The following is a 115,343-nucleotide window of genomic DNA, read 5'->3' as shown; positions in this document are numbered from 1 at the left end:
CCAGGCGGATCGTCGCGACGCCCTGGCGGTTGGTCGTGGCGGTGCGGGTCTCGCCGCCGGGCAGCCGCACGGTGACGGTGCCGCCGCGGGCGGGCTCGCCGTCGGCGGTGACCTTCACCCGCAGGGTCACCTTGGTCTTGCCGGCCTTGACCTTCTTGGGGGTGCTGCTGACCGTGAGCGCCGGCTCCGCGGCCGGGGGCTCCACGACGTCCTCGACCAGGTCGAGACCCATGACCACCGGGTCGTGGTCGGAGGAGCGGAACGGGCCGTCGGTGTGGAAGTCGGTCGGGCTGTAGTTGTAGCGGCTGTACTCCATGTAGATCGACTCACCGGAGTTGATGTTCCAGATGTCGTGGCCGGTCATCGCCTCGAGCGCCGCGTCGTTGGCGAGCACGTGGTCGAGGGAGCCGGAGAGGCCGCTGAAGGAGTAGGAGTACTCCGCGTCGGCGCCCTCGCCGTCCTCGATGTTGGTGTAGCCGGCCTGGTAGAGGACCTGGAGCGGGTCCTCCTGGGAGTAGGAGTTGAAGTCGCCGACGAGCAGGACGCCCTCGGCGCCGCTCTCCTGCTGCACACCGGGCACCCAGTCGCGCAGCGCGGTGGCCTGGGCCACGCGGTCGGGGTTGGCGTTGCCCTGCCCGGTGCCGTCGTCGGCGCCGGAGCCCTTGGACTTGAAGTGGTTGACCACGAAGAGGAACGGCTGGTCGCCGCCCTTCGGCGTGAAGGCCTGGGCGATGGGCTCGCGGGCGTTGTCGAAGGCCTCGCCCGAGCCGCTCAGCGCGCCGAGGGCACGGGCCTCGCCGGTGCGCTCGACGGCGGCCGGCTTGTAGATGATGGCGTTGCTGATGACGTCCATCTCCGCCGCCGGGGGCAGCTCGGTCGACGACGGGTTGGCCGCCCACGTGCCGGCGCCGGCGTCGGCGTTGAGCGCCGCCACCAGCGTCTCGGTGGCCTCGTCGGCGTCGCCGTCGACGACCAGCGAGTTCTCGATCTCCATGAGGCCCACGACGTCGGCGTCGAGGGCGTTGATGGCCGAGACGATCTTGGCCTGCTGCCGCGCGAGGTCCTGGGGGTCCCAGGCGCCGCGCTGCTCGCAGCCGCCGCCGACGGAGTTGCCGTCGCCGTCCTTGTCGGGGAACGTCGTGCAGCCGCCGTCGCCGACGTTGTCGTCGTCGGCGTCGCCGAGGGTGGTGAAGTAGTTGAGGACGTTGAAGGAGGCGACCTTGAGGTCGCTCTCGCCGTCGGCCTCGATGCGTGCCTCGTCGGGCGCGTCGGTGCGGGTGTTCTCGAAGGTCGCCGGTGACGTCGCGGTGTAGTCCGGGCCGCTGACGGTCTGCAGCGGCTGGAAGCGGTACGTCGGGGCGCTCGGCGACCCGCCCTGGGTGAGGATGACGTCGTCGGTGAACGTCGCCGCCGCTCCGACCCGCACGGGGGCGGTGTTGGAGAGGTAGGGCGGGGTCAGCGTCTTGCCGTTGGTGCCCGGGGCGTAGGTCGTGCCGGAGGCGTCGTCGAGCACGATGGCCCGAGCGGCGTTGTCGGCCTCGACCGCGCGGATCGCCGCGGTGTCCTGGGCGTCGGCGACCTCGGTGGGCTGGATGAGGGGCTTGTCGCCCAGGGCCAGGCCGACCTCGCCGAACTGGTGGGTGGAGAAGGTGTTGGTGACGGTGAAGTCGTCGGTGGGGTCGTAGAGCATCCCCTCCAGCGCCTCCTTCTCCGCCGCCGTGGCGGGCCACGCCGTGGTGGTGGTCGCCGTGACGGGCGCGGCCGGGGTGTCGAGCACCGTGGTCTCGGCCGCCGAGGAGACGACCTGGGTCTGACCGGCGTACTCGTCGACGTCGCCGGTGACCTCGACGTGGTCGCCGGGCTCCACGCCCACGCTGCCGGCACCGTTGGGGTAGTAGACGAAGACGCCGTCGGAGGACGTGCGGGAGGCCGGGTCGACCGACCCGCCCGTGCCGGGGGTCTGCAGGTAGAACCCGTAGAGGAAGCGCGGGGCCGCCGTCACGACACCCGAGGTGGTCACGGGGTCGCCGTCGAGCGGCGAGGCCGCGCCGGTGCCTTGGATCTCGGGGATGGTGGCCTCGACCGGGTCGGGCTCGGGCTCGGGCTCGCCGGCGCCGCCGGAGCTCTGCGGCACCGGGGTGCCCTCGACGAAGTCGTCGGCGTTGTCGTCGGAGTCCGTGCCCGTGGCGGTGCGCGCAGCCGAGGTGCTGTTGGTCAGGGCGACGCCGGTGTTGCGCTCCTCGAAGGAGGTGGGCGTAATGCCGTAGCCGACGGCGTCGAGGACACCGGCCGCGCCGGCGAGCTCTCCGGTGGTGCTCACGGGGGTCTCGGAGGAGGCCAGCAGGACGACGCCGTTGCTGCCGGACATGGCGATGGTGCCGGTCGCGTCGGGCGTCGGCAGGGCGGCGGCCGGCGTGGTGCCGGCGGCCTGCTGCACCAGGTAGTGCCCGCCCGCGGGCACCGAGCCCGAGAGGGGTGTGACCTGGGCGCTGGTGCCGGTGGCGCTGCGGTACTGCACCGACATCCCGGTGACGCTGATGGCGCTCGCGGTGGGGTTGTAGAGCTCGATGAAGTCATGGGTGAAGGCGGCGCCGGTGTTGCCACCGCCGCCGTAGACCTCGCTGATGACCAGACCGGAGCCGTCGGGCGCGGCCAGGGCGGGGGCGCCGGCGAGACCGGTGACGACCGCCGCGAGGCTGAACGCGCCGGCGACGGGCAGAGCCACCCGGCGGGTGGCTCGAGGGGACAGGGGCATGACGGACCTTCCGAGGGAGGGGTGCGTGCGGGACGTGCTCGTGGGTGCGCCCGACGGGCGACCCGGGGGCCGCCCGTGAGCGGGGCCGCCGACGTGCGTCGGCGGCCCCGGTCAGGACGGTGTGCTGCTGGGGACCAGCGGCTCAGCGGGTGCCCGAGACCGGCACCGTGACGGTGGTGCCGCTCGGTGCGGCCACCAGCTCGACCACGCCGCCGGAGGACCCGGCGGGCACGGTGAGGGTGACGGTGGCGCTGCCGCCGTCGACGGTGGTGATCGGGAAGGTGCCGAGCGGGCTCGTGGTCGAGCCGTCGACGTAGGTCGCGGTCAGCTCGGTGTTGGCCGGGCTGCCCAGCGAGGTGAGGTTGAGCTTCGAGAGGGTGAAGCTCGCCTCCTCGCCGGCGACGAGCGCGTCGGGCAGGCCCGACTCGGTGACCTGCTGGCGCGCGAAGTCGGGCGAGACCGGGTCGTTGCCGGCCAGGTAGTCGCGCCAGAGCTCGGCGTCGAGCAGGCCGGTGTCGGTGAAGGTGCCGTTGGTGAAGGCGCGGAAGTTGTCGCCGCCCGTGGCCAGGAACGACAGCGTCGAGATCGTGTAGGTGCGCGCCGGGTCGAGCGGCTCGCCGTCGATGAGCACCGAGGTGATCCGCGAGCCGGCGGGGGCCGTCGGGTCGGTGGTGACCTGGACGTTGTCGGACATCCCGAGCTGCAGGTAGGGGCGCGAGGGCACGGAGCCGTCGGCGTTGGTCTGGTACTGCTGCTCCAGCACCTGCTTGAGGTCGGCGCCGGTGAGCCGGACGATCGCGACGGTGTTGTTGAAGGGCAGCACGGCGTTGGCCTCGGCGAAGGTGACCACGCCGTCGGTGTTGGCCGGGTTGCTGGTCGTGTCGCCGGCGAAGAGCAGCTCGGCGCGCAGGCCGCCGGGGTTGGTCAGCCCCAGGTCGGGCTCGGCGAAGTCCTGCACGCCGTCGCGCAGGGCGTTGGCGACGAGGTCGCCCAGGGCCGACTCCTCCGCACGGGCGTCGCGCGTGCCACCGGTGTAGCCGTCGGGGCCGTAGCTGCCGCCGGAGAACGCGGTGGTGATGTCGTCGGTGATCTCCGCGACCGGCTGGTTGCCGACCTCGGCGGCCAGCCGCAGCGCGCGGTTGGTGATCTGCTGCACCTTGACCACCGCTGGGTAGGACAGGTCGGCCTCGGCGACGCGGGCGACGTTCTCCTGCGTGTAGGCCTTCACCCGGCCGGTGCGCTGGTTGACGCTCAGGGTGATCCGGCCGATGTTCTCGCCGTAGGAGCCGGTCTGCAGGACCGGTCGGGTGCGCTCGGTGCCGGGCACGGGGGCGTCCCAGGCGTACTGCTTGTGGGTGTGGCCGGTGAAGATCGCGTCGACCTTCGGCGTGGTCCTCGTGACGATGCGGGCGAAGGCGCCGCCCTCGGCGACCTCCTCCTCCAGCGTGGCGCCCGCGGGGGCACCCTCGCCGGCGCCCTCGTGGAACTCCGCCACGAGCACGTCGGCCTCGCCGTTGCCCGGCCTGCCGTCGGAGAGCTGGCGCGCGACGCGGTTGACCGCGGCGACCGGGTCGCCGAACTCGATGCCCTCGATGCCGGCGGGGCTGACCAGGCTCGCGGTCTCCTCCGTCACGGCGCCGATGACGCCGACGGTGACCCCGGCGCGCCTGAAGGTGTCGTAGGCCGGCAGGACCGGCGAGCGGGTGCCCTCGGCGTAGACGTTGGCCCCGAGGTAGGAGAAGTCGGCGACGTCGTCCACGCGGCCGTCGAGGTCGTCGAAGCCGCGGTCGAACTCGTGGTTGCCCACCGACGACGTCTTGAGGCCCAGCGCGTCGAGCACCTTCAGCGTCGGCCGGTCCTTGAACTGGCTGGAGGCGAAGAGCGAGGCGCCGATGTTGTCGCCGGCGCTGAGGAAGAGCGTGCGCTTGGGACCGTTGGCGGCCTTGAGCCCCTCGACCGTGGTGGCGAACTTCGTGGTGTTGGCGTCGATGCGACCGTGGAAGTCGTTGATGTTGAGCAGGGTGAGGTCGACGACCTTGTCCGCGCGCGGAGCCGGGGCCGACGGAACGGCCTGGGCGGGAGCGACGGTGGTGACCGAGAGGGCGGCGGCCGCGAGGCCGAGGCCCAGCGACGCGGCGAGCGGACGGGTGGCCCGTCCGGACCAGGAGCGAGATAGCACGAGTGGGAGATCCTTCACACCAAATGGGCGATTGACCTCCGGACCCTAACCCCGGATCAGCGCTGCGCGACCGGGTCGTCAGGTGACAACTGGGTTACGACTTGCCGCTCCCGCGCAGCTCGTGGCGCTGGCGCCACACGCCGCGGTAGAACTCCGCGCCCGACCACAGCGTGAGGGCCACGGCCACGGCCAGCAGCGCCTGGGCGACGTAGAACAGCACCTCGCCGGGCGTCTCGAGCCACGAGGGCAGGTCGGGGTCGAGCAGGGGCAGCACGAGCAGGCCGAGGGCCAGGCCCTGCACGGTCGTCTTGAGCTTGCCGAGGTCGGCGGCCGCGATCACCACCCGCTTGAGCACTGAGAGACGCAGCAGCGTGACGCTCCACTCGCGCAGCAGCACCAGGATCGTCACCCACCACCACACCTCCCCCACGATCGAGAGCCCGATGAAGGCCATGCCGGTGATCGCCTTGTCTGCGATGGGGTCGGCGATCTTGCCGAAGTCGGTGACCAGGTTGCGCGCGCGGGCGATGTCGCCGTCGATCTTGTCGGTGGCCATGGCCACGAAGAAGATCACCCAGGCCACGGTGCGCCAGGTGCCGGAGTCGCCGCCGTCGACGAGCAGCGCGGCGCCGAAGAACGGCACCAGCACGATGCGCAGCGTGGTGAGCACGTTGGGCAGGTTGAGGTTGCTCGGCCTCGGCGAGACGGGCTCGACCTCGGGCTGGGTCATCGGACTCCTCCGGTGGGGTCGGCGAGCAGGTCGACGCCGTCGGTCGAGACGACGGTGGCCGCGACCAGGCGGCCCACGGCGTGGGCGCCCTCGCGCGGGGCCTCGAGCGTCGTGGTGCCGTCGACCTCGGGGCCCTGGTGGGCGGCGCGGCCCTCGGCGGTGCCGTCCTCGCCGAGCGACTCCACGAGCACCTCGACGTGCTCGCCGATGCGCTCCTCGGCCCGCTGGGCGTTGAGCTCCTCGACCAGGGCGGTGACGTGCTCGGCGCGGGCGCGGACCTCGTCGTCGTCGAGCTTGCCGTCGTAGGAGGCGGCCTCGGTGCCGTCCTCGTCGGAGTAGCCGAAGACGCCGGTGACGTCCATGCGGGCGGCGACGAGGAAGTCGCACAGGGTCTGCAGGTCGTCCTCGGTCTCGCCGGGGAAGCCGACGATCACGTTGGAGCGCACCCCGGCCAGCGGGGCGGCGGCGCGCACCTGCTCGAGCAGGCCGAGGAACGACTCGGGGTCGCCGAAGCGGCGCATCCGGCGCAGCACCGTGGCGCTGGCGTGCTGGAAGGACAGGTCGAAGTACGGCACCACGCCGGGGGTGTCGCCGATCGCCTGCACCAGGCCCGGGCGGGTCTCGGCCGGCTGGAGGTAGGACACCCGGACCCGCTCGACGCCGTCGACCGCGGCCAGCTCGGGCAGCAGCGTCTCGAGCAGGCGCAGGTCGCCCAGGTCCTTGCCGTAGGAGGTGGAGTTCTCACTGACCAGGAAGAGCTCGCGCGCGCCCTGCTCGGCCAGCCAGCGGGCCTCGGCGAGCACGTCGGAGGGCCGGCGGCTCACGAACGAGCCGCGGAAGGCCGGGATCGCGCAGAAGGAGCAGCGCCGGTCGCAGCCGCTGGCCAGCTTGAGCGCCGCCATCGGGCCCGAGTCGAGGCGGCGGCGTACGGCGCGGGGACCGGTCGCCGGGCCGCCGGCACCGACCGTGGCCGGGTCGGCCGCCGAGCCCGCGACGGGGGCCGCCGGCGGCACCTGGTCACCGTGGCCGGGCACCGGGGTGGTGGAGGCGGCGCGGTCGACCGGCGAGATCGGCAGCAGCAGGCGCCGATCCTGGGGGGTGTGCGGGTGGTGCACCTCGCCGGCGACGATGGAGCGCAGCCGGGCGGCGATGTCGGGGTAGTCGTCGAAGCCCAGCACGGCGTCGGCCTCGGGCAGCGACTCGGCCAGGTCCTTGCCGTAGCGCTCGGCCAGGCAGCCGACGGCGACGACGGCCTGGGCCCGGCCGCCCGTGCCGGCCGACGCCTTGAGGTCGGCGGCCTGGAGCAGGGTGTCGACGGAGTCCTTCTTCGCGGCCTCCACGAAGCCGCAGGTGTTGACGACCACCGTGTCGGCGGCGGCGGGGTCCTCGACGAGGCGGAAGCCGCCGGCCTCCAACCGGCCGGCCAGCTCCTCGGAGTCGACCTCGTTGCGGGCGCAGCCCAGGGTCACCATGGCGACCGAGAGCAGCTCGCCGTCGGCCGGGGCGTCGGCGTCGTCGCGGGCGGGGAGGGAGGCGGGGAGGGATTCAGTCGTCATGATCGCCCCCGAGTATGCCGCCCGCACGGGGCCGGGCACGAACCCTCGACACGCGCGCGCCCCCGCTCCCGGGGCGTGGGCACCGGGGACGGGGGCGCGTCGAGGGGCGGGTCGACGGACGGTCGACGGGTCAGCCGGGCTGCTCGCCGGGCTTGACCGCCAGCACCGGGCAGGTGGCGGCCAGCAGGATCCGCTGGGCCACGCTGCCCATCAGCAGCTTGCCGACCGGGGTGCGCCGGCGCAGCCCGATGACCACGAGGCGGGCGTCGACGTCGCTGGTCACCTGCAGCACCTGGTCGGCGACGTCGCCACCGACCGACTGGCGCACCTCGAAGGGCACGCCGGCCGCCGCGAGCTCGCGCTCGACCTGCTGCAGGGCCTCGGGTCCGGCGTAGCGGTCGTCGACGAGCGCGTCGCCCTTGGTGGCGTTGACCACCAGCACCCCGCGGCCGCGGTCGCGGGCCTCGAAGACGCCGTGGGCCAGGGCGACGGCGCCGAACTCGTCGGGGGCCCAGGCCACCACGACCCAGCCCTTCGCGCTGCTCGCGCCGTGCGACGCCGGGGCGCCGGCCTGGTCCTGCGTGCGGTCGTGCGTCTGGTCGCTCATCGACCCACCTTCTCATCGTCGCTCGCGGGGGCCGCGTCGGCGACCGCCTCGTCGGTGGCACCGCCCGGGGCGGCCGGTGCCTGGGGTCCACGGACCCGGCTCACCACGACCGGCGCCAGCACGGCGAGGGCGATGATCGCGTAGACCACGACCGCCAGCGGCTCGCTCACCAGGCCGGAGAAGTCGCCGCCGGAGATGCTCAGCGCCTCGCGCAGCTTGCCCTCCATGAGGGGGCCGAGGATGACGCCGAGGATCAGCGGCAGCACCGGGAGGCCGAAGCGGCGCATCATCAGCCCGAGCAGGCCGAAGACGAGCAGCAGGCCCACGTCGAAGGGGTCGAGGTTGGTGGCGTAGGCCCCCAGGCAGGCGAAGAACAGGATGCCGGCGTAGAGCTGGGGCCGCGGGATGCGCAGCAGCTTGGCCCACAGCGGGGCCAGCGGCAGGTTGAGCACCAGCAGCAGCAGGTTGCCGATCAGCAGGCTGGCCAGCAGGGTCCAGACCAGGTCGGCCTGGTCGGTCATCAGCTGCGGGCCGGGCTGGATGCCGTAGCCCTGGAGCGCGGCGAGCATGACCGAGGCGGTCGCGGTGACCGGCAGGCCCAGGGCCAGCATCGGCACGAACATGCCGGCCGCCGAGGCGTTGTTGGCGGCCTCGGGCCCGGCGACGCCCTCGATGGCGCCCTTGCCGAACTCGTCGTTCTTGGCCAGCTTGCGCTCCGAGACGTAGGACAGGAACGTCGGGATCTCCGCGCCGCCGGCGGGGATGGCGCCGAAGGGGAAGCCCAGCGCCGTGCCGCGCAGCCACGGCTTCCACGAGCGCTTCCAGTCGTCCTTGCCCATGAAGGGCTGGCCGACGGGGATGATCTGCAGCGGGCTGCGGCGCAGGTGGGCCGCGACCCACAGCGCCTCGCCGAGGGCGAAGATGCCGACCGCGACGACGACGATGTCGAGGGGGTCGATCAGCTGCGGCAGGCCGAGGTCGAGGCGGGCCTGGGCGGTGTTGGGGTCGAGGCCGACCAGGCCGATGGTGAGGCCGAGGAAGAGCGCGATGAAGCCGCGCAGCGCCGAGGAGCCCAGCACGGCGGTCGTCATCACCAGGGCCAGCAGCATGATCGCGAAGTACGACGGAGCACCGATCTGCACCGCGACGTCGGCCAGCGGCGGGGCGAAGAAGGCCACCAGCAGCGTGCCGATGGTCCCGGCGACGAAGGAGCCGACCGCGGCGGTGGCCAGCGCCTGGGCGGCCCGGCCGCGCTTGGCCATCTTGTTGCCCTCCAGCGCCGTCATCACCGACGCCGACTCACCGGGGGTGTTGAGCAGGATGGAGGTGGTGGAGCCGCCGTACATGCCGCCGTAGTAGATGCCGGCGAACATGATGAAGGCCTGGGTCGGCTCGAGGCCGAAGGTCACCGGCAGCAGCAGCGCCACGGCCATGGCCGGGCCGATGCCGGGCAGCACGCCGACGAAGGTGCCGAGCAGCACGCCGACGGCGGCGAAGAGCAGGTTCTCGGGGGTCGCGGCCTGTTGCAGGCCGCCCCAGAGGAGGTCGAAGTCACCCATCACAAGATCCCATCGAGGATGCCGGGGGCCAGGGGGATGCCCAGGCCGACGTAGAACGCGTACCAGCTGCCGATCGCCAGCACGAGGCCGGCGATCACGTCGCGGATCAGCGTGCGGGAGCCGAGCGCCCAGGCGGCGCCGGCGAAGAGGACGGCCCCGGTGACGGCCCAGCCGAGCAGGTCGACCGTGGCGATCGTGAAGGCCAGGACGCCCACGAGCTTGGCCACGGTGGCCCAGTCGGCGCGCTGGGCGAGGTCGACGTCCTCGCCGCCCTCGGGCTCGGCCTTCGAGCCGCGGGCCGTGGCGATCGCGAGCAGCACGCCGAGCAGCACCAGCACGGCGCCGATGACGTAGGGGAAGACCCGCGGGCCGACCGGGTCGCCGAAGCCGACGCTGAGGGTGGAGGCGTCGTAGAAGGTGTAGGCGCCGACGACGACGAGCAGGGCGGCCAGCGGGTACTGCGCCTTGTCGACGCCGCCCTCGGGCCGGTGGTCACCGGCCGGGGCGTGCCCGCCGGGGGTGCCCGGGGCGCCGGGCGAGGTCGTGGTGGGAGTGCTCACAGCAGGTCCAGCTCCTCGAGCGTCGACGAGACGCGGTCGTCCTGCTCCAGCAGGAAGGCTTCGAAGTCGTCCCCGGTGCGGAAGGCGTCGATCCAGCCGTTCTTCTCGAGCGTCTGCTGCCACTGCGGGGAGTCGTGCATCTCGGAGAGGTAGGCGATCAGCTCGTCCTGACGCTCCTCGGAGATGCCGGGCGGGGCCAGGACGCCGCGCCAGTTGATGAAGACCAGGTCGATGCCCGACTCGGTCAGCGTCGGGGCGTCCTTGACGGCCTCGCCGGTCAGGCGCTCCTCGCCGGAGACCGCGAGCACGCGCAGGTCGCCGGCGGCGATCTGGCCCTCGAACTCGCTGAGGCCGGAGAAGCCGACCTGGATCTTGTTGCCCAGCAGGGCGCTGGTCAGCGGGCCGCCGCCGTCGTAGGTGACGTAGCGGACCTCCTGCGGGTCGATGCCCACGGTCTCGGCCAGCTGCATCGGGAAGAGGTGGTCGGGGCCGCCGGGCGAGGAGCCGCCGCCGACGACGATCGAGCCGGGGTCGGCCTTCCAGGCCTCCACCAGGTCGTCGATGGTCTCGAACGGAGACTCCGCCGGCACGAGCACGCCCTCCTGCTCCTCGATCAGCTGCGCGATCGGGGTCGCGTCCTGCGGCCGGGCGTCGGAGGCGAAGGAGTACGTCGAGCCCACGACCCCCAGCCCGATGGTCATCAGCAGGTGCTCGTTGCCCTCCTGGCCCATCAGCTGGCTCATCGCGGCCGCGCCGCCCGCGCCGAGGATGTTGGTGACCTGGAAGCTGCCGCCGGTGATGTCGTCCTGCTCCATGACCCCCACCGCCGCGCGGCCGGTCTGGTCGTAGCCGCCGCCGGGGCTGTTGGGGATCCACATGTCGAGGTCGGCGCTGTCGTCGCCGCGGGTCACGCCGCAGGAGGAGGCGGTGAGGGCCAGGGCGGTCGCGAGCGCGGCCGCCACGACGCGGGCGCGTCGCGGACCGGGCCGACCGGGCCGGCGGTCGCGGCGTGGGCCCCCTCGCGGGGCCCGGGGTGCTGCGGGGAACATGTCTCTCCTGGGGAGTCGACGGGGTGGGACGTGTCGATCGTCACGCAGGCTGTGTCGGCCGTCACGATTAGGCAACCAAAGGAGGTTGTGGAACTTGTGGTCACGTCGCGGTGAGCGCGCCCGGACCGGCTCGACGCCGCCGTCGTCCGGTCCCTCGCCCACGCCGTCGCCCGGGGCGGCGACCGAGCGCGAGCCCTCGTCGCGCCGCCACCTCAGCCTGGCCGGGCAGTTCCTGATCCTCCAGCTGGTGGTGCTGCTGCTCGTCGTGCTGGTGACCAGCGTGGTGTCGGTGCGCCAGAGCGACGCCGACTTCCGCGACACCCGGGGCGCCCGGCTGCGCGCCGCCGCGGACAGCCTGGCCAACACCCCGGCGGTGCAGCTGGGCCTGCTCGGCACGGACGACGCGCGCTCGCTGGCCTTCTACACCCAGCAGCGGCAGAACGACGTGGGCGCCAGCACCGTCTACCTCACCTCCCCCGACGGCACGGCCTTCGTCGCCACCGACCCGACCCGCGAGGGCGAGCAGGTGCAGCTGGGCCCCGACGCCGCGCAGGGACGCACCTGGACCGGCGACATCGTCGACCGGGGCAACCGGGTCATCGCCGCGCAGGTGCCGGTCTACGCCGGCGCCCGCGCCGCGACGCCGGGCCGGGCGGGCCGGCCCCCGCGCGTGGTGGGGCTGGTGGTCGTCACCGAGGACTACCCGCCCATCACCGAGCGGCTGCGCCAGACCACGGCCGACCTGCTGGTGGTGCTGCTGAGCGGGCTGGCCCTCGGCCTGGCCGGCTCCTGGCTGCTGGCGCGCCTGATCAAGCGGCGTACGCGGGGCCTGGAGCCGGCGGAGATCTCCGCGCTCGCCGACCAGCGCGAGGCGCTGCTGACCTCGATCCGCGAGGGGGTCGTGGCGGTCAACGGCGACGGCGTCGTCACGGTGGTCAGCGACAGCGCGCGCGAGCTGCTCGGCCTGCCGCCCGGCACGCAGGGCCGCGCCCTGGCCGACCTGCCGGTCAGCGACGCCGTGCGCGACCTGCTGCTGGCCCCCGACGACCTGCGCGACGGCGTGCTCGTCGTCGCGGGCCGGGTGCTGGTGACCAACCGCAACCAGGTCACCGCCGGCGGGCGCCGCATCGGCACCATCACCACCCTGCGCGACCGCACCGAGCTGCTGGCGATGCAGAGCGAGCTCACCGCCCGCGAGAGCGTCACCGAGACCCTGCGGGCGCAGACCCACGAGTTCAGCAACCAGCTGCACACCATCTCCGGGCTGCTCCAGCTCGAGGAGTACGACGAGCTCCAGGGCTTCCTCGGCACCCTCAACCGGCGTCGCGCCGAGATCACCGACCACGTGCTGGCCCGCGTGGACGACCCGGCGGTCTCCGCGCTGCTCATCGCCAAGACCACCCTGGCCGCGGAGCGGCGCGTCGAGCTGCTGCTGCGCGACGACACCTCGCTCCCCCGGCTCGACCCCGAGCTGTCGGCCGACGTCGGCACCGTGCTGGGCAACCTGGTCGACAACGCCGTCGACGCGGTCGTGGCCGGGGGCGCGGGCGGCGGCGCGGGCGGCGCGGGCCGGGTCGACGTGCGCCTGGTGCGCGAGGACGACGGCACCGTGGTGGTGCAGGTCGCCGACACCGGACCCGGGGTGCCCGAGGACCGGCGCGAGGCCGTCTTCCGCCGCGGGGTGACCACCAAGCCCGGTGACGCGAGCGGGCGCGGGGTGGGTCTGGCGCTGGTGCAGGTGGTGTGCGAGCGGCGCGGCGGGTCGGTCTCGGTGCACAATGCCGAGGGCGCCGTCTTCACAGCGCGCCTGCCCGCCCCCACCGAGCCGATCCCACCGACCCCAGGACCGTGACCCCAGCGCCGTGACCGAGCCGACCGACCTGACCGTGCTGGTCGTCGACGACGACTTCATGGTCGCCTCGATCCACACCCGCTTCGTCGAGCGCGCCGAGGGCTTCCGGGTCGTGGGCGTCGCCGCGACCGGCGAGACCGCGCTGGCCGAGATCGAGCGACTCTCCCCCGACCTGGTGCTGCTCGACGTGCACCTGCCCGACCTCAGCGGCATCGAGGTGCTGCGCCGACTGCGGGGTGCCGGCAACGACGTCGGCGTCGTCATGGTCACCGCGGCCCGCGAGGCCGACACCGTGCGCGCGGCGGTCGCCGGCGGCGCGGCGCACTACCTGGTCAAGCCCTTCGAGGCCGACGACCTGCACTGGCGCCTCGAGGCCTTCCGTGCCTCCCGCGCCGCCCTCGCCGGCTCGGCCACGCCGGGCCAGGACGACATCGACGCCGCCTTCGCCCCCCTCAACCGCGGCCGCGAGGTGCTGCCCAAGGGCCTGAGCCGCGAGACCGCCGACACCGTGCTCGCCGCCCTCGACGACGGTGTGGAGCGCTCGGCCGCGGAGTGCGCGGAGGCGGTCGGCATCTCCCGCGTCAGCGCCCGGCGCTACCTCGAGCACTTCGTCGCCCAGGGACGCCTCGCCGTGCGGCTGCAGTACGGCGGCTCCGGGCGCCCCGAGCGCCGCTACCGCCGCGCCTGACGCGGTGGGGTCCGACGACGCGCCCGCCGCGGACGTCATGCGCACCGTGGATGCGCATCCACCTCTCGTATGACGTCCCGCACCCGGCCGCCACCCGACCTGACCTCGGACGCACCACGACAGCCGCCACACCCCTTCTGAGCGCCCGCACGGGACGTCATACGCACCGTGGATGCGCATCCACCCCCCCCGCATGACGTCCCGCACCCGCCGCCACCCGAGCGACGCCACCGCACCAGACGTCATACGCACCGTGGATGCGCATCCACCCCCCGCATGACGTCCCGCACCCGCCGCCACCCGAGCGACGCCACCGCACCAGACGTCAGCGTCATACGCACCGTGGATGCGCATCCACCCCCCGCATGACGTCCCGCACCCGCCGCCACCCGAGCGACGCCACCGCACCAGACGTCATACGCACCGTGGATGCGCATCCATCCCCCGCATGACGTCCCGCACCCGCCGCCACCTGGGCGACGCCACCGCACCGGACGTCATACGCACCGTGGATGCGCATCCACCCCCCGCATGACGTCCCGCACCCGCCGCCACCCGAGCGACGCCCCCGCACCAGACGTCATACGCACCGTGGATGCGCATCCACCCCCCGCATGACGTCCCGCACCCGCCGCCACCCGAGCGACGCCACCGCACCAGACGTCATACGCACCGTGGATGCGCATCCATCGTAGCAGAACCGGTCGGCGGCCCACTTGTCCATGTCGGCGTTGGCCACGAGGGCCTCGTCGTCATACGCACCGTGGATGCGCATCCACCCCCCGCATGACGTCCCGCACCCGCCGCCACCCGAGCGACGCCACCGCACCAGACGTCATACGCACCGTAGATGCGCATCCACCGCTCGTATGACGTCCCTCGCCACCACGCCGCCACGCGTCCCGCTCCCGCCGCGGCCCGACCCGGCCGCGGACGCACGCGGCCCCGAGGAGCAGCTGCTCCTCGGGGCCGGGTGGCGGTGTGCGGGTCGCGCTCGTGCGGTCAGTCCTCGACGGTGAAGGTGTCCTGGGCGGTCTTGCCCGTGGCGCCGAGGGCGCCGCGGTTCTGGCCGTCGACGGCGACCTCGACGGAGCCGTCGGAGGACTGCACGCGCACCGGCTGGGAGACCTTGTCGATGACCTTGACCTGGCCGAAGGTCAGCGTGCCCTTGAAGACCAGCTCGTTGTCGCCGTCGCGCACCCACACCGTGGCGCCGCCGCCGGCGGCGGTGAGGGTGACCGGCACGCGGGCGCCGGCCGAGGACTGCACGGCGGCCGGCAGGTTCGGCGCCGGGTCGCGCAGGTCGACCGGCTGGTCCATGACCAGCCGCGCGACCGACCAGCAGAGCACGAGCGCCATGACCGCGGCGATCATGATCGACCAGTTGGGGCCGCCGCGGGTGCCGCGGATCGCCCCGCCCGCCCCGAGCTCGGCCTCGAAGACGCGGCGCGGGTTGATCGGGGCGTCGGCGTACCTCGCGTCGTAGTCGGCGAGCAGCGGCGCCACGTCGACGCCGAGCACGCGGGCGAGGGTGCGCAGGTGGCCGCGGGCGTAGAAGTCGCCGCCGCAGGGGGCGAAGTCGTCGACCTCGATGGACTCGATGACGTGCGGGCGGATGCGGGTGCGCTCGGCCAGCTGGTCGACGCTGAGACCCAGGCGGGTCCGGGCCGCGGCCAGCTCGGGGCCGATCACGGGGTCCTCGGCCGGCTCGGCGCCGAGGTCGTCGATGACGATCGGTGCCACGGCGTCGCCGGCGGTGGCGATCGGGCTGACCCGGTCGCCCCACACCACGGTGTCCTCGACCAGGCTCACGCTGCCGCTGCGGCGCAGCTCGCGCGCCTCGGGGAGGCCGCGGCGGGTGTGGTCGTCGGACTCGTCGTCGGCGAGGTCGAGGGCGTTGGCGCCGTGCACCAGGTCGGTGCGGATCTCGCTGCGCACCGCCACGACGGGCTCGCGCAGCGGGCTCGGCGTCGCGCTCGGGGTGACCTCGGGGCGCCCCATGACGGGCGCGCCCACGGGCGAGCCCGGGCCGCGCACGGCGCCGGTCCCGGCGGGGGCGTCGTGGGAGGAGTCGCCGTCGGCGGGGTCGCCGTCGGTGGCCCGCTCACGGCGCCAGGGCAGCCGCGAGGCCAGGTCGCCGATGGCCTGGGCGAGCGCGGGACGGGGGTCGTGGGAGCGACCCGCGTCCTCCTCGGCCTCCTCGTGGGCGAGACGGTCACCGTCACTGGAGGCGTACGCCGCAGCGCTCGCACCCACCGCGGGGCGCACGGCCGTGTCGTCGGCTCCGGCGGGCGGCGCGGTGGCTGCGGGGACCTCGTCGGTCCCGGCCGCCGGGGGCTGCTCGGTGGTGACCCGCTGGGCCACCGCACGCTCGGCGTCGGCGTCGGCCTCGGCGGGTGCTGCGGTGCCCGCGGCGGCGTCGGCGGCGTCGGCGGCGTCGGCGGCCTCGGCGGCCTCGGCGGCCTCGGCGGCCTCGGCGGCGTCGGCGTAACCGGTGGGCCCGGTCGCCGGGTCGCCGTCGTGGACGGCGGCCCAGGCCTCGTCGTCGAGGTACTCGTAGCCCTCGATCTCGACCACCTCGACGGCACCGCCCGCGAGGGCGTCGAGGGCGTCGACGACGGTGTCGCCGGGCTCGACGCCGACCACGCGGGTCGAGACCGACAGCGGCACCGAGATCGGGTCGTCGTCACCGGCCAGGACGTCGATGGCCCCGTCGCGCACGACGCGGCGGCGCGGGAGCACCTCGACGGCCTCGATCTGGGTCCAGGGCAGGCCGCGCCAGGTGCGGCCGGTGCGCAGGCGCACCCCGAGGTCGTCGGCGACGAAGAGCGGGGTGCGGGCGTCGCGCAGGACCAGGGCGTGGCCGACGGCCACGAGGGCCATCACGACGCAGAGCACCCAGTCGAGCGCCGCGCCCGTCGCGGTGGCGCGGGCGAGGTAGGCCGCGGCCACGAGGGCGGCGACGCCTCCGATGGCGCCGGCCAGCACGCCGTTGCGGCGTACCTCAACCGTGCGCGGCGCGGCGCCGTGCCCGTCGGCGGCCAGGCTCTCGGCGGCGCCCTCGGCGGGCTCGGTCAGGTCGGTGCGGATGTCGTTCACATCTCCCCCTGCAGGGTCGCGATGACGCCGTCGATCTCGTCGGGCTTGACCAGCACGTCGCGGGCCTTGGAGCCCTCGCTGGGTCCGACGACGCCACGGCTCTCCATGATGTCCATCAAGCGGCCCGCCTTGGCGAAGCCGACACGCAGCTTGCGTTGCAGCATCGAGGTCGACCCGAACTGCGTGGACACGACGAGCTCGATGGCCTGGATGACCAGGTCCATGTCGTCGCCGATGTCGTCGTCGAGCTCGCGCTTGCTGGCCGCGGGGGCGGTGACGTCCTCGCGGTAGGTCGGCTCGAGCTGCTCCTTGCAGTGCTTGACCACCTGGGCGATCTCGGCCTCGGTGACCCACGACCCCTGCACGCGCACGGCCTTCGAGGAGCCCATGGGCAGGAAGAGGCCGTCGCCCTGGCCGACCAGCTTCTCGGCGCCCGGCTGGTCGAGGATGACCCGGCTGTCGGCGAGCGAGGAGGTGGCGAAGGCCAGGCGCGAGGGCACGTTGGCCTTGATCAGGCCGGTGACCACGTCGACCGAGGGCCGCTGCGTCGCGAGCACCAGGTGGATGCCGGCCGCGCGGGCCAGCTGGGTGATGCGCACGACCGCGTCCTCGACGTCGCGCGGGGCGACCATCATCAGGTCGGCCAGCTCGTCGACGATGACCAGCAGGTAGGGGTAGGGCGAGAGCTGGCGCTCGGACCCGAGCGGCACCTCGACCTTGCCCGCCCTGACGGCCTTGTTGAAGTCGTCGATGTGGCGGAAGCCGAAGTTGGCCAGGTCGTCGTAGCGCATGTCCATCTCGCGCACGACCCAGGCCAGCGCCTCGGCGGCCTTCTTGGGGTTGGTGATGATCGGGGTGATCAGGTGCGGCACGCCCTCGTAGGCGTTGAGCTCGACCCGCTTGGGGTCGACCATGATCATCCGCACCTCGTCGGGCGTGGAGCGCATGAGGATCGAGGTGATCATCGAGTTGATGAACGACGACTTGCCCGAGCCCGTGGCGCCCGCGACGAGCAGGTGCGGCATCTTGGCGAGGTTCGCGACCACGAAGCCGCCCTCCACGTCCTTGCCGAGCCCGGCGATCATCGGGTGGTGGTCGGAGCGCGCCGTCGTGGAGCGCAGCACGTCGCCGAGGGAGACGATCTCCTTGTCGACGTTGGGGATCTCGATGCCGATCGCCGACTTGCCGGGGATCGGGCTGAGGATCCGCACGTCGGCCGAGGCGACGGCGTAGGCGATGTTCTTGCTCAGCGCGGTGACCTTCTCCACCTTCACCGCGGGGCCGAGCTCGACCTCGTAGCGGGTGACGGTCGGGCCGCGGGTGTAGCCGGTGACCTGGGCGTCGATGTTGAACTCGTCCATGACCTGCATGAGGCGGTCGACGACCGCGTCGCTGGCCTTGGAGCGGGCCTTGTGCACCGAGCCGGGCTTGAGCACCTCGCCGGCGGGCAGGTGGTAGGTGACGTCGCCGGAGAGCGCGAGCTGCTCCACGCGCGCCGGCAGCGGCGTGTGCGGCGGCGGGACCAGCTCCTCCTTGGCCTCCGGCTCGTCGTCCTCGCCGAGGTCGCCGAGATCGGAGAGGTCGGGGAGGTCGGGGGCGACCGGGCGCCGCGCCGACGGCTTCGCCGCCGGGGTGCGCGGCTCGGGGGCGAAGAGGTCGACACCGGCGTCGGTGGCGACCTCCTGCTCCATGGCGACCTCGATGGGGTCCTTGCGGCGCCGCTTCTTCAGCTCGCGGTCGCTGAGCACCGGGCTGTCGTAGGCCGGGTCGCCCATCTCGGGGTCGATCTCGTCCTCGGCGTCGTGGCGCCCGCGGCGCGAGCGGGTGGCCCGGGTGTCGTCGTCCTCGTAGAGGTCGCGGCCCAGGGCGCGGTCGCGCAGGTCGGCGAGCTTGACCGGCACCTGGTAGAGCGGGGTGGCGGTGACGACCAGCAGGCCGAAGACGGCGAGCAGCACGAGCAGCGGCACGACGACGTACTCCTCGCGGAGCAGGTCGAGCAGCAGCGAGGAGACGACGTAGCCGATCGCGCCGCCGCCCTCCTGCAGCGGGCCGGCGTCGCCGCGCACGGGCTGCGGGCTGCCACCGGCGATGTGCACGATGCCGAGCACACCGAGGGCCAGCGAGCTCCAGCCGATGACCTGACGACCGGCCGGGCCGTTGCCGACCGGGTCGCGCATGGTGCGCCAGCCGACGACCACCAGGGCCAGCGGCACCAGCCAGCCGACCTTGCCGACGGAGCCGGTGACCGCGGTGCGGGTGATCTCCATGGCGCTGCCACCGAGCTGGAACCACACGGCGGCGGCGGCGACGACCGCGAGGGCGAGGACGAAGAGGCCCGCACCGTCGCGACGGTGCTCGGGGTCGAGCTCGCGGGCGCCGTGCCCGATGCCGCGGGCCAGGGCGCCCACGCCGTGGGCCACGGCGAGCCAGGTGGCGACCACGCCGCGCAGGACCGCGTCGAAGAGGCGCGCCACCGGGCCGCGACCGGTGCGCACGGCGCGCGGCGCCGGACGCGCGGCGGGGCGCTTGGTCGCGGGCCGCTTGGTCGTCGAGCGACCACCCGTCCGGCTCGCCGGACGGGCTGCGGTCTTCTTCTTGGGCGCAGGCCGCTTGCCGGTGGCCTTGCTGCGCGCGGTCGAGGTGGTCGGGGTACTCCGTGGTCGGGCGCTCGAGCCGTTGCGGGACGTCGTGGGGGACGTCGACGTGGACGTGCTCGTGCTCCGCGACCCCGGCGGGGAAGACGTACGGGTCGCCATGCTGGTTAACCTAGAGGAACGCCACTCCAGTCACAGGGACCACAGGAAGCGTGTCGCGCCCCAGCCGTCACCACTCCCCCACCGGGGTGGGCGGACCCCCGTAGACCGGCGGTGGTGGCACGGCGGGCATCCCGCGCCGGGCGGGCCTCAGGCGGGCAGCAGGCCGGCGGCCTCGAGGCCGGCGCGCAGCGCGGCGACCTCGGTGTCGTCGAGCTCCAGCAGCGGCGAGCGGACCCGGCGGTTGTCGAGCACGCCGAGCAGCTCGAGGCTGGCCTTGGCCGTGGTGGCGCCGTAGTTGGCCACCCCCATGACGGCCTCGATCGCCGGGAGCATCCGGGTGTAGATCTCGAGGGCCTCACCGACACGGCCCGCGCGGTGCGCGTCGTGCATGGCGCGCAGCTGGTCGCCGGCGACGTGGCCCACGACCGAGACGAAGCCGACCGCGCCGTGGGCCAGCCAGCCGAGGTTGGCGATGTCGTCGCCGGAGTAGAGCGCCAGGCCGAGCTGGCTGATCCGCACGCCGCGGGCCAGGTCGCCCACCGCGTCCTTGACCGCGAGCACCTGCTCCCAGCGGGCGACCTCGGCGTAGGACTCCAGGCTGAGCTGGGTGCCGGTGCGGCCCGGCACGTCGTAGAGCATCACCGGCACGTCGCTGGCCCCGACGACCTGGCGGAAGTGGTGCAGCACCCCGGCCTGGCCGGGCTTGTTGTAGTAGGGCGTCACCAGCAGCAGCCCGTCGGCGCCGGCCCGCGCCGCCTGCTTGGCCAGGCCGATGGAGGTGCGGGTGTCGTTGGTGCCGACACCGGCCACCAGGACGATGTCGGGGCCGACGGCGTCGCGCACGGCGGCGAGGACCTCGCCGTCCTCGGCCGGGGTGGTGGTCGGCGACTCGCCGGTGGTGCCCGAGACGACGAGGCCGTCGTGGCCGTGGGCGACGAGGTGGCGGGCGATGCGCTGGGTGCTCTCGAGGTCGAGCGACCCGTCGGGGGCGAAGGCGGTGGCCATCGCGGTCAGCACGGTGCCGAAGGGTGCCGTCGGGGCCCCGGGAGTCGCCTCAGCAGTCATGGCGGCAGGCTATCCCGCCCGGTCGCCGCGTCGCGGGACCGGTCACGCCGCACGGCCGGCGGGCAGGTGCGGCGCCACCTCGGCGGCCACGAGGCGCAGGTGGTCGAGGTCGTGCAGGTCGAGCACCTGGAGGTAGAGCCGCTGGCAGCCCTCCGCGGCGTAGGCCCCGATCCGGTCGAGGACCTCCGCCGGGGTGCCGGCCAGGCCGTGGGCGCGCAGGTCGTCGACGTCGCGCCCGATCGCCCCTGCCCGGCGGGCCACCTCCGCCTCGTCGGCGCCGACGCACAGCACGAGGGCGTTCGACCACGTCATCGAGGCGGGGTCGCGGTCGACGGCCTCGCAGGCCCGGGCGACGCGGGCGCTCTGCTCGCGGGTCGTGGCGGTGTCGACGAAGGGCAGGTTGAACTCGTCGGCGAAGCGCGCCGCGAGCTCCGGCGTACGCCGCTTGCCGAGGCCGCCGATGATCACCGGGGGCGGGGTCTGCACCGGCTTGGGCAGGCCCGGGGAGTCGCGCACGACGTGGTGGCGGCCCTCGAAGGTGAAGCCGCCCCGGGTCGCCCACAGCCCGGTGACGATCTCCAGCTGCTCCTCGAAGCGGTCGAAGCGCTCCCCCACCGACGGGAACGGGATGGCGTACCTCTCGTGCTCGGCGGCGAACCACCCGGCGCCGATCCCGAGCTCGACGCGCCCACCGCTCATCTGGTCGACCTGGGCCACCTGCACCGCCAACGGCCCGGGGTGGCGGAAGGTCGCGCTGGTCATCAGCGTGCCGAGGCGGATCGTGCTGGTCTCGCGGGCCAGCCCGGCCAGGGTGGTCCAGGCGTCGGTCGGCCCGGGCAGGCCGTCGCCGCTCATCGCGAGGTAGTGGTCGGAGCGGAAGAAGGCGTCGAAGCCGAGGGTCTCGGCCTCGCGGGCCACCGCGAGCAGGTCGTCGTAGGTGGCGCCCTGCTGGGGCTCGGTGAACACGCGCAGATCCATGCCGCCATGCTGCCAGCAGCCCGGCGCGGCGCAACCCCGCCGGAGGGTCGCGGACCTGCGAGGATGACGCCTCCGACCACGCGGGAGGCGACGGTGGAGGCCACAGACGAGACGGCGCGCACGGTCACCGGCGACCTGCGCCCGGTCTACCAGATCATGCGACGGCTCAACCTGGGCGGCGACGTCGCCTCGGTGCTCGACGCCGTGGCCGAGGGCGCGGCGGCCACGGTCGGCTTCGCGGTGGCGGCGATCAGCTACCTGCGCGAGGACGCCACCCTGGAGATCGTCAGCGTCGCGGGCAGCGCCGAGGCGCGTGAGCAGCTCGTCGGCACCCGGGTGCCGCTTGCGCTCATGGAGGAGGAGCTGGCGCTCGCCGACGAGTGGGGCTCGCTGCTCTTCATCCCCGCCGAGCGGCTGGCCGACCTGCCGACCGACGGCTGGATCCCCGTCTCCGACACGGCGGCCCCCCGTGACGAGCCGGCCCCCGACGACCCCGACCGGTGGCGGCCCGAGGACACGCTGCGCGCACCGCTGCGCTCCCCCGAGGGCGAGCTGCTCGGACTGCTCTCGGTCGACCTGCCCCTCGACGGCCGCCGCCCCGACGCGGCGCGGCGCGAGCAGCTGGAGATGTACGCCGACCTGGCCGGCATCGCCCTCGGCAACGCCCGGCGCGCCGTCGACCTCGCCGAGCAGGTGCGCCTGGGCGCGGCGGTCGACGCGATCAACAGCGAGGCCGCGGCCAGCCTCGACGCCGCCCAGGTGGTGGACCGCGCGACCGCCTCGATCGCCGCCGCGCTGCGCTCGGACTGGGTGCGGGTGAGGGTCGTCGGCGCCAGCGCGCTGCCGGGCGCCGACCACGGGGCGCGCTTCCCCACCGGCCACGCGGAGACCCCCGCCCCGGTCGTGGCCTGGGCGGCCCGCGAGGCCTGCGACCACTGGGCCGCCGGCACGGTGTCGCTCACCTCGGTGAGCGCCGACGGCACCTCGCTGACCACCCACACCCTCCACCTCGACGCCGCGACCCGCCGCCCGGTCGCCGGCGGGGCCGCCGGCTGGGCCGCCGGCTGGGTCAGCCAGCCGCTGAGCCCGCGCTCCGACATCGGCGACGAGGCCGAGCGCGCCGCCGTGCTGGCCCACCTGCACGGCAACGACCTGAGCAGCATGCTGATGGCGCCGATGGGCGCCGGCACCGACTGCTTCGGCTACGTCGTGCTCGCACGGCGCGACGGACCTGGCAGCGGCGGCGGGGCGGGGGCCAGCGCAGGGGGCGGGGCCGGGGGCGAGGCCGGGGGCGAGGCCGGGGCCGGGGGCGGCAGCGTGCCCGGCGACGGGCCCGGTCAGGGTCCCGCCGACGGGGCGGGCAGCGGCGCGGAGACCGCCGCCGCGGGCTGGACGACCCACGAGGTGCGCGCGGCCAGCCAGGTCGCCCGCCACCTCGGCCAGGCGGTGCTCAACGCCCGGCTGCTCGAGCGCGAGCACGTGCTCGTCGAGCAGCTCGAGGCCCTCGACGTCTACAAGAACGACTTGATCTCCACCGTCTCCCACGAGCTGCGCACCCCGCTGACCTCCATCCAGGGTCACCTGGAGCTGATCGAGGACGACCCGGCCGCTGCGCCCGCGGCCAGCTTCCAGGTGGTGCGCCGCAACCTCGACCGCGTGCTCTCCCTCATCGACGACCTGCTGACCCTCAAGCGCCTCACCGACCGCGAGGCCACCTCCGAGGCCGCGATCGTCGACCTCCACCAGCTCGCCGTCGACGCCGTGGCCGCCTTCCGGCTCCACGCCCAGGAGGACGGCGTGCGGCTCGTGCTCCAGCCCCACGGCGGGCCGCTGCTCATCAGCGGCGACCACGACGAGCTCGAGCGGGTGGCGCTCAACCTCGTCGGCAACGCCGTCAAGTACACCCCCGCCGGCGGCGAGGTCAGCGTCTCGGTCGAGCGCAGCGAGCGGTTCGTGCGCTTCGTGTGCCGCGACACCGGCCTGGGCATCAGCAAGCCCGACCAGGAGGAGCTGTTCACCGAGTTCTTCCGCTCCACCAACCCCGAGGCGCTCGCCCGCCCCGGCACCGGCCTGGGGCTGAGCATCGTGCGGCGCATCGTCCAGCGCCACGGCGGCTCGATCCGCCTGGAGTCCGAGCTCGGCGAGGGCAGCACCTTCACCGTGCGGCTGCCGCTGAGCCGCCTCTGAGGCTCGGCTGGCCGCCCCCCGCCTCGGGCGTCATGCGAGACGTGGATGCGCATCCACCCTCCGCATGACGTCCCACCCCACCGCCCGGAGCGGCCACCCGCCCCGGGCGTCATACGAGACGTGGATGCGCATCCACCCTCCGCATGACGTCCCACCCCACCCGCCGGACCAGCCAGCCGCCCTCGTCCCGGGCGTCATACGAGACGTGGATGCGCATCCACCCTCCGCATGACGTCCCACCCCAACCGCCGGACCAGCCACCCGCCCCACCCCGGACGTCATACGAGACGTGGATGCGCACCCACCCTCCGCATGACGTCCCCGCGCGTACGACGCCCCGCCGGCCCCGTGGCCCGCCCCGCGGCGGCCGGGCCGAGCGTCAGCGGCGTACCCAGCGCACGACGTCGAAGCCGTCGTGCGGCTCGCGGGAGGCCTCGTGCCAGAGCGCGGGGTCGATCGCGGGATAGGTGGTGTCGCCCGCGGGCTCGAGGTGCACCTCGCTGATGACCTGCTCGTCGGCCAGGCCCGCGCCATCGGCGCCGACGGCGGCCAGCACGGCGGCGTAGACCGCGGCGCCGCCGACAACCCTCACCTCGGCGCCCTCGGGCTGGTCGTCGGCGAGGGCGAGCGCGGCGTCGAGGTCGTGGGCGACGAGCACCCCCGGGGCCGACCAGGCGGGGTCGCGGGTCAGCACGACGGTGGTGCGCCCGGGCAGCGGACGACCGATCGAGTCGTAGGTCGCGCGCCCCATGAGCAGCGTGTGGCCGAGGGTCAGGGCCTTGAAGTGCGCGAAGTCGGCGGGCAGGTGCCACGGGATCGCCCCGTCGGCGCCGATGACGCCGTTGCGCGCCACCGCGGCGACCAGCAGCACACGCCGCCCGCCGGGGGTCATACGGCGATGGGCGCCTTGATGCCCGGGTGGGGGTCGTAGCCCTCGACGGCGACGTGCTCGAGCTCGAAGGAGCCGAGATCGGTGACGCTGGGGTCGAGCCACAGCGTCGGCAGCGGTCGCGGCTCGCGGGTCAGCTGGAGACGGGCCTGGTCGAGGTGGTTGGAGTAGAGGTGGGCGTCGCCGAGGGTGTGCACGAAGTCGCCGACGGCCAGGCCCGTGACCTGGGCGACCATGTGGGTCAGCAGCGCGTAGGAGGCGATGTTGAAGGGCACGCCGAGGAAGACGTCCGCGGAGCGCTGGTAGAGCTGGCAGGACAGCCGCGCGGGCCCGCCGTCGACCGCGGGGGCGACGTAGAACTGGAAGAGCGCGTGGCAGGGCGCCAGCGCCATCGACGGGATGTCGGCGACGTTCCACGCCGAGACGAGGTGGCGGCGCGAGTCGGGGTCGCGACGGATCTGCTCGACGACCTCGGCGAGCTGGTCGACGTGGCGGCCGTCGGGGGTGGGCCAGGAGCGCCACTGCGCGCCGTAGACCGGCCCGAGGTCGCCGTGCTCGTCGGCCCACTCGTCCCAGATGCTCACGCCGCGCTCCTGGAGCCAGGTGACGTTGGTGTCGCCGCGCAGGAACCACAGCAGCTCGGCGAAGACCGAGCGGGTGTGGATGCGCTTGGTCGTCACCAGCGGGAAGCCGGCGGAGAGGTCGAAGCGCATCTGGTGGCCGAAGACCGAGCGCGTGCCGGTGCCGGTGCGGTCGCCCTTGGCCACGCCCTCGTCGAGGATCCGCCGGACGAGGTCGAGGTAGGCCTGCACGAGCGCGACCCTACCGGCGCGGCCCGGCCGGCAGCCGGACCTGCCCGGCCACCGTCGTGGCGGTGTCGCCGCCGACCCACACGACGGGCTCGCCGTCGGGGCCGGCCTCGGTGCTGACGTGCACGCGCCCGCGCCGCCCGAGCACCGTGCCCTGCGAGGCGACGTACGCCGAGGGCAGCCGGTCGCCCGCGAGCCACTGGGCCAGGCCGGCGTTGAGGCTGCCGGTGACCGGGTCCTCGCCGACCCCGAGGCTGGGCACGAAGGCCCGCACCTCGACATCGGCGTCGCTGGTGCCGGCGGGGTGGACGCCGACGACGCCGAGCTTGAGGTCGCCGAAGGCCGCGAGGTCGGGCTCCAGCGACAGCACCGCGGCGGCGTCGGCGAGCAACACGCCGAGCCAGCCGGGGCCGTTGTCGACCCAGGCCGCGTCGAGCACCTCGACCCCCGAGCCACCTCGGGGCCCGCCTCCGGGCCCGGCGCCGAGCACGCGGCGCACGTGGGCGAGGTCGGCCTCGTCGACCGGGCCGGAGCGCACCAGCGGCGGCGCGGCGAAGGCGAGCCGCTCGCCGCGGCGCAGCCGCACCAGCCCGGCGCCGCACTCCTGCACCACGACCCCGTCGGCGGCCGGCTCGCCACCGGCCTCGAGCCAGGCGTGGGCCGAGCCCAGGGTGGGGTGCCCGGCGAAGGGGAGCTCGCGACCGGGGGTGAAGATGCGCAGGCGGTAGTCGGCGCCCGGTGTCGTCGGCGGCAGCAGGAAGGTCGTCTCCGACAGGTTGGTCCACCGGGCGAAGGCGGCCATGTCGGCCTCGTCGAGACCCTCGGCGTCGTGCACCACCGCCACGGGGTTGCCGCGCAGCGGCTCGGCGCTGAACACGTCGACCTGGCTGAAGCGACGCCCGACCACCGCGCCGGGCACCGGCGCCCCGCTCACGGGTGCAGCGACATGGGGCCGTAGACGCGGCGCTCGCCCTCGAAGAGCATGACGGCGTCGACGCCCTCGGCGGCGAGGTCGCCGAAGCACTCCCCCACCCACGACTCGGCGTCGGCCTGGTTGGCGAAGCGCTCGCCGGAGAGGTCGGCGCCCACGCTCACCTCCTGGCCGGAGGCGTCCTCGAGGCGCCACCACCAGGGCAGCTCGGCGGGGGTGGGCTGGCGGAAGGTCGGGGGCTGGTCGGGCAGGTTCACGCGGATCACGTCCTGACGGAGGGGGCGACGAAGGGCGGGCGGACGACCTGGAAGACCTCGCGCCGCCCGCGCACGTCGACGCCGACCTCGGCGTCGTCGGCCACGAAGCTGGGCAGCAGCGCGAGGCCGATGCCCTTGCGCAGGGTCGGGGAGAAGGTGCCGGAGGTGATCTCCCCCAGCAGCACGTCGGGGGTCAGCGAGACCGTCATGTGGGGGCGCGGGATGCCGCGGCCGGTGGCCACCAGCCCCTGGAGGCGGCGGCGGGGCCCGGCGGCACGCTCGGCGGTGAGCACCTCCTTGCCCCAGAAGGCGTCCTTGCCCCACCCCACGGCCCAGCCGAGCCGGGCCTGGTTGGGGGTGACGTCGAGGGAGATGTCCTGCCCGTGCAGCGGGTAGCCCATCTCGGTGCGCAGGGTGTCGCGCGCGCCCAGGCCGCAGGCGAGCAGGCCCAGCGGCTCCCCCGCGGCGACCAGCGCGTCCCACAGGCCCAGCGCCGCGGCGACGGGGGCGACCAGCTCGTAGCCGCGCTCTCCGGTGTAGCCGGTGCGGCACACGACCACGTCGTGGGTCAGGCCCTGCGCGGCGTACGGCGCGACGGCGAAGCTCATGTAGTCGTGGCCCACCGGCAGCCCGACGGCCGCGAGCAGGTCGTCGCTGCGCGGGCCCTGCACCGCGAGCACGACGTGGTCGCGGTGCTCGTCGGTCACGCTCACGCCCGCCGGCGCGGCCGCGGTGAGCCGGCGCACGACCTCGGCGGTGTTGGCGGCGTTGGGCACGAGCAGCACGTGCTCCTCGTCGTGGAGGTAGGCGATGAGGTCGTCGACGATGCCGCCGGTCTCCTCGTCGCAGCACAGCGTGTACTGCGCCTGGCCCGGGCCGATGCGGCGCAGGTCGTTGGAGAGCGTCGCGTCGACGAAGTCGGCCGCGCCGGGACCGGTCACGCTGGCCTTGCCGAGGTGGCTGACGTCGAAGAGGCCGACCGCCTCGCGCACGGCCGTGTGCTCCTTGACCACGCCCGAGGGGTACTCCAACGGCATCGACCAGCCGCCGAACTCCGCCAGCTTGGCGCCCAGCGCGACGTGGCGCTCGTGCAGCGGCGAGCGGATCAGCCCCTGCGCGTCGGGCGGCGTGACGCCGCCGGCTGGGTCGCGGGAGGGGTCGCGGGAGGGGTCGGGTGCACGGTCCTCGGCCATGGCCTCAACCTAGCGTGAGGCGCCGACGGTTAACCTGCCCCGGTGACGACGTACTCCTTGCGCAACGCCAACCCCGCCAAGACCAAGGCCGACGCCGTGGTGGTGGGGGTCGTGAGCAGCGGCGACGGGGTCGTGCTGGCCCCGGGCGCGGAGGCGGTGGGCGAGGCCTACGGCCGCAAGCTGCGCCCGCTGCTGGCGATGCTGGCGCTGACGGGCAAGGTCGGCGAGACGACCCGCGTGCCCACCGGGGGCGTCATCGCCTCCCCCACCCTCGTGCTCGTCGGGCTCGGCGCCGAGGCCACGCCGGAGACCGTGCGCCGCGGCGCCGGCGCCGCGGCCCGTGCCGTCACCAACGCCGCGAGCGTCGCGCTCGCGCTGCCCGCCGACTCCGCCGCGCTGGTCCGCTCGGTCACCGAGGGGTGGGCGCTGGGCGGCTACCGCTTCACCGCCTACCAGCGCGACACCGCCACGACCACCACGGTCGCCGAGGTCGCCGTGCTGTCGCCGGTCGCGCGCCGCGCCGAGGCCACCACCGCCTTCGAGGAGGCCCAGGTCGTCGCCGCGGCCGTCGCCACCACCCGCGACTGGGTCAACACCCCGCCCGGCGACCTGACCCCGCCGGCCTTCGCCGACGCCGTCGTGGCCGCGGTCAAGGACAACGCCAAGCAGGTCGCCCGCGGCCACAAGGTCACCGCCACCGTGCACGACGAGGCCGCGCTCGCCGACCTGGGCTGCGGCGGCATCCTCGGCGTCGGCGCCGGGTCGAGCGCACCGCCGCGCCTGGTCGAGCTCACCTACGCCCCCAAGGGCGCCACCCGCCACCTCGCCCTGGTCGGCAAGGGCATCACCTTCGACTCCGGCGGTCTGACCATCAAGCCGGCCGCCTCGATGAGCGAGATGAAGTCCGACATGGCCGGCGCCGCCGCGGTCGTGCAGGCCACGCTCGCGATCGCCCGGCTCGGTCTGCCGGTCAAGGTCAGCACCTTCGTGCCCATGGCCGAGAACATGGTCTCCGGCAGCGCCACCCGCCCCGGCGACGTGCTGCGCATCTACGGCGGCACCACGGTGGAGATCTCCAACACCGACGCCGAGGGCCGCCTCGTGCTGGCCGACGCCCTCGTGCGGGCCACCGAGACCGAGCCCGACGTCGTGCTCGACGTCGCCACGCTGACCGGTCACATGGTCGTCGCCCTCGGCGACAAGGTGGCCGGCGTGATGGGCACCCGCTCGGTGGTCGACGACGTGCTCGCCGCCTCCGAGGTCGCCGGCGAGGCGCACTGGCCGATGCCGATCCCCGAGCAGATGGGCGAGCGGATCCGCTCGAGCAAGGTCGCCGACCTGGCCCAGCACGACTGGGTGCGCTGGGGCGGCGGCCTCTTCGCCGCGGCCTTCCTGCGCGAGTTCACCGCCGGGCTCCCGTGGGCCCACCTCGACATCGCCGGACCGTCCTTCGGCTCCGGCGCCTCGGGGCACGTGACCGCCGGCGGCACCGGCTTCGCCGTCGCCACGCTCGTCGACTACGCCCGGGCCTTCGCCGTCGCGGAGTAGTCCCGGCGCGACGGCGAAGGGCGGGCCCGACGGGGCCCGCCCCGCCGCGGCGGTTTAGAGGCCCTGCTGCTTGCGCTGCGCCTTCATCCGGGAGTTGTAGTCGCGCATGCGCTGCGGCACGCCGACCACGGCCGCGTCGTAGGACGGCACCTGGTGGCGGTTGCAGAACGCGTGCGCCCACTCCACCGACGGCACCCGCCGCCGCGTCCACTCCCCGTCGTGCGCCACGAGCAGCAGGGTGACGTCGGAGACCGCCGTGCGGGGCTCGACGAAGCCCTCCACGCCGTGGCGCTCGCCGACCCAGGACTGCAGGTGCTCCTGGTCGACGGAGTCCGAGGCGCGCACGCGCGTCGAGCCCGTGCGGAAGCCGTCACGGGCCGGCTTGCGCATCTTCGTCGCGCTGCTTCGTCGGAATCGGTCGAGGAACGCCATGCCCCTAGTCTGCCCGCCCCGCCGAAGGCCGGTGTGGACACACCCTGAAGAAGTGCAAAGATGGGTCCGCGCTCACGAGGCGCACCCCTGCTCACGGCGCACGGAAGGACCACGGTGGCCGGCCCCGCTCACGACACCGACTTCGACGTTCTCATCCTCGGTGCGGGCTCGGGGGGCTACGCCTGTGCCCTGCGCGCCGCGCAGCTCGGCCTGCACGTCGCCCTGGTCGAGAAGGACCGACTGGGCGGCACCTGCCTCCACGTCGGCTGCATCCCCACCAAGGCCCTCCTGCACGCGGCCGAGGTCGCCGACACCGCCCGCGAGTCGGAGCGCTTCGGCGTGCTCGCCTCCTTCGAGGGCATCGACATGGCCGGCGTCAACTCCTACAAGGACGGCGTCGTCGCGCGGCTCTTCAAGGGGCTCACCGGCCTCGTCGGCTCGCGCGGCGTCACCGTCATCGAGGGCGAGGGCCGCCTCACCGGGCCCCACGAGGTCACGGTCGACGGCACGGCCCACACCGCCCGCCACGTCGTCCTCGCCTCCGGCTCGACCCCGCGCAGCCTGCCCGGGCTCGAGGTCGACGGCGAGCGGGTGCTCACCTCCGAGCACGCCCTGCGCCTCGAGCGCGTGCCCGCCTCCGTGGTGGTGCTCGGCGGCGGCGTGATCGGCTCGGAGTTCGCGTCGGTCTGGCGCAGCTTCGGCGCCGAGGTCACCGTGGTCGAGGCCCTCCCGCGCCTGGTCGCGGCCGAGGACGAGGCCTGCTCCAAGGTGCTCGAGCGCGCCTTCCGCAAGCGCGGCATCACCGTGCGCACCTCCACCCGCTTCGCGTCGGTCTCCCGCACCGAGAAGGGTGTCGCGGTCACCGTCGACACCGCCAAGGGCGAGCAGGAGGTCGTCGAGGCCGAGCTGCTCCTGGTGGCCGTGGGCCGCGGCCCCGTCACCGAGGGCCTGGGCTACGACGAGCAGGGGGTCGCCATGGAGCGCGGCTTCGTCACCACCGACGAGCGCTGCCGCACCTCGGTGCCCGGCGTCTGGGCCGTGGGCGACATCGTGCCCGGCCTCCAGCTGGCCCACCGCGGCTTCGCGCAGGGCATCTTCGTCGCCGAGGAGATCGCCGGGCTCGAGCCCGCCCCGATCGACGAGACGGGCATCCCGCGGGTGACCTACTCCCACCCCGAGGTCGCCTCGGTCGGGCTCGACGAGAAGGCCGCGGTCGCGGCGTACGGCGCCGACGCGGTGCAGAGCCTGACCTACGACCTGGGCGGCAACGGCAAGAGCCAGATCCTGCAGACCCAGGGCTTCGTCAAGCTGGTCCGCCGCGTCGACGGCCCCGTCGTCGGTGTCCACCTGGTGGGCGACCGCGTCGGGGAGCTCATCGGCGAGGCGCAGCTGATCTACAACTGGGAGGGACACGCCGAGGACGTCGCCCCGCTGCTCCACGCCCACCCCACCCAGAACGAGGCCCTCGGCGAGGCCCACATGGCGCTCGCCGGGAAGCCGCTGCACGCGCATTCCTAGGCTGGCCCCGGCGGCCCCGCGCCCGCCGGCGCGCGCCACCCCTGCTCCAGCCCCGCTCCACCCGCCCCACCACAGACGCACAGCCCCACACCACACGAAGAACGCGAGCGAAGGAACTCACATTGGCCACCGAAGTCAACCTCCCCGCCCTGGGTGAGTCCGTCACCGAGGGCACCGTCACCCGCTGGCTGAAGGCCGTGGGCGACACCGTCGCGGTCGACGAGCCGCTGCTGGAGGTCTCCACCGACAAGGTCGACACCGAGATCCCCTCCCCGGTCGCCGGCACCCTCCTCGAGATCAAGGCCGAGGAGGACGACACCGTCGAGGTGGGCGCCGTCCTGGCCCTCATCGGCGACGAGAGCGAGGCCGGCGGTGACGGTGGCGGCGGCGCCAACGCTCCCGAGGCCTCCGAGGCCACCGAGTCCGCGACCCCCGAGGCCCAGCCGGCCGACGAGGGCGAGGCCGAGAAGAAGGCCGAGCAGGAGCAGCAAATCGTCGAGGAGAAGGGCTCGCTGCCCGCCGGCGACGAGACCCCCGAGTCGGAGAAGTCCGGCCCTGCCGGCGGCTCCGGCGGCGGCTCGGGCACCTCGGTGACCCTGCCCGCGCTGGGCGAGTCGGTCACCGAGGGCACCGTGACCCGCTGGCTGAAGTCGGTCGGTGACGAGGTCGCCGTCGACGAGCCTCTCCTCGAGGTCTCCACCGACAAGGTCGACACCGAGATCCCCTCCCCGGTCGCCGGCACGCTGCTGGCGATCAAGGTCGACGAGGACGAGACCGTCGAGGTCGGCGCCGAGCTGGCCGTCATCGGCGACAAGGGTGCCTCGGTCGAGGAGCCCACCGACTCCGCCGCGCCCGAGGCCCAGCCCAAGGACGACGCCGAGGCCGAGAAGAAGGCCGAGCAGGAGGAGCGGATCGTCGAGGAGAAGGGCTCCCTGCCCGCCGGCGACGAGACCCCGGAGAAGGAGAAGTCCGACTCCCCCGCCGCGGCCGCCCCCGCCGCCTCGCCCGAGCCCGCCGAGGCCACCACCCCGGCCGCCGAGAAGGCCCCGGCGCCCAGCGCGCAGTCGCCCTCCACCGGCGAGTCCGGCTCCTCGTCGAGCAACGACGCCGCCGGCTACGTCACCCCGCTGGTGCGCAAGCTGGCCAACCAGCACGACGTCGACCTCTCCACCGTCACCGGCACCGGCGTCGGCGGTCGCATCCGCAAGCAGGATGTGCTCGAGGCCGCCAAGGCCAAGGAGGCCCCGGCCCCGGCCGCCGCTCCTGCGGCCGCCGCCCCGGCCGCGGCGCCCGCCGCGTCGGGTGCCGCGGCGCCCACGACCACCCCGTCGCCGCTGCGCGGCACCACGGAGAAGGTCAGCCGCCTGCGCAGGATCATCTCCGAGCGCATGGTCGACTCGCTGCACACCGCGGCGCAGCTGACCCAGGTCGTCGAGGTCGACGTCACCAACATCGCGCGGCTGCGCGAGGCGAAGAAGGCCGACTTCCTCTCCCGCGAGGGCGTCAAGCTGTCCTACCTGCCGTTCTTCGCCAAGGCCTCGATCGACGCGCTCAAGCAGCACCCCAAGCTCAACGCGACGATCGACATCGACGCCGGCGAGATCACCTACTACGACCGGGAGAACGTCGCCTTCGCCGTCGACACCGACAAGGGCCTGCTGACCCCGGTCGTCAAGGACGCCGGCGATCTGTCGATCGCCGGTCTGGCCAAGAAGATCGCCGACGTCGCGCAGCGCACCCGCACCAACAAGATCGGTCCCGACGAGCTGTCGGGCGGCACCTTCACGATCACCAACCTGGGCAGCGTCGGGGCCCTGTGGGACACCCCGATCATCAACCGCCCCCAGGTCGCCATCCTCGGCCCCGGTGCCGTCGTGAAGCGCCCGGTCGTCATCGACGACGCCAACCTCGGCGAGACCATCGCCGTGCGCCACATGGTCTACCTCGCGCTGACCTACGACCACCGCCTGGTCGACGGCGCCGACGCCGGCCGTTTCCTCCAGGACGTCAAGGCGCGCCTCGAGGCCGGCCAGTTCGAGGTCTGACGCTCCACCGCACCACGGTGGTCGGGCCGGGAGCGCCAGCGACCGTCCCGACACCACCACCGCACCACCCGACGGCGCGAGGTCACCGACCTCGCGCCGTCGGCGCGTCCACGGCCCGCCTGGTCCGGCGGCAACGCCCGACCGGCCGCGCAGGTGCGGCCCCGAAGGGGGAGCCGGGGTTTCCCGGTGGGTGACAGGGTGGGGCCATGTCCCTGAACGTCGTCATCGCCGGCTCGTCCGGATTCCTCGGCTCCCACCTCGTGGGCGCCCTGCGCGGGCGCGGCCACACCGTCACCGCGCTGACCCGTCGCCCCGCGAAGGGCCCGTCGGAGTCGACGTGGGACCCCTACGCCGGGGCCGTCGACCGCACGCTCGTGCAGTCGGCCGACGTGGTGGTCAACCTGGCCGGCGCCCCGACCGCCGGCAACCCCCACTCCAAGACCTGGGCCCGTGAGCTGCGCGAGAGCCGCGTGACGACCACCCGGCTGCTGGCGGAGGTGATCGCGGAGGCCGAGCGCCCTCCGGCGTACCTCGCGGGCAACGGGATCTCCTACTACGGCGACCACGGTGACGCCCTGCTCACCGAGTCGGCCGACAGCCGCGGCCACGCGCTGCTCACCGACGTCACCCGGGAGTGGCAGGCGGCGGCCGACGCGGCCGTCGACGCCGGCGCCCGGGTGTGCGTGCTGCGCACCGCTCCGGTGATGGACGCCGCCGCTCCCCCGCTCAAGCAGCTGCGCCTGGTCTTCAAGCTCGGGCTCGGCGCCAAGCTCGGCGACGGCAGCCAGCACATGGCGATGATCTCGCTGCGCGACTGGGTCGACGCCACCGTCCACCTCGCCGAGCACGAGTCGGCCTCGGGTCCCTTCAACCTGTGCTGCGTGACCACGCCGACCAACGCGGAGTTCACGAAGGCCCTCGCCGCCGGGGTCAAGCGGCCCGCGGTCGCCTTCGTGCCCGCCCCGCTGCTGCGCACCGCCGCCGGCGCGATGGGCCCGGAGCTCCTCGGCTCGCTCAACGTCACCCCGAGGGCGCTGCTCGACTCCGGCTACACCTTCCACGACCCCGACGTCGAGGCCGTGGTCCGCAGCGGCCTGAGCTGACCGCTGCCCGCGGCGGCTCGGGCCGGGCCGGTCGGTGCGGACGGTCGGGCCAGGCGGGCGCCGCTCAGGCCGGCACGACCTCGGCGACGAGCCAGCCACCCCGCTCACGGACCAGGGTGACCTCGCGGGCGGTCGCCCGGTCGCGCGGCAGCCGTACGTCGACCCCGCGCCCCACCGCCCGTGCACCGACCAGCCGGTCGACCACCCGCAGCCGCAGCCGGGCTGCGGGCCGTCCGGTCCCGTCAGCGGCTACGCCGGCGCCGAGCACCTCCACCGCGACCAGTCGCGTGGCCATGCCCCGCACCCGCAGCCCCCGCGCCGTCCAGGCGCGCAGCATCGCGACGTCGTGGCGTGCGGCGGCCGACCCGTCGACGTAGAGCGACGCCAGCCGCTCCGGGTCGGCCCGCGACCACGCCGCCGCCCGCTGCCGGTCCCACCGCGCCACCACGCGCGCCGCCCGGCGCTCCTCGGCCGACCACCGCTTGGCGGCCCCCGCTCGCGGGTCGGGGCGCTCGGCCACCGCCCCGGCCCCACCGCTTTGGCGAGCGCCGCCCGCGGTCACGGGCCCACCGTCGGCGCTCGAGGGGGGTGGGGCGTCGAGCGCCCCGAGGCCTCCGGCCACCGCGGCCGCGGGCCGCAGGTCCGGGCCGGGCCCTCCTCCCCGCAGGACGACGCCGCACAGCACGACGGCGGAGGTGACGACGACGGCGGTCAGCAGCAGGCGCGGCATGGGTCCCCCCTACCCACCTGGCGACCACCGCCCGCCGGCCGTCCACAGGCGGGACCCTCCTGTGCACGGGCCGGGGCCGGGGCGCAGGGCCGCGAGTAGCATCGGAGCCATGGCGAGCAGCGGGAGAGACCTCGACGTACGCACGGTGGGCCTCGGCGCGCAGGCCGTGGACTACCTCGCCGCGTGGGACCTCCAGCGTGAGGTGCACGCCCAGGTCGTGGCGGGCGAGGCGCCCGACACGGTGCTGCTGCTGGAGCACCCGCCGACCTTCACCGCGGGCAAGCGCACCGACCCCCACGAGCGCCCCGCCGACCCGGGCGGCGCGCCCGTGCTCGACGTCGACCGCGGCGGCAAGATCACCTACCACGGGCCGGGCCAGCTGGTGGCGTACCCGATCGTCCGCCTGCCCGACCACGTGCTCGTGGTCGACTTCGTGCGCCGCATGGAGGAGGCGATGATCGCGACCTGCGCGGCCTTCGGGGTCACCACCGCCCGGGTGCCCGGCCGCAGCGGCGTGTGGCTGCGCGCCGACTCCACCGGCTCCGGCACGCGCCCCGAGCGCAAGGTCGGCGCGATCGGCATCCGCGTCAGCCGCGGTGTGACCATGCACGGGATCTCGCTCAACTGCGACGTCGACCTGGGCTGGTACGACCGCTTCGTGCCCTGCGGCATCGCCGACGCCGGCGTCACCTCGCTGAGCCAGGAGGCCGGTCGCGACGTGACCGTCGCGGAGGTCCTGCCGGTGCTCACCGAGCACCTGCGCGCGCTGCTGGCGTGGGCCGACTACACCCCCACCCCCGACTACGAGCCCCGCCCCGAGCCCGGCCGCGCCCCCCGCATCGAGATCCTCACCCCCGCGTCCTCCCGCTGACAGCGCCCCTCCGGCGCTGCTCGCCGCGGCGGGCCTGGACGTCATACGCACCGTGGATGCGCATCCACCCTTCGCATGACGTCACACCCCACCCCCACCCCACGCCCGGACGCATACGCACCGTGGATGCGCATCCACCCCTCGCATGACGTCACACCCCACCCCCACCCCACGCCCGGACGTCATACGCACCGTGGAGGCGCATCCACCCTTCGCATGACGTCCCACCCCACGCCGAGCACCGGCCGCCACTCACCCCCCGCGGGTAAAGACCCCGTACGGCGCGCCCCCGCGCACCGCCGGCGGGCGGCTGCTTTGATCACCCGACCGGCGCCGTGACGTCGGGAGGATCGAGGACACCGGTGAGCGCGCTCGTGATCGAGACCAGCGGCCTGCGCAAGGAGTACACGTCGCGCCGCGGCGGCAGGCGGGTGGCCGTGCAGGGCCTCGACCTGGCGGTGCCCGCCGGCGGGGTCCACGGCTTCCTGGGCCCCAACGGGTCGGGCAAGACGACGACGATCCGCATGCTGCTGGGGCTCTCACGGGCCACCTCCGGCTCGATGCGCCTCTTCGGCGAGGAGGTGCCGCAGCGCCTGCCGAGCGTCATCGGCCGCGTGGGCGCGGTGGTGGAGTCGCCGAAGTTCTCCCCCCACCTCACCGGTCGGCAGAACCTCCTCCTCCTGGCCCGCTCCATCAGCGCCCCCGACGCGCGCGTCGACGCCGCGGTGGAGACCGTCGGGCTGACCGGCCGCGACGCCGACCGCTACCGCTCCTACTCCCTGGGCATGAAGCAGCGCCTGGCCATCGCCGCCACCCTGCTCAAGGACCCCGACCTGCTCATCCTCGACGAGCCCACCAACGGCCTCGACCCGGCCGGCATCCGCGAGGTGCGCGACACCGTCCGCGACCTCGGCGCCGCCGGCGTCACGGTGCTGCTGAGCTCCCACATCCTCGCCGAGGTGCAGCAGGTGTGCACCTCGGCCACCATCATCGGCAACGGCCGGCTGCTGGCCAGCGGCACCGTCGACGACCTCCTCGCCGGCGCCGCCGCCCACCGCGTGGTCACGCCCGACCCCGTCCTCGCCGCCCGCGTGCTGCGTGAGGCCGGCCTGGCCGTCACCGGCCCCACCGAGGACCCCGCCGAGGACCCCGCCGACCACCCAGGCGACCACCGCGCCGATCACCACCCCGACCACCCGGGCTCCGAGCCCGACCACGCCCTCACCGTCGAGACCGACGACCCCGCCCGCGTCACCCGCGCCCTGGCCGAGGCCGGGGTGTGGCTGAGCGAGCTCACCCCGGTGCGCCAGGACCTCGAGTCCTACTTCCTCGCCCTCACCGCCGACGACACCCTGGGAGGCCGCTGATGGGCGCGCTGCTGAAGGTCGAGCTGACCCGCCTGCGCTGGCGCCGCGCGGTCGTGCTGCTGCTCGCGGCCGCCGTGCTGGTGCCGGCGGTCGTGGTCGGCGCCACCGCCTGGGGCACCCGCCCCCTCTCCGAGGCCGACCTGGCCTCGGCCGAGAGCGACTTCGGCGGCCGGTTCCTCCGCCAGGAGGTGCGCTCCTGCGGCCGCGAGCCGCAGTTCTACGGCCTCGAGGACGTCGCGGCCGCCGAGCTCCCCGAGGCCTGCCGCCTCGAGGTGGTGTCGTCGTACGTAGGGCGCAGCCCGCTCAACCTGTCCGAATCGCTGGAGGGCGGGGCGATGGTCGTCGTCGCCTCGGTGCTGGTGCTGCTGATGGTCATGCTCGGCACGACCTTCGTGGGCCACGACTGGAACACGGGGTCGATGAGCAACCAGCTGCTCTTCGAGGCCCGCCGCGGGCGCGTCTGGGCGGCCAAGGCGCTCGCCGTCGGCGCGGTCGGGCTCCTCGTCGCGCTGCTGGTGAGCCTGGCGTGCTGGCTGGCGCTGGTGGCGATCGCCTCCTCCCGCGACCTGAGCACCGGCGACGGCGTGCTGCTCGACGGGCTCGAGCAGTGCCTGCGCACGGGCCTGGTCGCCGCGGGCGCGGCGTTCGGCGGCTACGCGCTGACCATGCTGCTGCGCAGCACGGTGGCCACGCTCGGCGTCGTCTTCGCCCTCACCGTGCTCGGCGGCACCCTCATCGGCGTCCTCGGGGGCCAGGAGACCCAGCGCTGGCAGCCCCAGCTCAACGTGATGGCCGCCATGACCAACGAGGTCACCTACTACGACGACTCCGGCCTCGAGCCCGCCTGCCTCACCGGCATGGCCCGACCCCGCCTCGACTGCGACGCCACCCAGCGCATCGGCGCCGTGCAGGGCGGGTCCTACGTCGGCGTCGTGCTGCTCGCGCTGGGCGCGGCCTCCGTGGTGTCGTTCCGCCGCCGCGACGTGCCCTGACCCGGCCCGCTCCCCGACCCGGGCGGCCGGCGCCGGCCCGGGCTCACCGACTCCTCGTGACCTGGCCCACCGGCGTAGAGTCAAGGGGTGACGACTGCTCCTGCTCCTGACGGCCGCAAGCTCCTCCGACTCGAGGTCCGCAACGCCGAGACCCCCATCGAGCGCAAGCCCGAGTGGATCAAGACCCGGGCCAAGATGGGCCCGGAGTACACCGAGCTGATGGGCCTGGTGAAGTCCGAGGGCCTCCACACGGTGTGCCAGGAGGCCGGCTGCCCCAACATCTTCGAGTGCTGGGAGGACCGCGAGGCCACCTTCCTCATCGGCGGCGACCAGTGCACACGCCGCTGCGACTTCTGCCAGATCGACACCGGCAAGCCCGAGGCCCTCGACCGCGACGAGCCCCGCCGCGTGGCGGAGTCGGTGCAGAAGATGCAGCTGAAGTACGCCACCATCACCGGCGTCGCGCGCGACGACCTGCCCGACGGCGGCGCCTGGCTCTACGCCGAGACCGTGCGCGCCATCCACGACATGAACCCCGGCACCGGCGTCGAGAACCTCATCCCCGACTTCAACGGCAAGCCCGACCTGCTGGCCGAGGTCTTCGAGTCGCGCCCCGAGGTGCTGGCCCACAACGTCGAGACCGTGCCGCGGATCTTCAAGCGGATCCGCCCGGCCTTCCGCTACGAGCGCTCCCTCGACGTCATCACCCAGGCCCGCGCCTTCGGCCTGGTCACCAAGTCCAACCTCATCCTGGGCATGGGCGAGACCCGCGAGGAGGTCTCGCAGGCGCTGCGCGACCTGCACGAGGCGGGCTGCGACCTCATCACGATCACGCAGTACCTGCGCCCCTCGGTGCGCCACCACCCCGTGGAGCGCTGGGTCAAGCCGCAGGAGTTCGTCGAGCTCCAGGCCGAGGCCGAGGAGATCGGCTTCGCCGGCGCGCTCTCGGGCCCGCTGGTGCGTTCGTCCTACCGCGCCGGGCGCCTGTACCGTCAGGCCATCGAGGCCCGCTCCGGCGCCTCGGCCTGAGCACGACCGACACGACTGGGAGCAGCACGCCCGCATGGCCAAGAAGAAGGACGCCGCCGCGAAGTCCGGCGCACCCGCAGCGCCGGAGGCGATGAGCCGGCGCAAGCAGTTCGCCGAGACCTACAAGATCACCAAGCGCACCGACCCCAAGATCGGGCTGTGGCTGCTGCTGGCCTTCGTGGTCGCCGCCGCCGTCGGCTTCGCGATCTTCTGGATCCTGCCCGGCTCCGGCGCCCTCGCCTGGGTGCTCTCCACCATCGGTGCGCTGCTCTTCGGCTCGCTGGCCGCGCTGATCGTCTTCGGCCGCCGCGCGCAGAGCTCGGCCTACGGGCAGATGGAGGGTCAGCCCGGCGCCGCCGCGGCCGCCCTGCGCATGCTGCGCCGCGGCTGGACGACCACCCCGGCGGTCGCGTTCACCCGCCAGCAGGACGTCGTGCACCGCGTCGTGGGCCCTCCGGGCATCGTGCTCATCGGTGAGGGCAACGCCCACCGCACCCGCCAGCTGCTCACCGCCGAGCGCCGCAAGCACGAGCGCGTCGCCGGCGGCGCCCCGATCCACGAGGTCGTCTGCGGCCGCGAGGAGGGCCAGGTGCCGCTGCCGAAGCTGGTCAAGCACGTCCAGAAGCTGGGCCGCCAGGTGAAGCCGGCCGAGATCACCGACATCCTCAACCGGCTCAAGGCGCTCGACGCCAACCGCTCCGCCGTACCGCTGCCCAAGGGGCCGGTGCCGACCAACATGAAGGGCATGCGGCAGAACATGCGCGGCCGCTGACCCACCGCACCAGGTACGACGAAGGGCGCCTCCCCGGCCGGGGAGGCGCCCTTCGTCGTCGCGCTGGGTGGTGGGGCTCAGCTCATGCCGCCCATGGAGCCCATCAGGTCCTCCATCGACTGCACCTCGCTGGCCGGCGGGGCCTCGATGTCGACCGGGTCGCCCCAGTTGTCGTAGGTCATCGTCATGGGGCCGGTGGCGCCCATGTCGACCTCGGCGCGACGGAACAGGCCCTCGTCGTCGAGGAAGATCTCGTAGGCGATCGTGTCGGGCATCTGCGACTCGGCGAGCCCGGCCATCTCGGGGTCGAGGTTCTCCAGCAGCGCCTTGCCGTCGAGCACGATGGAGTAGTGGTCGAGGCTCTCGCCCTCGACGTCCTCGGTGCCGACGAAGGTGGCGGACTGGATGCCCTTCTCCATCGAGTCGAACATCGTGCGCGGGTCCATCTGCTCGGTCATCAGCGAGCCGAAGGGGTTGTTGGGGTCGCTGAGGTCCATCTTGACCCAGCCGTCGCCGGCGATGCCCTGCATGTAGATGACGTTGTCCTCCAGGACCATGGTGAGGTCCTGGCCGCCGGCCTTCATCTGCATCTCCATGGAGTACGGGTTCTCGGAGAAGTCGGCCTCGCCCTCGGCCTGCATGGCCGCGGAGCCGCCGGTCTCCATGGTGAAGGTGGCGGTCGTGGCGTCCTCGAAGGAGGCGGAGAGGATGTCGGCCATCTCGTCGGCGGGCACCTCGTCGCCCTCGGCGAGGGTCTCCTCGGTCGAGCCCTCCGAGCCCGAGTCGCCCTCGGAGCCGGAGTCGCTGCCGGTGTCGCTGCCGGTGTCGGCGCTGCTGGAGCTGGTGTCGTCGGCGGACTCGTCGCTGCCGCAGGCGCTCAGCGAGACGAGGGCCAGCGGGACGACCGCGGCGGCGGCGGAGCGGCGCAGGGTGCGGCTCCAGGTGGTGGTGCGTGACATGGGGTGCCCTTCGTGTCGTCGTGGGGGTCTGTCTCGAGAGTCCCAACGACCGGCGTCCGGCAAACCTCCCCGGAGGTCACGATCCGGGCTCAGCGCGCGAGCATCCCGCGGTAGGTCTGCAGGGTGATGGTGGCCGAGCCCGCGACGACGTCGTGCAGGCCGCGCCCGTCGGGGCGGAAGACCAGCGGCGGGATGACGAGGATGACCATCACGTGGCGCACCAGGCTGCGCAGCAGGGGCACGGGTGCGCCGTACGGCAGGGAGACCACGCGCAGCCGGGTGGCGACCTGGCCGAAGGAGCCGCCGACGGTGGCGGTCAGCACGGTGGCCTCGACGACGTAGACCAGCAGGGTCCACGACTGCAGGTTGCTGCCGACCTCGAAGTAGTCCTCGAAGCCGACGAAGAGGACGACGACCAGGGTGGAGGCGGCCCAGTCGACCAGCAGCGCGAGCATCCGCCGCGGCCAGGTCGCGGTGTCGACGGCGGGGGCGGGTCCGGTGGCGGCGCTGGTCACTCCCCCAGGCTAGCCAGCGGCTCCTGCACCACCGCCGGAGCCTGACCACTCCGCGTGCCTGCTGTTACATGCACGACACACAACCGATACGGTCAGGAAACGCCTATCTCCCTAGGGTGGGCCGCATCCGTCCGGCGCAACGTCGCACCGGGCTGTCCACTCCCAGACCGCCGGCTGCCCCACGAGATGGACAGCCAAGGAGGACGAATGTTCCAGAACAGCGACGAGCTGCTCGCCTATATCAAGGACGAGCGCGTCGAGATGGTCGACGTGCGCTTCTGCGACCTGCCCGGTGTCATGCAGCACTTCACCGTGCCGGTGTCGTCGTTCGACCAGTCCGTCTTCGAGGACGGCCTGTCCTTCGACGGCTCCTCGATCCGCGGCTTCCAGGCCATCCACGAGTCCGACATGTCGCTGTTCCCGGACCCGACCACGGCCTACATCGACCCCTTCCGGTCCTCCAAGACCCTGGTCGTGAACTTCTTCATCCACGACCCGCTCACCGGCGAGGCCTACTCCCGCGACCCGCGCAACATCGCGCGCAAGGCGATGGCCTACCTGCAGACCACCGGCATCGGCGACACCGCGTTCTTCGCCCCCGAGGCGGAGTTCTACGTCTTCGACAACGTGCGCTTCGAGACCAAGCAGAACGCCGGCTACTACGAGATCAACTCCTCGGCCGGCGCCTGGAACACCGGTGACTCGTTCGAGAACGACAACCGCGGCTACAAGGTGAAGTACAAGGGCGGCTACTTCCCCGTGGCCCCCACCGACCACTTCGGCGAGCTGCGCGACGAGATGGTCATCGAGCTGGAGAAGTCGGGCCTGCAGGTCGAGCGCGCCCACCACGAGGTCGGCACGGCCGGCCAGGCCGAGATCAACTACAAGTTCGACGAGCTGCTCAAGGCCGCCGACGACGTGATGAAGTTCAAGTACATCATCAAGAACACCGCCTGGCGCAACGGCAAGACCGCGACCTTCATGCCCAAGCCGATCTTCGGCGACAACGGCTCGGGCATGCACGTGCACCAGTCGATCTGGAACGAGGGATCGCCCCTGTTCTACGACGAGACCGGCTACGGCGGCCTCTCCGACATGGCCCGTCACTACATCGGCGGCATCCTCAAGCACGCGCCCTCGCTGCTGGCCTTCACCAACCCCACGGTGAACTCCTACCACCGCCTGGTGCCCGGCTTCGAGGCTCCGATCTCGCTGGTCTACTCCCAGCGCAACCGCTCGGCCTGCGTGCGCATCCCGATCACGGGATCCAACCCCAAGGCCAAGCGCATCGAGTTCCGCTGCCCCGACCCGTCGGCCAACCCCTACCTCGCATTCTCGGCGCTGCTGCTGGCCGGCCTCGACGGCATCAAGAACAAGATGGAGCCGGCGTCGCCCATCGACAAGGACATCTACGAGCTGCCGCCGGACGAGATGGCCGACATCGACCAGGTGCCGACCTCGCTCAACGCCGTCCTCGACTCCCTCGAGGCCGACCACGAGTTCCTGACGGCCGGCAACGTGTTCACCCCCGACCTGATCGAGACCTGGATCGACTACAAGCGCCAGAACGAGATCATGCCCGTGCAGATGCGCCCGCACCCGCACGAGTTCGAGCTCTACTACGACATTTAAGTCGGGGGTCGATCTGACCTGCGGCTAGATGCCTGAAACGGCGTCTGACCTGCGAAAACGTCTTTCAACGTCTTCCAGCGTCAGACGCCGTTTCTCATCCTTGTGCGTACCCAGTGCACCCCACAATGGGGTGAGCATCAGGGCGAGTTCCGAGGCCCACACGGCCGGGCGCCGCACACTCGACGTGGTGTGTCATCGGGAAGGCGTACATGACCCTGAGCGTAAGCGCGGTCCTTTGTGATCGGCTGCGCGAATGAGGCAACAAACGCTCCTGACCTGCGGTGATGGCGATCTCTCACCCGGCGAGCGCCGGAGCCAGGCTGCGGGCCTTTGCGAATCAAAGCGAGCCCAATCCGAGCCCTCCCGTCAGCAGGAACCGACGGTCACAAACACCCACTTGGCTGCCGTTGGACCGCGACCCGAGGCGCACACCTGGAGAGCATGACGCTTTCCATCCAGCGCAGGGACCGGCGCTGGCATCGGCACGTGCGGCGCAGGAGGAAGGCCGCTGGTTCGTCCTCGACGAAGCCTTCGCTCTCCTCGACAACACAAGGCGGGCCACCGGCCAGCAGCGACGGGGCTTCAACGATCGGTTCGTCGTCATCGACATCGTTGAGGATGAGAGACCAGTTCGGGGGCGATGGCTCCGTCAGGATCAGAGGCGACGGAGCCGTCGCCTGGAGGGCGAGCCTCCAGGTCAAGACCCCGGCGGCGAGGCGTATCCACTACTGGGTTCTCTCCTCCGGGCAGATCGAGCTCGCCCGTGTCACCGCGCACGACGACTTCGACGCTAGAACCAGCCGCACTCGTTAAAGAAGGCTGCTAGCACTCCTAAACTGGGACGAGCATTGCGAGAACCGTCATCAATGTCGGACCTCTTGACTACGCTCGCTTGCCATGACGGCCTACAGTTTCGGCGCCCGCTGGGTCGGAGTCGTAGCTCTTCGCGAACCACCTCAGCCCGAGCCGGTCCATAAGATGGCCCTCCGACTTCGCCAGCAGTCAAGGTCCCGGGGCGTCCGCCTCGACGGCGTCGATATGCCGGCCGACCAAGTGGTTCGCCAACTCGCGCGCATTCGAGTGCGCGAGGGTCTCGCCGGCCGCTCCGCACGGGCGCGCGAGTGCCTCGTTGCCGAACGGTCGATCCGCGCGGGCCGGGCTCCGAAGCTTCGGGCGTGGCTGCGAAAGCGGCTTCAAGAACCGGCGAGCGCCTCCCCGCCTGCCTTAATCCGCACGGGCGGCCCGAAACCACCGGCGACGCCGCGCGTCCATGTCGGTACCCAACGGCCTGCCGAGCGCGACCGAATCGTGGCGACCGGCTGGGCCACCGGCTACCCCCAGGCCCCTGACTCGCCGTGGCTGCCCCCGCTCAACCCGCCCTTTGTCGCGGCGGTCCGCGATCTCGGGCTTGAGCCCGACGAGGAGGGACTCCGGTGGCTCCGCTGGGCGAACCTCCACTCGAGCTACCTCTACGAGTCGGTATCCAACAGTCCGCTCAGCCAGGGCGTCCTGGAGATCCTGGCCATGCTGGGTCGAGGTTGGATGCGGCTCGCAATGCTTGATCGCGCCCGCGCGCAACTCGGCGAATTCGATTCAAATGATGCGGTCAGCAAAGTGCTTGCCGCCGACCAGCACGCTCGGACCGCGCTCGCAGCCTGGGCCACCCATGTTGGCGCTGGCCTGTACGGAAAGGGTGAAGCGAGCGTCCAGGCCTCCGGCCGTCCCACAACTTCCAGGGAGGTCGTTGCGACGCAACTGCTCGGGGCGCTCTCGCTCGTCGCTGCTTCGCAACGACCCGCTGACATCCTCCTCGCGGCCGTCAACTACCAAGCACCAGCTCCAGAGCCGGACTGGCTCAACGTGCTCGTCACCCAACTCAAGGTGCAGCCAGACTTCGAGCGGCGCAATGAGGGCCCCGATCACGACAAGACGTTCACGGTCACGGTCCGCGCCTCCGGTCGCTCCGCGAGCGCATCCGCGGGATCAGCGAAAGCTGCACGAAAGGCGGCGCTACGTGAGTTCGTCACCCGCCACCTCCCGCATGCGCTCCCGAAGCCCGCGGCCAGAGCCACGCCGCCTCGGCCGCGTGCCTATCAGGCACGGCTGCCGGCGCACAACCAAGCTGTCACGTGGGCGCAGCACGCGTTCGAGGTCACCGACGCTGGCCTCCTTGCACAGGCACTCACGCACCGCTCCTGGGCCTACGAGAACCGTGCGCTGGTGAGCGCAGCGCACCAACGCGACTACGGAACCCTCGCTGCCGAAGGATCAGAGATCCTCACGCATCTTGTGCGGCACCAACACGCTCTCCAGTTGCTCAACGCCTCGTTCGAGATCCCTGTCGGGCGGACCACGTCGCCGAACGTCACCGGGCAGTCGGTGGTCGAACTGTTCGATGCGATGCCGATCGCGGACGGCGTGCTCCGCTCGCGCGGCCTCAGCGAACTCGGTAAGGACTTGCGCGAGGACGTAGCGCAGGCGATCGCCGCAGCGTCCTGGCGCGCAAACGGCGACCTGATGGCCGAGCGTCAGCCAGCCGTTGTCTCTCAATGGGTCCGGAGCTTCACACCGCCAGCCGACCCGACAACCCAGCTGCAGGAGTACTGCTCCCGCGCCAAGGTCACGTTCGACTTCGACTTCGAACGACGGGGCCCAGACCACCTGCAGGAGTACCGAGCCACAGTCACTTTCGACGTCGCCGGGAAACCCTCGTGGGTCGGCGAATGGCGCGCAGGCAAGACGCCCGCGAAGCAATCGGCATCGGCAGGCGCCTTGAGCCTGCTCCTCGATGAGGCGCCGCAGCAGCCCGTCCCATCAGGCCAGGATGCGGCGATCGTCCGGGGCGTTTTTCTCGCAGAACTGCGTGCGATCGACCCTCGGAACGTCGCTTCGGCCAAGGAGATCGCCAATGGCACGCTGGGCGTAGATCTATTGGCCGTCGGCGACTACCAGGCGTACGACACGTGGTCGAGGAGCCGGAGCTTTCTGCTCCCAAGCACGGACTCCGCAGTTGCGCAGCGGCTCACCGACTACTACGAGGCTGTTCTCTCCTCGCAGCGTCGGGATGCGGTGACTCAATGGATCGTGCAACACACCCCGGCACGCGGGGGCCAGTCGGCCGATCCGGCACAGCGGATCCGCGCCTGGTGGACAGGGGAAGACCCGAGCCTTCTCGTGCTCGCAGAGGACCTGCTGACCGAACTCCGCAAACCCGACCCCGGCGAGGCGATCCTGACCTTCGTCGAGACACAGGCCCGCGCCGTCGCCGCAGCCGCAGACACGCGCGTGGAGGTCGAACGCATCGACGACGAGAATGCGCGGACCCTGGCCATCCGCATCGGGGGCGCCGAGTTCTCGGCCGCGTTCGAACCGGTCGTCTCCCTGGTCGAATTGGCCGGTGTCGGCGCGTCGTGGGCGCGTGAGCCTCAAGCGATCTTCCTGACCGTTCCCCGGCCACCAACAGCTACGAACCGGATCGGCGCAGCAGCAGCCAATGCGTTGACGGCCGTTTCCAACGGTCCGTGGCTCGCGGACGTGCAAACGGCGCTGACCTCCTTCCTGACCATCACGGAGCGCCTCTTCGCGACTTCCGACGAGCCGACTGCAGCTGCCATGGATGAGCTGTCGCTCGCCGAGCTCACCCTGATCCTCCAGCTTCAGGCCAGCGACGAGGACGACGACTAGGCCATGCTCGGATATCGCGCACACTTCGAAGTCGCTGACCGAACTACCGTGGTCGACGACACCCTGGGTGAATTGCGAACCTGGCTATCGGGTAAGGGCTACGACCCGGACGCCATCGGCGCCGGCGCCGCTGCGCAGATCGCCGCCGACGTCGACGCCGCGATCATCAGGGTCAGCCGCGATGACGGGTCGCGGTCGCTACGCGCACAAGTCGTCGAGCGGAAGCCGGAAGGGTCTTGGACCAGCGAACTAACGGTCCACTTCCCAGCCGACGAGGGCGAAGCGGCCTCGATATTGCTCGACATCCACAGCCCCGCGACCGACGAGACCCAATCCATCGCAACTGGCGTACCGCGCCTTGCGCGCGGGCTCCTCGGCACGCTCGACGTCCGGGACTCGCTCGCGCGACTTTCCGACCAGCCCATCATCGTCCGGGCCAACGAGGTAGGCGCCCTCGCTGCAGCCGTCCGGGATCCTCATAGGCGCGGCCTGCTCTTCGTCGCCGGTAGCTCGGACTCCCTGCCCCTCAAGGCATGGACCAGGTACGTCGCGAAGCTGCTACGTCAGACCGCGGGCCTGGCGTCGGCGTATGTCCTCGACGCCGATGCCACCAGGCTCCTCGGGGCCGATCTCGGCCCGACCCACGCGGTTGCCGCTGGAACCCTGCGCACGTATCTGCCCGGCGTGGACACCGACAGCGAGCTTGACGCACGCCGCCACCGCATTCTGTCCACTACGAGGATCGTCAACGACCGAAGCCAATGGCTCGCCGCCATTCTCGGGCGCAGAGCCAAGGAGAACGCGCTTGAGGCTGACCTTCCGCCGGCGCTTCAAGCCGTTCTCGACGAGATCGCAGCGACCGCCGATGACGCACTCCTCGGCCGCGTCCGAGCATCGGAACCCGAACCATCCAGTCCCGCAGAACCAGCCGCAGTGCCCGCCGAGAATGCGGTGCCGGCGCCGGGCGATGTTGCCGCCACGGTCGCTGAGGCCATTGAGGACGATGCGCCGGCCCAGCCGGAGACCGTGGATGAACCCGCGACCAACACGACGCTGTCCCGCGCTGACGAGGCCTACCTCGCGGCGTCTGCGGTCATGCACGACGTACTTGGCATATCCGATCCCATGCCGCAGGACTGGGCCACGCTTGGCGAGATCGCCCGGCTCGGGCTCCAGGCCGAACGGAACCAGGCCGAGGTCGCCAGCCGCATTGAGGACCTCCGCCTCGAAAACAGTCAGCTTGGGCAGGACAAGCGCAACGTCGGCCGCCGCCTCGAGGACGAACAACTCGAACATGCCGCGACATTCGCGACCCTGACTAGCGCCGAGGACGAACTCCGACGGCTGCGAGCTCTGCTCCTGCAAACAGAGCAGGCCGCTGCTGTCTATGCCGCAGGCGACGAGACAATCGACGATGAGCCACCCGCATCGTTCGTCGACCTACTGGCGAACGTGCCCGACCTCCCCGGCATCGAGTTCACCGGCGACGAGGCGATCTCGGTCCGCCTCGACGTCCACGACCCCCTCGGACTGTGGGCTTCCAAGACCTGGGCCGTGCTCCAAGCACTGTCGGACTACGCCCAAGCCTCAGTCGCCGGACGCTGCGACCGCGACGTACACGGATATCTGCTGAACCTGCCCGACGGCTGTCGCGGCTACTCAGCAAACAAGCACGCAACAAACGAATCTGAAGACGTCCAGAAGAACTCGAAATTCTCCGAAGCCCGCTTCCTCCCCGTTCCCGAAGCCGTCGAGCCCGCTGGCCGGATCGCCATGATGGCGCACTTCAAGATCGCGCAGTCCGGTCTCATCAGCCCGAGACTTCACTACTACGACGACGTGACACGAAGCGGCAAGGTGTACATCGGCTACATCGGTCCGCACCTCCCGACCAAGCGAACCAATTGAAACCCCGCCCCAGGACGCCTGAGTAGACCACCCCCGAAAGGCGAAGGACTTCCGAGGGCTCCGGCTCACGGCTGGCGCACCGTCGGCCCGACCAGCAACCAACGGCCCGTCGATGCCCACGTCGGCGCGCGAATCCTTGAGTTGCTCGATGACCGGTTGGACTTGACCCGCTCTGATGGACACCAGATTGTGAGCCGCAGGCTCACGAAGGGAGTCCGTTATGGGCCGTCCGTCGAAGTACCCAGCTGAGTTCCAGACCGAGGCTGTTCGTCTGGTCCTGACCACCGACAAGGCGATGGTCCTGACCACCGACAAGGCGATTGGACTTGACCCGCTCTGATGGACACCAGATTGTGAGCCGCAGGCTCACGAAGGGAGTCCGTTATGGGCCGTCCGTCGAAGTACCCAGCTGAGTTCCAGACCGAGGCTGTTCGTCTGGTCCTGACCACCGACAAGGCGATGGCCGAGGTCGCTCGCGACCTCGGGATCAACTACAAGACCCTCGGCGCCTGGGTGCGCAGGGAACGCGAGCAGAAGACGCTCGACGCCCTGCCGGGCGCGCTCAGCGGGCGCGCTCAGCGAGCATGAGCGTCTTGAGTTGAAGCGGCTGCGCAAGGAGGTCGCCGACCTCAAGGTCGAACGCGAGATCCTGCGCAAGGCAGCCGCCTATTTCGCCAAGGAGACGACCAGGTGAGCCGCTTCCGGTTCGTCTCCGAACACCATGAGTCCTACGGGATCAAGCGGCTCTGCCAGGTGCTCGGCGTGAGCCGATCGGGGTTCTACGCCTGGACCACTCGCGGGCCGTCCACGCACGCTCAGCGCGACGCCGAGTTGGCAGCGGTGGTTGTTGAGGTTCACAGCCGTTCGCGGCGGACCTACGGCTCACCGCGGGTGCATGCCGAACTCGGTCGGCTTGGGCACCGCACCGGCCGCAAGCGGGTCGCGCGTCTGATGCGTGAGCACGGCTTGGTCGGCGCGCACTCCCGCCGAAGGTGGCGCACCGGGAAGCCGAACACCGCCTGGGCACCCGACCGCGTCGAACGCGACTTCAACCCCGCCCGCCGCGACCAGCTCTGGGCCGCCGATGTCACCCAGTTCCGCACCGACGAAGGCTGGCTCCACTTCGCCGGCGTCATCGACCTCTACTCACGTCGGGTCGTGGGTTGGGCCATGGGCACCACGCCGGACGCCGACCTCGTCATCGATGCGCTCGTGATGGCGTTCGGACGACGGCGACCCGACCAGCGGATCATCCACCACGCCGACCGCGGCGCGGCCTACACAAGCCTCGCCTTCGGCCAGCAGCTCGAGCGGCTCGGGATCGCTGCCTCGTTCGGCTCCACCGGCGACGCCTTCGATAACGCCGCGGTCGAGTCGACTTGGTCTGTATTGAAGCGGGAACTGGCCTGGATCCACGGCCGGCAGACCTGGCGAAGTCGGGACCTGCTGCGCTCGGCGATCTTCGACTACGTCGAGGGCTTCTACAACACCACCCGCATCAAGCAGCGGCTCGGATACCGTTCACCCGCACAGTTCGAAGAGCAGGCCTCGGCCTGAAAAACCATGTCCACCGGAGCGGGTCAAGTCCAGGTGGGCGTACTCGTCCGGCAGCGGGTCCGATTCGAAGTCGCGGTAGCCACCCCGGGAGGCGATTTCGCCGCCGAGATCGATAAGTGCGCGGGATTGGCCTGCGTAGGCGAGGAAGTCCTCAAGACGCTCGCGGGGCCACCACCTGGATACGACAGCGAGGACGGGGTCGTCGGTGGGACAACCGAGCGCGATCCACGCGGCCAGCCCGCGGTCCGGCCGGGTCCAGCCGAGACCGAAGTGCAGAAGGTGAAGCAGGGGCGCCCAATAGGCCAAGAGCTCACCGTGACGATCGTGCTGCTCTTCGCTTGCGCTCCGCGCATAGCCAAGTGTCGGATCTGCAGGCAGCGGTAGCTCCAGACCAGGCACTGCGGTCGCCTGCCAAGCCAAGGACGGGTGATAGATCCATGGGCCGGTGTCGCCGTACACACGTTGGGCCTTGGGCCGGTTGGTCCATCCCTCCCAGTAAGAGTTCACACCTGGGCACCGCTCAGGACGTCGACCAACTGGGACGTGGCGGCCACCAGTGGGTCTAGACCGGCCGCCACCACGTCGCGTCGAATCTCGAGCATCAAGCCGGTTACGTCAGGATTCCTGCCGTACTGGCCGAGGGGGATGTAGCAGCCGGCGAATGGGGAGTCCAAGCCGATCTGGTCGAGCGGTGCCGCGAGCGCGAACGCGCCGCGTGCGGATGTCACCAGGCTGTCGGGAGTGTGGAACGGATCTGTACCCAGGCACACTTCCGGACGTGGACCGTCGCCTTGGCGTTCGTAGGGCAGTGCGTTTCGCGGGTAGGAGTGCACGTCGAGGACCGTGACCCGACCCGCCGCTGCGAGACGTTGGCTCACCAGCTGAGCCAACGCGTCGGCGTACGGATCGAAGTAGGTGGCGATCAGCGCTGTTCGCTCAGTGTCAGTGGGCCGGCGCAGGACCTCCAGTTGTGTCGTGCGTTCGTAGACCGCCCCCATCCCGACCTCGTTCATCTCTTCGCGCTCATCGGGGAACCGCTCGGGATCCACGACCAGTCGCGAGAAACGGTTGACGAAGACCCACGGCCTCAGGTGCGCAGCGTCGGCAGCGCGTATCGCGATCTCGTCGGTGCGAGCATCGGTGATCGCGGTGAGTTCCAGATCAAGCTCGGCGTCGTCGAGCACGATCCCGGCCCGCTCGTGCGCCGGGATCCGCCGCGACGAGTGCGGCACGTGCAACACCACCGGAGAGGCAGCGTCGCCCGGAACGATCTCGAAGTTGTTCACACTTCTCCTGCGCTGCGCACCAGGTCGTCGTCGCGGCGCACCGCACAGCCAGCCGCTGCGAGCGCCCCGCACAGCGCCTCTTCCTGGTCGGGGGCGATCTGGAGAACGGGTCCGTTGAACACGGTGTCGACAACAGCGCCGACCTCGAACGTTCCGCGCCCGGGCCAGTCTCCCTGCACCAGCTCCAGACTCAGCCCCCCTGGCATCGGCGGCCAGTCTCCGTCGGCCACGACACCAAGCTCAGTGACGTCAAAGGGAGCATCATCGTCTTGGGCGGCTTCTAGGTCCTGCACCGCGAACGGCGGCGCCAGGCACTGGGCCCGATTGGCCAGATCACGCGCCTGACCCCAGGTCGAGGCTGCGCGCCACCCGTCGAGCTCGCGCGCGGCCGCCACCGCGTAGGCCTCGGGCAAAAACACAAGATCGCCGGTGCTGGTCTGCCCGATCACGGTCGGCCCGGGCCAGTCATAGTCACGAGGTGTCGTCATGGTCACCAGGGTGTCAGGCAGGTCCGACAGTCGCGTACAACTGAAGCGCGTCGCGCGCCTGTCGGTCGGCGGTGATAGACAACGTCCCGAGAACTGTCAGGAAGGAGCGGGCTGATCATGGACGTCGTCTCGGGGTGTCGCGACCGGCAACGCCAACTGCTCCTGCAGCTCGACGACAACGGCGCCTTGCCGCTACCCGAGTTCCAAGCGGCACTGGATGAGACGGAGTGCTCCGAGAGGCACCTCCTGCGTCTCGGGGATCTCGATTCCCAGTTGCTCCGAGGAGGTTCCGACGGCGCCATCGGCCTCACCACCGAAGGTCGTGAATGGCTACTCGAAGCAGATCGACCTGCGCGTGACTGGGCCCGCCACGTCGCTCCACCGAGCCCTCCCCTGCGCGCCTGGCAGACCGAGGCACTCGACTCCTGGAGCAGCCATGGTCGCCACGGGGTGATCGAGGCGGTCACCGGCACCGGCAAGTCCCGCGTGGGCGTCGAGGCGGCCCGCGAGGCCCTTGACGACGACTACGACGTCATCGTCATGGTCCCGACCATCGACCTGGTCGAACAGTGGGTCAAGACGCTGCGTCAGCACGGCCTTCCCAGCGTCGGCGCACTCGGCGACGGTCAGCGCGCGAGCCTGCGTAGCCATCGCATCATCGTCGGCACCGTCCAGTCCCTCTATCTGGAACCACCGACCCGACCCGACGGCAAGATCCTCCTGATCGCCGACGAGTGCCACCGCTACGGTGCCGGTCAATGGCGTCGAGCCCTGCACGCCTCCTACCGGCGCCGACTCGGGCTGACTGCCACGTTCGAACGCAACGACGACGGACTGGAGAGCCTGCTGCACTACTTCGGTGGGCCGCCGGTGTTCCGTATCGGGTTCCCACGCGCCATCCGAGACGGCGTGGTGGCCCACTACGACGTACAGCTGCTCGGCGTACCACTCTCCGCGCGCGAACGGGCTGACTATGACGAGGCAGACCGGACCGCGCGCGATGCCCGGATCCAGCTGCTCTCTGCTGGCTTCCCAGCCGAGCCGTTCGGTGCGTTCCTGCACGAGGTCCAGCGTGCTGCCGATGACGATCCCGATCCCGATCCCACGATCAGCGACGTGGCACGTCGCTACCTCAAGGCGTTCTCCACGCGCATCGATGTCATGACCAGCGCCCAGGCCAAGCTCGAGGTCACCACCAAGCTCGCGGCGCGAGTCAATGCCTCCAGCGGCGCCATCCTCTTCACCCGACGAGTCGGCATGGCCGAGGAGATCTCCGCGACGCTCGTCGAGGCCGGGGTCAAGGCAGCCCCTATCCACAGCGACCTGAGCAGAGGCGAACGCAAGGACCGACTGGCCGCTTTGCGCGCGGGGCGCCTCAAGGCCGTCGTCGCTCCCACCGTGCTCGACGAGGGCATCGACGTCCCCGACATCGACCTCGCGGTCGTCATGGGGGGCTCGCGCTCACGACGTCAGATGATCCAGCGGATGGGACGGGTGCTCCGCCTCAAACCTGACGGCGGCAAAGCCACCTTCGTCGTCGTGTACGCCCTCGGCACCGCCGAGGACCTGGGGGTGAGCGACGGCACCGAAAGCTGCCTAGACCTCATCGTCGAGTGCGCCGACAGCGTCACCCCCCTCACCCTCGACGACGACCGAGTCATCCCGTCCGACCTGGTGCATCGCCGCACCATCGACCCCTCGCCCACGTTCCACCTCGACCACGTCGCGCCCGCGAGCCACCCCGTGCGACCTGGCGCCGTGCGTGACTACCGCACCGCGCACGGCACAGACGAGGAGGACGCCAACGAGTCGCTGCGCCGTCTCCTGCACGACCTGCTGCTCATCGGCGGCGTACGCCCCTCGAAGGCAACCCCAGCCGGGTTCGTGCTCAGCAGCTCCGGCTTCGAGCTCTTGGTCAGCGCCGACGGCGTCACCGGCTACCGCTCCCAGCGACCTGACGCCGCCACCTGGGAAGACCTGATGGACAGTGAGGACGAGACCACCGCCGACGACGACGTTGACGTTGACGACGGGGCAACGTCTTCACCAGTGCCGATGCCGGTCATCGAACCGGCCCGACAGCCACCTGGACCACCGGCGCCGCATACGTCCCCACCCCCGGGCCCGTCAGACGACTATGCGGAGCCACACTTCATCGACCACCTCGAGCGACTCGCAGCGCTGCATCGCGAGGGTCTGCTCACCGCAGCTGAGTTCTCTACCGCCAAGTCACGACTTCTCGGTTGAAGGGCTACGACGACGGGGTGCCGCTGCCCCGAACGCACATTCGGCTGCCGTGATCCGTGAACACGATCGGGAATGGCTTCGGAGTGCTGAACATCCCTCCAGCGAGGATGAATCCTCACAGTGAGGTGTCAACCGGAATCTGGGCAGTCCCCTCGCTCCCACCGGGGTCGCGTCGTGGCCCACGAAGCCGTTGCCCCGCGTGGCGATCTGCGAAGGTGGGCGCATGAAGATCCTGACGCACGTCTTTAACCCACCGAGTCTCGTCGCTCAACTCAACGCCGCCGGCTTCCCCGCCGAGATTAGGCACCTCGGCCATCCTGACTTCCACATCTTCGTCAGTACGTCCTCGGAGACTCGTGAGGACGCGCTGGCGCTCGTCAAGAGCTTTGACCCGGAAACGCAGGTTCTGGACTGAACGGGATGAGCCGCCAACGCGCCACGGCGAACTCACCCCCTTGCGTGCCTTGTCGGTGGGTTCTGCCAGAGTCCCGACATGCTGAATGCCGATGATCCGTTGGTTCCCGTCCCCGTTCGTGTCGAGGATTACGTACATCAGGCTCTCATGGACCAGCCCGGTGCCGACGTCATCGAATTGATCAGCAGGTTCCACACCGAGTTTGCCGTGAGGATGACGGGGTTCGATTCGGTCGGAAACCCGATTCCGCCTCCGGACTCTCACGTGCTCGATCATCTCGCTCGCGCATGGGACCTCACCGATGTCGAGGGCGCCGGAGACCGGCCCGCTGCGGGGACCGTCGTGTGCCCTATTGAAGAGCTCGAGTGCGAGCTGTGCGGGGCGCGGGCCCGATATGAGTCCCCACTCGTCATCCGGGGCCAGCGCGTACGGGTCGAGTTGTGCCTCGAGTGCATGCGAGAGCGCGGAGACCCCGTTCTGGGTGGGTCGGGCTCGGTGTATTTCATGTACTTCGACGAGGTCTCGGCGGCGGTGCGTGCGGTGTGCGACGGGATCTGCACACGCAAGGGTCGCGCAAGCATCTGGGGCGGCCCAACCACTGCGCAGGCAGACACAGGTGGAGGTTCCTCACCGACGACCCCAGTGGGCGGACGGGCCTCCGACCCACCGCCCCTCGGTGCCGTGACGGTGGCGGTTCGACTTCGCCGCCTGTGGCTCGACGAGTTCGGACCCGCGTTCGACGAGCACGACCATGACCTGGCTGAGGTCTGGCGGGATTGCGCGGTCCGTCGCTTGGGGCCAGACCTGGTCGTGACCGGGCAGATCTCATTCGGCGACGGAGACCCGTTCGCCGACCAGTTCAGCCAGCGCCTGGCGGCCCGCCTCACGGAGCGCACCCGGGGAAGCGTCCGGGCCCTCAGGTACGAGCACTCGGAACGACCACTGAAGACCCCCCAGAGATCTCGCACCTCGAACTTGGATGTCTTCCATCCGGCTGACCTCACCGTCCCCATCGAGAAGACAGCCAACGGCATTTCGGCTCGGCTGGCGGGTGCCTCTAATCCTGCCAAGGTTGCACTGAGCGGACTGCACCTCGCCGCAGTGAGTAGGCACCGGATCTGGTTCGCAGCCGCATCTGCCGAGGTGAAAGCCACCGTTGGGAAGACCCCTGGTGCGGCCGGTGAGCTCGCATTGGCCGTGAAGGCCGTGCAACGCAAGGATCCGCTGTACGACATCTTCGTCGACTCCGAGGCTGCCTCGCTTCCTAGCGCAACAGCACTTGTCCGGAAAGGACACTGACATGGGATGGCTTAGCCGTCGGCCACACATCGAGTCCGAAAGCCTCGAGCCCCACGACGTATTGACCGTGATAGCGATCGAGCACGAGGTTTCGCAAAGCGGCGATGCCAGCACGTTCGCTTCGTGGCTCTACACCAACTTGATGAGCACGCCCGAGGCCATTCAGCAGAACCGCGCCGCGGTCGAGTTCGTGTGGGAGGGGTACTCGGACGATCCGCGCGAGCTGTGGGACATTCCCGAGGTAGTGGCGTTCAACCGAGACGTGAACGAGCGCTGGCCCTGCTCGCTGTACTTCCTCCACCCTGACAGCAACTCGATGCTCGTCATGGTCTTCTCCCTACTGGGGGCAACACTGGTTCGCGAGCCCGTGGCTGGTCGGGGAGTGTCGCGGGTGGATCGACGCGCGCTCTCGGAATTGATCTCAACGAGTTGGGAACCGATACTCCGAAAGGTCGCGGGTCTGGCGCGCGTGCCCGATTCCCTGGTTGACGACATGCTCCAAAGCGCGACGAACCGCTTCTTTGCCTTGAGCGCTGGGAGCTAGCGCAGGTCGATCAGGGGTTTCTCCAGGGTCGCGCTCGCACCGTCCGTATCCGAGAGTCGCTGGCCAAGAGTTCTGGTGGCGAGCTCGATCGGCAAGGCGGCCGAGAACTTGAGGCCGGAGACGGCCTCGACTCCTGGATTCGGAACTGCGGCAGGGTCGGCCGCGCGTAGATCGAGCGCGGCGGGGACGTCGACGTAGTCGTTCTCGACGCCCTGCGCTTCCAGGCCCAGGCCGGCGAGCAACGTCGCGTTCGCCTTGAGGCCCGCCCAGGTCCAAACCCAACGCCTTTCTCCGCGCTTCCAGACTACGAGGCCATGTGAGCTCACCTCGGCGGCGTGGTCGTCGCGAAGACGATCCAGTGAACCGGGGACTCGCTTCGACAGGGGAACGTCGGGTGTCGCTCCTAGGAGCACCTCAAGACGTGCCTGAGTCATCTCATACGACAGTGCGATCGCGTCGGAGGGCCACTTCACATCGCCCTTCCTCTGGATCTCCTCGACCCAGACGGTGAAACGTTCCCAGTCGACGTCGCGGATGTGCCAACCTCGTCCGGCCAGGATCAAAGGCTTCAGCTCGCGATCATTCGGAGCTGGCAGCGAGAGTGGCGACACGAAGCCAATCTCTTTGGTGCCGGCGACCACTCGGAGTTCCGGAGCAGCAACGAAGGACGACAGGAGTTCGATGAAGTTGCGGTTGCCGAACTCCTCTTCGGCGCGCGGCCCGATGGACAGCAGACCCGAGTCCTCGACTAGGAAGTTGGCCGACCTTAGGTAGTCGAGGACGTCAGGTCCGTCTGCCATAAGTGGGAGATCGCCCCACCAATCCCCCATCGCCGAGGGTCCAAACCGCCCCTCCTGGAGCGCAAGTGCCAAGAGCTGTTGGGAAGCCAGGTGCCGAGGGTGCGGGGGCGCGGTGACATCCTCAACGAAGCCCCTGCGCCACAGGAGCAGGAGCGCTGCCGCATCGAGGAGCCCGTCAAGGTTCGTTGCAAGGAACAAGGCGTTGCGAGTGCCTCCGGCGCGACGACCGGTGCGTCCGAGTCGCTGCAAGAACGAGGACACGGTCCTAGGCGCATCGATCTGGATCATGCGGTCGAGGTCGCCGATGTCGATGCCGAGCTCAAGCGTCGAGGTGGCGACGATGACGGTGTTCTGGGCTTCGGCGAAGGCCTGTTCTGAGCGTCGCCGTTCGTCTACCGACAGCGAGGAGTGGGAGACGTAGGTCTGGACGTCTCGTTCCCGGAGTAAGAACGCAAGTTCCTCGGCGCGGCGGCGGGACTCGAGAAACACGAGACGCTTCTCGCCACGGTGTATGCGCGAGATGACGGTGGCCGCGTTCTCCATGCCGCCCACGTAGTCCAGGGTGACTTCGGGTTCTGGATCAGCCGCGGCGGCGTCCGCTTCAACAACCTGAAGCGGGCGGCGACCGTCGGTCGAGCCTTGCATCCACTCTCCCACGGCCCCGGGATTTCCGATCGTTGCCGAAAGTCCAATCCGCTGCAGCTTCCGCCCGATGACCCGCTCGACGCGCTCCAACACCGCGAGCAGGTGCCACCCCCGGTCCGAGCCCGCGAATGAGTGCAGTTCGTCGATCACGACCGCTTGCAGCCCAGAAAAGAACCGCACATGGTCGACGGTCCTGGAGACCAACATGGCCTCGAGTGACTCAGGAGTCGTCAGCAGCACGTCGGGTCGCTCTGCGAGGATGCGGCGCCGTTCCGAAGGGCCGACGTCGCCGTGCCATAGCGCTGTCGTGCGGCCGATCCACTCCGTGTAGCTATGCAGACGCGGCAGGAGGTTGTTGAGCAATGCGCGCAAGGGGGTCACGTAGAGGACCGAAGTGCCACTCCAACCATCGGCGGTCATTCGCGACAGCAGGGGGAAGGTTGCTGCCTCGGTCTTGCCGCCGGCCGTCGGCGCGAGCAGGACGCAGTCGTCACCCGCTCGGACGGGAGCAACCGCCGCGGCTTGCAGCGGCCGCAAACCCGGCCAGCCGAGGGAGTTGACGACGTGATACTCGATTGCCGGGTCGAGGCCCGTTGCGCTCGACATGCGATCAGATCTCCAGGTCGATCTCGTCGACAGTAGCGACGGCTCCCCCGGCGCCTCGGACCTGGGCTGCACGCTCGACATCGGTGAGCTCGTTCGGGTCGACGGTGAGGCGATAGTCGCGGCGCGGGTCGAAGTCCTCGAAGAGCTCGACCCGGTCGAGCACGTCGGCGATGAGCTTCTTCAGGAAGAGTCTCGGCGCGACGCCTGTTCGTCCGCCCAGCTCGCCCCCAACGGCCCCGGCCAAGTCCCCGATGTACGCGTCGTCGACAACGGCGTGAATCCGGTCGGGGTTCTCGGCACCAGCAGCGAAGATGTCGCGGACCCGGGCTCCGAGCTCCACGAGCGAAGCAGCATTGAAACCGGGCAGCCGGATCTGGACTGCCCGCGGATTGTCGAACCGTGCGTCGGTCTGGAAGTCAGTCTGAAGTCGCTGTGCTAGTGGAGGCAGCCGCTGCACACCCTGCTGACCATCGAAGAACGCTGGCGTCCCGGTCATCACAAGGTAGAGGCCCGGGAAGCGTCCGCCGTCGATCTCGTCCAGGAGTTGTCGCAGAGCGTTGAGGGACTTCTCCCGCACGTCGGATCTCATCCGCTGAAGGGTCTCCACCTCGTCGAGGACGAGCACAAGCCCGGCGTAATCCGAGTCCCGGAGGATGGTGAGCAACCCCTGCAGGAAACCGAGTGCCCCGTAGTGATCGAGGTCGCCTCGCACCCCCGCCGCGCGCTTCACGGAGGCGGCGACATGTGGCTGGCCCCCCAGCCAGGCGAGCAGTCCTTCGGCTTGGGCAGCGTCGCCCGCCTGTTGCGCGAGCCGGTAGGACCGGAGCACAGCAGCAAAGGCCGGAGCCTCGCGGGAGACCTCCGCCAGGCGCTTGTCGAGAAGCTCCAGCGTTGTCGTGGTCCCTTCCGCTCCAGCATCCTGGTCGAGGAAGTAGAACCACCCGTCCACGACGTCGCGGATCGCTCCAGAACCGGTCGTGGGGGTGGCGAGGTTCTCGACCAACCGGCGATAGACCGTCTCGAGCTTGTGGAGCGGGGTCTCCGTTTCGCTGATCTGAATTTCGGCCGTCGCGAAGTTCGCCTTCTTCGCGCGTTCGGTCAGCCACCGAGCGAAGAATGTCTTACCGGACCCGTACTCCCCACGCACCGCTTTGAACCCAGCACCACCGTCGGCTACAGCACCGAGTTGGACGTCAATGGTCGACTCGAAGTGCGAGAGACCAACGGCGAGGACGTCTAATCCCTGCCGGGGCACCGTGCCCCGCCGAAGCGCATCGATGATGTCGCGGCGACGCCGTGGACTGATGGAAACACCTGCCATGAGTCAACGTCCCCGCAGCCCGAACTGGTCACGAAGCAACGCCTGATCGATCTTGTAGGTGACCCCGTCGCTGTCGAGTGAGAGGACGTCGTAACCGTCGATGTTGACCAGGCGCTTGACCGCAGAGAGTACGTGACCAACGTCCGTGGACGGCACTCCGACGGCAGCGGCGACCGTGTCCCGGTGGGCACGGTAGCTGCGTTCAACGATCGCGCGAAGGAAGGTGACTACCTGGTCGTCCGGCAGAGCCCGGCGACCGGCCATCGCACGCTGGCTGGAGTAAGCCGGCGACCCCACGAGAGCGGAGACCAGATCCTCGTCGGACGCGGCCGCGCGAGCCTGGCTTGCGACGTCCACGCTGAAGAGTCCCTCAGCGTCATCACTCGGCACGCTCTTCTTGCGGGGTTTGGGCTTCGGTTCCGCGGGGGCGGGAGCGGCCACGATCGGATCGTTCCACCAGTCCGGCGTCTGTGGCGGCGCCTGCACCCAGCCGTCGGCAGTTGCCGAGAGTGCCGTGGCGGGTTGGAAGACCAACACAGGCACTGTGACCTCTGCGAGGCTCGCGCCGCCGTGATACCCGGCGCGACGGGGACCGAAGTGCGCGTCCTCGCGCCACAACAACACCGCGGAGCCGCCCGACGCGACGACCCGGGGCCCCGAGACGAGCACCTCGCCTGCCGCGACGGGTGCGCCCGCGGGTCGCCAGCGGGAGTCAGCTCCCGAAGCGGTCATGGCCTCAGTCGAGCGCTCGACCACGTGGCCGTGATCCGAAGTAATCACCACTGTCCGACGGGCGTTCACAGCAGTCTCGAGGAGTGCCCGGAGGGGCGCGAGCTGTGCGAGGCCCCATTCCCAGTCGGAAACGTCGTTCTTGTGCACGGCGTCGTCGATAGCGTTAATGACGACACCAACGACAGGGACGTTCTTGGGGTCGGATCTGATCGCGTCCACTACCTCGGCCGGCAGCGCTGCGCCGCCTGGCGCCCGCAAGCCGTCCTTGTGGAAGGTACGAGACCCGGGGAAGGCCCCGTCCAGGCCCTTCCGCTCGTCTTCACCGTTGCCGGTGGCGATGCGTCCGCTGAAGAGCGAGGTGCGCGAGATGTTGGTCAGCGATGGGAGGGCAGACGCCGCGGCGATCCGCCGCTTCGTTGTCGAGGGAACGAACTCGACCAGCCCGAGCCGCGAGATCTCCGCCGCCAACGAGGAGGAGATCGCAGAACTCAGCCCGTCGAGTACGACGAGGAGAACACCGGCGTTCCGCCACGGTGCGACTACGTCGCCGAGGATTCGTTCGACGCCGATGGCCGACTCACCGAATGAAGCTGCGGGGCCGTTGGTCAACGCCTGCGTCAGTCGACCCGCGGCTTTGGCATCTCTCTCGGCTCTGCGCGCGAGGACCTTCGTGGTGAGTGCCGCGTAGGCAGCCGAGATGTCCGGATCGTCCGAGCCGCTCCAAAGGGCACCTATTGCGGCGTCTACCCAAGCACCGTCCGCCATCTGAAGATCGAGGTCGTCTGCCAAGCCGTCGGTGGAGGGCTCGTCGGTCTTCAGCCACCGGTGGAGCCGGACTGCCATGTCCGGCCCGGCGGACTCGCCTCGATCGCGGTGGCGATGCACAGCCACGAGGGCCGCTTCAACATCTCCGCCCTCCTGCAGTGCGGCCGCCAGCGAGCGAACGCGGGCGCGATAGCCGGGGCGAAGAACGGTTGAGCGCTCAGCCCCTGCGGCCCAACCGATGTCCGTGAGCAACGCCTCGGCCTGCTTCAGCGCAACAGCGATCTCGCCGTTGGCCTCAGCATCGGACCGCAGGACAATCCCCTTGGCGATGCGAGCCGCGGCCTTGGCAGCCTCGACGGGAACGGTCTTGCCGTCGACGAAGCGCTCGACGCGAACTCGCGCGGCGACTTGCTCCTCACCGGCGACGGAGCCGTCATCGGGCCAGAGAACGTCGAGAGCAAGGGCCACCGCCAGCGGAGTGACGAACTCTGTCTTCTGGGCGACCTTCAGGGCAAGGGCACCGGAAGAACCGATCGAAGCTTCGGCCCAGTCGTTCAGGTGACGCCGGAGACCTGAGTCGGTCGCGGCCCATCGACTGCGGACTGGACCGCGACCAAGCGCTGACATCAGAACCGTCGAGTCCAACTCGGTGGTGACGTCGAGTCCGAGAACGGCGTTCATGAGTGCCTGGATGGCGAAGTTCTCGCTGACGGCAACGTCGGCTGCTTTCGGCCAGCCGCCGACTGGCTGATGGTCGAGCAGTGCTGTGGCGGCCCAGTCGAGTCGGCGCAGTTCCCGACTGACCTCACGCGCATCGAAGAGTCGTGGAATGGCCTGCCATTCGTCAGGCAGCTGAATGTCGTTCTTGTAGACCCGTGCAAGCACCGCATCACCGAGGTCCGTGCGCGGTCGATCAGTGAGGATGATCGCGTATTCGTCGGCACCCATGTCGGTCAGGAAATCCAGGATCCCGAGTTGGGAAATGCCAGGCGCGACGCGCACGACCTGTGCGCCGGCCTTCAGGTCGCCGCCGGCCCATTCGGGCTTGGCCCGAAGGATGAGCACCCGTTCGGCCCTGGTGGAACTGACGAGGTCGACGGCCTTCTGCTGCAACATCGCAGCTGAAACCCCCACCGCACGGGTGGTGCCCGATTCAGCGGTCTGACTCACTCCCATCTCCAGTCAACCCTGAGGCTCTTGCCCTCAACCGGCGTCTGCAGTTCTTCGACCAACTTCTGGGCCAGGTCGTTGACCTGCGCAGCGAGCTTGAGCTGCAGGGTGTGGGTCTCTTGGACCCGTCGTTGAGCCTCGGCCTCGCGAAGCGCCAACTCCGCCTGCTCCTTCTGAAGTTGCGCCTGCTGCTCCGCTAGCGCGGCCTGCTGCTCCGCAATACGCTTCTGCTGTTCTTCGACCAGACGCGCCTGCTCCTCGGCACGTAGCTTCGCTTCCGCGGCGGCCTCCTGTGCCTTGCGCCGGGCCTCCTCCCCTTCGCCGGTCGCAGGCTTCCGTGCAACCAGGATCCGTGTCACGGCTTCCGAAGCCGCGACAAGAGCAGGCCTGAGACTGTCGTGCATCTCGTCGTGCGCGGCAGTTGTGCGGAGGGCCGTCAGCGCCTCGGCCGCGTCGTCACCGCCCAGGGTCGGAAGCTGGTCGATGAGGGTCCACTGAGCGCCGTCGATGGATGCTGCGACCGCAGCAGCCGACGCGATCGTCTTGCCCAATGCTGGCAGCTCAGCAGGCAGGTCAAACTCGGCCAGAACCTGGACCCGCTCAAGCGCGGAGTGGGCACGATTCACCGCTGTGAAGAGGTCCTGAGCGCGATGGCAGGACACCACCCGAGAGGTGGTCTCATCCAAGCCGAGAGTCGAAGCGTGCTCAGTGAGGGCCGCGACAAGCCGTGAGACGCCCGGCCCGTACTCCTTGACCTTGCTGCCGTACTGGCCGAGGCGCTCCACGGCGGCACTGGAGAGGTGGTACTCGTTGCTGCCGACGCCGAACAGCTCCTTGGCCCGGGCGACCGCTGTGTCCCACTCCTCCTGCGTCGGCAGGATCGGCTCGTGCAGAACCATCTCCGGAACCAACGAGCCGATCGCCGGATCAAGGACCAGGCTGCCGAGGCGTTTGAAGATCCGGTCCGACATGGCGGCCCAGGCCAGGATCAGTAAGTCCTCGGCATCCTTGGTCATCCCGAACTCTGCGAGGGAGGCGCGGAGCTCGGCCACGGTGACGTCGCCCCCGGCGGCAGCCTTCGTGAAGGCGTCGTGCCACCGAAAGTACGGCGCGGACAGGACGTAGGTCACCTCGGCGAGTCGGCCGACCCCATAACCGTCCACAACGCGACGGACCTTGGTCGCCGTCGGGCGGTCGACCTGTTCGATGCGGCCGCCAGCGGCCATGGCTCTGCGCGCCAGCTCCAGGACGGCAACCAGGTCACCCTTCTTCACCTCGTCAGTGCCGCGGTCCACCGCGGGGTGGTTTGGGTAGCGAGTGTCGAGTCCGCCACCAAGCGCAGCTTCCGCGGCCGCGGTGAACGTCGATCCGGAAGCCTTCAGGGGGTCGTATCCGACGGCGAGTGTCTCGAAGTTTCGACCATCGGGGACTTTCGCACCGATCTGGTCGTCACGAACTGCGTCGATGCCATAGGCCTGACGGAGCGCGCCGATCACCTGCTCTCGGAGCGAAGCAGCCTGGTTCTGGAGCTGGCTGCGCGCCGGCTCGCGATCGGCGACAGGGAGAGAAGTGGAGTACTGGTCGAAACGGTTGCCGGTCAACAGGTACTCGAGCTTGACCAGCTTGCCGACATCGTCCATGCGCGAGCTGGTGATGAAGTTGGGCAGCCACACGACGGTGTCACTCACGAACTTGTCATGTTTTAGGTCCTGCAGGCGCACAAGGTCGTCGGAGGGCTGGCGAGCCGCGTCGTCGTCGAACGGGTAGTCGATGACCAGCTTCCAACGTCCACCGTCGGCCTGAAACAGAGAGTTGGGCAGGGACTGTGGATCACGGACGTTGCCGAAGACCACGTCCACGTCGCGCTTCTGACCGCGCCAGACATGAGACAGCGTGTACTCGCTGCCGATGGCACCAGTCGCGCTCGCTCCCACTTCCGAGACAAGAAGCTCACGGATGAGGCGGCGTCGGTTGGCGGGCGTGTCCTCGGTGTCGACGTGGACAAGAATCGAGTCGAAGTCGATGCCGGTCAGCGTCAGGTTGATGATCGGATCGGCGCCCTGACCGACGGTGATCTCACCGAACTCACTGGCCCACTGCTTGACCTGAGTGGTTAGCTGGGTCGCCTCCTGGCCGGGGATCATCGACTTCACGGACCCGAAGTTGAGCGCCGCGATCCTGGATGCCGTCAGGTCCTTGAGGGAGGTTGCTCCGGGGGCGATCGCCGCGATCAGGAGCGTCTTGGCGATGCGGTCGTCTCGCCGGAACGCGTGGGCACGCGGCAATGCCGCAGTGCCAGCTTCGGTGAGACTGTGCTTGTTGAGCAGGTACGGGCGCATCTTCATCTGGTAAAACGTGCGCGCCGCCTTGAAGACGGCCTTCATGTCGTCGGTGAGCGGCTCGGCGTTGCCCAGAACCACCTCGTCGAAGAGGTCACCGACACCGATGACGTCTCCAACGGTCAGCTCGTGTCGGCCATGCGAGAGCAATTCGCTCATGATCTTCAGCGCAGTGCGCTCCCGCTGCATGATCGCGGACAGCGCGATCATGGCATCGACCAGCGCAGGCGAGAACGGGTAGACCTTCTCGAAGTCCACGCCGCTCGACCCGGCCTCATCGGTGAGGAGATGGCGGTAAGCCGCCGGATTGGCCTTCACCTTCGCGACCGCTGCGTTGATGGCCGAGGAACCCGCAGAACCAGACGGGGTCAGGAGTCGCCTCTGCACGATCTCCGGGAGGTCCGCAGCGGGAAGAGTGATGCGCTCGAAACGTCCTTCCCACCACTGGAAGGCGTCGTCGAGGGCGACGCGCTCGGCTCCCCCGGTGCCGCCGCCCAGGAAGTCCTTGAGGTTGCGCTGCCGCGCGACGAAGGACACGAGGGGGATCGGAAGGGAGCCACCCCCGGTCTCGACGAGCTTGGCCACCTTCTCGGTCTCGGTAGAGATGAAGGTGCTGTCGGCCAGGTGGCCGGAAAGCCAGAGAACGAGCTCATCGAGAAAGAGCACGATGCCGTCGTAGCCGAGGCTCTTCGCGTGTTGGGTCATCGCCTGCAGCCCCGCGGACATATCGAGCCACGTGCCCGTGATCTCGAGCGCCGGGAAATAGTGCTTGATGAGCTCGGCGGTGATGCGCTGGCGGTCCGGGTCGGTCGGTGACGCATGCCGCGCGGCGTCGTAACTTGCCGCGGTCACGCCTGATCCGAAGCTCCCCCAGCCGCCCCCTGCCCCGGACGCGAACGGCTCGAAGAATCTCTCGTCGCCGAGCGTGGCCCGGAACTGATCGGCGTTCGCCCAGAGAGCGTCGGAGCGGTGCAACACCGGAGCAGGGGCGTCGGCATGCTTGGCCCTGATCGCCTTCAGGTAACCACCGAAGAGGGCCGACTCGACACTCTCGGCGCCCACGAAGTGGTAGTCGACGGCGAGCAGGTTGCGTTCGATGACCTGGCTGTATTTGGCCACTTCCTCCTGGAGACCAGGCAGAGCGCGGGCATGCGCGTTGCCAGTGAGGAGAAGGTGCAGCACCGCCATGAAGTGCGACTTACCAGCGCCGAAGGAGCCGTGGACGAATGTGCCTCGCGCGCTTGTGTTCTCGAAGGCTGACCGAACCAGCTCCAGGCCATCGTGAAACGCCTCAGCGATGCCGGGCGTGACCACGTAGTCGTTGATCGTCTGGTCCGGCTGGTCCTGCGCCTTGTCGATCTGCAGGACGAAGTCAGCGTCGTGGACCGCTTCGGGAATGGAAATCGCGTCACGGAGGGGCAGCGAAAGCTCAGAGTCAGACACGGTTCAGATTCTTCCCTACGAATTCTTCGGACGGCGGCCGCGAGTAGCAGCCGGGGGTGTCCACGCAGTGACCTCGTCACGTGTGGCTTCGAGTCGGCCGAGCTGCTGGTCGATGACGCCCGTGATCGCTTGAGCGGGGCTCACGCCGAATGAGGCATCCATCTCGGAGTGCCACTGGTGGACCCACGGCTCGAGCTCCACCAAACCGGCAACCATCTGGATCAACAGGTCATTGCCCGCGCCGAGCGCGTCCTGCGTCGGGAACTCCCGCGCCAAGGCGAGCGCCTTGTCCTTGTGGTCCCAGCCGGCCCAACCCAGCACGACGGTGTTGTCGCCCTCGCGACCCAAGTTCGGGTAGAGGATGAAGCGCTCCTTCGGCACATCGAACTTGCCGCGCGCCTGCCAGAAGTCCTTGGAGGTGAAGTCCTTGTCTCCGTACTTAGGAGGCACCGGAATGTCGACCTTGTCTCCCGCATCTTCACGTCGCTGCAACTCCCACACGTGTTGCCACGCGTTGAACTTTTCGATCCCTGACGGCTTGTAGCGGTGCGCCGCCAGATACGGAACTGCTTGCCCACCAACCACCGACGAGAGGACCTTCGTGAGGTCAGCCTCTTTGTCGCCGGCCAGGACTTCGACCAGCTGCAAGAGGAAATCGTCACGGCGCACGTCGTCCGCGAGTTCCGAGATGGACCGTACTGCAGGACCCTGCTCATCCCGCCAGAGTGCGGGCTGCTCGAGACGAACGAGGATGGCCTCCTGGAGTGCCGCGACCAGTTGGGTCTCCCATGGAGTCACCAGCCAGCGGCGCTTGAACTCAGGCTTTTCGAGCAAGCGAATCGTTGGGTCGCTCTGAGTGAACTCGAGACGCCGTTTCACAAGATCGCGGTAGCTCGTCGGCCACACTTCTGGAACCGCTACAACGGGAGTCGACCCGTGTCGCGAGAACCATGCCGTCTCCTCCTCACCGTCTGCAACCCGACGGGCCAATGAGATTTCGAATGTCCGCTCACCAAGCGCAATAGCATCGATGTCAGAGCCCTTGTAGGTGAAGTCATCATCGATGAGCCCGTAGAGCCTGTACGTCTCCCAGTCCAGTTCTTCCTGCGCGAAGATCATCCGCGCGCGAATCCGAGCCCACTCGGCAGACGCGGCCCGGAGGCGGGCATCGAGTGGCTCCGAAAGCCGACCTGCATGCGCGATGACAGCACTGGGCGCTACGACTGCGAGCTCGTGAGCCAGCGAGTCGAGGTGGCGCGCCGCGTTCAAAGGCAGTGCCGAAGGGAGGGGAAACTGCGCAAGCTTCGTTCCGGTGAATTCATACCGCGGCTCCCAGTCCTCGTCGCCGATCCCACCCCCGATGCCGCCGTTTCCCTTGTTGTGGCTCACCTGCTTCATCCAGAAGCACGCCGTTGAGCTGTTCAAGACGCCGAGCAGAGCGAGGTGGTCGTCCTCGGTAGCCGCTTCGGGCAGCTCGATTCGAAGAGCGCCGGGCTTCTCAACAGCGTCACGACGAACCAGAGCGCCGCTAAAGTGAGTTGCAATCTTGGCGAAGGCGATCCTTACCGCGCTGCTTCGCTCGGCACTCACTTGGTGCCACGAGAGCCAGTCGATATCTGCCGACTTGTAGCTGGCGCCCGAGAATGTCGCCCGCGCCCACAATGACGTCCGCCATGGCCAGAGCGCGACGCGAGACTGTTGCGACGATGTGGAAATACGAGCGGGTCCGCCCGCAAAGAACAGCTCACCGATGGTGTCAGCCCGCCAATCACGAGTCGCGTTTCCATCGATTGCGCCCACAACGTCTGTGGGGCTAACGCCAAGGCGCATGAACGTGCCCAACGGAGCAGCGAAGTACTCCTCCGCATGGCTGTCGCCGAACATGCCCATCCGATCGACCTTGGATCCGAGTCTTCCCTGCACGGTCTCGACCGCAGCCTTCAACTCGGCCGCCCCGCCTCCCCCCAAGGACCACGGATGCCGACCGAATACGGAGCGTTCCACGTCGGACACGCAAACGAATTTGCCGTCGAATCCCGGCTCGTCGAGGTGGGTCACGATCTCTGTCCAGACGAGGCCCTTGGACGGGTCCGCCGGCTGGCCGGGTTCACCGCGGACACCGAGGACCGCACGCACCTGATCGCCCACCGGACGTCGGCGGCGGCCGACGATTATCACGGTAGGCGTGCCGTGGCCAGGAATATAGGCGCCCGACGTGTCGACAACACCGGTGAGGTCGACCGGGTTGCTCAGGTGGTGGCCGGCGAAGAATTCCTCGATTAGCTTCTTGCCGAACTCGCGCTTCATAAACGAGTTGGCGGTGATCTGACCAGTGAATCCAGCTCCCTGACCCTGTTCACCTCGGATGGCAAGGCGGAAGAAGAGTTCCATGAACGGCGCAGAAAGTGCATATTGCCCACTGGCCGTGGAATACGACTTCCGATACAGCGTCTTGAGACCGCGGTCGGGAGGAGCGATGTAGGGCGGGTTGCCGACGACGACGTGGTACTGGCCGGGCTTCAGGATGCCGGTGTACTCCTTGAGGTCCTCACCGTCGTAGAAGTAGGTCTCCGATTCCTCGCCCTCGAACTGGAGCGCCTCTGGCGCACCGCCGAACTCGCCCAAGAGGGAGTCGCCGATGGCGAGGTGGAAGCCGAGGTTCGGCACCCCGACAAGTGAGCGCTCCCCCATGGCGAGAAGGCCGGCGACGGTGAGGCGGAAGCGAGCGATGGCCACGGCGAACGGGTTGAGGTCGACGCCGTGGATGGAGTCCATAGCCCGGCGTACACGCTCTTTCGCGTCGAGTGCCGGCGCCTCAGCCTGCCACTGGTCGACAAGTCGCTGGAAAGCACCAAGGAGGAAGTGTCCGGAGCCGCAGGTCGGGTCGATGAGCTTGATCCCGTCGAGACCGAACTCGGCCAGCGCTGGCGTCAGCGTCTGGTCGAGGATGAACTCCTCGACGAAGACGGGCGTCTGGAGCAGAGCGTAGGTCTTGCGGGCGTGGTCGGAGAGGTCCTGGTAGAGGTCGCCGAGGAAGCGGGTGTCGAGTTCCTGGTCGGTGAAGTCATGGACCAGCTTGCCGCTGGAGTCGGTGGCACGCCAGAAGTCGATGAGCGCTGTAGCCCGCTCGGCACTGATGTCAGCGGTCCAGACTGGATTGTGCGCCTCGTCCACGAGCGCCTTGCCCGCGGGCTGCCCGGCCAGAACTGTGAAGGCTTGGCGAAGCCAGTCGCGCCGGTTGTGTGTTGGGTTCTCCCGGAAGTACGCCGTGAGGTTCTCCTCCGCACGTGCAGTCCGGTCGCCTGGACCCGCGATCCAGCCGACGGGAACCGTGGTCCCATTGATTCGGGCGCCCGTCAGCAGGTCGTTGTCTTCGCAGAAGCGCACGAAGGTCATGGCGATCAGCCACGCGACAGCGGCCTGGTCGACCTCGTTGTCGCGCCACACGACCCAGGAGTGGCCGGTGCGCTCGCGCCTGCGGGCCTCGGCGTACTCCTCCTGCAGGCGGGCGCCCCAGCGGTCGGCCTTGTCGTCCGCGCGAGCGCGGAGGTCGGCCTGGACCAGCTTGAGCTGGGCCTTGAGGTCCTTGAGCAGGGCGGCGGACTGGATCACGGGGTGTGAACTACTTTCGGGAGATCGGAGGGCAGTGTGAGCCACCCGCTGGGGCCGAGCGGGACGGGCTTGCCGTCAAGCATCGGGACGTTCTGGCTGGCCTGCATGGCAACGAGCAGCCAACGCGCGGCCGGACGGTCAGTGCCGACATCCAGGAGGTTGGCCAGCAGGTGGCCCAGGCCGTACCGCTGGAGGGGACCGGCGTGCGTGAGGAGCAGGGGACGATCGGACGTCATTGCCGTGGTCCAGCGCGGTTCAACGGCGGCTTGGACGAGCCTCGCCAGGTTGGCCCAGTCAGAACCCTCGCGCACCTTCGTATCGGCATCGACCACGAACGACCAGTCGATGCCGTGCACAGTCGCCAACTCCTTCGCCGCCTCAACAACGACATGGGAGACGTCCACGACGTCGACCCCGAACATGTCGGCGAGATCGCGAGCCTGACGGACATAGCGACTCGGCGGCACGCACAACGTCAGGGCGCCGTGACGACCGATGGAGTCATGAAGTCGACTCACCACTTCCGAACCGGGCGTGGCAACGACGACAGTCCCCAGGAGCGTCGTTGTTCCGGTGACCGTGGTCGGCCGGGTGCTGGCTGGCTCGTAGATGCCGTCGTGGCGGACCATGCCCGGCAGTGCAGCTGCGACCAGCGGATCGAGGTCATGGCTGTTGTCCGGTAGCAAGACGCACGGGAAACGCGTCTGGACAGATCTTCGGACGGCGGCCTCAGAGATCTGTCGGCCCGGCTTGCCACTCAGCGCCAGCTCAACGGCGACCTGGGTCGGCAGCGTTGCGGGATAGAGCTCGTCGAACCCGGAGAGTTCTGCGGTCTCGCTGGCGTCGGCGGCAAGTCGGATCACGCGACGGTCATCCGTCATGACAGTGGCTGCCGCGGTGTCGGCGACCTCGTCTCGGAGCGCTTGCGCTGCGACGGCGAAGGGAACAACCTTGTCCCCCTCGACAAGACGGTCCGCGGCATGCCCCAGCTCAGTTGCGGCATCGATGAGAACGTCGGCCGGCGGGAAGTCGCGACCGGTCTCGTCTGGGTCGGCCCCGTCGTGGAGGGCGATCAGAGCGGGGCGCTTGGCGCTTCGGCGGAGGTCAAAGGCAGGGTCCACTTCGCGAGCGTCGTACTCGAAGACGAGGCGAAGCAGTGCGGCGGCCTGGCGGGTGCGCTCGGCGCCGTCGAGCAGCGAACCGCGCTGCGCCGCTAAGGCCAGCGCCAGCGCCGGCACGGTCATCACGCGGCCCTGTCTAGCCAGGATCGTGACAGCGTCCTCACGAACGCCTTCAAGCTCCTTCTTCTTGACCCACTTACCAACCGCTCGATCGAGGACATCGACCACCTGCTCGCGGTTCTGCCCCAGCGATTGGGCAACCTCGGCGGCGGCCGGCCAGGTCGGCTGGGACTCTGCAGCCTCGGAGGTGAGCCCGAGAAGGGCCTCGGCGACCACACGATCGGCGCCGTTCAGTACCCCGAGCAGCCCCGCGAGGACTCGTTCCACCCCGCGCTTGGCAGTGAGTGCCTCATCGACTGCGGTCGGAACGCTGAGGCGTGCTCGCCACTCCTTGATGCGGGCCTGGATCTCCTTGCGGTAAGACTCCCCTAGGCCGCGGATGGAGTTGATCTTCGTTGGGTGCACGCCGAGTAGCCCGCCAACAGTGGTGACATCGAGTCGCGCTGCAGCCGATCGAGCGCGGGCAGACAAGCCAGACCTCTCGAGCGGCGTGTCGAGGTCGGCTGCTTCAGCCAGCTCGTCGTTGGCCTCGGTGGCTTCGTCGCCTGCATCGAGGGTGGCGAACACCTCGTGCCACGCGACGGCAAGCTCGTCGGCACTGCTGAATCGGGCCTTGGCGTCGGGATTGAGTGCTTTACGGAAGAGCTGGGCGAACTGGGCGGCGACGGCCGGCTCGAATGCCGTGGGCTCGACGACCGGCTCATCGGTGGGGTTCAAGGGTTGGCTACTGCCGCTGCCCCACCACGGCAAACCGCCGGTCGCCATCTCGAAGAGCGTCGCCGACACGGCGTACAACTCGGCGGCGCGGTCGTAGCGACGTCGCTGGCCGCGACCGAGATAAGGATCCAGATACCCCGGTGTGCCCGAAGCGATGTTGTCGACGCTCTCGTCAGCGAGCGAGAAGTCGAAAAGGACCAGAGTCGGCTTGCGAGTGCCGGGGTCGGGGATGATGCCCAAGTTCGCCGGCTTGATGTCGCGGTGGAAGAAGCCCTTGGTCTCCAAGTAGGCCATCGCATCGAGAAGGTCACCGCCGAATTGCTGGAGCTGACCAAGGGTCGAGCGCCCTTCCTTCGCCAACCGCACGGCGAGGGTCTCCTTGCCGGCATCACTCAGCAGGAGGGCGCGGCGTTCGGCGAGCTCGATGGGCCCGTCGATGAGGCGGACGATCCGCTTGTGGTCGAGTGCTCTCAGGACCTCGGCTTCGGCCTTGAGCCGCTTGTCGGCCGACGGGTTGCGCCCGATCTTGAGGATGACCTCGCGTTCGGAGTCCGCGGCATCGGTGTCGTTGACCGCAAAGGCAACTCCGCTCGAGCCCTCACCACGTCGCCCGAGGACGAGGAAGCGATCTGCGATGGCGTCGCCGCTTTGAGCGTCGAGCGGATCCTCAACATCCGTGGGCGCCTCGACTTCATCGCCCTTGCGGACCTCCTCCCACGCCGTGTCAAGGAAGTCGAGCACCTCGGCCATGGTTGAAGGACGGTCGGTCTCAGTCGCGCTCGTGATGAGTGCGATCACGTCGGCGATCGGGTCGGGGATGCCGGCCACGACGGAGCGCGGGTCGAGAGCCCTCTCCTGAGTGAGTTTCTGGTCGAGCTCGACGAGGTTCTCCGCGGGCGCACGGTCGGTCAGGATGAGATGGGCGACGGCTCCAAAGCCGTAGATGTCGAGCGGCACGCCAGGAAGTCCGTCGGACGGCACTCGAGCCTCGGGAGCGAGATAGATCCAGTCCTCGTGGGCTGCCAGGCCGAGGATGTCGGAGACACCAGCACTGATCGTCGTCCAGCGGGTTTCGGAGTTGCTCGAGCGATCCTTCTGCCCGGAGTACCAGTCGCGGATCGACAGCCGCGGCCCGCCTGTCTTGCCGTCCTTGCTGCGCGGCTGCCGGACCCAGATGCGGTGCGGGCCGAGGGCGCGGTGGATCAGATGGCGCTGGTGCGCGAACCGGATCGTCTCACCCAGGCGAATGACCATCGCGATCCGCTGGTCGAATGAAAGGTCTGGTTGCGATGCGATGAAGGCGTCGAGCGGCTGCTCGGAGTCGTCGTACTCGAAGACCAGGGCGGGCCCGTCGTCGGTCTTCTTGAACTCGGTGGGCACATCGATGCCGTCGTGGCGGATGCCATAGGTGAGTTGGTACTCGCGCTGAGCGAGGTCCTCGATGCGCTGGCGATCGGTCGCCGAGGCCTTGGGCGGGAGGTCGCGGAGTCGCAAGCGGAGCCTGACGCCGCTGAGGTGGGGGTTGTCGACCAGCACGTCCTGCCAGTCAGGGCCTTCGGCGATGGGGGTCGAGTCGGCGACCTTGTAGTCGCCGACCATCCGAACCTTGGGCGCCGGCCTGAATCCGGCCTTGCCGCAGAGTGCGCGAATGGCCTTCGCGCGTTGGTAGTCGACGACGTGGTGAGGATTGCTGGGGAGCTCGGCCAGGAACGTGCTGACCTTGGTGAGTGCAGGCTTCGCCTTGATCTCGAACTTGTCCATAGCAAGGACGCCCAGCGTGGCTCGCTCGTCGAGCTCCACCGTGCAGCCGTGGCCGTGAAGGACGACCTTGGACTGCAGGAAGGGAACGTCCTTGCGCGCCTTCTCGTTCGGCGCCACGTCCTTGAGCAGTTCGGCCAGACGCTTCGCCTTGCGGTCGGCTGCCAACCACGGGTTCTCGACATTGCGGATGTTGTGCATCCATCGCTGGGTATTGCCGACGATGCGGCCGTGCCAGCCCTTGAGCTCCACGATGAAGAGTCCGGCACGCGTCAGCAGAAGAACGTCGACCTCGCCTGACCGACCGTTGTTGTCGATGAAGGTCAGGTTTACCCAGGCGGTCGTGATGCCGTCGTCAGGAAGCAGCTTGCGGAAAGCATCGAGGGCGGCCTCCTCTGCTGGGGTCGCGGGCGGACCCATGACGATCCAGTGGGGGGAATCTGCCTTCATGTTTCCTTGACTCGACCTGCAGCGACGTTGGCTGCGCACGTATGTGACGGACGATGCTGATGTTTCCACATGCAACCGTCACTTTGGCTGTGAACCGGGCGAGCGCTTGCCTAGAGGCGGTCAATCCAGGTGTCCTCATCCCGGTCGTCCCAGGCTGACTTGCCGACTCGCCCAGACGCGGGCGCCTGAGCGAGACGCGACAGGACATGCAGACCCTCGTCGTGCGTGAGCGTGCGCAGTGACTCCACACGGCGGCCCGCAGCCGCCTCGATCGCCGACTGCCGCTCGGACATGGTCGTCAGACCGCGCGCATCCAGCGCCTTCCGCAACAGATCGATCTGCCAGTCCGCGATCGGGGCGATCACGGGTGCAACCGGAGCCTTCAGCGCCGGCTCCTCACCAAACAGCGAAAGCTCGTCATTCACAGTGCGAGGCTACGAGGCGCCGGCGCCAGCCTCGCGGTGGGGATGGAACGCGCTACGCGCGGACAGAGCGAGCGCGCCCGATCCTGAGCGTGCAGCCAGAAGCGCCACCTTAACGCCGTCCCACGCAAGGACGAGCACGACGAGGTTCAGCCAGCCGGGTGCACCTGCCGCGACTTGCTCGGCGAGGGCGTGCATCGCCGTCACCAAGACGACAGCGAGAGCAAGGAGCACGCCGGTCATGCGGAACGTGGGCCGTGCCATGCGGACTCGACGCGCGAGCACGTTCGACGGCGCATAGAGCTGCATGTATCGGTGCATCCCCGCGACGGCGATGAGGACCGGCAGTGCGAGCATCAACAACATGGGTGCCTCCCGAGGGTTGGAACTTCCTCGATACGCCCGGCTCGTTGTCGGTCATAGATTGCCCGGGTCTCCCTGTGGAGGACCATGCGCCACCACCACCTATGGAAGCGGAATGGCTCGGACCTCAATCGACGGGGACGCTGTGGCGCGCTCGGATGGCCCGTCCGCGCGCATTGCTCGGATCGCGGCGAGGGCACGCTCACGATCCGCACGCTGAGCGTCGTTCTTCGCGGCGCCCCCAAGCGGTAGGTCCGAGTTGACCTTGTAGCGGTCGCGGTATGCCGCGACTGCCGGCAGACAGGCATCGGCATTGCCTACTCCGGCGGAAGGCGGCCCAAGCCGCAGAGTCCACGCCTCCTGGCGTGCAACCGCGTCCTCCGCAAGGGCGCGTGCCCGCGTCTCGATCAGTTCCTTCCGTTCGTCGATCGCCTGCCGGTCCTCGGCGGACATCGGACCGAGCGGCTCGGGAAAGAGGCCCGCGATCAGCCGCGGACGGAGATGGCAACCTCGCGGCGGAGTCGCTGCGAGCTTGTCGACTCGGTAGCGGAGAACCGCGGCGATGTCATCGGCGTCGTCGAGACCGTGCCGCCCGACGACTCGCGGCAGAAGACGTTCGAGGTCGTGGTGGTATGCCTCGGCGCGACGGAGTGCCGCAGCGAGCGGGCCGAAGGCCGTGGACTGGACGACTGCGGCATGCTGCTCAGCGGTCAGACCGGAGCGGCTGAGGAGGTCGACGAAGCAATCGTGCTGGGCGTCGGCAGCGATCGTCCCGAGTTCGGCTGCGAGGCGGGCGATACCGCCGTTCAGCTCGTACTCAGCCTCGATGGTCTGCGTGGCAGAAAGGTCAGCGCCGGTGTGCTGGAGGACGCCGTACAGAACGGTTCTGGCCGTGACGTCATCCGCCTCGGGTGTGGAGTGGCTGTCGTCGGGCTGGTCGAGGGCGACGTACGCGATGTTGGACTCGCGCCCGCGAGTCATGGACACGTAGAGATTCTCTCGGGTCGTGGATGCGGTCACGACGACGTGCGCCGTATCGACGGTGACGCCCTGAGCGCGATGCGCGGTGACCGCGTAGCCGAGGTCGAGGTGCTCGGCGACATACTCCGGCGGTAGGACCGTTCGTCCGCCGCGGGATCCGAGTCGCTTGACCAGGACGGAGCCGTCCCGCCGAATGTCGGTGACCAGCCAGCGGTCGCCGTTCATCACCCATCCGCCGCGCAACGTCCGAATCCGGCGGTCGTTCTGGCGCGTGATGACGACGTCTCCGACCGAGGCGCGGCAGCCGTCAGCCAGATGCGCCTCACGGTGATCGACGGCGCCATCCAGAAGTATCCGCTCGGCCCGTGCGCGCTCGTTGAGCGCGCGGACATCACGGGCCGACTCGGTCACGAGGATGCTGGCGCGTCCGGCAGCGCAGTCCGCGCGCCAGGCGACGTACGCGGCGTCGACCATCTCGTCGGTGAGGCCCTCGCGGACTCGGAGCCTCGATGCGCAACTTCACCCGGCGCCAGATCGCCGTCATCCTCGGCTGTGTCCTCGCTGGACCGGAAGTACCGACGGGAGTGGCGAGTGTGACGACCATGCAGGCACTGAGGCTGGCGACCACAGTGGCGTCGGGGATGCCCAAGTCGACGAATGACCACAACTTGAACGGCAAGTGTCATCGGAGGCGCGGCTACGCGCGCGGTGCTGCCACCCGGCGAAGTCGATCCGACACAGCGCGAGTGACCTACATGCGTCCGGCGGAGTGTTCGCCGCTATTCGGGACCCGTCGGCAGCCCACTTAACCAGCGCGGGCCTGGAGTAAAGCGGAAGCCGATGTAGGAAAGGACAGCGCTTCGCGCATTGTGGACGTCTCGCGCAAGTGTCGCCAACGCCCGCTCGGGATCCTGCGGTTGGCCACCCACGACCGGGTCGTACAGCCCGGTCGGAAGACCCGTCCCCGCCCAGTCACCAGGTCCCGACAAGCACGCCTCCAAGAGACGGTCGGAGACACCTTGTAGGAGCGTGGGCGACCAGTAACTGGTCTCGCCATCCTCGTTGAACCCCCCGATGAGCGCGTTCAGGGCTGCAATCGCGAGCTGTCTCGCTCCGGTGTCGAGCCACCATGAGTCATCACTGCCCTGTGTGGCCCGGATGTCGGCAAGGAAACCCGACACGAGCCGCGCAGTCAGATCGACGGCCAACCCTTCGAGTTCATCCACCGGGTAGGTCTTTCGCGACCACATCAGGTCATCGAGCTCCGAAGCTTGGAGCAGCAAGGGGGCGTAGTGAGCCCATAGATGAAGCACCCAGCCGAACCACTCGGGCTCGATGTCGTGGCGGACCATGGTCGCCACGTTGGACTTCCCACCGACGCGATCACGCCGCTCCCACAACCATCGCTCGATAGCCGAAGGTGTCGCGAAGCTCCACTGGACCGTGCCGTCGTCGTGGGGCTCTCCGTAGACAAGGAACGTCGGAGTGCCAGCGCGGGAACCGGTCACCCATCCTCTGGCAGTCCCGATATCGAGCTTGGGAAGACCACCCTTCTTCGAGGTGCGCTTGACCTGGACGTGCGCCGTACGCCCCGACAGCTGCCATTGGAGCTTGCCGGCGATAGCTGGGTCGACGTCGGCAAGGTCTTGCGGCATTGACGGCACGTGCAGATGCAGGTCCCAGCCCGTGTCTGACGCGGTGAGGCCGTTAACGGCCGCACCGGTGCGCAAGAGCAGCTGCAGCATCTCTGCTTCGCCCTTGGCGCCGATGTACTGCTTGTAGGTCATCTTCGCCACGGCGTGCAGTCTCGTTTCTCCGCCGGCTCGGGCAAGGGTCGACACGCGCGTCTGAACGAGTTCGTAGGAGGCGAGCGACGCCCGCTGCGATGTCAGGAGCCGCGATCCGCTCCGTGCCGACGTGAATGCGATCGGAACCGGGCGGTCATCGAGACCGGATATGTTGCGAGTCGACCCTCGGGAAGGACTTAGATGAAGGCCGTCGACTCACATCTCCTCACCCTGCTCAAAGCGAGCAGCCAGTTCATCGTGCCGATCTACCAGCGTCTGTACTCCTGGCAGGAACCTGAGTGCGCGCAGCTGTGGGCCGACATCCTGCGGGCGGGCTCCAACCCCAATCTGGGGGCCCACTTCACCGGGTCAATCGTGTACGTGGCCCGGGACCAGTCCACCAATACCTCCGCCGAGCCGGACCTGATCATCGACGGCCAGCAGCGGGTCACCACCGTGACGCTGATTCTCGCCGCGCTCGCTGCCCGGCTAGAGGCGCTGCCCGCCGACGAGCAGGAGCCCTGGGACGGCTTCTCCCCGAGGAAGATCCGCAACCGCTACCTCCTCAACGACGATGAAGAGGGTGAGCGCCAGTACAAGCTGATCCTGTCCCAGAGCGACAAGTCCGCTCTCATCTCCCTCCTCCAAGGGGTCGCCCCACCGGGCGGCATGGTCACCCGGGTCATCGACAACTTCGCCTACTTCCAGCAGATGCTCGCCGACCCGACGGTCAACTTGGCGACGGTCTGCAAGGGGCTCGACAAGCTCGTCGTTGTGGACGTCAAGCTCGAGCGAGGGGTGGACAACCCCCAGCTCGTCTTCGAGGCGATGAACTCCACCGGCAAGAAGTTGTCCCAGGCCGACCTCATCCGGAACTACGTCCTGATGGACCTGCCGCCGAAGGAGCAGGAGAAGGTCTACACGGCGTACTGGCGCCCGATGGAGTTGGAGTTCGCCGGAACGGAGGAGAGCCAGTTCGACCAGTTCGTCCGTCACTACTTGACGGTGAAGACCGGGGAGATCCCTCGGCTAGACGACATCTACGAGGCCTTCAAGGACCACGCTGCCGCCTTCACCGACGCGGACGAGACGATCACTTCTCTCGTAGTCGAACTGCGCCAGTACGCGCATCGCTACTGCGCTATGGCCCTCGGCAAGGAGGACGACCCCAAACTGCGCGCGGCCTTCAAGGACCTGGACCAAATCAAGGCGGACGTGGTCTATCCATTCCTGCTCGAGGCCTACACCGACTACGAGCTCGGCACGCTCGATCGCGACGGGCTTTACGAGGTCGTGCAGATGGTGACGTCGTACATCTTCCGTCGGGCGGTGTGCCGCGTCCCCACCAACTCACTCAACAAGACATTCGCCGGGTTTAGCGCGGCCGTCCGTAAGGACCGCTACGTCGAGAGCGTCAAGGCGCACTTCCTGTCGCTGAAAAGCTACCGGGCTTTCCCGACGGACAAGGAGTTCAAGCACTCGCTCTTGACGACCGACCTGTACAACTTCCGTCGGCGCTCGTACTTCCTCCGGCTGCTGGAGAATCACAATCGAAAGGAGCACGTGACGATTGAGGACTACACAATCGAGCACATCCTCCCGCAGAACGAGGATCTGCCGACGGAGTGGCGGATAGCTCTCGGCAAGGACTGGGCCGACGTGCAGCAGCGTTACCTGCACACCCTTGGCAACCTGACACTCACGGGCTACAACTCGGAGTACTCGGACCACCCCTTCGCCAAGAAGCGCGACATGGAGGGCGGCTTCAAGGACAGTCCGCTCCGGCTCAACAAGGGTCTCGGACAACTCGACGCATGGACGCCCACTGAAATCGAGAAGCGCGCAGACCGTCTGGCCGGCGATGCACTGGAGATCTGGCCGCGACCTTCACTCCCTGAGCGCGTGATCGGCGAGTTCAAGGTGCAACGAGCCGCTTCGGACTTTTCCATCGAGGACCACCCCCACCTACTACCAGTCGCCCGCCGAGAGCTGTTCGACAAGTTCAGCGCCGAGACGCTGGCTCTTGACCCTGGGATCACACGGCAGTTCTTGAAGCTTTACGTCGCCTTCAAAGCGGAGACCAACTTCGTGGACGTTGTACCCCAGAAGGCGCGGATGCGGCTCAGCCTCAACATTCCCCTTGAGGCGCTGCGAGATGAGCGCGGGCTCGCTTGGGACGTCAGCGATAAGGGCCATTGGGGCAATGGGCCAACCGAGGTCGGGCTGGACGAGACATCGGACTTCGCGTACGTCATGGGCCTGGTGCGGCAGGCGCTGGAGTATCAGATGGGCGGCGACTGAATGACGGGATGAGCACGCAGCGCTCGTGAGGCATACATGTGGCATGCCACTCCCCCGCGGCGCCCTGACCTGCGCAAACGCGACGGGTCGAGCTCTACTACGACATCTGATCAGCGCGGTTCGCTGACCAGCGACGACGTCTCCGCAGGCCTTCTGACCTGCGGAGACGTCGTTCGTCATTTTCCATCAGTGTCCACCCTCGGTCACCGTCTCGTGCGCCCACGGTGCGCCAGCGTCGGCCCCGGCGTGCGTCGGGGCTCCGCCCCTTCCGAGCGCCGCGTCCATCGCTCGGCGCGCCTTGTCGCCCGAGCTCGGCATCACGTGCGTGTAGACGCGAAGAGTAAATCCCGGGTCGGCATGGCCGAGGTACTCCGACACCGCCTTGATGCTCACACCGTGCTCGAGCCACAGCGATGCACAGGTGTGGCGCAGCGCGTGCATCCCGTTGTCCCGGTCGTTCGGCACACCCGCAGCAAGCAACGCCGGCCGCCACACGGTCGGGTTGAAGTAATTCCGATTCAGGGGCTTGCGCTCGCGCGTGTAGAAGAGCAGGCCACCGAGGCCAGGACGGTCCGACCGCTCACCGCCGAGGGGCGCGTGCTCACGCGTGGAAGCTTCCAGCTGCTCCCCCACCCAGGACGGCAGCGGGACAGAGCGCGTGCGTCGGTACTTGGGCAGAGCCGGCACGGGCCGGCCGTCCTCGAGGCGGATCTGCTGCCGGACGTGCACGACCTGCCGATCGAAGTCGATGTCGTGCACGCGTAGCCCAAACGCCTCCCCCTGACGTAGGCCACAGCCAGCGGCCACTGCAGCCAGCGGACGCCACCGCGGCGGCAGCTGCGCGGTAACGGAGAGCAACCGCTCGACGTTCCACGGCGTCACCTTCCGTGGCGGAATTGCCGGGGCGCGAACGAGGGACGACGCGACGGGACTGGACGCCAGGATCCCCTCATCGACGGCGCTGCGCAGGATCGCGCCGAAGTTCACAAGGATCAGTCTCACGTAGCCGGCGCTGATGCCCTCGTGAAGCTCGACCACCCAGCGTTGAACGGCCGAGGGCGTGATCTTGGCAAGCGGCCACGGGCCCCAGGTAGGGAGCATGTGGACCCGGAGCCGGACCTCGAGCGCCTGCAACGAGGTCGGCTCTTGAATCTGTCGAGCCAGCCAGTCCGCCGCGTAGTCAGCGAAAAGGACACGCCCCGACCGCTCATCGACGTAGCCGCCGCGACTGAGCTGGTGCTCGACCTCGACGCGGAACCGGTCGGCATCGACGCGTCGGTCGAAGGAGCGGTTGCGCGACTGGCCGTCCGGATCGCGATAGCGCACCTGCCACCGCTTGCCCTGGCCGTAGCGCGAGCTGCGGGTGGTCTTCCCCGTCCCTCGGTCCCGGATGTGCCACCGATCGTTCACCGATGCCATGTCTCTCCTATCCGGGCTGGCACTGCGGGCTCAGCAGCCACGCCTGCACGTCGCGAGGGTCGTAGCGACAGTGGCGACCCACACGGAAGAAGCGCGGGCCCGTGCGTTTGTGGTTGAGCTTGTAGAGCGTCGCGACCGGGATAGCCAGGAACTCCGCCGTCTGTTCGAGCGTCCACAGACGCTCGGGCAGCGTCGACGCCGGCCGCGGACTCATAGCCCATACGCCAATCGCTTGGAGGCCAGCTGCGCGTCGAACGAGTGCTTGCCGCCCTCGTCCTGCAGTGCAATCTCACGACCCAGGAGGCGAAGAGCGTCACCAAGGGATTCCGCCCCGCCGACCGCCCCCACGGATGCGAGATAGCCACGCGCCCCGGGAAGGAGCCGCCGCATGCTCCCAGCGCGCTGCCCCGACCGCACCCGCTCAAGGCCGAGAGCACCATTGCGGAGCGACGCCTGCTGAACGCTCTCCCACTCGGGAGCCACGGGCCATCGGGACTTTGTCCCGTCGCCGGTACGCTTGCGGTAGCTGAGCCACTCATCGGTGAGGTAGGCCCACAGCCTGGGCAGTCGATGCAGACCCTCGATCGGTTCATGAATCGACGTCTGATTCAGAGCGCTCCGACCGACCTGGTATTCGACCCGGAGAACGCGCTCTCCGGGGACGTAGGCATCCCCCCAGACCTCCGGCCACCAGTCGGTGCCCTTGATCCGCGACTCTTCCGTCTTGTCGTAGATCCGCGCCATCAGCCCCGATTTCCCTGTGCCGAAGCGCAGGGTCTGGAACTGAGCACTCGACTCCCACATGGCGAGGTCTCGCGCGCGGCAGACAAAGCGGTCCCTGTCGTCGCTGGCGAGTCCCCAGCCCTGGACGTCGACGAAGACATCGACGCGCGAGGCAGTCCACTCGACCTCCCCGAGCAGCATCTCGATGGTGCCGATGAACCAGTAGAGCGCCATCTGGATGCCCGCGGCGTGGATGAACGCCGCGCTCGGCTGGACGTTGACCGTGGGAAGACTCTTGCTGCTGGTCAGTCCGATGATGCCGTTCTCGTGGTCCAGCCGAAACGGGTACTTGTTCAGTGGCCGAGCGGCAACGAGGAAGGTCTCCTCCCCCGCCACGAACTCCTGAGGGGTGCTCGTGGCGCGAGCCCGGTCCCGGGCAGCACCAAGGTCGGCAGCCAGCCGCTCCGACAATCGACCCCGACCCGACAGGTAGAACGAGTCCACGCCAGACGCCAGCTCAGCGAGCTGACCAGACGGACTCAATCCCATAAATCGGGACTGTAGTCGTAACAGGGCGCACAGTCCAGGTTTCTGGGATTGTTCGTTACTGGGTGTCGCTGTCCTTCGCGCTGTGACCGCTCTTGAAGTACGTCTCGAGGTCGAGAGTCACTCCCGGTAGCTCGAACTCGTCGGGGTGCACACCGAAGACCTTGCGGAAGGACCCCACGCGCCTGTAGATCGCGGATCGACTCATGCCGTGCTTCCGCAGTCCCTCGAACCCGCCCTCTAGGTGCCACATGAGCCAGAAACCCAACAGGTCCGAGACTGCATTGACCGCGTAGCTGCGCACGACCGGCTCCAGCGCCGGGTTGATGATCGGGCCCAGCAGCCTGTTCGTGCCCTTCGCGTAAGCATCCCAGGCTGCCCGCGCGCGCCCCTTTCCCTCAGGTGACGGCATAGGGTCCGACCGGAAGTCGCTCACAGTGCTCAGGCTAACCATCTCCGACGACATCCCTCGATCCCGGCGCGCAGCGAATAGCCTGCGCCCATGTCGCTCTCGGACCTCACAGACCCCGGCGCCGTCACGCGCGCTCTTGCAGAGTACGACTCAATCAGCCGCGAGCCCTTCCTGCGCAAGTACGGGTTCCGCGACGCGCGGACCTACTTCGTTCTGCGCGGCAACAAGGGGTACCCGTCCAAAGCCATCGCCGCAGCAGCGCACGGCCACCAGCATGGGCGGCCACTCTCAGCCACCGAGTTCAGCGGCGGCGAGGCAACAGTGGCAAGCAAGCTTGAATCGCTTGGCTTCACGATGCTGCGTGCGAACCAGGAGTGGCATTACCGGCCAGGCGACCTGGCGGTGCGCTCGGAGATCCACGGCACCTATGGGGGGTCCACCCAAGGCGGCATCGAGCCCTCCGGCAGCACTCCGAACGTCATCATCTATACCGATCCCGAGCAGGGCGCCAAGCACGGCTACAACTACGACGGGCCCGACAAGAACGACCCGAACGTCTTCTACTACACCGGCGAGGGCCAGATCGGCCATCAGGTCATGCGGGAAGGCAATAAGGCCATCCTCGAACACCAGGACGCAGGCCGAGCAATTCGCCTGTGGGAGACGATCGACAATGACCGCACCGCCGCGACTGGAGGTAAGCGACAGCGCTACGTCGGAGAGTTCTACGTCGACCCGGACCCGTCATTCTCTTACCGGACTGCGCGCGCTCCGGACCGCGAGGGGAGCCGTCGAGACGTCATCGTCTTCCGACTCATCCGTTCCGGAACAACCCCCAGCGGAGCGACGCCGGCACCACCAGCGTCCGGGCAGCTTGCCGAAGCACCTGCGGCGCCGCATTCCGGTCCGAACATCACCCTCGAGACGGCAGACGCGAACGACGAGGACCACCCCCGCGACCAGGACTTCACCGGCGAAGCTGACGTAACTCTCGTCGACGCCGAACGCAACGAGGTCCTCGAATTCGAGGTCGCCCCCACGACCGGCAAGCTCGCCAAGCGCGACGAGGCCAAGCTCGTCAACCAGTTCGAGACCTGGCTCGCGAACCGGTCCCATGTGACCAAGAGACTACGCATCAAGATCCCCGGTGAGCGTCACGAGCTCATCACGGACACCTACGACACAACCGCCGGCGTTCTCTACGAAGCGAAGGCCAAGAGCGACCGGGCAACCGTTCGCCTCGCTATCGGGCAACTGCTCGACTACCTGCGCTTCGTCGACGGCCTCGCCGGCAGCATTCTGCTGCCGAACGAGCCGTCCCCCGACGTCAAGCGACTCATCTGGTCTGTCGGCTTCACCGTCACTTACCGCCAACTTGGTACCTGGATAACCCAAGCGACCGACCCCCATGCAGTTTGAGGGTGCTGTGTTACAGCGCACGCACCCTCAGTACCACGGCCGGTTCCACGCTCGAGTAAGAGCGTCCTGGAGAACGAACTGATACCTCACAGTGAAGCCAGCTCCCGAGACTTTCCGGTACACGAAGTCGGTGTTCTGACCGTTCCGGACGCCGATCCCGCCTGTCTCGAACATCTGACGCAGTAGCGCCTTGATCTCGTTCGGCTCGAGATCTCCAGCGAGTTCCTCGCACATGAACTGGAAGGTGAAGAAGCGGCTCGGCGTGGTCCGAAGTGCATCCTTAAACGCCGCCAGCCCGCGCGCCTTGCCCGCCGGCAGCACACCGGCAAGGTTGTCGAAAACCTCGCCGATGAAGTACTCCTCGGCGTATAGCTGTACGGCCCGCCTGGCATTCTCCTCCGGCACGCTGCGACTGCCTTTGTACTCGCGTTGCAAGTAACTCATCAGGGCCACTACGTCCCTCGGCAGGAGCCTGGTGTTATCGAGCAGGAACGTGGTCAGCTCCCTGTGGGGCCCGATCGATACGGTTGTATTCAGGTACTGCGCTACGAGGTTGGTCACCTTAGGTCGCTCAACGGCGGCCTTCTTGGTGAGTAGCTTCCAGAGGTGGTTGTCGCCACCGATGCCGTAAGCGTGCCAGTCAAGGTGCACCGCGTGAGGCTTCAACTTGTTCATCTCCGGGCCGGGGAGCATATCGAAGATATCCGAACGAACTGCCGCGACGACGCTGACGGGCGTGCCGTAGGTGACCATTTCGCGGTTAACGGCTTGAAGCGCCTGCATCAGCCCGGCCAAAGACGTCCACTCGTCCTCAGCCTCAAAGAAGAAGGTGTCGAGCCCGTCCAGCGCTACTACGTGGCGGTGCGCAGTCCGGCACTTTCTCAGCTCCTGCCGTAAGAAGGCGCTTACTTCCAACGGGGTGATCGTCGTGTGGTCGACCACTCCCTCGGCGCCGATGACCTTCACGTCGAACTTAACAGTGCTCGAGGACCACCTAGAGACCTTCGCGAGCCAGTCCCCGACGAGTAGACCGCCCTGCCGCAGTCCCTTGACCATTCGCCAGAAGGATGGAGGAGCATCGAGTGATTGGTCCTGCGCTAATGACTCAACGACGCGAAGCAGAAGCAAAAACTCCCAGGCAGCTTGAGCTCGTGATCCGCCAGCTGACTGACCCGTGCCGATGTTCGTGACATCGTTTACAGGAAAGCCGCCGAGCTGCCATACGGTCAAGAACCGATCATGACGTAGGTCCCAGCGGAGTCGCAGATGCTCGATAACTGCGGACTTCCCGGAGCCCTTAGGCCCCAGAAGAAGCCAGACCGTTTGCCCGTCAATGCCGTATGCAGCTTCTCGATAGTCGTAGAAGCCATCGAGTAAAAGTTGCGGCTGCTCCAGAGCCTCTTGTGCCGCATCGAGGTGTCCGAAGTGAAGCTCTTTGAGAGGGCAAGGGGCGGTAGACACGATGTGAACGATAGACCTATCAATCCGGGTCAGGTGCTACTCGGATGCCCCTATGCGCCGCGGAAGGGCGGGTGGGAGCGCCCCTCCACACGCCGCTTCGCGCCGCGCGGAGCCTCTGCGCACCCGAGAACCCACCCGCCCCCAACCGTTATGGCAACAGGTGGGCGATTCCGGCGGCGCCGCAGCTGACACACTCCCAAGCCACGCCGCCGGGTCGAAGCGCAGCATCGGGAACATGGGGGCCGCCGCCCCAGCTGACGTCCGCGCCGCAGTGCGGGCAAGCGCCGTCATTGGACTGCACAAAGCCACGACCGTCTGCCATCGCTGACCCAAGCTGTTGATCGATGTGCTGCAGCCAGGCCTGGGCCTTGCGGGGGCGCAGGTCTACAGCGGGTTCTCCAACCCACATCACTTCGCCAACCGCCTCGAGCTCCTCTCGAAACGCCTGGCGGACCGCCTCGCGATGCGACAGGCAATAGCCGCGCACGACTGGACGGACTTGAGCTCCTGCCCCGGGCAGCTGCACACCACCGGCCATTCCCAGCAGACGGCTGACCTGCTTGCCGCAGATCTCGCACAACCACACACCACTTTCGAATCCCACGCGGGCCTCCTACAGAGAGGTAGCGCAGTGCTCTCGTGCGCCCACGGTGCGCCCGGCACAATCCAACATAGTGTTTGCCCAGGTCAGCGCGGTTGACGAGCGAGAACCCCGCTCTACTACGACATCTGAGCCACGTCGTCAGCACCAGGGAGGCCCCCGATCCGCAGGAGTGCGGATCGGGGGCCTTCTCACGCGCCGACCTGCCTGCCTGACGGCGTCGGTCGCCCCACAGCCGACCCCGACGACGTCGACGTCTGCCACGGTCTCGGCAAAGGCCGAGCACTCGCCCGGCGCACGCGACGCTCGTCGGCGGCGCACGAGGGTCAGGCAGAAGCCACAGCGTTGATGCGGTCCACCACGGCACGGGCATCGTCGACCGTGAGGAAGAGCCGGGTGAACGGCGCTTGCGCACCGAGCTCCACGACGATGGTCTGCCCCCCGGCGCGGACGTTCCAGTAGCTCGTCTGCCCGTCCTTCAAGAAGGTGCCGACCCACTTCGTCCCGGGAATCGCGAGACCCGGGAGGCGCAGCCCCTTGCCCGCATGGGTGGCCTCAGGGTCGTACGTCGCCCCGCGCACCTGATCGGTGGGCACCACGATCCGGCGTCGCAGTCCCCAGAGCTTGTTCAGCCCGATCGGCTCGACGACCAGACGGCTGCTGTCGAGGGTGAGGTTGTTCTGCACGTCAGTCCTCCGATGGGTGGATGAGGGCCCGGGCGAGGAGTCTCGCGCCCAGGTCGTGGGCAGTGACGCCGCGTCGGTCCAGGTGGTCCCCGAGCAGGCCACAGACCTCGGGATCCCGAGGAGCGAGCTCGAGCAGCGCGACGAGCACGAGGTCCATGGCCACGTCGGCGCTCCGGTCCGTGACGACGTGGCGCAGGCAGGCGAGGAAGAGTCCGCGCTTGCTGCCGAAAGCCTGGTAGAGGCTGCCGCGGTGGAGTCCGGTGGCCGTGACGAGCTCCCCGACCGACGTCCCCTCGTAGCCAGCGACCAGAAAGGCGCGGGTGGCCCGTCGCACCACGTCGGCCTCGTCGAAGAGGCGGTTGCGTCCCACACCGCCACGATACCGATTGATGACCGATCGTTCCAAAATTCTCGTGGTCGAGACCGATCGCAGCCGCACGTCCGGCTCAGTCGCGCACCCGACCGGTCTCGTGGGCCCACAGAGCGAGCTCAACGCGGTTGCGGGCGCCGAGCTTGGCCATGAGGCTGCCGAGGTGGGTCTTCACGGTGCTGAGGCTGATGTGGAGCTCGCGGGCGATCTCGGCGTTGGTGCGGCCCCGGGCGACGGTCAGCAGCACCTCCTCCTCGCGCTCGGTGAGAGGGTCGAGCGGCTGGGCGGGAGGCGCCGTGCGGCCCGTGCCGGCGAAGGTCGCCAGCAGCCGGCGGGTGATGCTGGGCGAGATGAGGGCGTCGCCGCGGGTGGCGGCGCGCACGGCCTCGCCGAGCAGCTCGGGTCCGGCGTCCTTGAGCAGGAAGCCGGAGGCGCCGGCCGCCAGCGCGCCGTGCACGTACTCATCGAGGTCGAAGGTGGTGATGACGACCACCGCGACCGGGTCCTCGACACCCGGTCCGGCCAGCAGCCGGGTCGCCTCGACCCCGTCGAGCACGGGCATCCTGATGTCCATCAGGCACACGTCGGGGCGCAGCTGGCGGGCCAGGCGTACGGCCTCCTGACCGTCGCGCGCCTCCCCCACGACCTCGATGCCCTCCAGCGTGCCGAGGATCAGGCGCAGCCCGGTGCGCACGAGGTCCTGGTCGTCGGCGACCAGCACGCGGATGCTCACGCCGGCACCCGTCGCGGCAGGGTCGCGGTGACGGCCCAGCCGCGGTCCGGGCAGGGGCCCGCGTGGCAGGTGCCGCCGAGGAGCAGGGCGCGCTCGGTCATGCCGGCGATGCCGAAGCCCGCCGGGGCGGCGTCGGCGGCGCCGGGGTCGGTCGAGCGGGGATCGGTGGTGCTGAGGTCGATGATGGTGGGGTCGCCGTCGTCGCGCACGAGGAGGGTGAGCGTCGAGGCGTCGCCGGTGAGGCGTACGTCGACCCGCGTGGCGTGGCGGGCGTGGCGCAGGGCGTTGGTGACCGCCTCCTGCGCGATCCGGTAGACCGCGGCGTCGATCGCCGCCGGCAGGCCGGCGACGTCACCGGAGACGCCGACCTCCACCCGCGGGCCGGCGGGCGAGGCCCCGGCCAGCCGCGCGAGGTCGGCGACGCCGGGCTGCGGCGCGTAGGCCACCGGCGCGTCGCTGCGCAGCACACCCACCATCGCCCGCATCTCCGCCAGCGTGCGCGAGGCCTCCACCTCGATCACCCGCAGCGCCTCCAGCGGCGCGGAGGGGCTGGTCGCGGCGAGCGCGCGCCCGGCCTGGGCCTGCACGGCGATGGCCGAGACGTGGTGGGCCACGGTGTCGTGCAGCTCGCGCGCCAGCAGCACCCGCTCCTCCGACTTCGCCTGCGCGAGCCGCCGCTCCCGGGCGCCGTGCTGGGAGCGCACGGCCCAGCCCAGCACGATGGAGGAGACCAGCACGGCGTAGCCCCCGACCGCGTCGGCGAGACCGGTCCAGCTGACCACCGCCGCCATCGTGGCCGGCACCAGGATGACGCCCAGCCCGGCCACCGCCTCGCGCCCCGAGCCCCACCGGAGGAGCGCGTAGGGCAGCACCAGGACGTAGAGCATCGAGTAGACGTCGAGCACGGGGGCGCCGACGGCGAGCAGGCCGAGGTCGACGACCGCGATCGTGCCGAAGGTCGCCGCCACCACCGCGAAGGGGTGCGTGCGTCGCCACAGCAGCAGCGGCGCGAGCCCGAGCGTCACCACCACCGACAGCACCGGCGTCGGCAGGTCGGCACGCAGCGCTCCCTCCAGCAGGACGCAGACCACCACGAACGCCAGGAGCGCCCGGTCGCGCCGGACGCGGGCCGGCGGGGCCGAGGGACGGGGCTCCTCCAGCAGGGAGCGCAGTGGGTTGCTCACCGGCCCAGCCTAGGGATCCGGCGCCGCGCGGGGACCGGCCGAAAGTCTGACCCGGCGCTCGGCCGAAGGCACGACGTACGCGCGGCCTCACGGCCGATGCCCGACGACCCCGCGCGCCGCCACGGTGGGGCTCTGGTCCTGCGCACCCGGCGCGGGCCGTCCCAGGAGGCCACCATGCCCGCTGCACCAGACCGTGAGGGTCGAGCCCGTGATCACCGTTGAGTCGCTGACCAGGACGTACGCCGGCGTCACCGCCGTCGACGACGTCTCCTTCACCGCCCGGCCCGGCCGCGTCACCGGTTTCCTCGGGCCCAACGGGGCCGGCAAGTCCACCACCCTGCGGGTCGTGGTGGGCCTGACCGCGCCGACCTCCGGGTCGGCCACGATCGACGGCGTCCGCTTCGCCGACCTGCCCAACCCCGGCCGCGAGGTGGGTGTGCTCCTCGACGCCTCCGCGCAGCACGCGGGTCGCACCGGACGCGAGATCCTCGCGATCGCCGCCGCCACCATGGGCCTGCCCGGCTCGCGGGTCGCGGAGATGCTGGAGCTGGTGAGCCTGACCCCGGCCGAGGCCAGACGGCGCGTGCGCCACTACTCCCTCGGCATGCGCCAGCGCCTCGGCATCGCGGCCGCGCTGCTGGGCGACCCCCGGGTGCTGATCCTCGACGAGCCCGCCAACGGGCTCGACCCCGCGGGCATCCGGTGGATGCGCGACCTGCTGACCGACTTCGCCGGCCGCGGCGGCACGGTGCTGCTGTCGTCGCACCTGCTGCACGAGATCGAGGTCATCGCCGACGACCTGGTCGTCATCGGCGGGGGCAGGATCGTCGCCTCCGGCACCAAGGAGGAGCTGCTCGCCGCGGCCGGCACGCTGGCCCGCTCGGCGGCGCCGCGCGAGCTGGCCCACGCACTGGAGCTGGCCGGACTGCCCAGCACGCTCGCCGGCGACGGCTCGGTGCGCACCGACGCCGACCCCTCCCAGGTCGGGGCCGTGGCCCTGGCCGCCGGCATCGCCCTCACCGAGCTCCGCTCCGCCGAGGGCGCCGGGCTCGAGGACATGTTCCTCTCCCTCACCGCCGCCACCCAACGCGACGGAGTCGCGGCATGAGCGCCACGACCGTCACCCCCACCACCCCGACCGCCACGGTGGCCGTGCCGGGCCGTAGGAGTTCGCGCCCGGTCTCGACAAGCAGGCTCGTGGTGATCGAGCTGCGCAAGATGTTCGACACCCGCTCGGGATTCTGGCTGCTGGTCGGCATCGGCGTCCTGGCGGTGCTCGCCACCGGGGCGGTCGTCGTCTTCGCCCCCGACGACGCCGTCACCTACGACAGCTTCGCGACCGCGATCGGCCTGCCCATGTCGGTGATCCTGCCGATGATCGCGATCCTCTCGGTGACCAGCGAGTGGAGCCAGCGCAGCGGGCTCACCACCTTCACCCTCGTGCCCCACCGCTCACGCGTCATCGGCGCCAAGGCGCTCGCGACCCTCGTGGTCGGGCTCGTCTCGATGGCGCTCGCCTTCGCCGTAGGCGCCGTCGGCAACCTGGCCGGCTCAGCCCTCGCCGGCGTCGACACCGTCTGGGACGTCTCGCTCGCCGCCGCGCCCCAGATCGTGCTCGGCAACCTGGTCGGCATGGCCGTCGGCTTCACCCTCGGCGTCGTCCTGCGGGCCTCCGCCGCGGCGATCGTCGGCTACTTCGTGGTCTCCCTCGTCATGCCCGGGGTGCTCGAGCTGCTCGGGCTGGTGCGGGAGTGGTTCCTCGACCTCCAGCCGTGGATCGACTGGAACTACACGCAGGTGCAGCTCTTCGAGGGCGCCACGGACACGGCCGAGGAGTGGGCGATGCTGGCCTCGACCACCGCGCTGTGGATCGTGCTTCCTCTCGTCGTCGGGCTGGTGTCGCTGCGGCGGTCGGAGGTGAAGTAGCCCGTCGAGGGGGCGGTGTCCCAGGCCCTGCGGGCGGCGCGAGAGGTGCCCGTTCCCGGACTAGGCTGAGCCCCATGGCGGCCGGCGCGACGATGCACACGTTCGAGGTCGAGTTGGCCGACACGGATCGCGGGGTCTACGAGGAGTTCACGCTGCGCGCGGCGCGGCACCCGTCAGAGACCGAGGCGTACCTCGTGACGCGCGTGCTCGCCTACTGTCTCGAGCACGAAGAGGGCATCGCATTCAGCGAGGGCATCTCGGCGACCGACGCCCCGGCAGTGCTGGTGCGGGACCTGAGCGGGAAGCTGCTCGCCTGGATCGAGGTCGGCGCACCGGATGCCGCGCGGCTTCACACGGGCAGCAAGGCCGCCGAGCGCACGACGATCTACACGCACCGCGACCCGGCCAAGGTGCTCGCGCAGTGGGCCGGGGCGAGGATCCACCGCGCCGCCGAGATCGTGCTGCACAACTTCGATCCCGGGTTCATCGATGCAGCGGTGGACACGATGGAGCGCCGCAACACGATGACGCTCACCGTCACGGAGCGGCAGCTCTACCTGGAGCTGAACGGCGTGCACCTCTCCTCGGCCGTGCACGACCACCCGATCAGCTAGCGGGGGCGACGTCCCGTTGCCGGTCCTGATGCGCGACCTTCAGCGTGCGTCAATGCGCCGCAGCGACCCAGACGGAGCTACGAAGGACCGAGCGACAGCGGCGCTGCCGTGGCCTGCAGCTCACGGAAGAGCCGGTCCATGGCGGAGGCGATCCGCTCCACAGCACCCGGGTGTGTGAAGAGAGGGTCCGCGGCGATGGTCGGCCGTCGCCGCCAACCGACCGACCGCCCGGACTCGAACGCCGCAGCCAAGCCCGGCAGGTCGCCGAGCTCGGCGGCGAGGGACTCCATGAAGTCCGCTGACAGCACTCGCCCCTGCTTGTGGATCCAGTCGAGGTTGAGCGTCCAGACGACCCCTCGGTGCGTGAAGATGCTCCACGGCTGGGTGCGCAAGGAGCCGGCAACCATCGTGGCCGTCACCGACGGTGCCTGCGCAGCGCCGTAGTACAGGCCGGCATCAGGACCCAGGCGGTTGTGAGCCTCGATCAACGCACCGATGGCGTCCGCCACCGCTGGCGTCGCCTCCGCCCGCACAGCAGGCATGAGGTCCTCTGGTGACCACGTGGTCCCCGATCGCTGCACAGCCCTGGTGCGGACCTGCTTGCCCCAGTCGTTGGGCTGGACGGCCAGGGAGAGCAGCGGGGCGTAGGGAGAGTCCCCGATCCGCACGACCTTCACCTCGACCGCGAAGAACCTCGTCGCCTCGTCCGTGCGCTCGTTCAGCCACTCGAGGGCACGTCGGTGCTCCGGTCGGAACGACGGCGCCACCCAGACGACGTGGGCGGCGTCGGTGCCGCCCGCGTAGGTCATGATCTGGCCGAGGTGCGTGTGGTCGCTGGGCTCGAGCTGGTTCTCGACGATGACCAGGTCGCCCGACAACCGGTCGCGGCCGATCAGGTCGAGGCTGAAGTCGCCCACTGCGTGCTCGGCCGCGTCCAGCTCGAGGTCGAGACCGAGCACCTCGGACAGCACGTCGGCGTTGTCGAGCAGCCACGGCGTGAAGTCGAGCGCCTCGTGACGCCACACCTCGCGCGCCGGCACGGCATTCAGGCGCCCGATGAGCCTCTCGTCGTCCATGGGCGAAGGCTAGCGTTCGGCCCCCACTGAGTCGGCGCACGACGGTGTCACGGAGGAGTGGCACCAGGCGCTGCCAGATCGAGGGCGACCGCCTGGCCTCACTCCCCCATCGCGGCGCCGCGCATCGAGCCGCCCGTGAAGCGGCGTACCTCCTGGGGCCAGCCGCAGCCCTCGGCGACCCTGGCGGCCCACCGGCGGGCGGTCTCGTCGTCGGGGACGTCGATGATGGTCATGCCGCCCAGCCACTCCTCGGTGGTGGTGAACGGGCCGTCGGTGACGACCGGGGTGCCACTGGTGGCGTCGGCGCTCGCGGCCTCCGCGAGGTCCTCCTCGAGGCCGCCGGCGAAGACGAGGACGCCCTGCTCCCTCATGTCGCGGACGACGGCGGTCGAGGGCTCAACGCGGGTCTGGTACCACGCCTCGTCGTGGTCGCCGACCCACTGCTGGTTGAAGAAGATGAGGTAGTGCGGCATCTGTCGTTCCTCTCTGACGGCACCGGGCGCGGCCGGGGCGGGAGCGGCCTGGGTCCTGCGAGCCTCACACCTGCGCGGCGCCGGCGCCACGTCCCTGTGCCACGTCGTGGCACGTCTTCGCAGCGATCCGCCGTGAGTCGCCCCGCCCCGCGCCGGCGGCCCGTAGCCTGCGAGCGACACCCCCACGACACGAAGGAGCACCCATGCGCAGCAACCTGTTCGGCACCAACCTCGAGTCCGAGAGCGCGGAGCGCTTCACGCTGCAGAACCCCCGGATGCTCAAGGTGGCCCTCGACGGCGAGGTGATGGCGCGACAGGGCGCGATGGTGGCCTACCAGGGGCAGGTCGACTTCGCCTACCAGGGCGCGGGCGGCATGGGGAAGTTCCTCAAGAAGGCCATCACCGGAGAGGGCATGCCGCTGATGAAGGTCACCGGCCGCGGCGACGTCTTCTTCGCCGACGACGCCTCCGAGATCCACCTGGTCACCCTCGACAACGACTCGCTGACCGTCAACGGCAGCAACGTGCTGGCCTTCGACAGCTCGCTGACCTGGGACATCAAGCGTGTCGAGGGCGCCTCGATGATGGCCGGCGGCGTCTTCAACACCACCTTCACCGGCACCGGCACCGTCGCCATCAGCACCCACGGCGAGCCCGTGGTGCTCAACGTCGACGCCCCGACCTTCGCCGACATCCAGTCGGCCGTGGCGTGGTCGTCCTCGCTCAGCACGTCCGTACGCCGCACCGCGGGCGCCGGCGCCCTCATCGGCCGCGGCTCCGGGGAGGCCTTCCAGCTGGCCTTCAGCGGCCAGGGCTTCGTCGTCGTGCAGGCCAGCGAGGGCCGCACGGTCGCGCCGCACACCCACTGAGACCGGGCCCGACAGCGTCACGCAGCCAACGCTGTCGGACCTCGGCGGGCCCGGTCAGCGACCGGGTCCGCCGGGCAACCCCTGCCGATGTGGTCGGACCACTGTTCACGGATCACGGTCGCCACACAGGATCGAGACCTGCCGTAGCCCGTCCGCCCCAGGGGTGAGGCGAGGGCAGGAGCCTAGACAGCCCCTGCCTCGAGCGTCGAGCCGGTAGCGGGTCGGGGACGCGGGCCGTCAGTCGATCAACCGGTCGAGGAGCTCGAAGGACTCATACGGCTGGTCGACGTCACCGAAGTGTCCGTCGTCGCGGACGATCTGTGTGCCGCCGAGCCGCTCCAGCATGGCGCGGCCCTGCTCCGCGTCGCAGCCGTAGGGGTCGACGCGGGAGTTGATGAGGTAGAGGTCGCGGACGTTGGCCCGGATGCGCTCCCAGTCGTAGGCCTCCTGCAGCACCGGCTCCTCAGCCGAGCCGGGTCGGGTGCAGTAGCCCGCCACCAGGAGGGCCTGGTCGACCCTCGTGTCGAGGTGCTCCAGGATCGCCAGCAGCAGTGCGGCGCCGCCCGAGTGGCCGACGAGCACGGTGTCGGCGTCGAACGTGTGACGCGACAGCACCGTCGGCAGGAACGTGGCGAGGGGCTCCTGGTTGAGGGTCGGGTAGTGCGGCGCCTCCACCTCGTAACCGCGGTCGCTCAGCCGCTGGCGCAGCCACGGCAGCCACACCACCCCGGGATGTGCGCCCGTGCCGTGGAAGATGATGGCCCTGCGCCCCACGCTCACACCTGCTCCGGGGCGGTGGTGATCGGGGTGATCCACGACTGGTGGGTCTCGGGGCTCTTGGTGATGGCCAGCAGCTCGTCCATGTGCGGCTCCAGGCCGGTGACCTTGTCGAGCGGCACACCGACGACGAGCTGGAAGCCCAGGCCCTTCCAGGCCCGCACGGCACGGCCGGCGAAGTCGGAGTCGGCCTTGACGAAGCCCTCGTCGAGGAAGACCGGGGCGAAGCGGGGCCGCGAGCGCATCTCGTCGCCGAGGCGGAAGCGCAGCGCCGAGCCGACGATGAAGGCCACCAGCTCCTGGCTCTCCCCGCCGCTCTTCTCCCCCAGGGTGCGGTAGGTCGCGCGCAGCTCCCCGGTGGCGGAGTCGTAGCGCTCGGCGCTGACCTCGACGTGACGGCGCACGTCGAGCAGCCGGTCGCGGTCGGTCGGCTCCCCGGCGTGCTCCCCCGACTGCGCGGGCGGGCGCAGCTGGTCCATGAAGCGGCTCAGGTCGGTGAAGCGGCGCTCGAGGTCGGCCTCCTCCAGCCGGGCCGGTGAGGCGGCCGAGAGCGCGCGGAGGTCCTTGAGGAAGACCTGCACGTGGGCGGGGCTGAGCCGGCGCAGGCGGATGCGCAGCCGGTCGCCGGCCCCGCCGAACTCCAGGCGCCGCAGGATCGCGTTGATCGGCTCGAGACGGTCCTCGATGTCCTCGATCGAGGCCGCCATCGCCCCGACCAGGGGCACGAGGTCCTGCCCGCTCCACTCGGTGAGCCGGCGGCGCCACTCGGTGCGGCGCTCGGCCAGCCCGGTGCCGCGGATGTCGGCGAGGATGCGGGCGAAGTCGGGGTAGGAGGCCACCGACGTGCCGAGGTTGAGCGACTCCCAGCGCGCGACGTAGAGCCGGAAGACCGCGCTCAGCTCGTCCTCGACCCGCGCGATCTCGGTCTCGGTGTCGGCCACGGCCGCGCGCAGCCGCTCGGCCAGGCGCTGGGAGGTCTCGGCGAAGCGGTCCAGGTCCTCGGGGTCGGCCGGGGCGGCGGCCGCGGCGAAGTCGGCGGCCAGCGCGCCCGACTGGGCGTCGGTGAGGTCGACCGCGCCGGAGGCCAGGATGGTCTCGAGGCGGTCCTTGACCAGGTCCTCGTCGTCGACCAGGCGACCGTGCACCTCCTCGAGGGTGCGCTGGCGCTGCTCGAGGGCGAAGCGCCGCCGGCGCGTGTCCTCCAGCCGCGCGGCCAGGGCCTCGACCTGCGACTCGGTGGCGCGCAGCTGGTCGTCGGCGCCGAGGATCTCCGCGCGCCGGCGCTCCAGGTCGTCGATGCGCTCCTGGCTGCCCTCGACGTCGAGGTCGGCGAAGCGGGCGGTCACCACGGCGTCGTACGACGAGCGCTGCAGCTCCAGCACACTGCTGCGCCGGTCGAGCTCGACCAGCTCGGCGTCGAGCGCGCCGAGGTCGCGCTCCACCGCGGCGAGCTCGGCGTCGACCTCGGCCACGGCCTCGTCGTTGGAGAAGCCGATGATGCTGCGGGCCTCCGAGCGCCCGTGGCTGCCGCGGCGACCGCTGCGGGTCTGCCCGGCCAGGGTCACCCGCAGGCCGGGGCCGGCGAGGTCGGCGGCGTCCTCGACGCACAGCGCGTTGCGCGAGGGCTCGGCGACGTGGGCCTGCACCCACCCGGAGAAGGGCGAGGAGCGGAAGACCAGCTTGCCCGCGACCCGCTCGGGGTCGGCGGGGCCGAGGTCGGGCAGGTCGAGCGGGGCACCCTCGAAGCTCAGCCGCCCGCGCAGGCGCAGCCCGTCGATGGCCGAGGAGAAGTGCTGGAGCCGATCGAGGGGCACCAGCAGCACCCGGGCGCTGGCGCCCAGCACGGTCTCGACCGCGGTGCGCCAGCGCGCCTCGTCGGGCGCGACGTCGAGCAGCTCGGCCACGAAGGGCAGCTCCTCGGGGCTCAGCCCGCTGGCGCGGGCGACCTCGGCGCGCAGCTCGTGGAGCTGGGCCGGCACGCGCCCGGCGCGGCTCTCCAGCGAGGCGCGCTCGGCACGCAGCTCGGACTGCCGCTTGCTCAGCGGGTAGCGCCGGTCGCGGGCGGCGTCGCGCTCGCGGCGGGTCTGCTGCTGGTGACGGTCCCACCCCGAGAGCCACTGGCGGGCGTGGAGCTGGAGCACGCTGAACGACTCCGCCGACCGCAGCGACGCCTCGAGGTCGCGGGCCTCGGAGTCGGCCGCGGCGAGCAGCGGCAGCAGCCGCTCCTCCAGGGCGTCGCGGCGGGCCTGGCGCTCCTGGCGTACGGACTGCTCCTGCTCCAGGCCGAGGGCGATCGACTCCAGCGCGGAGCCGCCGGCGTCCTGGTGGGCCTCGCGGGCGGCGTCGAGGTCGGCGACCAGGCGGCGCTCGTCGCGCGCCGCGGCGGCTAGCTCCCCGGCGGTGGTGGTGCGGTCGCGGCGGTTGGCGTCGGTGGCGGTCTCGATCAGGCGCAGGTGGGTCTGCAGCAGCCAACGGCGCAGCGGGGTGTCGCCGGAGCGGGTCACGCCGTAGGAGTCGAGCTCGGCCAGGCGGCGGGTGGCGCCCCGGCGGCGCTCCTCCAGCCCGGTGATGGGGCCGAGCAGCTCGAGCTTGGCCTCCTCGGTGCGCATGGCGGTGTAGGCGGCCTCGAGGTCGTCGAAGTGCTCGATGGCGCGGTCGGCGGCGGCGTAGGTGGCGGGCCGCTCGAGCACCATGTCCTTGTAGAGCTCGTCGACGCTGCGCACCTGGTTGCCGGCCTGGATGCGCGCCAGCAGGCGCAGCGCCTTGGCGCCGTCGCCGTTGGCGCCGATGCCGAGGCGGGCGTGGAGCACGGCGGAGAACTCGGCGTAGGTGCGGTGCACCCGGATGCCGGGGAAGAGCTTCTTCAGCGTCGTGGCGTGGAATCGCTCGGGCACCGCGACCTCGAGGCTGGTCAGCTCCAGCCCGGAGTCGTGGGTGACCAGCTGCATCTGCACGTCGGCGGAGCGGGTGGCACGCCTCGGCACGTAGTAGGTGCGCAGCACCGTGAACCGCCCGCCGCGGTCGTTGACGAAGGTCATCGCCACCGCACCCCACGTGTCGCCGCCCTGGCCGCGCAGCAGCCGCTCGACCGGCCGGCCGGTGCGGGGGTCGTCGACGACGTCGACGGCGCCGCGCAGGTAGGACAGCAGGTTGCGCTGGCCCGCGCCGCGCGCGCGACCGGCCACGGCGTCGTTGGAGGCGCCGTTGAACTTCGCGTCGGAGGGCATCATCAGCGCGGTGTAGGCGTCGAGCACGGTGCTCTTGCCCACGCCCGAGGCCCCCGAGATCATCGTGGCGTCGCCGCGCAGCGGGATCGTGGTCAGCCCCGAGAAGCCGCCCCAGTTGACCAGCTGCAGCAGGCTGGCGCGCCACTGCATGGTGTCGTCCTTGGGCGTCGCGACGACGCCGCGGTCGAAGAGGCCCTCGCCGGTCTCGTCGGCCATCTCGTCGGCCATCTCGTCGGCCATCTCGTCGGTGGGCTCGTCGGGGACCGGGCCGTCGAGCCGGTCGCTCTCGTGCACGCTCATGCCTGCTCCTCGCTCGCGTCGTGCTCGGGCGCGACCTCGCCGAAGAGGTCGACCGGCGCCTCCGGCGCAGCCGGTACGTCGGAGCCGTTGGCGCGCCGCAGCGCCTCCAGCAGCTCCTGGAGCAGCTCGAGCGGCAGCAGCGCCTCGACGGCCTCGCTGACCTCGAAGCGCTCCTCGGCCGCGGTGGGGATCAGCAGGCCGGTGCGTGCGACGGCCAGCACCGCGTTGCGGGCCCGCCTCTCCTCCGCGGCCTCGTCGGTCACGTGGGCGGGACGGAAGGTCGCGACGTGGGCGACCAGGTCGTCGCGGTCGACGTAGACGCGCGCGTCGCCCGCGGCCAGGCCGGCGCGCAGCCGGTCGCGCAGGTGCACCAGCACGATGGTCTCCTCACGCGACCACGCCGCGTCGTAGAGCAGCGTCGGGAAGCGGGCGCCCGTCTCGGAGGTCGCCTGCCGCTTCCAGGCCACCTCGCGCTCGCGGTCGACCGCCAGCTCGAGGAAGAGGTCGTTGAGCCGCGAGCGCAGCACCCGCTCGTGCTCCACCAGCACCCGCCAGTCGCGCGGGTGGGTGCGGGCGCTGACGAAGCGCTGCTTGAGCAGCGTGACCAGCACGTGGCGCTGGGCCAGCTCCAGGCCGCCCTCGTCGCCCTCGAAGAGCGAGACCGACCCCCCGTCGGGCACCCGCACGTCGAGGTGGGCGGCCAGGTCGCCGTCGCCGTCGCCGCTGGAGTCGTGGCCGGAGTCGTGGGCGGGCTCGGGCGCGAGGTCGGGGTCGCGGCGCAGGTCGGCGGTGTCGACGTCGGTCATCGGGCCTCGCTCTCGGGTCGGTGCTGCGGGTCGGGGGGCTCGGCGCCGGCGGCCGGGCCTGCGGTGCCGCTGCCGGTGCCGGCGTCGGCGCCCGGCGGGGAGCCGCGCAGCGGGGTGCGGGGGGCGGTGAAGGTGCGGGTGGAGCCGTCGGCGCGCACGGCGGCGTAGGTCTCCAGCTCCTGCTCGGCCTCCCAGCCGTGGTCGGCGGCGAGGTGGAGCAGCCCGAGGATCTCGACCGGGCGGCGCAGCGAGGGCTCGAGGCCGGCGAAGAGCTCGCCCAGGGAGTCGGGCGGGTGGGTGGAGGCCAGGGCTAGGTCGAGGCGCTCGCGCAGCGACCCGAGCTGGGGGCCGCCCTGGGCGCGCAGCGCGTCGAGGGAGACCGCCGGCGCCTCGTCGGGGCCGGCGGTGGCGATGCGGTCGGGCAGGACGTCGTCGGCGGGGTCGTAGAAGCGCTCGCGCAGGTGCTCGACGCCGGCCCGGCTGGGCAGCAGGGCCAGCTCGAGGGTGGCGCGGGGCCCGGTGGTGGCCATCCAGGTGGCCAGCTCCGACTCGACCTGGCGCAGCGTCTGCTCCAGCTCGCGGTCGCGCTCGACGTCGCGGGAGACGATGTAGTCGCGCAGCGTGGCCGTCACCCGGGCGCGCTGGGCCAGCACGCGGTCGAGGCCCTCGCGCACCAGGCGCACCGTGCCGCGCAGCTCGGCGCGGTCGGCGTCGCCGAGCACGCCGTCGGCGACGGGGTGCTCCAGCAGCGCGGTGAGGTCGTCACGCAGCCGGCCGACCAGCTCCTCGTCGCGCAGCAGCGCGAAGGCGCCCTCGAAGGCGCGCCCCTCGTGGGTGGCGGTCATCAGGGCGTCGGCGCGGGCGAGGTAGTCGTCGATGACCTCGCCGGCCGGGCGGTCCTCGGCGCGGAAGGCGGCCAGGATCTCGCTGCGGATGGTGGCGAAGCGCTCCTCGACGCGCGCGAAGTCGCTGGGCAGCGCGGAGACCAGCGAGAGCAGCTCGGTGAAGCCCTCCTGCATGTAGTCCTCGCTCACGCCGACCAGCTCGGCGCCGTCGACGAGGCGGTCGCGCTCGGCCTGGAGCCGGGCGATCTCGGCGTCGAGCAACCCCACGCGCGAGGCGCGGTCGGGGTTGGCCTCGGCGTTGAAGCGGCGCACCGTGCCGAGCAGGGTCGCGATGCGGTGCTCGCTGAGGGTGGCGCGGTCACGCGCGAGGTTCTTGACCAGCTCGAGGGCCTGCTGGGCGTGGGAGGTCAGCGTGTAGACCTCGCGCCCGCCCTCGTCGAGGGAGCGCACCAGCCAGCGTCCGCGCATCCACCGCTGGCAGATCTCACGGCCCTCGCCGACCGGCACCTCGCCCTCGTCGGCGTGCCGGATCGCGGCGAGGTGCTCCTCGACCTGCGTGTGCAGTCGCCCGGTGGGGATCGGCTTGTTGTCGCGGCCGAAGGCGGCGCGGAAGATCGTGATCACCACCGGCGCCTGACGCTGGTGGAGCAGCGTGAGGGTCGGCTGGGAGAACGCGCCGCGCACGCGCGCGAGCTCCCCCGCGATCTCGCTCATCCCTGCCCTCTCACTGCCGCCTGTCGCCCGACGCGGCTCGCGCCGCGACGAGCAAGCATCCCAGAGGGCGCCGACGACCCGGGGATCGAGGGGGTCGCACCGGCCGCGGGCGCTGTGTCCCCCGGGGGCGGTGTGGCGTCATATGAGGCGTGGATGCGCATCCACCGATCGCATGACGTCCCGTGCGGCACCACCCGCGCCCGCCGGGCACCACAGCTCGCAGCCCCTCCGCCGAGCACACTCGCCACCGGCGGGCCGCCTCCGCGGACGTCACACGAGGCGTGGATGCGCATCCACCGATCGCATGACGTCCCGTGCGGGACCACCCGCGAGCGACCACCTTCGCTGCGGGCGGCCCAGCGCACCGGCGGCCTCAGGCGAGGGCGAGGAAGAGCTTCTCCATCTTCTTGGTGTCGACCCCGTCGAGACCCTCGCCGTCGGCGAGACACTGCTGCAGGCCGGTGGCGACGATGGCGTAGCCGGCGCGCGAGAGGGCCTTGTTGACCGCGGCGAGCTGGGTGAGGACGTCCTCGCAGGACGACCCCTCCTCCATCATCCGGATGACGCTGGCCAGGTGGCCGTTGGCACGCTTCATGCGCGTGATGATCGCCTTGATGTCGTCGGGCTGCAGGTCCATCAGTGTGCTCCGTCCTCGAGCGCGGTCAGCGCGGTGGTCAAGCGGGTGCGGGCGTCCTCCGACACCGCGCGCAGGGCGTCGCTGGGCTCCCCCACGAACGACGTCATGACGGCCGGGTCGAAGGCCTCGACCACGGTGGTGGTGTCGTCGACGGAGCGTACGACGACGTTGCACGGCAGCAGCGCGGCGATCGAGGGCTCGGCCTGCAGCGCCTGGTGCGCCAGCTGCGGGCGGCACGCGCCGAGGATCACCTGCGGCGCGACGTCGACGTCGAGCTTGGCCTTGAGGGTGGCCGCGAGGTCGATCTCGGTGAGCACCCCGAAGCCGACCTCGGCGAGCTGCTCCCTCACCGCGGCCACCGCCTCGGCGTAGGGGCGGTGGGTCGTGACGCGGATCGTGTAGTCGCTCATCAGCGGGGCCTTCCTCGTGCTGTCGATCGTGCTCGTGGGGTGCTGTCACGGTCGATGCTACAACCCCCCGGGGGGTTATGCTAACGTCGACGACAGGAACCCCCCAGGGGGATATTTCACCCGCACCGGAGAGGACCGACATGAGGCAGATCGACATCGACCAGCTCGCCGCCGCGATCGACGGCGGCGCCGTGGTCGTCGACGTGCGCGAGCCCGGCGAGTACGCCGAGGGCCGCGTGCCCGGCGCCCGCAACATCCCGATGGGCCACCTGCCCTCGCGCCTGGGCGAGCTCGACCCCTCGCGGCCGGTGCACGTCGTGTGCGCCAGCGGCAACCGCAGCGCGGCCATGACCGACCTGCTCACCGCCCAGGGCCTCGAGGCGGTCAACGTCACCGGCGGCACCACCGCGTGGATCCGCTCCGGCCGCCCGGTCGAGAGGGGCTGACCCCGATGACCGCCACCTCCTCCCCCGCCGACTCCACAACCGGCACCACGACCGGCACCACGACCGGCACCGGTCTCACGGTCGTCCCGCTCGAGACCCCGACGCTGGGCGACCGCAGCTACCTCGTGCACGACGGCGAGGTCGCCTTCGTCGTCGACCCGCAGCGCGACATCGACCGGGTGCTCGACCTGCTCGACGCCCACGGCGTGCGGCTGACCCACGTGCTCGAGACCCACCTGCACAACGACTACGTCACCGGCGGCCTCGCCCTCGCGGAGGCGACCGGAGCGTCGTACGTCGTCAACGGCGCCGACGAGGTCGCCTTCGCGCGCACCCCGGTCGCCGACGGCGAGGTGGTCGCGGTGGGCGAGCGGATGCGGCTCACCGCGCTGGCCACGCCCGGCCACACCTTCACCCACCTCGCCTACGCCCTGCGCGACCTCGGCACCGGCACCGGCACCGGCACGGACGTCGGGGTCTTCTCCGGCGGCTCGCTGCTCTTCGGCGCGACCGGTCGCCCCGACCTGCTCGGGCCCGAGCACACCCACGACCTGGTGCGCCACCAGCACGCCTCCGCGCACCGGCTGGCCGCGCTGCTGCCCGACGAGGCCGAGGTCTTCCCCACCCACGGCTTCGGGTCCTTCTGCTCCGCGACCCAGTCCGACGCCACCTCCTCGACCATCGGCCGGGAGCGCTCGACCAACCCCGTGCTGACCCAGGACGAGCAGTCCTACGTCGACGAGCTGCTCGCCGGTCTCGGCGCCTGGCCGGCCTACTACGCCCACATGGCCCCGGCCAACGCCGCCGGCCCCTCGGCACCCGACCTCAGCCCGCCCGCCCGGGCCGACGCCGAGGAGCTGCGCCGCCGCATCGAGGCCGGCGAGTGGGTCGTCGACCTGCGCCACCGCACCGCCTTCGCCGCGGGCCACGCCCCCGGCACCCTGAACTTCGGCCTCGACGGCGGCTTCGCGACCTACCTCGGCTGGCTCGTGCCCTGGGGCACCCCGCTCACCCTGCTCGGCGAGAGCGCCGCGGACGTCGCCGCCGCCCAGCGCGAGCTGGTGCGCATCGGCATCGACCGGCCCGCGGCCCACGCCACCGGCGACCCCGGGCAGTGGAGCACCCGTGCCCCCGCGAGCTTCGCCACCGCCACGTTCGCCGACCTCGCCCAGGTGCGCCACCACCGCGACGTGGTGGTGCTCGACGTGCGCCGCGCCGACGAGCACGCCGCGGCCGCCGTCGCCGGCGCCGTCAACGTGCCGCTGCACGAGCTGCTCGACCGGGTCGGCGAGGTGCCGCCCGGAGAGGTCTGGGTGCACTGCGCCGGCGGCTACCGCGCGTCGGTGGCGGCGTCGATCCTCGACGCCCACGGCCGGAGCCCCGTCGCGATCGACGACACCTTCGACCAGGCCGAGGCGGTGGGCCTGCACCTCGTCGGCCCCTCGGCATGAGCCGCCCGACCGGGCGGCGACCCGACCGACCGGGCGCGCCGTGACCGCCGAGACGACCGTGCTGGCGGCCCTCCTGGCCGGCGCCCTCATCGGGCTCAGCCTCGGCGCGCTGGGCGGTGGGGGGTCGATCCTGGCCGTACCGGTGCTGGTCTACCTGCTCGGCCAGTCGCCCGCCCAGGCCACGACCGGCTCGCTGGTGGTGGTCGCGACGACCTCCCTGGCAGGGGCCGTCGCGGCCGCCCGGTCCGGCAACGTGCTGCTCGCGCGGGGGGTCGCCTTCGGGGCCGTGGCGACCGGCGGGGCGGTGCTCGGCGCCAAGGCCTCGGCCCACGTCGACGACGACGTCCTCCTCGCGGCCTTCGCCGCGCTCATGCTCCTCGTGGGTGCCCTGATGGCGGTGCGCCTCGTGCGCCGCCCCGGAGACGGGCCCTCCCACGCCGCGCGACCCGCCCTGGACGACCCGATCCTCACCTTCTCCCCCGCCTTCGCCTGCGCCTGCCCGCGCGCGCTGAAGGTCCTGCTCACCGCGACCCTCGTGGGCGGGCTGACCGGCTTCCTCGGCGTGGGCGGCGGCTTCCTCGTCGTGCCCGCCCTGCTGCTGGCCCTCGCCCTCCCCCTGCCCTACGCCGCCGGCACGTCGCTGGTCGTGATCACGATCACCAGCGCCGCCGCGCTGGCCACCCGCGCCGGGGTGGGCCCGGCCCCCGACTGGGGTCTCGTGCTCGCCCTCACCGCCGCCTCAGCCCTCACCGCCGTGGTCGGAGCCCGACTCGCCGACCGTGTCGACACCCGTCGACTCTCCGCCGCCTTCACCGCCCTCGTCCTGGCCGTCGCCGCCTACACCGCGACCCAGGCCCTCCCCGCGCTGCTGTGACCCGGCCGCATCGCGACCGCAGCACCACGCGCTCCGCGCGACCCGACCAGTCCCTCATCCGACGCACCAGGAACGGACCGACCATGAGCACCACGAGCCCGCGCCGCGCCAGCGACGCCGACACCCCGCCCGACCAGGAGGCCGGCCGGCGACCCGACCAGCGCGCCGGCCGGCACTCCGGCCCCGCCGCGAGCCACGCCTCCGAGGCGCGACCCGGGCCGCTGGGGCGCCTCGGCGTCTGGGTCACCGACCACGCCCGCCTCGTCACCGGGGTCTGGCTGCTGCTCGTCGTCGGCCTCGGCGCCTTCGCCCCGCAGGTCGAGCACAACCTCTCCGGCGCCGGCTGGCAGGCCGACGGCTCGGAGTCGGTCGCGGCGCGCGAGCTGGCCCGCGAGAGCTTCGGCGGCAACGCCTCCTCCGCGATCCAGGTCGTCGTCCACTCCACCGACGGACCCGTCACCGAGGGCGCGGGCCGTGACGTCCTGACCCGGGTCACCGCCGTGCTCGAGCGCGAGCCCCGTCTGGCCGACGTCGTGGCCCCGCAGCCGGGCGCCACCCTGAGCCAGGACGGCTCGACCGCGATCGTGCTGGCCGGCGCCGGCGTCGACACCAACGAGATGGTGCGGGTGGCCACCGACCTCAAGGAGGAGCTCCAGGACCTCTCCGTCGACGGCGTCCAGGTGAACCCGACCGGCTCCTCGCTGCTGTGGTCGGACTTCAACGAGGCCAACCTCGAGGCCATGCTGACGTCCGAGATGGTCTCCTGGCCGGTGACCATGGCGATCCTGGTGCTCGCCTTCGGCGCCCTCGTGGCCGCCGGCCTCCCCCTGATCCTGACCCTCGCCGGGCTGGTCGCCTCCGCGGGATCGCTGGTGCTGATCAACGAGCTCGTCCCGGTCTCGATCTGGGCGATGAACTTCGCGATGATGTTCGCCCTCGCGCTCGGCATCGACTACGCGCTCTTCCTCGTGGTGCGCTACCGCGCCGCCCGGATGGGCGCCGGCCGCTCGGCACGCCAGGCGGTCGCGGAGACCATGGACACCGCCGGCAAGGCCGTGCTCCTCTCCGGCGCCACCGTCCTGGTCTCGCTGTCGGCGGTGATGCTCGTGCCCTCGCCGTCGTTCCGGTCGATGGCCGGCGGCATCATGCTCTCGGTCGTCTTCGTCCTGGCCGCCACCCTCACCCTGCTGCCGCTGGTGCTGTTCACGCTCGACCACCGGATCAACAAGCTGTCCCTGCCCTGGGTCAGGACCGGGGAGCACCGCTCCGCGGCCTTCGCCGCGTGGGGTGAGCGGCTCTGGAGGCGCCCCGTCGTCTGGGGTCTCGGCGCGCTGATCGTGCTGCTCGCCCTCGCCGCGCCGGTCCTCGGCCTGAAGACGGCGATGCCGTCCATCAAGGTCCTGCCGGAGGACGCCAGCGCCCGCATCGGCTACGACCTGGTCCAGGACTCCTTCGGCGACGGCGCGCCCGGCACGCTCCAGGTCGTGACCGCGGCAGCCGACTCCGAGGCCGCGAGCAGCGTGCTCGCCTCCGACCCCGGGATCGCGGGCGCCCTGCCCGCCCAGCCGGCGGCCGACGACAGCGGGCTGGTCCTCCTCCAGGCCGTCCCGACCGTCGACCCCTCCGACCCCGCCCTCGCCGACACCGTCGACCGCCTGCGCGCCGACCTGCCCGGCAGCGCGCTCGTCGGCGGCGCGGCGGTGGAGAACCTCGACCTGAAGGACCAGCTCGACGAGTCCACGCCCCTGGTGGTCGCCGTCGTGCTCGTGCTCGGCTTCCTGCTGCTGCTCGTGGCCCTGCAGGCCCCGCTCATCTCGTTGCTCGGCACCCTGGCGAGCCTGCTGTCCACCGCAGCAGCCTTCGGGGTCGCCCGCCTGGTCTTCCAGGAGGGCATCGGCGCCGACCTGCTGGGCTTCGAGGGCCAGGGCTTCCTCGACGCCTGGGCGCCGGTGTTCTTCTTCGCGATGATCTTCGCCATCGCCATGGACTACACCGTGTTCCTGCTGGCCTCCGCCAAGGAGCACTACGAGCGCTCCGGAGACCCCAAGGACGCGATGGTCGGCTCGCTGGCCCACTCCGGACGCGTCATCTTCGCCGCCGGCGCCGTCATGGTCGCGGTCTTCTTCACCTTCGCGCTCTCCGGCCCACTGCCGCCCAAGGAGATGGGGATCGTGCTCGGCGTCGCGGTGCTGCTCGACGCCTTCCTCGTGCGGCTCGTGCTGCTGCCGGTCATGCTGCGGCTCACCGGTCGCGCCGCCTGGTGGACCCCCGCCTGGCTGCGACGGGTGCTGCCCACCATCACGTTCTCGCACGGCTGACCACCCCGACCGCACCGCGCACCACCACGCACCACCTGCACCACCCCACCACCACCTCGAACCGAAGGAGCACCACCGTGTGCCGAGCAGTCACCTGCAAGCAGTGCGGCAAGACCACCTGGGCCGGCTGCGGCCAGCACGTCGACCAGGTCATGGCCCGCGTGCCCCGCGCCGACCGGTGCGCCGGCCACCCCCGCGAGGAGCGGCCCGGCCTGCTCGGGCGGCTCTTCGGCCGCAGGCCCTGAGCGCCGGGCGCCCCGCCCGGCACGGGCCGGGCCGGCGCCCGGAGGCGCTCCCAGCGGCCCGGCTCGGCCCGGCCCGGCTCGGCTCGGCTCGGGTCGGGTCGGCCCGGCTCGGCTCGGGCGCCAGCCCGGCTCAGCGCGACCCGGTTCGGCTCAGCGCGGCGCGGTCCCGGTCGGCACGACGTCGACCGGGGCTGCGGCCCGCGCCACCACCGCGGCCGTGACCGACTCGCGGCCCTCCGTCGGGTCCGTCTCCTGCGTCGGGTCCGTCTCCTGCGTCGTGTCCGTCGGGTCCGAGGTCACCGGGGCGGGCCCGCCTCGCACGGGATCGGCCGGCGCGCCGCCCGTGCCCACCACCACCAGGTCGGCGCGCCGCGAGGTCTGGAGGATCCCCTCGAGCACCGAGCCCGCGTAGAGCACGGTGTGGACCACGAGCTCCGGCTGCCACTCGCGCGCGGCGCGCTCGGCCGCCACCAGCAGCGCGTGCTCCTCGTGGGTGCGCGGCAGCACCGGCCGGGAGGGGCCGACCCGTCCGCCCGAGGCGCGACGGTCGTCCACGTGGAGGACCGTCACGCAGGTCGCGCGCCGCACGGCCCCCTCGACCGCCCGGCGCAGCACCGCCTCGTCACCGGGCCACCGGCCCAGGGCCGCGACCACGCCCACGTCCGAGCCGGCCCCGCTGCCCCGCTCCGCGCGCCTGCTGGCTGCCACCGCACTCCCCACCTCGGTCGTGCGCCCAGGCCCCCGACGGCCGGGGACGACGCCCCTCGAGCCTGCGCGACGGCGGCCGGGGCCGACAGGGACGTACGTCCCGCCCCGGCGGACCTCCGTCCCGAGCGGCGAGCACTCCCGCGAGCGGGCCGGCGGGTCGGCGGGTCGGCGGGCGCGCAGGGACCTTCGGCCCGCCGACCCGGGGCGCCCGGCCGGTGCGTCGGCGGGGTCGACGTACGAGCCTCGGGGCAGCAGCCCCCACCCACGAGGAGCACCCGATGGACCGGCCCGACCCCGCACCCGACCAGGCCCGCGACCGGGGGCCCGGTGCCCGGGCCCTGGTGGCCCACGAGTCGATGTTCGGCAACACCCGCCTCGTCGCCGACGCCGTCGCCCGCGGCCTCGAGCGTGCCGGTGTCAGCACCGACGTGGTCGACGTGGCCGAGGCCGGCGCGGTGGGCCCCACGGTGCCCGACTACGACGTGCTGGTGGTCGGCGCCCCGACCCACGCCTTCTCGCTGAGCCGCGCCTCCTCGCGCGCGCAGGCGATCGAGCAGGGGGCGCCCCTCGACCACGAGGAGCGCGGCATGCGCGAGTGGCTGGCCGAGGTGCCCGAGCCCCCGCCCGGGGCGCACCACGCCGCGACGTTCGACACCCGTGTCACCAAGGTGCGGCACCTGCCGGGCTCGGCCGCGGTGAAGGCCGCGCGGATCCTGCGCCGCCACCACTACCTCGTCGAGGACGCCCCGCGGTCGTTCTACGTCGAGGACCTGCAGGGCCCGCTCGTCGCGGGCGAGGTCCACCGCGCCGAGGAGTGGGGCGCCGAGCTCGGCGCGGCCCAGGTGGCGCGTGGTCGGTCCCCGCGGGCCTGAGCACACCGCGACCGACAGGCGCCCGGGACGCCGTGGACCCGGTGAGTCGTGGCACCAGGGCGCCGGCCGACGGGCGCTCCCGCGCAGGTCGAGGGTGGCGGGAGCAGGCCGAGACCCTGCTCGCCGGGGCCGCGGCCACCACGCTGCCGGTGGTCGACGGCTCCGGCGCACTCCACGACACCCTCGACGGGGCCGAGCGCCTGCACGCCACCACCGCGCCCGACCCACCGGCCCACCTACGGCGACCGCAGCCGCACCTCGCTCCCCCGCTGCTGGTCGAGGCGGCGGGTGTCACTGAGTCGGTCCCGACCGGGCGCGCCACGTGGGACGATCGCCCCGGAGGAGTCGGGTCGGACAGGGCCCGGCGCACGGCGGGCGGGAGGGCAGGCACGGGTGCGCGCACACGACGAGGGATGGCGGCTCTTCCGAGGGGCGGCGGCGGCGGCCGGCACGGTGCTGGTGGTGGCCACGGCCCTCATGCTCGGGCCGTGGAGCGGCCCCGACCGTGCCTGGATCGCCGCCGACGCCGCGACCATGGCCGCCGACCTCTTCGCCGTGGCCGCCGTCGCCCTGCGGGTGCGGCGCAGCCGCCCCGGCCCGGCGCGACGCGCCTGGGGCCTGGTGCTGGTGGCCCTGGTCGGCTACGCCGTGGCCGACGGCGTCTGGACGGTCTACGACATCGCCTCCGCCCCGGTGCCCTACCCCTCGGTCGCCGACCTCTTCTACCTGCTCGCAGCGCCCCCGGCGCTCGCCGGGCTGCTGCTCTTCCCCGTCGGTCGCGGGGTCGCGGTGAGCCGCGCGCGGGTGCTCCTGGACTCCGCCGTGGTGTGCTGCGCGGTGGTCCTGGTCGCCTTCATGGTGCTGCTGCGCGACGTCTTCTCCTCCCTCGGCAGCGGTCTCGGCGCGGCGGTGAACGCCGGCTACCCCGTCCTCGACGTCCTGCTGGTGTGCGTCGCGAGCCTGCTGCTGCTGCGCGGCGGCGCGGCCCGCCCCCGCGCCGACCTGGCCCTGCTGGGGCTGGGCTTCATCTGCTACGCCGTGGCCGACTCCGCCTTCGCGCTGGTGACCCTCGACGGGTCCTACGAGTCGATGCTCCTGACCGACGTGCCCTACATCGCCGCCCCCCTGGTGCTGGGCCTAGCCGCCCTCGCCCCACCCCCCGAGCAGCCGGGCACGCCCTCGGCCCGGGCCCGCCTGCTCAGCGCCGCCGCCCCCGACCTCGCGGTGCTGGCCGCGCTGGCCACGACCCTGGCCGTCGGTGGGTCGGAAGGGGCCAGCGGCCGGCTGGTGCTCCTCGTGGTCGTCCTCGCCGTGGTGCGCCAGGTCTGGCTGGGGTGGGAGAACCACCGCCTGCGCGTCGGGCTCGAGCAGCGCGTGGCCGAGCGCACCGAGGAGAACCTCGCGCTGACCGCGCGCCACGTGCACCTGCTGGAGTCCGTCGGCGAGGGGATCCTCGGCCTCGACGCCCGCGGCCGCATCGACTTCGTCAACGACGCCGGCGCCCGGATGCTCGGGTCGACGGCGGCGGCGCTGGTGGGCGCACCCGCGTGCCCGCGCCTGCACGGCGTGCACGCCGCGGCCGAGCACCCGGTGGCCGCGGCGACGGCGGACCCCGGACCGGTCGTCGAGGAGCCGCTGTGCGCCCTCGACGCCGCGCTCGGCGGCCGGGCCGTGCGCGACGCCGAGCACGGCTTCCGCCGCTCCGACGGGAGCGTGCTGCCGGTCGAGATCACCGCCGACGGCGCCCGACCCGGGCCCGACGGACGGGCCAGGGGGGCCGTGGTCGTCTTCCGCGACGCCACCGAGCGCCGCGCCGCCGACCGGCTGAAGTCGGAGTTCATCTCCGTGGTCAGCCACGAGCTGCGGACCCCGCTGACCTCGATCCACGGCGCGCTCCACCTGCTCCACGACGGTGACGTCGGCGAGCTGTCGCCCACCGCCGAGCGGGTCGTCGACGTCGCCCTGCGCGGCACCGACCGGCTCGCCCGGCTGATCAACGACATCCTGGTCGTCGACCGGCTGGAGTCGGGACGCCTGCCGCTCGACCTCGCCGACCACGACGCCGCTCCCCTCGTGGCCGGCGTGGTCGCCGCGCTCGAGCCCGTCGCCGACGCCGCCGGCATCGCCCTCGAGGCCGGCCCGGCCGAGGCGCGGGTCAGGGTCGACGCCGACCGGTTCACCCAGGTGCTGACCAACCTGGTCGGCAACGCCGTCAAGTTCACCCCCCGCGGTGGGCTCGTGCGCGTCGAGGCGGTCGTGCGCGACGGGGCCGCCGAGGTGAGCGTGACCGACACCGGCCCCGGCATCCCCCGCGAGGCGCAGGAGACGGTCTTCGAGCGGTTCCGCCAGCTCGACGAGAGCGACGTGAGGCAGCGCGACGGCTCGGGCCTGGGCCTGGCCATCAGCCGCTCCCTGGTCGAGCACCAGGGCGGGCGGATCTGGGTCGACAGCGTGCCCGGCCACGGGGCCAGCTTCCGCTTCACCGTGCCGCTCGCCGCGAGCGCGTCGGCGCCCGTCCCGGGAGCCTCGGAGGGTGGCGCCGCGGCCGGCTCGACGCATGACTCGGCCGAGCACCCTGCCGGAGGCCCCGCGGCGGGTGGCGCCGGCGTCGGCCGCACGGCGGCGAGCCCCGCTCCCGGTCGCTGAGCGCTGTCGGAGCCCCTCACTACCCTGTGGCACCCACACCGCGAGGAGAGACCATGACCGAGACCACGGCACCTCCTGCGGGGCACCCCGCCGACGGCCACGACCTGATCCGGGTGCAGGGCGCCCGGGAGAACAACCTCAAGGACGTGAGCGTCGAGCTGCCCAAGCGGCGGCTCACGGTCTTCACCGGCGTCTCGGGGTCGGGCAAGAGCTCGCTGGTCTTCGCCACCATCGCCGCGGAGTCGCAGCGGATGATCAACGAGACCTACAGCGCCTTCGTGCAGGGCTTCATGCCCTCGCTGGCACGCCCCGAGGTCGACCGGCTGGAGGGCCTCACCACGGCGATCATCGTCGACCAGGAGCGCATGGGCGCCAACCCCCGCTCGACCGTCGGCACCGCCACCGACGCCCATGCGATGCTGCGCATCCTGTTCAGCCGGCTCGGCTCGCCGTACGTCGGACCGCCGACGGCGTTCTCCTTCAACGTGCCCACCCGACGGGCCAGCGGCGTGATGTCGACCGAGCGGGCGGGGCGCACCGAGAAGAGCGTCGTGAAGGGCGCGGTCTACCTCGGCGGCATGTGCCCGCGCTGCGAGGGCACGGGCAGCGTCAAGGACATCGACCTGACGGCGCTCTACGACGACACGCTGTCGCTGGCCGACGGGGCGCTGAACGTGCCCGGCTACTCCATGGACGGGTGGTACGGCCGCCTCTTCGCCGGGATGGGGCTGCCGATGGACGCCCCGATCTCGACCTTCACCGCGAAGCAGCTCGACACGATGCTCCACGCGGAGCCGACCAAGATCAAGGTCGAGGGCGTCAACCTGACCTTCGAGGGGATCATCCCGAAGATCCAGAAGTCGATGCTCTCCAAGGACCCCGAGGCGATGCAGCCCCACGTGCGTCGCTTCGTCGACCGGGCGGTCACCTTCCAGACCTGCCCGGCCTGCGAGGGCACGCGGCTGACCACCGAGGTGCTCGCCTCACGCATCGAGGGGCGCAACATCGCCGAGCTGTGCGCGCTGCAGATCAGCGACCTCGCCGACTGGGTGCGCGCCCTCGACGCCCCGGAGGTCGCGCCGCTGCTCGTGGGCCTGCAGCACCTGCTCGACTCCTTCACCGCGATCGGGCTGGGCTACCTCTCCCTCGACCGCCCCGCGGGCACGCTCTCGGGCGGGGAGGCCCAGCGCACCAAGATGATCCGTCACCTCGGGTCCTCGCTGACCGACGTCACCTACGTCTTCGACGAGCCCACCATCGGGCTGCACCCCCACGACATCGAGCGGATGAACGACCTGCTGCTCGAGCTGCGCGACAAGGGCAACACCGTGCTGGTCGTCGAGCACAAGCCCGAGACCATCGCGGTGGCCGACCACGTCGTCGACCTCGGCCCGCGCGCCGGCGCGGCCGGCGGCGAGATCGTGTTCGAGGGCACCGTCGAGGGGCTGCGCGCCAGCGACACCCTCACCGGGCGCCACCTCGACGAGAGGGTGGCGCTCAAGGCGACGCCACGCACCCCCACCGGCACCCTCGCGGTGAGCGGTGCGGCCACCCACAACCTGCGCGACGTCAGCGTCGAGGTGCCCCTCGGCGTGCTCTGCGTGGTCACCGGCGTGGCCGGGTCGGGCAAGAGCTCGCTGGTGCACGGCTCGATCGCCGGTCGCGAGGGCGTGGTCGTCGTCGACCAGGGCGCCATCAAGGGCTCGCGACGGAGCAACCCCGCCACCTACACCGGTCTCCTCGAGCCCGTGCGCAAGGCCTTCGCGAAGGCCAACGGCGTCAAGCCCGCGCTCTTCAGCTCCAACTCCGAGGGCGCCTGCCCCACCTGCAACGGCGCCGGGGCCGTCTTCACCGAGCTCGGGGTGATGGCCACCGTCGAGTCGCCCTGCGAGGAGTGCGAGGGCCGACGCTTCCAGGCCGCCGTGCTCGAGCACACCCTGGGCGGGCGCGACATCGCGCAGGTGCTCGCGATGCCGGTCGAGGAGGCCCTGGCCTTCTTCGCCGAGGGCGAGTCGCGGGTGCCGGCCGCCCACGCCGTGCTCGAGCGGCTGCGCGACGTCGGCCTGGGCTACCTCAGCCTCGGCCAGCCCCTCACCACGCTCTCCGGCGGCGAGCGCCAGCGCCTCAAGCTCGCGGTGCAGATGGCCGAGAAGGGCGAGGTCTACGTGCTCGACGAGCCGACCACCGGGCTGCACCTCGCCGACGTGCGCCACCTGCTCGCCCTCCTCGACCGCCTCGTCGACTCCGGCCGCTCGGTGGTGGTGATCGAGCACCACCAGGCCGTCATGGCCCACGCCGACTGGGTCATCGACCTCGGCCCCGGCGCCGGCCACGACGGCGGCCGCGTCGTCTTCGAGGGCACCCCGGCCGACCTGGTCGCCGCCCGCAGCACGCTGACCGGGCAGCACCTCGCCGCCTACGTCCGCGCCTGACGCCGCCTCACCCGGTCGCCCCACCCGGGCGCCCGGCCCGGGCACCCGGCCCCGCGCCGATCCGACCACGCCCGCGCAGCAGCGGCCTAGGCTCCTCGGCATGAGACGCTCCGCCGCCCTCGCCGCCCCCGTGACGCTGCTGGCCCTGCTCGTCGGGTGCAGCGACGACGACTCGGCCAGCGACGGGGCCGCATCCCGCGGAGGCGCGACGACGAGCGCGACGCCCGCCCCGTCGGACCCCGGCACGCCCTCCGGGAGCGACGAGGGCGCCCCCTCGCAGGACTCCGCGCCCGCGCCGGGCGCCCCCGACGCCGCCGTGCCGGGCGCGTGCCGCCAGGTGGTGCTGGGCATCGACGCCTTCAACCTCGGCGACTACGAGGAGACGGTGCGCCGCTTCGAGGAGGCCGTGCCCCTGGCCCGGGAGGCCGTCGACGACGACCCCACCACCGACGCCGCCGACCTGCTGGAGGCGGTGGAGTACTACGCCGAGCTGGCCCCCGAGGACTACCTCGGGGCCGCCGCCACCTCGCCCGACTTCGCGCGCTACAAGGAGATCACCCTGGGCCAGTGCGCCGCCGTCGGCGCCGGGCGCCCCGTGCAGAGTGAGCCGCCCGGCCAGCTGGCCTGAGCGGGCCCCAGTCGCCCACCGGCCCGGGCGGAGGCCCGGTCGTCTGACTGTGCGTCTGCACCAGCCGCTGCCCGGGCGCTCGGGCGGCCGATCGGGCGGGCCACCGGCCCTCGCTGCCCGGGGGCCGGTGGGATGCGTACCGTGTCCTCACCGCCATGACCACCGAACCGACCGACGCCTCCCCCGCGAGCGCCTCCCCTGGGAGCGCCCCGCCCGTGACCGCCCCGCCCGTGACTGCGGCGCCTGCCCAGGGCCGCAAGCTGCTGCTCGCCGTCGACGCGCCGTCGCTGCTGCACCGCAACCACCACGCGCGGGCGGAGTCGGCGCTGCTCGACCAGGGTGGTCGCCCGGCGTGGGCGCTGCACGGCATGCTGCGCCAGATCCTCGAGGCCATCGACCAGT

General features: G+C 70.9%; 90 protein-coding genes (2 of these 90 cut by a window edge). 37 read left to right on the top strand and 53 right to left on the bottom strand.

Annotation, left to right across the window (positions count from 1 at the left end; translation table 11 throughout):
• From ASF47_RS04435 to ASF47_RS04400, 8 genes are all read right to left on the bottom strand, one after another.
• Positions 1 to 2,755: the 5' portion of an ExeM/NucH family extracellular endonuclease gene (locus ASF47_RS04435; protein ID WP_082499972.1), read on the bottom strand. The gene continues 98 nt to the left of window position 1, outside the view; only the first 2,755 of its 2,853 coding nucleotides appear in the window; its start codon is at positions 2,753 to 2,755; its stop codon lies off the left edge, out of view.
• A 142-nt stretch (positions 2,756 to 2,897) separates the two neighbouring features.
• Positions 2,898 to 4,934 carry a bifunctional metallophosphatase/5'-nucleotidase gene (locus ASF47_RS04430; protein WP_056862707.1) on the bottom strand — a complete coding sequence of 679 codons (2,037 nt, stop codon included), beginning with the start codon at positions 4,932 to 4,934 and terminating at the stop codon, positions 2,898 to 2,900.
• A gap of 94 nt (positions 4,935 to 5,028) precedes the next feature.
• Positions 5,029 to 5,664 (bottom strand): CDP-diacylglycerol--glycerol-3-phosphate 3-phosphatidyltransferase, encoded by a 636-nt coding sequence (pgsA, locus tag ASF47_RS04425; RefSeq protein ID WP_056862706.1) that lies wholly within the window; start codon positions 5,662 to 5,664, stop codon positions 5,029 to 5,031.
• Positions 5,661 to 7,220 carry a 30S ribosomal protein S12 methylthiotransferase RimO gene (gene rimO, locus ASF47_RS04420; protein ID WP_082499970.1) on the bottom strand — a complete coding sequence of 520 codons (1,560 nt, stop codon included), beginning with the start codon at positions 7,218 to 7,220 and terminating at the stop codon, positions 5,661 to 5,663. Before rimO ends, pgsA begins: the two co-directional genes overlap by 4 nt.
• Before the next feature lie 130 nt (positions 7,221 to 7,350).
• Positions 7,351 to 7,827: a universal stress protein gene (locus tag ASF47_RS04415; protein ID WP_082499969.1), complete on the bottom strand. Its 477-nt coding sequence runs from the start codon at positions 7,825 to 7,827 to the stop codon at positions 7,351 to 7,353.
• The gene (locus ASF47_RS04410; RefSeq protein ID WP_056862705.1) at positions 7,824 to 9,386 is read right to left on the bottom strand and encodes a tripartite tricarboxylate transporter permease; all 1,563 of its coding nucleotides are present in this window, start codon (positions 9,384 to 9,386) and stop codon (positions 7,824 to 7,826) included. Before ASF47_RS04410 ends, ASF47_RS04415 begins: the two co-directional genes overlap by 4 nt.
• Positions 9,386 to 9,946, bottom strand: a complete 561-nt coding sequence (locus tag ASF47_RS04405; protein WP_082499968.1) for a tripartite tricarboxylate transporter TctB family protein — start codon at positions 9,944 to 9,946, stop codon at positions 9,386 to 9,388. Before ASF47_RS04405 ends, ASF47_RS04410 begins: the two co-directional genes overlap by 1 nt.
• A complete protein-coding gene (locus ASF47_RS04400) occupies positions 9,943 to 10,908 on the bottom strand; it encodes a Bug family tripartite tricarboxylate transporter substrate binding protein (RefSeq protein WP_056862704.1) in 966 nt (321 codons plus the stop codon). Before ASF47_RS04400 ends, ASF47_RS04405 begins: the two co-directional genes overlap by 4 nt.
• A gap of 181 nt (positions 10,909 to 11,089) precedes the next feature.
• On the opposite strand from ASF47_RS04400, the gene ASF47_RS04395 reads away from it, so the two are divergent.
• Both ASF47_RS04395 and ASF47_RS04390 read left to right on the top strand, forming a co-directional pair.
• The gene (locus ASF47_RS04395) at positions 11,090 to 12,847 is read left to right on the top strand and encodes a sensor histidine kinase (RefSeq protein ID WP_200918940.1); all 1,758 of its coding nucleotides are present in this window, start codon (positions 11,090 to 11,092) and stop codon (positions 12,845 to 12,847) included.
• Positions 12,848 to 12,857: 10 nt separating this feature from the next.
• Positions 12,858 to 13,535 carry a response regulator gene (locus tag ASF47_RS04390; protein ID WP_228942034.1) on the top strand — a complete coding sequence of 226 codons (678 nt, stop codon included), beginning with the start codon at positions 12,858 to 12,860 and terminating at the stop codon, positions 13,533 to 13,535.
• A gap of 1,002 nt (positions 13,536 to 14,537) precedes the next feature.
• Here the strand turns inward: ASF47_RS04390 and ASF47_RS04380 are convergent.
• The 4 genes from ASF47_RS04380 to ASF47_RS04365 all read right to left on the bottom strand — a co-directional run bounded on the left by ASF47_RS04380 (position 14,538) and on the right by ASF47_RS04365 (position 21,433).
• Positions 14,538 to 16,634 carry a helix-turn-helix domain-containing protein gene (locus ASF47_RS04380; RefSeq protein WP_056862702.1) on the bottom strand — a complete coding sequence of 699 codons (2,097 nt, stop codon included), beginning with the start codon at positions 16,632 to 16,634 and terminating at the stop codon, positions 14,538 to 14,540.
• Positions 16,631 to 19,390, bottom strand: a complete 2,760-nt coding sequence (locus ASF47_RS04375; RefSeq protein WP_082499964.1) for an FtsK/SpoIIIE family DNA translocase — start codon at positions 19,388 to 19,390, stop codon at positions 16,631 to 16,633. Before ASF47_RS04375 ends, ASF47_RS04380 begins: the two co-directional genes overlap by 4 nt.
• A 147-nt stretch (positions 19,391 to 19,537) precedes the next feature.
• Positions 19,538 to 20,455 carry a 4-hydroxy-tetrahydrodipicolinate synthase gene (gene dapA / locus ASF47_RS04370; RefSeq protein ID WP_056862701.1) on the bottom strand — a complete coding sequence of 306 codons (918 nt, stop codon included), beginning with the start codon at positions 20,453 to 20,455 and terminating at the stop codon, positions 19,538 to 19,540.
• Between the two features lie 42 nt (positions 20,456 to 20,497).
• Positions 20,498 to 21,433 (bottom strand): LLM class F420-dependent oxidoreductase, encoded by a 936-nt coding sequence (locus tag ASF47_RS04365; RefSeq protein ID WP_056862700.1) that lies wholly within the window; start codon positions 21,431 to 21,433, stop codon positions 20,498 to 20,500.
• A gap of 93 nt (positions 21,434 to 21,526) precedes the next feature.
• Here ASF47_RS04365 and ASF47_RS04360 point away from each other — a divergent pair, with 93 nt between their 5' ends.
• On the top strand, positions 21,527 to 23,620 hold the full coding sequence (locus ASF47_RS04360; RefSeq protein ID WP_056862699.1) for a sensor histidine kinase: 2,094 nt from the start codon (positions 21,527 to 21,529) through the stop codon (positions 23,618 to 23,620).
• Between the two features lie 379 nt (positions 23,621 to 23,999).
• Here ASF47_RS04360 and ASF47_RS04355 read toward each other — a convergent pair whose 3' ends face one another.
• The 5 genes from ASF47_RS04355 to gcvT are packed head-to-tail and all read right to left on the bottom strand — an operon-like array spanning position 24,000 to position 27,699.
• Positions 24,000 to 24,512: a dihydrofolate reductase gene (locus ASF47_RS04355; protein WP_056862698.1), complete on the bottom strand. Its 513-nt coding sequence runs from the start codon at positions 24,510 to 24,512 to the stop codon at positions 24,000 to 24,002.
• Complete coding sequence (locus ASF47_RS04350) at positions 24,509 to 25,321, bottom strand: thymidylate synthase (protein ID WP_056862697.1); 813 nt, start codon at positions 25,319 to 25,321, stop codon at positions 24,509 to 24,511. Before ASF47_RS04350 ends, ASF47_RS04355 begins: the two co-directional genes overlap by 4 nt.
• Before the next feature lie 10 nt (positions 25,322 to 25,331).
• Entirely contained in the window at positions 25,332 to 26,252 is a 921-nt protein-coding gene (locus ASF47_RS04345; protein WP_235558618.1) for a PhzF family phenazine biosynthesis protein, read from the bottom strand.
• Positions 26,249 to 26,506 (bottom strand): hypothetical protein, encoded by a 258-nt coding sequence (locus ASF47_RS04340; protein ID WP_200918939.1) that lies wholly within the window; start codon positions 26,504 to 26,506, stop codon positions 26,249 to 26,251. Before ASF47_RS04340 ends, ASF47_RS04345 begins: the two co-directional genes overlap by 4 nt.
• A gap of 5 nt (positions 26,507 to 26,511) precedes the next feature.
• Positions 26,512 to 27,699: a glycine cleavage system aminomethyltransferase GcvT gene (gcvT, locus tag ASF47_RS04335; RefSeq protein WP_056862696.1), complete on the bottom strand. Its 1,188-nt coding sequence runs from the start codon at positions 27,697 to 27,699 to the stop codon at positions 26,512 to 26,514.
• A 42-nt stretch (positions 27,700 to 27,741) separates the two neighbouring features.
• Between gcvT and ASF47_RS04330 the strand changes: the two genes are divergently transcribed.
• Positions 27,742 to 29,247, top strand: coding sequence for a leucyl aminopeptidase (locus ASF47_RS04330; RefSeq protein ID WP_056862695.1), 1,506 nt, complete (start codon positions 27,742 to 27,744; stop codon positions 29,245 to 29,247).
• Between the two features lie 54 nt (positions 29,248 to 29,301).
• Here ASF47_RS04330 and ASF47_RS04325 read toward each other — a convergent pair whose 3' ends face one another.
• Positions 29,302 to 29,679: a hypothetical protein gene (locus ASF47_RS04325; protein WP_227489137.1), complete on the bottom strand. Its 378-nt coding sequence runs from the start codon at positions 29,677 to 29,679 to the stop codon at positions 29,302 to 29,304.
• A gap of 114 nt (positions 29,680 to 29,793) precedes the next feature.
• Here ASF47_RS04325 and lpdA point away from each other — a divergent pair, with 114 nt between their 5' ends.
• From lpdA to ASF47_RS04310, 3 genes are all read left to right on the top strand, one after another.
• Positions 29,794 to 31,197, top strand: a complete 1,404-nt coding sequence (gene lpdA, locus ASF47_RS04320; RefSeq protein ID WP_235558616.1) for a dihydrolipoyl dehydrogenase — start codon at positions 29,794 to 29,796, stop codon at positions 31,195 to 31,197.
• Between the two features lie 122 nt (positions 31,198 to 31,319).
• Complete coding sequence (gene sucB / locus ASF47_RS04315; protein ID WP_056862692.1) at positions 31,320 to 33,242, top strand: 2-oxoglutarate dehydrogenase, E2 component, dihydrolipoamide succinyltransferase; 1,923 nt, start codon at positions 31,320 to 31,322, stop codon at positions 33,240 to 33,242.
• A 206-nt stretch (positions 33,243 to 33,448) separates the two neighbouring features.
• Positions 33,449 to 34,345 carry a TIGR01777 family oxidoreductase gene (locus tag ASF47_RS04310; protein ID WP_082499963.1) on the top strand — a complete coding sequence of 299 codons (897 nt, stop codon included), beginning with the start codon at positions 33,449 to 33,451 and terminating at the stop codon, positions 34,343 to 34,345.
• Positions 34,346 to 34,409: 64 nt separating this feature from the next.
• On the opposite strand, the gene ASF47_RS04305 is transcribed toward ASF47_RS04310, so the two are convergent.
• Complete coding sequence (locus ASF47_RS04305; protein WP_056862691.1) at positions 34,410 to 35,075, bottom strand: hypothetical protein; 666 nt, start codon at positions 35,073 to 35,075, stop codon at positions 34,410 to 34,412.
• A 109-nt stretch (positions 35,076 to 35,184) separates the two neighbouring features.
• Between ASF47_RS04305 and lipB the strand changes: the two genes are divergently transcribed.
• From lipB to ASF47_RS04280, 5 genes are all read left to right on the top strand, one after another.
• Positions 35,185 to 35,946 (top strand): lipoyl(octanoyl) transferase LipB, encoded by a 762-nt coding sequence (gene lipB / locus ASF47_RS04300; protein WP_056862690.1) that lies wholly within the window; start codon positions 35,185 to 35,187, stop codon positions 35,944 to 35,946.
• A gap of 362 nt (positions 35,947 to 36,308) precedes the next feature.
• Positions 36,309 to 37,313, top strand: a complete 1,005-nt coding sequence (locus tag ASF47_RS22070; RefSeq protein WP_056862689.1) for an ABC transporter ATP-binding protein — start codon at positions 36,309 to 36,311, stop codon at positions 37,311 to 37,313.
• The gene (locus ASF47_RS04290) at positions 37,313 to 38,305 is read left to right on the top strand and encodes a hypothetical protein (RefSeq protein ID WP_056862688.1); all 993 of its coding nucleotides are present in this window, start codon (positions 37,313 to 37,315) and stop codon (positions 38,303 to 38,305) included. Before ASF47_RS22070 ends, ASF47_RS04290 begins: the two co-directional genes overlap by 1 nt.
• An 87-nt stretch (positions 38,306 to 38,392) precedes the next feature.
• Positions 38,393 to 39,334 carry a lipoyl synthase gene (lipA, locus tag ASF47_RS04285; RefSeq protein ID WP_056862687.1) on the top strand — a complete coding sequence of 314 codons (942 nt, stop codon included), beginning with the start codon at positions 38,393 to 38,395 and terminating at the stop codon, positions 39,332 to 39,334.
• A 34-nt stretch (positions 39,335 to 39,368) separates the two neighbouring features.
• Positions 39,369 to 40,106 carry a DUF4191 domain-containing protein gene (locus ASF47_RS04280; RefSeq protein ID WP_056862686.1) on the top strand — a complete coding sequence of 246 codons (738 nt, stop codon included), beginning with the start codon at positions 39,369 to 39,371 and terminating at the stop codon, positions 40,104 to 40,106.
• A 77-nt stretch (positions 40,107 to 40,183) separates the two neighbouring features.
• On the opposite strand, the gene ASF47_RS04275 is transcribed toward ASF47_RS04280, so the two are convergent.
• Positions 40,184 to 41,065 carry a DUF6612 family protein gene (locus ASF47_RS04275; protein WP_056862685.1) on the bottom strand — a complete coding sequence of 294 codons (882 nt, stop codon included), beginning with the start codon at positions 41,063 to 41,065 and terminating at the stop codon, positions 40,184 to 40,186.
• A gap of 89 nt (positions 41,066 to 41,154) precedes the next feature.
• Positions 41,155 to 41,580: an RDD family protein gene (locus tag ASF47_RS04270; RefSeq protein WP_056862684.1), complete on the bottom strand. Its 426-nt coding sequence runs from the start codon at positions 41,578 to 41,580 to the stop codon at positions 41,155 to 41,157.
• Between the two features lie 207 nt (positions 41,581 to 41,787).
• Between ASF47_RS04270 and glnA the strand changes: the two genes are divergently transcribed.
• The 5 genes from glnA to ASF47_RS04240 all read left to right on the top strand — a co-directional run bounded on the left by glnA (position 41,788) and on the right by ASF47_RS04240 (position 50,361).
• The gene (glnA, locus tag ASF47_RS04265; RefSeq protein WP_056862683.1) at positions 41,788 to 43,212 is read left to right on the top strand and encodes a type I glutamate--ammonia ligase; all 1,425 of its coding nucleotides are present in this window, start codon (positions 41,788 to 41,790) and stop codon (positions 43,210 to 43,212) included.
• An 897-nt stretch (positions 43,213 to 44,109) separates the two neighbouring features.
• Positions 44,110 to 46,896 (top strand): hypothetical protein, encoded by a 2,787-nt coding sequence (locus ASF47_RS04255; protein ID WP_156697721.1) that lies wholly within the window; start codon positions 44,110 to 44,112, stop codon positions 46,894 to 46,896.
• 48 nt (positions 46,897 to 46,944) lie between these two features.
• On the top strand, positions 46,945 to 48,804 hold the full coding sequence (locus ASF47_RS04250; RefSeq protein ID WP_156697720.1) for a hypothetical protein: 1,860 nt from the start codon (positions 46,945 to 46,947) through the stop codon (positions 48,802 to 48,804).
• A gap of 384 nt (positions 48,805 to 49,188) precedes the next feature.
• Complete coding sequence (locus ASF47_RS04245; protein ID WP_082499962.1) at positions 49,189 to 49,392, top strand: transposase; 204 nt, start codon at positions 49,189 to 49,191, stop codon at positions 49,390 to 49,392.
• A gap of 102 nt (positions 49,393 to 49,494) precedes the next feature.
• Positions 49,495 to 50,361: an IS3 family transposase gene (locus ASF47_RS04240; RefSeq protein WP_056862679.1), complete on the top strand. Its 867-nt coding sequence runs from the start codon at positions 49,495 to 49,497 to the stop codon at positions 50,359 to 50,361.
• On the opposite strand, the gene ASF47_RS04235 is transcribed toward ASF47_RS04240, so the two are convergent.
• Genes ASF47_RS04235 through ASF47_RS04225 form a run of 3 tightly spaced genes read right to left on the bottom strand, consistent with a single transcriptional unit; the run spans position 50,326 to position 52,135 of the window.
• Complete coding sequence (locus tag ASF47_RS04235; protein ID WP_156697719.1) at positions 50,326 to 50,820, bottom strand: hypothetical protein; 495 nt, start codon at positions 50,818 to 50,820, stop codon at positions 50,326 to 50,328. The two genes, ASF47_RS04240 and ASF47_RS04235, sit on opposite strands and share 36 nt — an antisense overlap.
• 44 nt (positions 50,821 to 50,864) lie before the next feature.
• Complete coding sequence (locus ASF47_RS04230) at positions 50,865 to 51,647, bottom strand: N-formylglutamate amidohydrolase (protein ID WP_056862677.1); 783 nt, start codon at positions 51,645 to 51,647, stop codon at positions 50,865 to 50,867.
• Positions 51,644 to 52,135 carry a hypothetical protein gene (locus ASF47_RS04225; protein WP_156697718.1) on the bottom strand — a complete coding sequence of 164 codons (492 nt, stop codon included), beginning with the start codon at positions 52,133 to 52,135 and terminating at the stop codon, positions 51,644 to 51,646. The genes ASF47_RS04230 and ASF47_RS04225 overlap by 4 nt, the downstream gene beginning before the upstream one ends.
• A 117-nt stretch (positions 52,136 to 52,252) precedes the next feature.
• Here ASF47_RS04225 and ASF47_RS04220 point away from each other — a divergent pair, with 117 nt between their 5' ends.
• The 4 genes from ASF47_RS04220 (at position 52,253) to ASF47_RS04205 (ending at position 56,640) form a co-directional block, all read left to right on the top strand.
• A complete protein-coding gene (locus ASF47_RS04220; RefSeq protein ID WP_056862675.1) occupies positions 52,253 to 54,382 on the top strand; it encodes a DEAD/DEAH box helicase family protein in 2,130 nt (709 codons plus the stop codon).
• 223 nt (positions 54,383 to 54,605) lie between these two features.
• Entirely contained in the window at positions 54,606 to 54,797 is a 192-nt protein-coding gene (locus ASF47_RS04215; RefSeq protein WP_056862674.1) for a hypothetical protein, read from the top strand.
• 78 nt (positions 54,798 to 54,875) lie between these two features.
• Positions 54,876 to 56,096 carry a hypothetical protein gene (locus ASF47_RS04210; protein ID WP_156697717.1) on the top strand — a complete coding sequence of 407 codons (1,221 nt, stop codon included), beginning with the start codon at positions 54,876 to 54,878 and terminating at the stop codon, positions 56,094 to 56,096.
• A gap of 67 nt (positions 56,097 to 56,163) precedes the next feature.
• Positions 56,164 to 56,640, top strand: a complete 477-nt coding sequence (locus tag ASF47_RS04205) for a hypothetical protein (RefSeq protein WP_156697716.1) — start codon at positions 56,164 to 56,166, stop codon at positions 56,638 to 56,640.
• Here ASF47_RS04205 and ASF47_RS04200 read toward each other — a convergent pair.
• The 10 genes from ASF47_RS04200 to ASF47_RS04155 all read right to left on the bottom strand — a co-directional run bounded on the left by ASF47_RS04200 (position 56,637) and on the right by ASF47_RS04155 (position 77,801).
• A complete protein-coding gene (locus ASF47_RS04200) occupies positions 56,637 to 58,691 on the bottom strand; it encodes a DEAD/DEAH box helicase (RefSeq protein WP_056862671.1) in 2,055 nt (684 codons plus the stop codon). The two genes, ASF47_RS04205 and ASF47_RS04200, sit on opposite strands and share 4 nt — an antisense overlap.
• 4 nt (positions 58,692 to 58,695) lie before the next feature.
• Positions 58,696 to 60,012, bottom strand: coding sequence for a BREX system ATP-binding protein BrxD (gene brxD / locus ASF47_RS04195; protein ID WP_056862670.1), 1,317 nt, complete (start codon positions 60,010 to 60,012; stop codon positions 58,696 to 58,698).
• A 3-nt stretch (positions 60,013 to 60,015) separates the two neighbouring features.
• The gene (pglZ, locus tag ASF47_RS04190) at positions 60,016 to 62,679 is read right to left on the bottom strand and encodes a BREX-2 system phosphatase PglZ (protein ID WP_056862669.1); all 2,664 of its coding nucleotides are present in this window, start codon (positions 62,677 to 62,679) and stop codon (positions 60,016 to 60,018) included.
• Positions 62,676 to 66,461: a DUF6079 family protein gene (locus ASF47_RS04185; RefSeq protein ID WP_056862668.1), complete on the bottom strand. Its 3,786-nt coding sequence runs from the start codon at positions 66,459 to 66,461 to the stop codon at positions 62,676 to 62,678. The genes pglZ and ASF47_RS04185 overlap by 4 nt, the downstream gene beginning before the upstream one ends.
• Before the next feature lie 15 nt (positions 66,462 to 66,476).
• A complete protein-coding gene (gene pglX, locus ASF47_RS04180; RefSeq protein ID WP_056862667.1) occupies positions 66,477 to 70,073 on the bottom strand; it encodes a BREX-2 system adenine-specific DNA-methyltransferase PglX in 3,597 nt (1,198 codons plus the stop codon).
• Positions 70,070 to 74,239 (bottom strand): BREX system serine/threonine kinase PglW, encoded by a 4,170-nt coding sequence (gene pglW, locus ASF47_RS04175; protein ID WP_056862666.1) that lies wholly within the window; start codon positions 74,237 to 74,239, stop codon positions 70,070 to 70,072. Before pglW ends, pglX begins: the two co-directional genes overlap by 4 nt.
• Positions 74,240 to 74,349: 110 nt before the next feature.
• Positions 74,350 to 74,664 carry a hypothetical protein gene (locus tag ASF47_RS04170; protein WP_156697715.1) on the bottom strand — a complete coding sequence of 105 codons (315 nt, stop codon included), beginning with the start codon at positions 74,662 to 74,664 and terminating at the stop codon, positions 74,350 to 74,352.
• A 9-nt stretch (positions 74,665 to 74,673) separates the two neighbouring features.
• Complete coding sequence (locus ASF47_RS04165) at positions 74,674 to 75,027, bottom strand: hypothetical protein (protein WP_056862664.1); 354 nt, start codon at positions 75,025 to 75,027, stop codon at positions 74,674 to 74,676.
• Positions 75,028 to 75,126: 99 nt separating this feature from the next.
• Positions 75,127 to 76,479, bottom strand: a complete 1,353-nt coding sequence (locus ASF47_RS04160; protein WP_056862663.1) for a hypothetical protein — start codon at positions 76,477 to 76,479, stop codon at positions 75,127 to 75,129.
• Positions 76,480 to 76,784: 305 nt separating this feature from the next.
• Positions 76,785 to 77,801 (bottom strand): hypothetical protein, encoded by a 1,017-nt coding sequence (locus ASF47_RS04155; RefSeq protein ID WP_056862662.1) that lies wholly within the window; start codon positions 77,799 to 77,801, stop codon positions 76,785 to 76,787.
• A 192-nt stretch (positions 77,802 to 77,993) separates the two neighbouring features.
• Here ASF47_RS04155 and ASF47_RS04150 point away from each other — a divergent pair, with 192 nt between their 5' ends.
• Positions 77,994 to 80,093 carry a DUF262 and DUF1524 domain-containing protein gene (locus ASF47_RS04150; protein WP_056862661.1) on the top strand — a complete coding sequence of 700 codons (2,100 nt, stop codon included), beginning with the start codon at positions 77,994 to 77,996 and terminating at the stop codon, positions 80,091 to 80,093.
• A 186-nt stretch (positions 80,094 to 80,279) separates the two neighbouring features.
• Here ASF47_RS04150 and ASF47_RS04145 read toward each other — a convergent pair whose 3' ends face one another.
• The 4 genes from ASF47_RS04145 to ASF47_RS04130 form a co-directional block, all read right to left on the bottom strand.
• Entirely contained in the window at positions 80,280 to 81,512 is a 1,233-nt protein-coding gene (locus tag ASF47_RS04145) for a tyrosine-type recombinase/integrase (protein WP_056862660.1), read from the bottom strand.
• Positions 81,513 to 81,519: 7 nt separating this feature from the next.
• Positions 81,520 to 81,726, bottom strand: a complete 207-nt coding sequence (locus tag ASF47_RS22175; RefSeq protein ID WP_056862659.1) for a helix-turn-helix transcriptional regulator — start codon at positions 81,724 to 81,726, stop codon at positions 81,520 to 81,522.
• Positions 81,723 to 82,739 carry a hypothetical protein gene (locus ASF47_RS04135; protein WP_056862658.1) on the bottom strand — a complete coding sequence of 339 codons (1,017 nt, stop codon included), beginning with the start codon at positions 82,737 to 82,739 and terminating at the stop codon, positions 81,723 to 81,725. The genes ASF47_RS22175 and ASF47_RS04135 overlap by 4 nt, the downstream gene beginning before the upstream one ends.
• 100 nt (positions 82,740 to 82,839) lie before the next feature.
• Positions 82,840 to 83,217, bottom strand: coding sequence for a hypothetical protein (locus ASF47_RS04130; RefSeq protein WP_156697714.1), 378 nt, complete (start codon positions 83,215 to 83,217; stop codon positions 82,840 to 82,842).
• A gap of 66 nt (positions 83,218 to 83,283) precedes the next feature.
• Between ASF47_RS04130 and ASF47_RS04125 the strand changes: the two genes are divergently transcribed.
• Complete coding sequence (locus ASF47_RS04125; RefSeq protein ID WP_056862656.1) at positions 83,284 to 84,612, top strand: hypothetical protein; 1,329 nt, start codon at positions 83,284 to 83,286, stop codon at positions 84,610 to 84,612.
• A gap of 27 nt (positions 84,613 to 84,639) precedes the next feature.
• On the opposite strand, the gene ASF47_RS04120 is transcribed toward ASF47_RS04125, so the two are convergent.
• From ASF47_RS04120 to ASF47_RS04100, 6 genes are all read right to left on the bottom strand, one after another.
• Complete coding sequence (locus ASF47_RS04120; RefSeq protein ID WP_156697713.1) at positions 84,640 to 86,073, bottom strand: P-loop ATPase, Sll1717 family; 1,434 nt, start codon at positions 86,071 to 86,073, stop codon at positions 84,640 to 84,642.
• Between the two features lie 148 nt (positions 86,074 to 86,221).
• Entirely contained in the window at positions 86,222 to 86,677 is a 456-nt protein-coding gene (locus ASF47_RS20950; protein ID WP_156697712.1) for a hypothetical protein, read from the bottom strand.
• A gap of 323 nt (positions 86,678 to 87,000) precedes the next feature.
• The gene (locus ASF47_RS04115; protein ID WP_056862654.1) at positions 87,001 to 87,360 is read right to left on the bottom strand and encodes a hypothetical protein; all 360 of its coding nucleotides are present in this window, start codon (positions 87,358 to 87,360) and stop codon (positions 87,001 to 87,003) included.
• A gap of 1 nt (position 87,361) precedes the next feature.
• Positions 87,362 to 87,730, bottom strand: a complete 369-nt coding sequence (locus ASF47_RS04110; protein WP_056862653.1) for a TetR/AcrR family transcriptional regulator — start codon at positions 87,728 to 87,730, stop codon at positions 87,362 to 87,364.
• Positions 87,731 to 87,806: 76 nt separating this feature from the next.
• On the bottom strand, positions 87,807 to 88,463 hold the full coding sequence (locus ASF47_RS04105; RefSeq protein ID WP_056862652.1) for a response regulator: 657 nt from the start codon (positions 88,461 to 88,463) through the stop codon (positions 87,807 to 87,809).
• Positions 88,460 to 89,647 carry a sensor histidine kinase gene (locus ASF47_RS04100; RefSeq protein ID WP_056862651.1) on the bottom strand — a complete coding sequence of 396 codons (1,188 nt, stop codon included), beginning with the start codon at positions 89,645 to 89,647 and terminating at the stop codon, positions 88,460 to 88,462. Before ASF47_RS04100 ends, ASF47_RS04105 begins: the two co-directional genes overlap by 4 nt.
• Positions 89,648 to 89,855: 208 nt before the next feature.
• Here ASF47_RS04100 and ASF47_RS04095 point away from each other — a divergent pair, with 208 nt between their 5' ends.
• The 3 genes from ASF47_RS04095 (at position 89,856) to ASF47_RS04085 (ending at position 92,187) form a co-directional block, all read left to right on the top strand.
• Positions 89,856 to 90,755 carry an ABC transporter ATP-binding protein gene (locus tag ASF47_RS04095; RefSeq protein WP_056862970.1) on the top strand — a complete coding sequence of 300 codons (900 nt, stop codon included), beginning with the start codon at positions 89,856 to 89,858 and terminating at the stop codon, positions 90,753 to 90,755.
• Entirely contained in the window at positions 90,752 to 91,573 is an 822-nt protein-coding gene (locus tag ASF47_RS04090; RefSeq protein ID WP_056862650.1) for an ABC transporter permease subunit, read from the top strand. The genes ASF47_RS04095 and ASF47_RS04090 overlap by 4 nt, the downstream gene beginning before the upstream one ends.
• A gap of 74 nt (positions 91,574 to 91,647) precedes the next feature.
• Positions 91,648 to 92,187 carry a YaeQ family protein gene (locus tag ASF47_RS04085; RefSeq protein ID WP_056862649.1) on the top strand — a complete coding sequence of 180 codons (540 nt, stop codon included), beginning with the start codon at positions 91,648 to 91,650 and terminating at the stop codon, positions 92,185 to 92,187.
• A gap of 77 nt (positions 92,188 to 92,264) precedes the next feature.
• On the opposite strand, the gene ASF47_RS04080 is transcribed toward ASF47_RS04085, so the two are convergent.
• Entirely contained in the window at positions 92,265 to 93,263 is a 999-nt protein-coding gene (locus tag ASF47_RS04080; RefSeq protein WP_056862648.1) for a hypothetical protein, read from the bottom strand.
• A 98-nt stretch (positions 93,264 to 93,361) separates the two neighbouring features.
• Complete coding sequence (locus ASF47_RS04075) at positions 93,362 to 93,736, bottom strand: YciI family protein (protein ID WP_056862647.1); 375 nt, start codon at positions 93,734 to 93,736, stop codon at positions 93,362 to 93,364.
• 203 nt (positions 93,737 to 93,939) lie between these two features.
• On the opposite strand from ASF47_RS04075, the gene ASF47_RS04070 reads away from it, so the two are divergent.
• Positions 93,940 to 94,605: an AIM24 family protein gene (locus ASF47_RS04070; RefSeq protein ID WP_056862646.1), complete on the top strand. Its 666-nt coding sequence runs from the start codon at positions 93,940 to 93,942 to the stop codon at positions 94,603 to 94,605.
• 237 nt (positions 94,606 to 94,842) lie between these two features.
• On the opposite strand, the gene ASF47_RS04065 is transcribed toward ASF47_RS04070, so the two are convergent.
• From ASF47_RS04065 to ASF47_RS04040, 6 genes are all read right to left on the bottom strand, one after another.
• Entirely contained in the window at positions 94,843 to 95,379 is a 537-nt protein-coding gene (locus tag ASF47_RS04065; protein ID WP_056862645.1) for an RBBP9/YdeN family alpha/beta hydrolase, read from the bottom strand.
• A 2-nt stretch (positions 95,380 to 95,381) separates the two neighbouring features.
• Positions 95,382 to 98,909: an ATP-binding protein gene (locus tag ASF47_RS04060; RefSeq protein ID WP_235558615.1), complete on the bottom strand. Its 3,528-nt coding sequence runs from the start codon at positions 98,907 to 98,909 to the stop codon at positions 95,382 to 95,384.
• Positions 98,906 to 99,715 (bottom strand): DUF4194 domain-containing protein, encoded by an 810-nt coding sequence (locus ASF47_RS04055; RefSeq protein WP_082499960.1) that lies wholly within the window; start codon positions 99,713 to 99,715, stop codon positions 98,906 to 98,908. The genes ASF47_RS04060 and ASF47_RS04055 overlap by 4 nt, the downstream gene beginning before the upstream one ends.
• On the bottom strand, positions 99,712 to 101,274 hold the full coding sequence (locus ASF47_RS04050) for a DUF3375 domain-containing protein (protein ID WP_082499959.1): 1,563 nt from the start codon (positions 101,272 to 101,274) through the stop codon (positions 99,712 to 99,714). Before ASF47_RS04050 ends, ASF47_RS04055 begins: the two co-directional genes overlap by 4 nt.
• 373 nt (positions 101,275 to 101,647) lie before the next feature.
• On the bottom strand, positions 101,648 to 101,911 hold the full coding sequence (locus ASF47_RS04045) for a metal-sensitive transcriptional regulator (protein WP_056862644.1): 264 nt from the start codon (positions 101,909 to 101,911) through the stop codon (positions 101,648 to 101,650).
• Positions 101,911 to 102,321, bottom strand: a complete 411-nt coding sequence (locus ASF47_RS04040; RefSeq protein WP_056862643.1) for a DUF302 domain-containing protein — start codon at positions 102,319 to 102,321, stop codon at positions 101,911 to 101,913. Before ASF47_RS04040 ends, ASF47_RS04045 begins: the two co-directional genes overlap by 1 nt.
• A 140-nt stretch (positions 102,322 to 102,461) precedes the next feature.
• Between ASF47_RS04040 and ASF47_RS04035 the strand changes: the two genes are divergently transcribed.
• From ASF47_RS04035 to ASF47_RS21540, 5 genes are all read left to right on the top strand, one after another.
• The gene (locus ASF47_RS04035; RefSeq protein WP_056862642.1) at positions 102,462 to 102,767 is read left to right on the top strand and encodes a rhodanese-like domain-containing protein; all 306 of its coding nucleotides are present in this window, start codon (positions 102,462 to 102,464) and stop codon (positions 102,765 to 102,767) included.
• Between the two features lie 5 nt (positions 102,768 to 102,772).
• Complete coding sequence (locus tag ASF47_RS04030) at positions 102,773 to 104,218, top strand: MBL fold metallo-hydrolase (protein ID WP_235558614.1); 1,446 nt, start codon at positions 102,773 to 102,775, stop codon at positions 104,216 to 104,218.
• A gap of 40 nt (positions 104,219 to 104,258) precedes the next feature.
• Positions 104,259 to 105,092, top strand: a complete 834-nt coding sequence (locus ASF47_RS04025; protein WP_056862641.1) for a sulfite exporter TauE/SafE family protein — start codon at positions 104,259 to 104,261, stop codon at positions 105,090 to 105,092.
• Between the two features lie 83 nt (positions 105,093 to 105,175).
• Entirely contained in the window at positions 105,176 to 107,410 is a 2,235-nt protein-coding gene (locus tag ASF47_RS04020; RefSeq protein WP_056862640.1) for an MMPL family transporter, read from the top strand.
• A gap of 77 nt (positions 107,411 to 107,487) precedes the next feature.
• Positions 107,488 to 107,655 carry a hypothetical protein gene (locus tag ASF47_RS21540; RefSeq protein WP_165699016.1) on the top strand — a complete coding sequence of 56 codons (168 nt, stop codon included), beginning with the start codon at positions 107,488 to 107,490 and terminating at the stop codon, positions 107,653 to 107,655.
• Positions 107,656 to 107,805: 150 nt separating this feature from the next.
• On the opposite strand, the gene ASF47_RS04015 is transcribed toward ASF47_RS21540, so the two are convergent.
• On the bottom strand, positions 107,806 to 108,363 hold the full coding sequence (locus tag ASF47_RS04015; RefSeq protein ID WP_056862639.1) for a universal stress protein: 558 nt from the start codon (positions 108,361 to 108,363) through the stop codon (positions 107,806 to 107,808).
• A 278-nt stretch (positions 108,364 to 108,641) separates the two neighbouring features.
• On the opposite strand from ASF47_RS04015, the gene ASF47_RS04010 reads away from it, so the two are divergent.
• The 5 genes from ASF47_RS04010 to ASF47_RS03990 all read left to right on the top strand — a co-directional run.
• Complete coding sequence (locus tag ASF47_RS04010; protein ID WP_056862638.1) at positions 108,642 to 109,235, top strand: flavodoxin family protein; 594 nt, start codon at positions 108,642 to 108,644, stop codon at positions 109,233 to 109,235.
• A gap of 393 nt (positions 109,236 to 109,628) precedes the next feature.
• The gene (locus tag ASF47_RS04005) at positions 109,629 to 111,881 is read left to right on the top strand and encodes a PAS domain-containing sensor histidine kinase (protein ID WP_056862637.1); all 2,253 of its coding nucleotides are present in this window, start codon (positions 109,629 to 109,631) and stop codon (positions 111,879 to 111,881) included.
• A gap of 53 nt (positions 111,882 to 111,934) precedes the next feature.
• The gene (locus ASF47_RS04000; RefSeq protein ID WP_056862636.1) at positions 111,935 to 114,313 is read left to right on the top strand and encodes an ATP-binding cassette domain-containing protein; all 2,379 of its coding nucleotides are present in this window, start codon (positions 111,935 to 111,937) and stop codon (positions 114,311 to 114,313) included.
• Positions 114,314 to 114,413: 100 nt separating this feature from the next.
• The gene (locus ASF47_RS03995) at positions 114,414 to 114,941 is read left to right on the top strand and encodes a hypothetical protein (protein ID WP_156697710.1); all 528 of its coding nucleotides are present in this window, start codon (positions 114,414 to 114,416) and stop codon (positions 114,939 to 114,941) included.
• A 155-nt stretch (positions 114,942 to 115,096) separates the two neighbouring features.
• Positions 115,097 to 115,343, top strand: partial view of a 5'-3' exonuclease gene (locus tag ASF47_RS03990; protein WP_235558612.1) — the 5' end (the start) only. 842 nt of this gene lie beyond the right edge of the window; the window shows 247 of its 1,089 coding nt (coding positions 1-247); it begins with the start codon at positions 115,097 to 115,099; its stop codon lies beyond the right edge, outside the window.

Origin of the sequence: Nocardioides sp. Leaf285, from assembly GCF_001422955.1 — a bacterium.
Taxonomy (GTDB): Bacteria; Actinomycetota; Actinomycetes; order Propionibacteriales; family Nocardioidaceae; genus Nocardioides; species Nocardioides kribbensis.
The sequence above is the reverse complement of the archived record's forward strand: the minus strand, read 5'-3'. Positions and strand labels throughout refer to the sequence as shown.

What these genes read in the sequence shown, in the direction of transcription:
- dapA (WP_056862701.1), bottom strand. Translation starts at nt 20,455, where the DNA reads ATGACTGCTGAGGCGACTCCCGGGGCCCCGACGGCACCCTTCGGCACC.
- ASF47_RS03995 (WP_156697710.1), top strand. Translation starts at nt 114,414, where the DNA reads ATGAGACGCTCCGCCGCCCTCGCCGCCCCCGTGACGCTGCTGGCCCTG.
- ASF47_RS04090 (WP_056862650.1), top strand. Translation starts at nt 90,752, where the DNA reads ATGAGCGCCACGACCGTCACCCCCACCACCCCGACCGCCACGGTGGCC.
- ASF47_RS04410 (WP_056862705.1), bottom strand. Translation starts at nt 9,386, where the DNA reads ATGGGTGACTTCGACCTCCTCTGGGGCGGCCTGCAACAGGCCGCGACC.
- ASF47_RS04220 (WP_056862675.1), top strand. Translation starts at nt 52,253, where the DNA reads ATGGACGTCGTCTCGGGGTGTCGCGACCGGCAACGCCAACTGCTCCTG.
- brxD (WP_056862670.1), bottom strand. Translation starts at nt 60,012, where the DNA reads ATGGCAGGTGTTTCCATCAGTCCACGGCGTCGCCGCGACATCATCGAT.
- ASF47_RS04150 (WP_056862661.1), top strand. Translation starts at nt 77,994, where the DNA reads ATGAAGGCCGTCGACTCACATCTCCTCACCCTGCTCAAAGCGAGCAGC.
- ASF47_RS04030 (WP_235558614.1), top strand. Translation starts at nt 102,773, where the DNA reads ATGACCGCCACCTCCTCCCCCGCCGACTCCACAACCGGCACCACGACC.
- pgsA (WP_056862706.1), bottom strand. Translation starts at nt 5,664, where the DNA reads ATGACCCAGCCCGAGGTCGAGCCCGTCTCGCCGAGGCCGAGCAACCTC.
- ASF47_RS04035 (WP_056862642.1), top strand. Translation starts at nt 102,462, where the DNA reads ATGAGGCAGATCGACATCGACCAGCTCGCCGCCGCGATCGACGGCGGC.
- ASF47_RS04225 (WP_156697718.1), bottom strand. Translation starts at nt 52,135, where the DNA reads ATGACGACACCTCGTGACTATGACTGGCCCGGGCCGACCGTGATCGGG.
- ASF47_RS04050 (WP_082499959.1), bottom strand. Translation starts at nt 101,274, where the DNA reads ATGAGCGAGATCGCGGGGGAGCTCGCGCGCGTGCGCGGCGCGTTCTCC.
- ASF47_RS04290 (WP_056862688.1), top strand. Translation starts at nt 37,313, where the DNA reads ATGGGCGCGCTGCTGAAGGTCGAGCTGACCCGCCTGCGCTGGCGCCGC.
- ASF47_RS04040 (WP_056862643.1), bottom strand. Translation starts at nt 102,321, where the DNA reads ATGAGCGACTACACGATCCGCGTCACGACCCACCGCCCCTACGCCGAG.
- ASF47_RS04080 (WP_056862648.1), bottom strand. Translation starts at nt 93,263, where the DNA reads ATGGACGACGAGAGGCTCATCGGGCGCCTGAATGCCGTGCCGGCGCGC.
- ASF47_RS04010 (WP_056862638.1), top strand. Translation starts at nt 108,642, where the DNA reads ATGGACCGGCCCGACCCCGCACCCGACCAGGCCCGCGACCGGGGGCCC.
- ASF47_RS04210 (WP_156697717.1), top strand. Translation starts at nt 54,876, where the DNA reads ATGCTGAATGCCGATGATCCGTTGGTTCCCGTCCCCGTTCGTGTCGAG.
- ASF47_RS04085 (WP_056862649.1), top strand. Translation starts at nt 91,648, where the DNA reads ATGGCGGCCGGCGCGACGATGCACACGTTCGAGGTCGAGTTGGCCGAC.
- ASF47_RS04045 (WP_056862644.1), bottom strand. Translation starts at nt 101,911, where the DNA reads ATGGACCTGCAGCCCGACGACATCAAGGCGATCATCACGCGCATGAAG.
- ASF47_RS04165 (WP_056862664.1), bottom strand. Translation starts at nt 75,027, where the DNA reads ATGTTGTTGATGCTCGCACTGCCGGTCCTCATCGCCGTCGCGGGGATG.
- ASF47_RS04255 (WP_156697721.1), top strand. Translation starts at nt 44,110, where the DNA reads ATGACGGCCTACAGTTTCGGCGCCCGCTGGGTCGGAGTCGTAGCTCTT.
- pglW (WP_056862666.1), bottom strand. Translation starts at nt 74,239, where the DNA reads ATGAAGGCAGATTCCCCCCACTGGATCGTCATGGGTCCGCCCGCGACC.
- ASF47_RS04215 (WP_056862674.1), top strand. Translation starts at nt 54,606, where the DNA reads ATGAAGATCCTGACGCACGTCTTTAACCCACCGAGTCTCGTCGCTCAA.
- ASF47_RS04020 (WP_056862640.1), top strand. Translation starts at nt 105,176, where the DNA reads ATGAGCACCACGAGCCCGCGCCGCGCCAGCGACGCCGACACCCCGCCC.
- ASF47_RS04200 (WP_056862671.1), bottom strand. Translation starts at nt 58,691, where the DNA reads ATGTCGAGCGCAACGGGCCTCGACCCGGCAATCGAGTATCACGTCGTC.
- ASF47_RS04075 (WP_056862647.1), bottom strand. Translation starts at nt 93,736, where the DNA reads ATGCCGCACTACCTCATCTTCTTCAACCAGCAGTGGGTCGGCGACCAC.
- ASF47_RS22175 (WP_056862659.1), bottom strand. Translation starts at nt 81,726, where the DNA reads ATGAGTCCGCGGCCGGCGTCGACGCTGCCCGAGCGTCTGTGGACGCTC.
- rimO (WP_082499970.1), bottom strand. Translation starts at nt 7,220, where the DNA reads ATGACGACTGAATCCCTCCCCGCCTCCCTCCCCGCCCGCGACGACGCC.
- ASF47_RS04125 (WP_056862656.1), top strand. Translation starts at nt 83,284, where the DNA reads ATGTCGCTCTCGGACCTCACAGACCCCGGCGCCGTCACGCGCGCTCTT.
- ASF47_RS04055 (WP_082499960.1), bottom strand. Translation starts at nt 99,715, where the DNA reads ATGACCGACGTCGACACCGCCGACCTGCGCCGCGACCCCGACCTCGCG.
- lipB (WP_056862690.1), top strand. Translation starts at nt 35,185, where the DNA reads ATGGCGAGCAGCGGGAGAGACCTCGACGTACGCACGGTGGGCCTCGGC.
- glnA (WP_056862683.1), top strand. Translation starts at nt 41,788, where the DNA reads ATGTTCCAGAACAGCGACGAGCTGCTCGCCTATATCAAGGACGAGCGC.
- ASF47_RS04070 (WP_056862646.1), top strand. Translation starts at nt 93,940, where the DNA reads ATGCGCAGCAACCTGTTCGGCACCAACCTCGAGTCCGAGAGCGCGGAG.
- ASF47_RS04365 (WP_056862700.1), bottom strand. Translation starts at nt 21,433, where the DNA reads ATGGATCTGCGCGTGTTCACCGAGCCCCAGCAGGGCGCCACCTACGAC.
- ASF47_RS04060 (WP_235558615.1), bottom strand. Translation starts at nt 98,909, where the DNA reads ATGAGCGTGCACGAGAGCGACCGGCTCGACGGCCCGGTCCCCGACGAG.
- ASF47_RS04145 (WP_056862660.1), bottom strand. Translation starts at nt 81,512, where the DNA reads ATGGCATCGGTGAACGATCGGTGGCACATCCGGGACCGAGGGACGGGG.
- ASF47_RS04245 (WP_082499962.1), top strand. Translation starts at nt 49,189, where the DNA reads ATGGGCCGTCCGTCGAAGTACCCAGCTGAGTTCCAGACCGAGGCTGTT.
- ASF47_RS04310 (WP_082499963.1), top strand. Translation starts at nt 33,449, where the DNA reads ATGTCCCTGAACGTCGTCATCGCCGGCTCGTCCGGATTCCTCGGCTCC.
- ASF47_RS04275 (WP_056862685.1), bottom strand. Translation starts at nt 41,065, where the DNA reads ATGTCACGCACCACCACCTGGAGCCGCACCCTGCGCCGCTCCGCCGCC.
- ASF47_RS04325 (WP_227489137.1), bottom strand. Translation starts at nt 29,679, where the DNA reads ATGGCGTTCCTCGACCGATTCCGACGAAGCAGCGCGACGAAGATGCGC.
- ASF47_RS04280 (WP_056862686.1), top strand. Translation starts at nt 39,369, where the DNA reads ATGGCCAAGAAGAAGGACGCCGCCGCGAAGTCCGGCGCACCCGCAGCG.
- gcvT (WP_056862696.1), bottom strand. Translation starts at nt 27,699, where the DNA reads ATGGCCGAGGACCGTGCACCCGACCCCTCCCGCGACCCCTCCCGCGAC.
- ASF47_RS04305 (WP_056862691.1), bottom strand. Translation starts at nt 35,075, where the DNA reads ATGCCGCGCCTGCTGCTGACCGCCGTCGTCGTCACCTCCGCCGTCGTG.
- ASF47_RS04000 (WP_056862636.1), top strand. Translation starts at nt 111,935, where the DNA reads ATGACCGAGACCACGGCACCTCCTGCGGGGCACCCCGCCGACGGCCAC.
- ASF47_RS04160 (WP_056862663.1), bottom strand. Translation starts at nt 76,479, where the DNA reads ATGGTCGACGCCGCGTACGTCGCCTGGCGCGCGGACTGCGCTGCCGGA.
- ASF47_RS04355 (WP_056862698.1), bottom strand. Translation starts at nt 24,512, where the DNA reads ATGACCCCCGGCGGGCGGCGTGTGCTGCTGGTCGCCGCGGTGGCGCGC.
- ASF47_RS04415 (WP_082499969.1), bottom strand. Translation starts at nt 7,827, where the DNA reads ATGAGCGACCAGACGCACGACCGCACGCAGGACCAGGCCGGCGCCCCG.
- ASF47_RS04375 (WP_082499964.1), bottom strand. Translation starts at nt 19,390, where the DNA reads ATGGCGACCCGTACGTCTTCCCCGCCGGGGTCGCGGAGCACGAGCACG.